The following is a 114,784-nucleotide window of genomic DNA, read 5'->3' as shown; positions in this document are numbered from 1 at the left end:
GCTTGGTGTGCGTACGGCCGGGCGCCCGGCCACGAAAAAGACCCCCGCCACGGAGGGCTAGTCCGTGACGAGGGTCAACCGAAATCGACTCGGACGGCGTGTGGCCGTCAGCCCTCAGTCTCTGTGAGGACTGCCGGTCACCGTCCGGTCAACCACCCGGAGGGGACCCCGTTCAGGCGACCAGCCCGCCCTGCCGCGCCACCATCAGCGTCGACACCCGATTGTTCGTGCCGAGCTTGCGATAGATCCGCTCCAGGTGGCGGTTCACCGTGTGCGGCGAGATCGTCAGGCGGCGGGCGATGGCCGCGGCGGTGAGGCCTTCGGCCAGGAGCCCGAGGACCGTCGCCTCCCGCGGTGTCAGATCGCTTCCCACGTCGGGAACGACCGCGCTGCGCAGGCGGCGCAGTTCGTACACGTGGTTGGCCATGGTCTGGATGACCGGCTGCATGCGGGTCAGGAAGGCGAGGTCCCGGTCGCCGAAGTCGCCGCGGCGGCCCACGAGGGCGACGCACATCTTGCCGTCCTCGCAGGCGAGGGGGACGCCGACCTGCTGGGTGACGCCGAAGTCGCGGCGCGCTTCCCGGTACCACTGGGTGTTGCGCCAGTCGTCGCAGATGTCGGTGATCTTCACGGGGGCCTGCTCGGTCAACCCGTACTCCAGGAGCGGGTGGCCTTGCATGATCCGCCGTTCGACCAGGCCGTCGACGATCTCGGTCAGGGCGTCCGGCGCCCAGCCCCGTACCGATCCGGTGCCTTCCGCGATCCACACCTCCGAGAACGTCGCCGAGTCGCAGCCCAGCGAGTCCAGGAGCTCCCGGGCGATCAGGTGCCAGGCCGAGCCCAGGTCCTCGTGTTCCAGGACCGCGACGACCAGGTCGAGCATGCGCCCGTAGTCCCGTGTGCGGAGTTGTGCTGCCATGGCAGAGCTCGCTCCCCCCTCGTGACCCCCGTCATCCTCATATCTCTCGCTGTCGTCCTACGCGCGCCCCGCAGGCCCCGCCGCTCCCGCCGTCAGGACCAGCGACCCGTCCGCCCCAGCAGCAGCGCGGCCGCCGCCGTGCCCGCGGTCGAGGTGCGCAGGACGCTGGCGCCCAGGCGGTACGGCCGGGCGCCGGCCTCGGCGAACGCCGCGAGTTCCTCGGGGGAGACGCCGCCTTCGGGGCCGACCACGAGGACGATGTCGCCCGTCGCGGGCAGCTCGGCGGTGGCGAGCGCGGCGCTGTGGCCCTCCTCGTGGAGGACGGCGGCGAAGGCGGCACCGGAGAGCAGCCCGGCGACCTGGCGGGTCGTCATCGGCTCGGCGACGTCGGGGAACCGGAGGCGGCGGGACTGCTTGCCGGCCTCGCGGGCGGTGGCGCGCCACTTGCCGAGGGACTTCAGGCCGCGGTCGCCCTTCCACTGGGTGATGCAGCGGGAGGCCGACCAGGGGACGATCGCGTCGACGCCGGTCTCGGTCATGGTCTCGACGGCGACCTCGCCCCGGTCGCCCTTGGGCAGGGCCTGGACGACGGTGATGCGGGGTTCGGGCTGCGGCTCGGAGCGTACGGAGGTCACGGCGACGTCGAGCCGGTCCTTGCCCTCGACGGCGGCCACGGTGCCGAAGACCCCCGTGCCCTGACCGTCCGTCAGGCCGATCTCCTCGCCGACCCGGAGGCGGCGGACGGAGACCGCGTGGCGCCCTTCGGGGCCGTCCAGGGGGAAGACGGTACCGGGGAAGACCCCCGTCAGGGCGTCCTCCTCGACCAGGAACACCGGCGCTGTCATGACTCGCTCCCTCGCATTTCGCTCCCCCGCGTCTCGCTCCCCCGTACCGTGCCCCGCTCCCCCTGCCTCGATGTGTCCCCCGCCGCGTCGAGTTCGGTGATGAGCGTCTCGATGAGCGCGGCGGCGGGCAGGGTCCGGGCGAGGCGGTGCCCCTGGCCGGCCCACAGGGCCATCGCCTGCGGGTCGCCCGCTTCGGCGGCGGCCTTGCGCAGCCCTGCCGTCAGGTAGTGGACCTGGGGGTAGGCGGCTGGGGCGTAGGGGCCGTGCTCGTGGATGAAACGGTTCACCAGCCCACGGGCGGGGCGGCCCGAGAAGGCCCGGGTGAGCTCCGTACCGACGAACAGCGGATCGGTCAGGGCCTGCTTGTGCAGGGCGTGCGCACCGGACTCGGGGCACGCCAGGAAGGCGGTGCCGAGCTGCGCGGCGTCGGCGCCCGCGGCGAGGACGGCGGCTATCTGCTCGCCGCGCATCAGCCCGCCGGTGGCGATCACGGGGAGGTCGACGGCGGCGCGGACCTGGGCGAGCAGGGACAGCAGGCCGAGGCCGGCGCCCGCGCCGTCGGCGTGCGGGTCGTCGCGGTGGGTGCCCTGGTGGCCGCCGGCCTCGATGCCCTGGGCACACACGGCGTCCGCCCCGGCGTCGCGCGCGGCCAGCGCCTCGGCGGCCGAGGTCACGGTGACGACCGTCAGCGTGCCGGCGGCGGCGAGGGCGGCGACGGCCTCGGGCGAGGGGCAGCCGAACGTGAACGAGACGACCGGCACGGGGTCGTCGAGGAGGATCGCGAGCTTCGCGTCGTAGGCGTCGTCACCGCCGTGGTCCCGGTCGCCCAGCGGCGTCTCGTACCAGGCGGACTCGCCGGCGAGCTGCTCGGCGTAGACCTCGACCGCGGCCGGGTCGGCGGCGGGAGGCTGCGGCATAAACAGATTCACACCGAAGGGTGCGGCGGTGCGGGCACGAAGCTGCTTGATCTCTTCGTACATCGCCGCGGGCGTCTTGTAACCGGCGGCCAGGAAGCCGAGGCCGCCGGCCTCGGACACCGCGGCCGCGAGGGCGGGCCCGGAGACGCCGCCGGCCATGGGCGCCTGCACGACCGGGTGCCGGCACAGGCCGGTGAGCGCGGAGGCCACCCTGGGTTCGTATGCCATGACCACATCGTGTCACAGACCATGTCAATCACCGGACGGGCTCGATCCGAGCCCGTCCGGTGAAAAAGACCACACCGCCAGATGAAGGGTCAGCGCCCGTTGAACGCGTCCTTCAAGCGCGAGAACAGCCCCTGCTGCCCCGGCTTGCCGTGCCCGCCCGGGGGCCGACCCCCGGACCCCCGGCCCGGCGCCTACCGCCCGTTGAAGGCGTCCTTCAACCGCGAGAACAGCCCCTGCTGCCCCGGCTTGAACTCGCCCATCGGCCGCTCCTCGCCCCGCAGCTTCGCCAGCTGCCGCAGCAGCTCTTCCTGCTGCGGGTCGAGCTTATTGGGCGTGATGACCTCGACGTGCACGATGAGGTCGCCGCGACCGCCGCCGCGCAGGTGCGTGACGCCCCGCTGGTGCAGCGGGATCGACTGGCCCGACTGCGTGCCGGGCCGGATGTCGATCTCCTCGACGCCGTCCAGGGTCTCCAGCGGCACCTTGGTGCCGAGGGCCGCGGCCGTCATCGGGATGGTGACCGTGCAGTGCAGGTCGTCGCCGCGGCGCTGGAAGACCGGGTGCGGCTTCTCGTGGATCTCGACGTAGAGGTCGCCGGCGGGGCCGCCGCCGGGGCCGACCTCGCCCTCGCCCGCGAGCTGGATCCGGGTGCCGTTGTCGACACCGGCCGGGATCTTGACCGTCAGGGTGCGCCGCGAGCGGACGCGGCCGTCACCGGCGCACTCCGGGCAGGGCGTGGGCACGACCGTGCCGAAGCCCTGGCACTGCGGGCACGGCCGGGAGGTCATGACCTGGCCGAGGAAGGAGCGGGTGACCTGCGAGACCTCGCCGCGGCCACGGCACATGTCACACGTCTGGGCGGAGGTGCCGGGGGCCGCGCCCTCGCCGCTGCACGTGGTGCAGACGACGGCGGTGTCGACCTGGATCTCCTTGGTCGTCCCGAAGGCGGCCTCGTCGAGGGTCACTTCGAGACGGATCATGGCGTCCTGGCCGCGCCGGGTGCGCGAGCGCGGGCCGCGCTGCGACGCCTGTCCGAAGAAGGCGTCCATGATGTCGGAGAAGTTGCCGAAGCCCGCGCCGAAGCCACCGGCGCCGCCACCGCCGCCGGACGCCGAGAGCGGGTCGCCGCCGAGGTCGTAGACCTGCTTCTTCTGCGGGTCCGAGAGCACCTCGTAGGCGGCGTTGATCTCCTTGAACCGCTCCTGCGTCTTCGGGTCCGGGTTGACGTCCGGGTGCAGCTCGCGGGCGAGGCGGCGGAAGGCCTTCTTGATCTCGTCCTGCGAGGCGTCGCGCCGTACGCCCAGGACCGCGTAGTAATCCGTGGCCACTTACGACTCCGCCAGGATCTGTCCGACGTAACGTGCCACTGCGCGTACCGCTCCCATCGTTCCGGGGTAGTCCATGCGGGTCGGTCCGACCACGCCGAGTTTGGCGACTGCCTCGTCGCCCGAACCGTAGCCGACGGCGACGACCGATGTGGAGTTCAGTCCCTCGTGAGCGTTCTCATGCCCGATGCGCACCGTCATCCCGGAGTCCTTGGCCTCGCCCAGCAGCTTCAGCAGGACGACCTGCTCCTCCAGCGCCTCCAGCACGGGCCGGATGGTGAGGGGGAAGTCGTGACCGAAACGGGTGAGATTGGCGGTGCCGCCGATCATCAGCCGCTCCTCGGTCTCCTCGACCAGCGTCTCCAGCAGGGTGGCCAGCACCGTAGAAACGGTTCCGCGGTCCTCCTGCTCGAAGGACTCGGCCAGATCCGCCACCAGCTGCGGGACGTCCGTGAACCGGCGGCCCACGACACGGCTGTTGAGCCGCGCGCGCAGATCCGCGAGGGAGGTCTCGCCGATCGGGGCCGGGCAGTCGATCATGCGCTGCTCGACCCGCCCGGTGTCCGTGATCAGCACGAGCATGACGCGGGCCGGAGCCAGCGAGAGCAGCTCCACGTGGCGCACCGTCGAACGGGTCAGCGACGGATACTGCACCACCGCGACCTGCCGGGTCAGCTGCGCCAGCAGGCGGACCGTGCGCCCCACGACGTCGTCCAGGTCGACGGCGCCGTCCAGGAAGTTCTGGATGGCGCGCCGCTCCGGCGTCGACAGGGGCTTGACGCCCGCCAGGCGGTCGACGAAGAGCCGGTAGCCCTTGTCGGTCGGGATGCGGCCGGCGCTGGTGTGCGGCTGGGCGATGAAGCCCTCCTCCTCCAGCGCGGCCATGTCGTTGCGCACCGTGGCCGGGGAGACGCCCAGCCGGTGCCGCTCGGTGAGGGCCTTGGAGCCGACCGGCTCCTCTGTGCCCACATAGTCCTGGACGATGGCGCGCAACACCTCGAGCCTGCGTTCGCTCAGCATCGCGCGCACCTCCAAGTCCAGACCGTCTTACGGGGCCCGTTCCTGGCACTCAGCAGTCGCGAGTGCCAAAGCCCTCCAGCCAGTGTACGGCCGTGCACCACAGGCAGGGCAAGAGCCGTCCCCGCCGCGTGCCCGCGGCAGGACGCCGGACGGGCAACCGTACCGCGCTCCCGCTAGCGTCCTGGTATGGACAGCGGTCAGCAAGGCCACGGGGATGCAGCACGGTGGGAACGGCTCGCGCCGGGCGTCGCGCGCCGCCGAATGCCGACGTGGGACGCCACCGTCGGGGTCGTCACAGGCAGTACGGGCGTGCTGCTCGTGGACACCGGCTCGACGGTCGCCGAAGGCGCGGAGCTCGGGCACGAGGTGCGGGAACTGTTCGGCCGGGGAGTGACGCATATCGCTCTGACGCACCCCCACTTCGATCACGTCTTCGGCACGGCGGCCTTCCCGGGCGCGGAGGTGTACGGGGCCGTGGGCGCCGCCGAGCTGATGCGGCGCGAGCGCGAGGAGCTGCGGCTGGACGCGGAGCGGTACGGGCTCGCGCCCGCGGCCGCCGCGGAGGCCGCCGAGCGGCTCGTCACACCCCGGCACCCGGTCAGCGGGGAGCTGACGCTGGACCTGGGCGGCGGGCGCCAGGCGCTCCTCGCCAACCTCGGGCCCGGCCACACCGCGCACGACCTGGCGGTCTTCGTCGCGGGCTCGGGCGGGGCGCCCGAGGTCGTCTTCTGCGGGGACCTGGTGGAGGAGTCCGGCGAACCCCAGGCCGGGCCGGACGCGCTGCCCCACCGCTGGCCCGCGGCCCTGGACCGGCTGCTGGCGCTCGGCGGCGAGGACGCGCTGTACGTGCCGGGGCACGGGGCGGTGGTGGACGCGGCGTTCGTACGCGCGCAGCGGGACGCGCTCGCGCTGCGCTTCGGGGTGGCGTGACTCTCCGGCACGGGGTGGCGTGACCGTCCGGCGCGAGGTGTCGTGACCGTCCGGTCCGCGGGAAGAATGATCTCCATGCGCAGCAGACAGTACGGTCCCGATCTCACTCCCCCGTGGAAGAAGCAGCAGCCCGCGCCCGAGGTGGCCGCCGAGGCCGACCTCGTCGTCGAGGAGGTCACCACCGGTTTCTGCGGGGCGGTGATCCGGTGCGAGAAGACGGCGCAGGGGCCCACGGTCACCCTGGAGGACCGCTTCGGCAAGCACCGGGTCTTCCCGATGGAGCCCCGCGGCTTCCTGCTGGAAGGGCGCGTCGTCACCCTCGTCCGCCCCACGGGTGCGGCCCGCGCTCCCCAGGGGCCCGCGCGGACCGCGTCCGGCTCGATCGCCGTCCCCGGGGCGCGGGCACGCGTCGCCCGGGCCGGGCGCATCTACGTGGAGGGCCGCCACGACGCCGAGCTCGTGGAGCGGGTGTGGGGCGACGACCTGCGCATCGAGGGCGTGGTCGTCGAGTACCTGGAGGGCATCGACGACCTCCCGGCCGTCGTCCGCTCCTTCGCCCCCGGGCCGGACGCCCGGCTGGGCGTCCTGGTCGACCACCTCGTGCCGGGCTCGAAGGAGTCCAGGATCGCGGCGGAGGTGACGGGCGAGCACGTGCTGGTCGTGGGTCACCCGTACGTGGACGTGTGGGAGGCGGTGAAGCCGTCGTCCGTGGGCATCCGGGAGTGGCCGCGGGTGCCGCGGGGGCAGGACTGGAAGACGGGGGTGTGCGAGGCGCTCGGGTGGCGCCCGGTGAACACGGGCGCCGCGTGGCAGAGGATCCTTTCGAGCGTGCGCTCGTACAAGGACCTTGAGCCGGCGTTGCTGGGGCGGGTCGAGGAGCTGATCGACTTCGTGACCGCTCCATAGCCTCGGCTACGCACCGCCGGGCAGCCAAAGATTTTCAGCCGTCCGGCGATTGAGGACCGGGGTCCGGGGCAGAGCCCCGGGACCTCAGTCCACCAGGTCCCGCACCACCGCATCCGCCAGCAGCCGCCCCCGCAGGGTCAGAACCGCACGACCCTCCTCGTACGGCCCGGCCTGCAGCAGGCCGTCCGCCAGCGCCCGCGCGGCCGCCGCCGCGCCCGCGGGCCGCAGCAGCGACAGCGGGCACCCGTCCACCAGCCGCAGCTCCAGCAGGATCCGCTCGACCCGCTGGTCCTCCTCCGGCAGGACCTCGCGGCCCGCCCCCGGGGAGCGTCCCTCGGCCAGCGCCTGCGCGTACGCGCCCGGGTGCTTGACGTTCCACCACCGCACGCCCCCCACGTGGGAGTGCGCGCCGGGTCCCGCGCCCCACCAGTCGGCGCCGCGCCAGTAGAGCTCGTTGTGGCGGCAGCGGCCGGCGTCGGTCGTGGCCCAGTTGGAGACCTCGTACCAGGAGAAGCCGGCGGCCGTGAGCGCCTCCTCGGCGATGAGGTAGCGGTCGGCGTGGACGTCGTCGTCGGTCATCGGGACCTCGCCGCGGCGGATGCGGCGAGCCAGCTGGGTGCCCTCCTCGACGATCAGCGCGTACGCGGAGACGTGGTCGGGGCCGGCGCCGATCGCCGCGTCGAGGGAGGCGCGCCAGTCGTCGTCCGACTCCCCGGGGGTGCCGTAGATCAGGTCGAGGTTGACGTGCTCGAAGCCCGCCGCGCGCGCCTCGCCGACGCACGCCTCGGGGCGGCCGGGCGTGTGCGTGCGGTCGAGGATCTTCAGGACGTGCTGCCGGGCGCTCTGCATGCCGAAGGAGATCCGGTTGAAGCCGCCCTCGCGCAGCTCCGCGAGGTAGCGCGGGTCGACGGACTCCGGGTTGGCCTCGGTGGTGACCTCCGCGCCGTCCGCGAGGCCGAACTCGTCGCGGATCGCCGCGAGCATCCGCACCAGGTCGGCGGCGGGCAGCAGCGTGGGCGTGCCGCCGCCGACGAAGACGGTCTCGACGGGGCGCGGGTCGTCGCCCAGGACCTTCCGTGCCAGGCGGATCTCCTCGGCGACCGTCTCGGCGTAGTTGTCCCGCGAGGCGAGCGCGCCGCCGGAGCCGCGCAGCTCGCTCGCGGTGTACGTGTTGAAGTCGCAGTACCCGCAGCGCGTCGCGCAGTAGGGCACGTGCAGGTAGAACCCGAGCGGCCGCTGCCCGGCGCCGGCAAGGGCGTGACCGGGCAGGGCCCCGTCCTCGGGCATGGGTTCGCCGTCAGGCAGTACGGAAGGCATGGGTCCATTGTCCGGCATCGGCGGAGCGGACCGGCCGGGCCGGAACCTCCCCGGTCCGGACCGGCCGGGTCACCGCCCGGGGGCCGCCTCGGGACGCCTCCCCGGAGACCACCCGGCGGCGATCAACCCGCGGCGATCACCCCGCGGCGATCACCCCATGGCGATCACTTCTCGCGAGCCCCCTCGTACATCTCCTCGATCAGGTCCTTGTAGCGCCGCTCCACGACCGGCCGCTTCAGCTTCAGGCTCGGTGTGAGCTCGCCGTGCTCGACGTCGAGGTCGCGCGGCAGCAGCCGGAACTTCTTGATCGTCTGCCAGCGCTGCAGGCCCTCGTTGACGCGCTCGACGTAGCCCTCGACGAGCTCGGTGGTCCGCGGGTCCGCGACGACCTCGGCGTAGGACTTGCCCGCCAGGCCGTGTTCGGCGGCCCAGGTCATGAGGGTGGGCTCGTCGAGCGCGAGGAGCGCGGTGCAGTAGTTGCGGTCGGCGCCGTGCACGACGGCGTTGGAGACGAAGGGGCACAGGGCCTTGAAGCGGCCCTCGATCTCGGTCGGTGCGACGTACTTGCCGCCCGAGGTCTTGATCAGGTCCTTCTTGCGGTCGGTGATGCGCAGGTAGCCGTCGGGCGAGAGCTCGCCGATGTCGCCGGTGTGGAACCAGCCGTCGCTCTCCAGGACCTCGGCGGTCTTCTCGGGCAGGCCGTGGTAGCCGGCCATGACGCCTGGGCCGCGCAGCAGGATCTCGCCGTCGTCGGCGATGCGGACCTCGGTGCCGGGCAGCGGCTTGCCGACGGTGCCGGTGCGGTAGGCCTCGCCGGGGTTGACGAAGCTGGCGGCGCTGGTCTCGGTGAGGCCGTAGCCCTCCAGGATGTGGATGCCGGCGCCGGAGAAGAACAGGCCGATGTCCACGGGCAGCGCGGAGGCGCCGGAGATGCAGGCGCGCAGCCGGCCGCCGAAGGCCTCGCGGATCTTGGCGTAGACGAGGGCGTCGGCGATCCGGTGCTGCGCGGCGAGGCCGAAGGGGACCGTCTTGCTGCCGGTGCGGCGGAAGTTCTCCTGCGAGACCCTGGCGTACTCGCGGGAGACCTCGGCGGCCCAGCGGAAGATCTTGTACTTGGCGCCGCCGCCCTCGCGGGCCTTGGCGGCGACGCCGTTGTAGACCTTCTCGAAGATGCGCGGGACGGAGGCCATGTAGGTGGGCCGGACGACCTTGAGGTTCTCGGCGATCCGGTCCTGCCGCCCGTCGACGGCGGTGACGTGCCCGGTGCTGATCTGGCTGCAGGTCAGGACCTTGCCGAAGACGTGGGCGAGCGGCAGCCACAGGAACTGCACGTCGTCGGGGCGGACCATCTCGGTGGCCTGGATGGCGCGCGCCATGTACGACCAGGTGTCGTGGGGCAGGCGGACGCCCTTGGGGCGGCCGGTGGTGCCGGAGGTGTAGATGAGCGTCGCGAGCTGCTCGGAGCGCAGGGCCGCGATCCGGTCGCGGACGGTGCCGGGCTCGGCCTTGAGGCGGGCGGCGCCGCGCCGCTCCAGCTCGGCGAGGGAGAGCACCCAGCCCTCGGGGTCGCCGTCGGCCGCGACCGCGTCCTTCTCGTCGATGACGACGACGTGGGCGAGTCCGGGCAGGTCGGCGCGGTGCTCGCGGGCCTTGGCGAGCTGGGCCGCGTTCTCCGCGATGAGCACCCGGCTCTCGGAGTCGGAGAGGATGAACGCCGTCTCCTCGGCGTTGGTGCTGGGGTAGACCGTGGTGGTGGCGGCGCCGGAGCAGAGCACTCCGAGGTCGGCGAGGATCCACTCCACGCGGGTGGCGCTGGAGAGGGCGACGCGCTCCTCCGCCCGTACGCCGAGGTCGGCGAGGCCCGCGGCGATCGCGAAGATCCGCTCGGCCGCCTCACCCCAGGAGAGCGAGGCCCAGGTGTCGGCGCCCTGGCCGGAGGGGGCGGGGACCGGGTAGCGGTAGGCCTCCGCGTCGGGTGTCGCCTCGACGCGTTCGAGGAGGATCGTCGCCACGGAGGGCGGCCGGTTCTCGATCAAAGCCTGTGTCTCGGTCACGGCGTCCTCCGGGGCCCGATCGTTGCTGGTGACTCACGAGTAACCTTCCAAGCAGTGATCAGCGTAAGCCGCTTGGGCCCGCTGCGTAAGGGCCTGGGATGGGCTTGTCGAAGCTGTGACCAGCAGGCGCGCCCCGGGGGCGCTCAATGACGCGAAAGCGCCCGTCCCCCGAGGGGGACGGGCGCTTCCTGAGCACTGCGGGACGGTGTCCGCCGGGATTACTTCTTGCCCTTCTCCCCGGACTCGTCGCTGGACAGCACCGCGATGAAGGCCTCCTGCGGGACCTCCACGCTGCCGACCATCTTCATCCGCTTCTTGCCTTCCTTCTGCTTCTCCAGCAGCTTCCGCTTACGGGAGATGTCACCGCCGTAGCACTTGGCGAGGACGTCCTTGCGGATGGCGCGGACGGTCTCACGGGCGATGACGCGGGAGCCGATCGCGGCCTGGATCGGCACCTCGAAGTTCTGCCGGGGGATGAGCTCGCGCAGCTTGGCGACGAGGCGCACGCCGTAGGCGTAGGCCTTCTCCTTGTGCGTGATCGCGGAGAAGGCGTCGACCTTGTCGCCGTGCAGCAGGATGTCGACCTTGACCAGGTCGGCGGTCTGCTCGCCCGTGGGCTCGTAGTCGAGGGAGGCGTAACCGCGGGTCTTGGACTTCAGCTGGTCGAAGAAGTCGAAGACGATCTCCGCGAGGGGGAGGGTGTAGCGCAGCTCGACCCGGTCCTCGGAGAGGTAGTCCATGCCCAGCATCGTGCCGCGGCGGGACTGGCAGAGCTCCATGATCGCGCCGACGAACTCGGTGGGCGCGAGGACGGTCGCCTTGACGACCGGCTCGTGCACCTCGGCGATCTTGCCCTCGGGGAACTCGCTCGGGTTGGTGACGACGTGCTCGGCGCCGTCCTCCATCCGCACGTTGTAGACCACGTTGGGCGCGGTGGCGATGAGGTCCAGGCCGAACTCGCGCTCAAGACGCTCGCGGACCACGTCCAGGTGGAGCAGGCCGAGGAAGCCGACGCGGAATCCGAAGCCGAGGGCGGCCGAGGTCTCCGGCTCGTAGACCAGCGCGGCGTCGTTGAGCTGGAGCTTGTCGAGGGCCTCGCGCAGCTCCGGGTAGTCCGAGCCGTCCAGCGGGTACAGGCCCGAGAAGACCATGGGCTTGGGGTCCTTGTAGCCGCCCAGGGCCTCGGTGGCGCCGTTCTGCTGGGAGGTGATCGTGTCACCGACCTTGGACTGCCGGACGTCCTTCACACCGGTGATGATGTAGCCCACCTCGCCGACGCCCAGGCCGTCGGCCGGGAGCATCTCGGGCGAGTTGGTGCCGATCTCCAGCAGCTCGTGGGTCGCGCCGGTCGACATCATCTTGATGCGCTCGCGCTTCTTGAGCTCGCCGTCGACGACACGGACGTAGGTGACCACGCCGCGGTAGGAGTCGTAGACCGAGTCGAAGATCATCGCGCGGGCCGGGGCGTCCTTGACGCCGACCGGCGCCGGGACCTCGCGGATGACGCGGTCGAGCAGCTCGGGCACGCCGACGCCGGTCTTGGCGGAGACCTTGAGGACGTCCTCGGGGTCGCAGCCGACGAGGTTGGCGAGCTCGGCGGCGAACTTCTCCGGCTGGGCGGCAGGCAGGTCGATCTTGTTGAGGACCGGGATGATCGTGAGGTCGTTCTCCATCGCCAGGTAGAGGTTGGCGAGGGTCTGGGCCTCGATGCCCTGCGCGGCGTCGACCAGGAGGATGCAGCCCTCGCATGCGGCGAGCGAGCGCGAGACCTCGTAGGTGAAGTCGACGTGACCAGGGGTGTCGATCATGTTGAGGATGTGGGTGTTGCCCTCATCATCGGTGGGCGCCCACGGCAGACGGACCGCCTGGGACTTGATCGTGATGCCGCGCTCGCGCTCGATGTCCATCCGGTCGAGGTACTGCGCGCGCATCTGCCGCTGGTCGACCACGCCGGTCAGCTGAAGCATCCGGTCGGCGAGCGTCGACTTGCCGTGGTCGATGTGCGCGATGATGCAGAAGTTGCGGATCAGAGCCGGGTCGGTACGGCTCGGCTCGGGCACGTTGGTAGGGGTCGCGGGCACGCAGGATCCATTCGGTGACTTCGGCGTTTGAACGCCAGTCTCGGCGGGAGTCGGGTATACGACTCCCCCATCGTCCCATGACCGGCGGGCTCGGTCCGGTTTGGGCGGCCGGAGGGGCTACTGGTAGCCTGGTCCACTGTGCCTGTCGTGCCCTCTACACGGTGGTCACACCACGCAGTACTCGAAATCCAACGAACCTGAAAAGGCTCTTTCGTGGCGAACATCAAGTCCCAGATCAAGCGGAACAAGACCAACGAGAAGGCGCGCCTGCGTAACAAGGCCGTCAAGTCCGCGGTCAAGACCGCTGTCCGTGCGGCCCGCGAGGCCATCGTCGCCGGTGACGCCGCCAAGGCCACCGCCGCCGTCGCCCTGGCCGGCAAGAAGCTCGACAAGGCCGCCACCAAGGGTGTCCTGCACAAGAACGCCGCCGCCAACAAGAAGTCGGCGCTGGCCAAGCAGGTTGCCGCCCTCAAGGGCTGAAGCCTTTCCGGGGCGTGAGCCCCGGTCCTTCGCCGGCACCGGACCCAGCGGACCCTCTCTACCGCTCCGGTACGGCACCCCGCCGCGCACGGTCGTTCGCCACGCGGGCGCGGCATGAGCCTCACGGCTCGATGAACGAACCCGGGCCCCGGGTCACCCTTTCCCCAAGGGTGACCCGGGGCCTTTGGGGTTTCCGGGGGCTTGATCGTCCTTGATCGCCAAAGGGGCCGGAACATGTTCCGGCCCCTTTGGCGATCAAGGACGATGCCGAGAGAGCGCTCAGCCGCGGCTACGGGCCGCCCTCGCGACGGCGACGACCGCCTTTTCCAGCGCGTACTCCGGATCGTCGCCCCCGCCCTTGACGCCCGCGTCCGCCTCCGCGACGGCGATCAGCGCCGCGGCCACCCCGTCCGCCGACCACCCCCGCATCTGCTGCCGCACCCGGTCGATCTTCCACGGCGGCATCCCGAGATCCCTGGCCAGGTCCCCGGGCCGCGCCCCGCGGGGGGCGGAGGCGAGCTTGCCGATGGCGCGGACGCCCTGGGCGAGCGCGCTCGTGATCAGGACGGGCGCGACGCCCGTGGACATCGACCAGCGCAGCGCCTCCAGCGCCTCGGCGGTCCGCCCCTCCACCGCGCGGTCGGCGACGGTGAAGCTGGAGGCCTCGGCGCGGCCCGTGTAATAGCGGCTGACGACGGCGGCGTCGATCGTGCCGTCGATGTCGGCGACGAGCTGCGCGCAGGCGCTGGCCAGCTCCCGCAGGTCGCTGCCGATCGCATCCACCAGGCTCTGGCAGGCCTCGGGCGTCGCGGAGCGGCCGGCGGCCCGGAACTCGCCCCGCACGAATGCCAGCCGGTCGGCAGGCTTGGTCATCTTGGGGCAGGCGACCTCGCGCGCCCCGGCCTTGCGCGCCGCGTCCAGCAGGCCCTTGCCCTTGGCGCCGCCCGCGTGGAGCAGCACCAGGGTGATCTCCTCGGCGGGCGCGGAGAGATACCCCTTCACGTCCTTGATCGTGTCCGCCGAGAGGTCCTGGGCGTTGCGGACGATCACGACCTTGCGCTCGGCGAAGAGCGAGGGGCTGGTCAGCTCGGCGAGGGTGCCCGGCTGGAGCGCATCGGGGGTGAGGTCGCGGACGTCGGTGTCGGCGTCGGCGGCGCGGGCGGCCGCGACCACCTCCCGGACGGCGCGGTCCAGCAGGAGATCCTCCTGGCCCACGGCGAGCGTGAGGGGGGCGAGCAGATCGTCGGGTGCAGTCTTCCTGGCCATCGTGTCCAGCATCCCACGCGCTACTGACACCTCCCCCCGCGCAGCCGTCCCCCGATATCGCACAATGTGCGTGTGAGCAGCCGTTATCTCTCTTCAGACACCGATTCCGTACGACACCTCCTGGTGCTTCCCGACCGTGACGCCGCCGAGGAGGCGGCCGAGGAGGCCGCCCAGCGCTTCACCCTGGACGAGGACCCGCAGATAGTGCGCGAGGCCCTGGCCGGCGAGGACGACGCCGAGGACGCCCAGTGGCTGGTCGTCCTGGAGGACCCGGAAGGGGAACTCGACCTCGCCGCCCTGCGCGAGCTCGCCGAGGAGTACGACGGCTGGCTCGAAAGGGAGTGACTCACCCCTCCGCGGGGACCGGACCGCCCGCCTGCGCTCCGGCCTCCTGCGGACCGTCCGCCCGCGCCGGGCGTGCCTGCGCCGGGCGTGCCTGCGCCGGGCGTGCCTGCGCCGGGCCCGCCTGAGGTACGCGCTCCAGCTCGATGCCGAAGTGCTCCCGGAAGGCGGGCAGGATCTCCTCCTCCGCCAGCGCCAGCACCTGACGGCCCGTCGGGCCGGTGGTCACCAGGGTGCGGTCGCTGATGGTGACCCGGCCCTCGCCGGCGAGCATCGAGCAGATCACCGCGCGGGTGAAGAGGGACCGGGGCGAGGTGCGGTGCCACCAGCAGCCGCCCTCGAAGTCCGCCAGCTCCCGGGGCCGGCGTTCGAGGCGGTACTGCAGCTCACCGTCCTTGATGACGTCGAGGTCCCCGTCCTCCGCCTCGGCTATCCGGAAGGTCCCGGCGGGGTCGGGCTGCTCCCCCCGCTCGTCGAAGCGCAGCGGGTAGTGGCTGTTCCTGCCGAAGCCGACGTCCACCAGCCACGGCTCCCCGGCGTCGACCTGCAGCGCGAGGTGGTCGAAGGGCGGCCCGAACGAGCCGTCGGGCCCCACCACCCGCCCGGCCAGCAGCGTGACCCGGTAGCCCAGGGCGCTCAGCAGCGCGGCGAAGGCGCCGTTGAGTTCGTAGCAGAATCCGCCGCGCCCGGCGGTCACCTTGGCCACCAGGGCGGCGGGGTCCAGCACGACCTCCTCGCCCAGGTGGACCGAGAGGTTCTCGAAGGGCACCGCCTGCAGGTGGCGGATGTGCAGCTCGCGCAGCGCCTCCAGGTCCGGCGCGGAGGGGCGGGTGACGCCGATACGGCTCAGGTAGGCGTCGACCGCCTCATCGCTGATGATCTTGTCCATGGGTCAGTTATCCCTCAGGCCGGGGCCGATGACATCGGGCTGTGGTCCTGCATCTCTGTGTTCTTGCTCTCCCGTCCCTGCCTTCCTGGGTCTCTCGTTCCTGCCTCAGGGCTCTCCCGTCCCTGCCTCGGGCTCTCCCGTCTGCCTCGGGCTCTCTCGGCCGTGCTCTCCGTCGGCCCGCTGAAGCCCTCGTGACCGCCGCGACCTCCCTCCCCGCGCCCGTCACCGCGACCGGCCCGTCGGCGTCGGTGCGGACGACGGCCGCACCCTGCTCCCGGAGCGCGGCGAGCGTGCGCGGCGACGGGTGCCCGTACGGATTCCCTGCCCCTGCCGAGACGACGGCCAGGCGCGGGCTGACCCTGCGTATCAACTGCGGGTCCTGGTAGGCGGAGCCGTGGTGGGCGACCTTCAGGACGTCCACGGCGGACAGCCCGGGATGCGCCTCCGCGAGGGCCTGCTGAGCGGGCGGTTCGAGATCGCCGAGGAGCAGTGCGGTCAGGCCGCCGCTGCGGACCAGCAGGGCGACGCTGGCGTCGTTGGGGCCCTCCTCCGCCACGGCCGACGTGCCCGCGGGCGGCGGCCACAGCACCTCCCACTCCAGCTCTCCCAGCCTGCCGCGCTCCCCCGGCCGGGCCGTAGTCACGGGCACGTGCGCGCGCCCGGCCTCGCGGCGGACGAAGGCGGCCCGGCCCGGGGGTTCGGCGAGCGACGTCGTCTCGACGGCCCCGACCACGCGCCCGCGCAGCACCCCGGGCAGGCCGTCGACGTGGTCGGCGTGGAAGTGGCTCAGCAGCACCAGCGGCACCCTGTCCACGCCGAGGGCCCGCAGGCACCGGTCGACCGCGCGCGGCTCCGGGCCCGCGTCCACGACCACCGCGCTCCCCTCGCCCGCCGCGAGGACCAGCGCGTCCCCCTGGCCCACGTCGCACGCGGCGAGGCGCCAGCCGGGCGGCGGCCAGCCCGTCACCGCCCGGGTCAGGGGCGCCGGGCGGACGACCGCCACGAGCAGCAGCAGTACACAGCCCGCGCAGGCCCAGGGGCTGCGCAGCAGCCCGCGGGCGGCGAGCACGGCCGCGGCCGTCGCGGCGGCCAGCAGCAGGCCCCCGGCCCAGCCGCCCGGCCAGCCGAGCTCCGCGCCGGGCAGGTCCGCGCCCGTACGGGCCACCGCCGCGGCCCACGAGGCGGGCCAGGAGGCGAGCCACGCGCACCCCTCCGCCACGGCCGGCGCCACGGGGGACGCGGCCATCGCGGCGAAGCCCAGCACCGTGGCGGGCGCGACGGCCGCCTCCGCGAGGAGATTGCAGGGCACCGCCACCAGGCTCACCCGCTCCGCGAGCACCGCGATCACCGGCGCGCAGACGGCCTGCGCCGCGGCGGCCGCGGCCAGCGCCTCGGCCGGGCGCGGCGGCACCCCCCGGCGCCGCAGGGCGGCGCTCCAGTGCGGCGCGAGGGTCAGCAGGGCACCGGTGGCCAGCACCGACAGCAGAAACCCGGGGCTGCGGGCGAGCCAGGGGTCGTAGAGCACGAGCAGCAGGGCGGCGGCCGCGAGGGCGGGCAGCAGGCCGCGCCGGCGGCCCGTGGCGAGGGCGAGCAGCAGCACCAGGCCGCAGGCGGCCGCCCGCAGCACGCTCGGCTCGGGACGGCACACCACGACGAACCCCAGCACAAGCCCCCCGCCCAGCACCGCCGTGGCCCGCAGCGGCACCCCGAGCCGGGCTGCCAGCCCGCGGCGCTCGGCCCGCGCGGCCAGGTGCGGCGGGCCGACGAGCACCGCGAGCAGGATCGCGAGGTTGCTGCCGGAGACGGCCAGCAGGTGCGTCATGCCGGTCGCCCGGAACGCGTCGTCGAGATCCTCCGGAACCCGGGAGGTGTCCCCCACCACCAGCCCGGGAAGCAGCGCCCGGGCGTCCGGCTCCAGCCCGTCCGTGGCGTCCCGCAGCCCGGCGCGGAACCGGGCCGCGACCCGCTGGACCGCGTCGGGCCCCGCGACGACGGCGGGCGGCTCGCGGCCACTGATCCGCAGGACCGCGGCGGGCGGGGGCCCCGAGCCCGCCGCCCGCGACGGCAGGGCCAGGCGCCCCTCGGCCCGGACCCGGGTGGAGGGCAGCAGCCCGGCCCAGGAAGGCGGCGCGATCAGCAGGACAGGCGTACGGACGGCGGTGCTGACGCGCCCGGCGGTGACCTTGGTGGCCTCGGCCCCGATCACGACCGCCGGCGCCGCATGGACCGCACCCCGCGCGCGGGGACGCGTGGCCCTGGGATCGGCGGTGACGGTGGCCTCAACAGCGACGTCGGCCTGCCTGCGAGCCAGCCCGGGCAACGGCCCCCGGCGAACGTCGGCACCGTGCAGGGCGGCCACCGCCGCACCGGCGACGGCACACAACAGGACGGCGGCAAGGGCGACGACGACCCCGCGCCCCGGACCTCGCGAACTGCTCGCAGGCAAACCGCCTCCGGGGCCCGCCGCGCCACCCCGCCCCCTACTCGCGCCCAGCACGCCCACCACGAGCGCACCGGCCGCCAGCACCCCTGCCCCCGCCGCCAGGGCGACCGTCCACCCCGACGCCGTCAGGGCCGCGGCGGCTGCCGCCCACGCCGCCAGCGCGGGCGCGATCAGCCTCAGGTCCGGCGGGCCCTCGTCGCGGGCCGCCGGTGGGGCTTCGGGCGGCGGCGGGCCGGTGCCGGTGGCGGGCGTCATGGCTGCACCAGAGGGCGGAGGTCGGTGAAGCGGCGGCTGCCGATGCCGTTGACCCGGCGCAGTTCTTCGACGGAGCGGAAACCGCCGTGCTGCGCGCGGTAGTCGAGGATGTGCCGGGCGAGGACGGGCCCGACGCCCGGCAGGGCGTCCAGCTGCTCGGCCGTCGCCGCGTTCAGGCTCAGCGGCGCGCCGGGCGCCGGTCCTCCCGGGACCGCCGGGGCTCCCGCAGCCGCCGGAGCCCCGGCGGCCGCCGAAGATCCGGGGAACCCCGGAGCGGCCGTGGCCCCCGGCGCGCCCACCACGATCTGCTCGCCGTCCACGAGGACGCGCGCCCGGTTGATGCCCGTCGTGTCCGCCCCCGGCCGGGCTCCCCCGGCCGCGGCCAGCGCATCGGCCACCCTCGATCCGGGCGGCAGGCGCAGCACGCCGGGCCTGCGGACCTTCCCCGCCACGTCCACCACCACCGCCCCGCCCGTACGGGCCGCCGAGGGCGCGACCGGCGCGGGAACGGGCTGCGAGGACGGCGGGGCGGCCGCCGCGGCCGGCGTCTCCCGTACGGGCACCCGCACGGTCTGCGGGCGCCCGGTCAGGAAGTGGTACGCGGCGAAGGCGCACGCAGCGACCAGCACGACCGTCAGCGCCGCGAGCGTCCTCGGCTCGATGCCGCACCGCAGCTGCGCCCACAGCGGCAGCCGCTCCCGCAGCGCGAGCCGCCAACTCCCCTCCAGGCGAGGGGCCTTCGAGCCGCCGGGCCCTTCCCCGGCCGAGGCTGGCCCCGCCGACCGCCCCGGAAACAGCTCCCCCGCCCGCTCCCGCAGCGAAGGGCCGCCGGGCTCAACTGCCGCATTCCTCGGGCGATCCGTCATGCGCAAGACCGTAGAGCGATCCGCCCGATCCCGCTCGGACGGCTCGATTCCCGTGGATATCCCGGCAGTTGTGGATAACTCCGTCACCCATCAGGGGGGAGAAACCAAGGACAAAGGAGCCGCGGGCCCCTACTTCGGCGCCACCACCACGCCCAGCAGCCCCGGCCCGGTGTGCGCCCCGATGACCGCGCCCACCTCGCTGACGTGCAGCTCGTCCAGCGCCGGCAGCCGTTCCCGCAGCCGGTCGGCCAGCAGGGTCGCACGGTCGGGGGCGGCCAGGTGGTGGACGGCGATGTCGACGGGGGCCGCGCCCGCGCGCTCCACCGCGATCTCCTCCAGCCGGGCGATGGCCTTGGACGCCGTGCGCACCTTCTCGCGCAGCTCGATGCGGCCGCCGTCCAGCTGCAGCAGCGGTTTGACGGCGAGCGCCGAGCCCAGCAGGGCCTGGGCCGCGCCGATGCGGCCGCCCCGCCGGAGGTAGTCGAGGGTGTCGACGTAGAAGAAGGTGGCCGTGCCCTGGGCCCGCTTCTCCGCGGCGGCGACGGCCTCGTCGAGGGTGCCGCCGGCGTCCGCCGTCTCGGCGGCGGCCAGTGCGCAGAAACCGAGGGCCATGGCGACCAGGCCGGTGTCCACGACCCGCACCGGCACCGGCGCCTCGCGCGCCGCGAGGACCGCCGCGTCGTACGTGCCGGAGAACTCGGCCGACAGGTGCAGCGAGACGATGCCCCGCGCGCCGGCCTCGGCCGCCGCGCGGTACGCGGCCGCGAAGACCTCGGGGCCGGGCCGGGAAGTGGTCACCGACCTGCGCTTCTGCAGCGCCTGGGCCACACTGCGGGCCGAGATCTCGGTGCCCTCTTCGAGCGCTTCGTCGCCCAGGACGACGGTCAGCGGTACGGCGGTGATGCTGTGCCGCTCCATCGCCCGCTGCGGCAGATAGGCCGTTGAATCAGTAATGACAGCGACATGGCGGGACATGTTCCGGAGATTACCCGCAGGGGCGCTCCGACGGCAGTACGGGCCCCGTACAGGTGATCATCTCGCGGGACCGCCGGACAGCGGAAGCCCGCATGGGGTACACGCACGAGGCACGCTCAGAGCGCACCCGCAGGGCGCACCGGGGGACGGGCAGGTCGCCGCGGCCTCCTCCGCGTCAACGGCGCCCCGGACCGATCAGGTGGTGCTCTCCGGGCGGCTCGTCTTCTGCCAGGAGTAGCCCGGCTGCCGCCATCCGTCCCGATCCCGCCCGGTGATCGCCCGAGGCTCGGCCCCGGGCTCGGTCCGCTCCCCCGCCGGCGCTCCGGCGCCCGGCGCCGCGGCCGGTTCCCCGGCCGGCGCACCCGCCGCAGCCGGAGCTGCCGCACCCGCCGGACCCGGCGCACCCGGCGCCCCGGCCACCGGCTCGTCGCTCCAGTGCCGCAGCGCCCCCGCCTCCATGCGGATCTGGCCGCTCAGCGTCTCCAGGTCGTCCTCGGCGAAGCGCCGGGCGCGGTCCTGGGCGGCGAAGCGCAGGGAGTCCGCCGAGTCCTTGACGCGGGCCGTGCGCTCGCGGAGCTCGGGCAGGCAGGCCGCGAGGCGGGCCTTGTCCGGCTCGTTCTCCAGGCGCTTGAGCTCGTCGTCCAGCTCGTGGCCGTGGGCGCTGAGCCGCTGGAAGAGGGCGAGCGCCTCGGACAGCGAGGCGTCGTCGGGCGCGGCGCTCTGCAGGGCGTCCTGCGTGGCGCGCATCGACGTGCGCAGGGACAGGCGCAGCTGGGCGACCTCCCCGGCCGGTCCCGGCTGGGCGAACTGCCGGGCCTTCAGCCGGGTGTCCTCGACCGTGCGGCGCGCCTGGCCGACGGTGCGGTCCACTCCGCGCTTGACCGCCCGGGCCGTCCTGACCGTGGCGATCACCCCGAGTGCGACGAGGACCGCGAAGATCAGTACGACGATCACGGCCACGGCTTCCATGACGCTCCTCGGCTGGGGGGGACGACAGCTTTCCCTACGGTTTTTTTGCTACGTCTCCACCGTAAACGGCACGGGCAGGCCAGGGGTTCCGAACGAACCCCCAACCTGCCCGTAGGGAAGAACCCTCAGGAGGCCGGACCGGACCTTACGCCGGGACGATGTTCACCAGCTTCGGCGCCCGCACGATGACCTTGCGGATGCCCGCACCGCCCAGCGCCGCGACGACCGCCGGGTCGCCCAGCGCCACCTTCTCCAGCTCCTCGTCGGAGATGGACGGCGGGACCTCCAGCCGCGCCTTGACCTTGCCCTTGATCTGGACGACGCAGGTCACGGCCTCGTCGACCAGGTAGGCGGGGTCGGCGACGGGGAAGTCCGCGTGCACCACGGAGCCGGAGCGGCCGAGCTTGTGCCACAGCTCCTCGGCGATGTGCGGGGCCAGCGGCGCGATCAGCAGCACCATGGCCTCGGCGACGGACCGCGGGACCTCGCTCAGCTTGGTCACGTGGTTGTTGAGCTCGGTGATCTTGGCGATGGCGGTGTTGAAGCGCAGGTTCGCCAGGTCCTGGCCGACGCCGTCGATCGCCTTGTGCAGGGCGCGCAGCGTGGCCTCGTCGGCCTCGGCGTCCACGACGGTCACCTCGCCGGTGGCCTCGTCGATCACGTTGCGCCACAGGCGCTGCAGCAGGCGGTACTGGCCGACGACGGCGCGGGTGTCCCACGGGCGGGAGACGTCCAGCGGGCCCATCGCCATCTCGTACAGGCGCAGGGTGTCGGCACCGTACTCGGAGCAGATCTCGTCCGGCGTGACGGCGTTCTTCAGGGACTTGCCCATCTTGCCGAGCAGCCGGCTGACCTTCTCGCCCTGGTAGTAGTACGCGCCGCCGCGCTCCTCCACCTCGGCGGCGGGGACGGCGATGCCGCGGGCGTCGCGGTAGACGTACGCCTGGATCATGCCCTGGTTGTAGAGCTTGTGGAACGGCTCGGCCGAGGAGATGTGCCCCAGGTCGAAGAGGATCTTGGACCAGAAGCGGGCGTACAGCAGGTGCAGCACGGCGTGCTCGGCACCGCCGACGTACAGGTCGACGCCGCCGTGCGGCCGGCCCTCGCCCGGGCCCATCCAGTACTGCTCGGCCTCGGCGGAGACCAGCTGCTCGTCGTTGTGCGGGTCGAGGTAGCGCAGCTCGTACCAGCAGGAGCCCGCCCAGTTGGGCATGGTGTTGGTCTCGCGGCGGTAGCGCTTGGGGCCGTCGCCGAGGTCCAGCGTGACGTTGACCCACTCCTCGTTGCGGGAGAGCGGGGTCTCGGGCTCGGTGTCGGCGTCGTCGGGCTCGAAGGTGCGCGGCGAGTAGTCCTCGACCTCGGGCAGCTCCAGCGGCAGCATCGACTCGGGCAGCGAGTGGGCGACGCCCTGCTCGTCGTAGACGATCGGGAAGGGCTCGCCCCAGTAGCGCTGGCGGCTGAACAGCCAGTCGCGCAGGCGGAAGTTGACGGTGGCCTCGCCGATGCCCTGCTCCGTCAGCCACTCGGCCATGCGGGTCTTCGCCTCGGTGACGACCAGGCCGTCCAGGGAGATGCCCTCGCCGGCCGAGTTGATGATCTCGGCGTCGTACGAGTCGAAGGACTCCGCCCACGTGGACGGGTCGGTGCCGCGGTCGTCGGCCGGCTGCACGACGCAGTGCATCGGCAGGTCGAAGGCGCGCGCGAAGGCGAAGTCGCGGCTGTCGTGGGCGGGGACGGCCATGATCGCGCCGGTGCCGTAGCCCATCAGCACGTAGTCGGCGGTGAAGACGGGCAGCTTCTCGCCGTTGGCCGGGTTGATCGCGTAGACGCCGGTGAAGACGCCGGTCTTCTCCTTGGCGTCGGCCTGCCGCTCGACGTCGGACTTGGCGGCGGCCTCCTTGCGGTAGGCGGCGACGGCCTCGGCCGGGGTGGCGTGCCCGCCGGTCCAGTCCTCGTGCGTGCCCTCGGGCCAGGCGGCCGGGACGACCGAGCGGTGGGCCTCGTCCTCGGTGACGAGCTGGTGCTCGGGGGCGACGACCAGGTACGTGGCGCCGAAGAGGGTGTCCTGGCGCGTGGTGAAGACGGTGACCTTGGCGTCCGCGTGGCCCTCGACGGCGAAGTCGACGCGGGCGCCGACGCTGCGGCCGATCCAGTTGCGCTGCTGGAGCTTGATGGCCTCGGGCCAGTCCAGGGCGTCCAGGTCCTCCAGCAGGCGGTCCGCGTAGGCGGTGATCCGCATGTTCCACTGGCGCAGCTTGGACTTGAAGACGGGGAAGTTGCCGCGCTCGGAGCGGCCGTCGGCGGTGACCTCCTCGTTGGCCAGGACGGTGCCCAGGCCGGGGCACCAGTTGACCGGCGCGTCGGAGGCGTAGGCCAGGCGGTAGCCGCCCAGGACGTCCTCGCGCTCGACCGCGCTCAGCTCGCCCCACGCGCGCGTGCCCGGAACCTCACGCCGCCCGCTCTCGAACTGCGCGATCAGCTCGCTGATCGGGCGGGCCTTCTTCGCCTCCTCGTCGTACCAGGAGTTGAAGATCTGCAGGAAGATCCACTGGGTCCACTTGTAGTAGGCCGGGTCGATCGTCTCGAACGAGCGGCGCTTGTCGTGGCCCAGGCCCAGGCGGCGCAGCTGCGCCTTCATGTTGACGATGTTGGCCTCGGTGGAGACCCGCGGGTGCGTGCCGGTCTGCACGGCGTACTGCTCGGCGGGCAGGCCGAAGGCGTCGAAGCCCAGGGTGTGCAGGACGTTGTGGCCGGTCATGCGGTGGTGGCGCGCGTAGACGTCGGTGGCGATGTAGCCGAGCGGGTGGCCGACGTGCAGGCCCGCACCCGAGGGGTACGGGAACATGTCCATGATGAACTTCTTGGGACGGGCCACGACGGCGGGGTCGCCCGCCAGGTCACCGGTGGGGTTGGGCGCCTCGTAGGTGCCGTCGGCGTCCCAGAAGTCCTGCCAGCGTGCCTCGATGTCGGCGGCCAGCGCGGCCGTGTAGCGGTGCGGGGCAGCCACCTCGGCGGCGGTGTTGGTCTCGCTCATCGTCCTCAAAGCTCCATCGATCGTCGTCGTCTCTACCTGCGGCACCTGCGGAAATGAAAAATCCCCTCGCACAGGAGGGGACGCCGCGCCGATGCCGACCGTGGTCACCGGTCGGTGCTGATCAGCGCGGCCCGCTAAGCAGAAGGCGTACGGCACGCATGGGGTCAGGTTACCGCAGGGGCCGAAGGCACCGCATCGAGGTTCGGGCCCGGGTACGGCTGCGCCGAACGAACCGACGTTAGCAGTGGTGAGACCCCTCGCGCCGGGGTTGCGCGAAGCGGACCGCACGCCGCCGGTGGGCTCCCTACGGTGCCGTGCCATGGACCTCCTCGACTTCCCCGACCGCACCGGTGGCGTCCTCGACCCGGCTCAGCCCGCCGCGACGGTGGTCCGGAGGCGCATAGGGGCGGGCCGGCCGCGGCCGGGCGCCCCGGGCCGGGCCCGGTGAGCGCCGCGCTCCCCGAGCAGCCGGCGGTCCTCTCCCTGGGGCCGCCGCGCCTGCTGGCCGGGCTGGACAGGGCGGCCCGGCTGGACCGCAGCGCGCACCTGTCGGTGCACGGGTCGCTGCCCGGGCACACCGAGGAACAGCTGGCTGCGCTCGCGGAGGCGGTCGCACTGCGCGGCCGCGGAGGCGCGGGCTTCCCGTTCGCGCAGAAGCTGCGGGCGGTCGGGCGGACGGCACAGCGGCGCGGCGCCCGCCCCGCGGTGGTGGTCAACGGCTGCGAGGGCGATCCGGCCTGCCGCAAGGACGCCGTGCTGCTCGGCCGGGCGCCGCACCTGGTGCTGGACGGGGCGCTGCTGGCCGCGGCCGCCCTCGGCGCCGGCTCGGTGGTGGTCGGGGTGACCCGGGCGACGGCCGAGGCCTCGGTGCGGGAGGCGCTCGCCGAGCGGGGCCTCACCGACCGGCACGGGCGGCCCGGGCGCGGCCTGTCCGTGCGCGCCCGGGTGGTGCGGCTGCCCGAGCGGCTGGTCTCGGGCGAGTCCTCGGCGCTGCTGCGGGCCGCCGACGGAGGGCCGCCGCTGCCGCCCGGGCGGCACGGCAGGGCCTCGCGGGAGGGGCTGGGCGGGGCGCCGACGCTGCTGTCCAACGCCGAGACCTACGCCCAACTCGCCCTCGCCGCCCGCCTGGGCGCGGAGGGCTATGCGGCCGCGGGCACCGCGGGCGAGCCCGGCACCGTGCTGCTGACCGTCTCGGGCGCGGTGCCGGAGCCGCAGGTCGTGGAGGCGCCGAGCGGGGTGCCGCTCGCCTCCGTCCTGGCGGCCTGCGGCGCCGCCCCGGCGCCGCAGGCGGTGCTGACCGGCGGCTACCACGGCGCGTGGCTGGACGCGGCGACGGCGGCCGCGGCCCCGGTGTCGTACGAGGGCCTGGCCGCCCGCGGCGGGGCGCTCGGGGCGGGGGCCGTGCTGCCGCTGCCCGCGGACACCTGCCCGCTGGGCGAGACCGTACGGGTCGCGCACTGGCTGGCCGCCGAGTCGGCCGGGCAGTGCGGGCCGTGCCGGCTCGGGCTGCCCACGCTCGCCGGGGCCCTGGCGGACGTCACGGCCGGCGGCGGGCAGGGTGCGCTGGAGGCCGTGCGGGAGGCCGCCGGGGCGGTGCGGGGGCGCGGGGCCTGCGGGCATCCGGACGGTGCCGCGCGGTTCGTCCTGAGCGCGCTGGCGGCCTTCACGGACGACCTCGCGGCACACGTCCTGGGCGCCGGCTGCGGGCGCCCGACGGCCGGGGTGCTGCCGCTGCCCGCGTCCGGCGGCCCGGACGCCGTCACCGGCGCCCCGCGCCGCGTGGAGCGGCTCGCGGTGGACTGGACGCTGTGCAAGGGACACGGGCTGTGCGCGGACCTGCTGCCGCAGCTCGTCCGCACCGGACCGGACGGCTATCCCGCGCTCGCGGACGCGGGGGTCCCGGACCATCTGCGGGACCGGGCGCAGCGGGCCGTGCGGCGCTGCCCCGCGCTGGCCCTCCGGCTGGACAAGGAGCGTTAGCCGCCGGACAGCCCGCAGCCGGTAGCCGGTAGCCGGGTTGCGGAAACGAAAAAGCGGGCCGTCCGTTTCCGGACGACCCGCTTATTTCCTGTGGAGCTAAGGAGAATTGAACTCCTGACCTCCTGCATGCCATGCAGGCGCTCTACCAACTGAGCTATAGCCCCGTGTTCTGTTTTCACCGGGTCCGGTTCGGGTTGTTTCCCTTGCCGTTTCCCCCGGCGACATCGACAACATTACACGGAGACCCCCGCCACCTGCCAAATCGGCCGCCCGCCACCACAGCAAACCTGGGCGAATGGGATAACATCGCCCACTATTCGCCCGATTTGTCGCCTGTGAAACCGGAGCGCTCCTCGTGCCAGCCCGGCCCGGCCGCCCCGGCCGCCGCAGCACCCTGGCCGCCGCCGCGGGCTGTCTGGTCTCCTTCTGCCTCTTCCTGCTGGCCCAGCGGGCCTCCCACGTCACCTCCATCGACGTCCTCGTCTACCGCGCCGAAGGCTGGACCGTCCGCACCGGCGGCGACCTCTACGCGATGCGCGCCACGCACCGCGGCCTGCCCGCCACCTACCCGCCCTTCGCGGCGCTCCTGTTCACCGCGCTGACCCTGCCCGGCACGACCGCGCTGCGCGTCCTCACCGAGCTCGCCAACCTCGGCCTGCTGCTCGCCCTCGTCCACCTCTCCCTGCGGCTCGTCGACGTCCGCCCGCGCGCCGCCCTGACGCTCACGGCGGCCGCCTTGTGCGTCTGGTGCGAGCCCGTGTGGCAGACCCTGCGCAACGGGCAGATCAACCTCCTCGTCGTCGTCCTGGTGCTGTGGGACCTGACGCGCCCCGCGACCCACCGCTGGGCGGGCCTGGGCACCGGCCTCGCGACGGGCATCAAGCTCACCCCCGCCCTGTTCGTCGTCCACCTGGCGGCGACCGGCCTCGCCCGGCGCACGGCCGGGGCGGGCACAGGGCGCGGCGCGGGCCCGGGGGACGCGGGGCCGTGGCTGCGCCGGGCGGCCGTCGCCACCGCCGCCTTCGCCGGCACGGCGGTCCTCGCCGCACTGGCTCTCCCCTACGACTCGCGCCGCTTCTGGACGGACGCCGTCTTCGCCACCGAGCGGGTCGGCCACGCCGAGGACACCGCCAACCAGTCGCTGCGCGGCGTCCTCGCCCGGCTGCTGCACACCGGCGACCCCGGGCCGTGGTGGGCGGTCACGGCGCTGGCCGTCACCGTGCTCGGCCTCGCGGTCGCGGTCCGGACGCAGCGGCGCGGGCCGCGGGCGACCGCCTGGGGCGCCCTCTCCTGCGCCGCCACCGCACTGCTCGTCAGCCCCGTCTCCTGGTCGCACCACTGGGTGTGGTGCGTACCGGCCGGGCTGCTGCTCGTCCGCGAGGCGGCCGCCCGCGGCAGCCGCGCCTGGTGGGCGGGCACCGCGGTGGCCGCCGTGCTGTTCTGCTCCTACGCGCTGTGGCGGGTCCCCCACGACGTGCAGACCCGGCCCGAACTCCGCCAGAGCGGCGGCCGGATGCTGCTCTCCGCCGGCTACCCGGCGGCCGGGGCGGCCTTCCTCGCCGCGGCCGCCCTCCGGACCGCGGGCGCCGGGCCGGACCGCCCGGCGGGGGACGGCGGTCTCAGCGACCGTGACCCCCGTGCCCTCCGTGACCCCCGTGGCCGCCGTGCTCCCCGTGATGGAACTTCAGCACTTCACCCGGCATCACCACGAACGGGCGCATCATCCCCATGTCCTCGTGCTCCAGCAGGTGGCAGTGGTACATGAACCGGCCCCGCGCCCCGCGGAAGCGGCCGATCACGTTGACCATCTGTCCGGCCGGCACCTGGATCACGTCCTTCCAGCCCGCGTCGCCCTCCGACACCGGCGCCCGGCCCCCGAACTCCAGCGGCGCGCGCGTGCCGCCCAGGGCGACGTCGAAGGGGCTCTGCGGGCCCGCGGGGTAGAGGTCGCGGCTGAGGACCTGAAAGTCGATCAGGTGGATGTGCATCGGGTGCGTCGGGCCGCCCAGGTTCAGGAAGCTCCACTGCTCCCAGCCGTCGTAGGTGACCATGAAGCCGAGGGCGTCGTCGAAGCTCTGGGCGGCCCTGCGGTACGTCCGCAGCTTGCCGTCCGCGCCCTTGACCTGGATCACCCCCGCGCCCGGGATCTGCACGTCCCCCGGCTCCACCTTCTGCATCTCCCACATGCCCGGGTGGGCGTTCCCGGCCGAGCCCGGCGGGACGAGGGCGATCAGCCGGTGCTCGTGCTCGGGCACCGTGTCGTGGGTGAGCCGCTCGAAGGAGCTGGAGATCACCGACGGCAGCACGAAGGGGTCGCACTCCTCCTCGTCCGCCACCCGGAACTCCATGACCTGCGGGTACGGCACGCCCGGGGCCTCGTTGACCAGCCGGACGCGGCGGCCCCGCAGCCGCCCGAAGTCGATCAGCAGGTCCATGCGCTCGGCGGGCGCCACGGACAGCGGCCCGTCCAGCGGCAGCGGCCGCGGCAGCAGCCCGCCGTCCGTGCCGATCTGCCAGGCCGCCCCCTGCACCGGCGCACCGGTCTCCGCGTCGACCAGCCGCAGCGCGTAGGTCCGCGCGTTGGAGGCGTTGAGCAGCCGGAAGCGGTACCACCGGGCCGTCACGTCCAGGTAGGGCCAGATGACGCCGTTGACAAGGGTGTACGGGCCGTTGAAGGAGCGGGTGACGTTCTTGCCGTGGGCGTCCTTGCCGACGATCACGGTCTTGTGGAGCAGCCGGCCGGTCAGCTTGCCGTCCGGGTCCTGGTCGAGGTTGCGGTCCTGGACGATCAGCGGGATCTCGCGCTCGCCCGAGGGCAGGTGCAGCGCGTCCTCCTCGGCGTCCCGGACGAGGTACATCCCCGCCAGGCCGGCGAAGACGTTCCAGCGGGTGATGTCCATGGCGTGGTCGTGGTACCACCAGGCGACCGCGCGGTGGTCGTTGGGATATTCGGAGAGCTGGCTGTCGCCCGGCGAGACGGCGTTCTCCGACCAGCCGTCGTTGCCGCCGCCGGTGGGCGCGCCGTGCAGGTGCGTCACCGTCCAGGCGGGCAGCGCCGCGACGTCGGCCAGCGGTACGGCGCCGCTGCGGCCGGGCACGCTGTCGGGCGCCGGGGCGCCGGGCACCTGCGCCGCCTCCACGGCGGTCACCGGATGGGGGCCGGTGAGGCGGTTGCTCCAGGTGATGCGCAACCGGCGGCCGCGGCGCACCTCGATCGTCGGCCCCGGGACGTGGCCCTCGTAGGCCCATACGCGGGTGGGCGGCAGCTGCGAGTGCAGCCGGACCCAGGTGGCGGTCTGTTCGATCTCGATGCCGCGGAGCGCTTCGGTCCGGCCGGGACGCAGCACCGGCGGGACGCGCAGGGCGTCGAGAAAGGGTGTGAGTTCGGCCACGGCCTCTTCGGAGCCGGCCGGGCCGATGACAGTTTCGGTCACGCGGTGTCCTCCGCATGCTTCCCCCGTGCCGCCGGCCGTTCCCGGCGGCAGCTTCACCCCTCAGGACGCGTGCGTCTCTGGCGGGGTTGCCGGACATGAAGGAAATCCGGGGAAAAAACGGGAAATCACAGGTTCCGCCGCACCGTGGTGCGCGGTCGTGTGCGTTCCGGTGCCCGCCCGCCGCGGACGGGCGTCGTCAGGCCGTGGCGGACCGGCGCCGTCAGGCCGTGGCGAAGGAGTAGAAGCGCTTGAGCGTGCAGTGCTCGTCCAGCAGCCGCCCGTAGATCGGCTCGCCTTCCAGCTCGCGGTAGGTCTCGATGGGGTCGCCTTTTATGATCAGCGCCCGTGCGCACTCCACACACCAGTACTGGAAGGCGGAGTTGAGCGGTTCCATGTCTCGGACGATCGGCGTGCCGCTGCCGCACCAGTCGCACTTCCGGCTGTGAGCACCCATGGGTCAGCCGTTCCCTCCCCTTCGGCCCGTCCTCCGCTCCCGACGACCGGATTCTGCCACGGGAATGTGCCGGTAAAGCAAACGATCCCGTCTCCGGTGACGGAGACGGGATCATTTCGAACTGTGGAGCTAAGGAGAATTGAACTCCTGACCTCCTGCATGCCATGCAGGCGCTCTACCAACTGAGCTATAGCCCCGCTGTTCTCAGGTCTTCCGGCGTTTCCCCCGGCGTTCCCCGCGAACAAGAAGAACTTTAGCCTGCCACCTGCCCGGATGTGAAATCCGGGCCCGGGGCGCCCCGGGGGCGCTCAGTCGTCGTCGCCGAGCACCGGCTCGGGGAGCGTCCCCGCGTTGTGCTCCAGCAGGCGCCAGCCGCGCGCGCCCTCGCCCAGCACCGACCAGCAGCAGTTGGTGAGGCCGCCCAGCGCCTCCCAGGAGCGGGACTCCAGCTGGAGCAGCCGGCCGATGGTGGTGCGGATGGTGCCGCCGTGGCTGACGACGACGAGCGTGCCGTTCTCCGGCAGCTTCGCGGCCTGCTCCAGGACGACCGGGGCGGCCCGGTCGGCGACCTCGGTCTCCAGCTCGCCGCCGCCCCGCCGGACGGGCTCGCCGCGCTTCCACGCCGCGTACTCCTCGCCGTGCCGCTCGATGATCTCGTCGTGCGTGAGGCCCTGCCACACGCCCGCGTACGTCTCGCGCAGCTCGGCGTGGGTGGTGACCTCCAGGCCCGTGACGGCGGCGAGCTCCGCCGCCGTGGCCGTGGCCCGGCTGAGGTCCGAAGCGATGATCACGTCCGGCCCGAGGCCGGCCAGCAGCCGGGCGGCCCGGCGCGCCTGCGCCACGCCGGTCCCGGTCAGCTCGATGTCCGTGGAGCCCTGGAAGCGCCGCTCCAGGTTCCAGGCGGTCTGGCCGTGCCGCCACAGGACGATGCGGCGGCCCCGGCCGCCGCTCTTGCCGCCGCCGCTCAGCTCAGCTCACCGTCCACGCCGTCGAAACCGGCCTCCGCGGCGTGCTCACGGGCGTGCTCCTCGCCCTTGCCGCGGGTGGCGACGGCGTCGGCGGGCAGCTCGATCTCCGGGCAGTCCTTCCACAGCCGCTCCAGGGCGTAGTAGACACGCTCCTCGCTGTGCTGCACGTGGACGACGATGTCGACGTAGTCGAGCAGCACCCAGCGGGCGTCGCGGTCGCCCTCACGGCGCACCGGCTTGGCGCCGAGCTCCTTGGCGAGGTGCTCCTCGATCTCGTCGACGATCGACTTGACCTGGCGGTCGTTGGGAGCCGAGGCCAGCAGGAAGGCGTCGGTGATCGACAGTACGTCGCTGACGTCGTACGCGATGATGTCGTGCGCGAGCTTGTCGGCGGCCGCCTGGGCGGCGGCCTTGATGAGCTCGATGGAGCGGTCCGTGGCGGTCACAAGCCATGCTTTCGTCGAAGAGGATTCGGGTACCCGTCAAGGGTCTCACGACCCACCGGCGACCCTCCTGGCCATTACGGCCGGCCCTCGGCGCTGGTGCGACCGCCCGCTCCTCAGCCCTTGTAGTCCTTGCCCAGGACCACGGTGACGTCGGCCGTCGTCGCGTCCTTCGCCTGCTTCACCGCGCCCGCCGGCAGCCCCAGCGTCCTGGCGACCTCCTTGGCCTCCGCCGCCCGCTTCTCGTCCGCGTACAGCACCGCCGAGGCCGTCGCCGCGGATCCCGCCGTGCCGCCGTCGATCACGCTGTAGCCGCTATTGACCAGCGTGATCTGGGCGGAGGTGGCGGCTCCCTTGCCGCCTGTGGCGTTCTTCACGCTCACCCGGGGCGTCGCGTTCCGGTCGGTGTTCCTCACCGTGCCGCCCAGGACCTCCTTGACGACGCCTCCGGTGGCCTTCTCGCCGAGGGTGCCGTCCTTCTCCACGGGCAGCAGCGCGGTGGCGTACGAGCCCTTGCGGGCCAGGGAGGCCATGTGGGCCAGGGAGGCGCCCAGCTGCTCGGTGGAGAGCGAGGGGTCGGGGATCTGCGCGAGCGACTCCACGGTGCGCGTTGCCGAGGCGCTGTCGTCCGGCATCTTCTTCAGCACCGCCTGCATGACCTGACCGAACCGGGCGAGCTGCTTGCCCTCGTCCTCGCCGGGCCCGCGGTGGGTGGCGTAGGCGACGGCCGTGCGGCCGCTCAGGCTCTGCGCGGTGCCGCGCCGGACGACCGGGCTGTCGCCCGGCTTCTCGCCGGGGACGTCGGTGTCGGTGTCGGCCTCGATGCCGCCGACGAGCTCGACCAGGTTCTCCAGGTAGGGGGTGTCCAGCCGCCAGCTGCCCTTGATGTCGGAGCCCAGCAGCGTGTTCAGGGCGTCGCGGGTGGCCCCGGTGCCGTCGTCCTGCACGGACTTGCCGAGCGTGGTGGAGCCGGCGCCGCCCTCCTTGGCGACAGCCAGGGTGTTCGGCAGCAGGATGGTGGTGGCCTTCTTGCTGGTCTCGTTGTCGACCAGCAGGGCGGTGGAGGAGCCGCCGCCGCGGGTCTGCCGCAGGTGGACGACGATCACGTCGCGCTTCTGCCCCGCGCCCGTCGCGGCCGCGCCCTTCTTGCCGTCCGAGCCGGTGAGGAACAGGTAGCCGGCCGCGCCGCCCAGCGCGAGGACGAGCACCACGACGAGGGCGACGATCCGGTTGCGGCCCTTGCGCTTGCGCTCGTCGCGCCGCTCGGTGCGGCTCTCGCTGAACTTGAGCCAGTCGATGACGTCCTCGGAGTCCTCGTCGGGCTCCTCGATGAACGAGAACTGCTCCGTGCGGTAGCCCGCGGCCGCGGCAGGGGCTGCCGCCGCCTCGTCGGGCGCCTGCCGGGGCTCCGGGACGCGCTGCTCCGCCCGGGGCGGCGCCGGCTCCGCCCCTGCGGACGGGCCGGCCTGCTGCGGGATCCACTCCTGCGGGGCCTCGGCCTGCTGCCGGCCCTGAGGCCGGGCCTGCGGTTGCTGCTGCGACTGCGACTGCTGCTGCGGCTGCTCGGGGGCGTACGGGGCGTAGCCGTCGTAGGCCTGCTGGACGGGCTGCTGGGCCTGCTGGGCGTACGGGTCGTAGCCGTACGCCGTCTGCTGCTGGAGGGGCTGCCCATAGGCGTCGTACACACGTTCAGGTGCGTCCGGGTGGTACACCGGCTGCCCGTAGGCGTCGTAGCCGTACACCTGCGGCCGATGTGCGTACGGATCCTGTCGGTCGTTCACCGGTTCCCCTCAGTGCCCCTCGGTTCCGTGCCGCTCAGCGCCGGTAGAGCTTGCGCTTGTTGATGTAGCGCACCACACCGTCGGGGACCAGATACCAGACCGGGTCGCCCTGCGCCACGCGCGCGCGGCAGTCGGAGGAGGAGATGGCGAGGGCCGGCACCTCGACGAGGGAGACGCCGCCCTCCGGCAGCCCCGGATTGGCCAGTATGTGGCCGGGCCGGGTCACGCCGATGAAGTGGGCCAGGGAGAACAGCTCCTCCGTGTCCCGCCAGGTGAGGATCTGGGACAGCGCGTCGGCGCCGGTGATGAAGAACAGGTCCGAGTCGTCGTTGAGGGAGGCGAGCTCACGGAGCGTGTCCGTGGTGTACGTCGGCCCGCCGCGGTCGATGTCGATCCTGCTGACCGAGAACTGCGGGTTCGACGCCGTGGCGATCACCGTCATCAGATAGCGGTCCTCGGCCGGGGACACCTCCCGGTGGCTCTTCTGCCACGGCTGCCCGGTCGGTACGAAGACCACCTCGTCCAGGTGGAAACGCGCGGCCACCTCGCTCGCGGCGACCAGGTGGCCGTGGTGGATCGGATCGAAGGTCCCGCCCATCACGCCGAGTCGCCGCTTAGCGGGCCCTGTCTGCTCTCCCATGCGTGCAGACCCTACTGGGCGCGGCGGAGTGCCGGACCCGCAGGGACCGGCTCGTTCAGCGGTCGCGGTTGAAGCGGGTGGTGACCCACAGCAGGAGCAGCAGGATGACCAGGGCGGCGCCACCGGTCATGTAGGGGCTGATGCTGGCGTGCTCGTCGACGTGCTCGCCCTCGGAGGCGAGGGTGGCGAGGGCGGTGTGCGCTGAGGCGAAGGCAGTCATCGTCGGCAGGACCTATCCGGGACGGTAGCGGGCAGAGATTTCTGCCACATCGTATGCGGGGGCCGCCGCCGGGCTCACGCCGACTCCACGCTTGGGCCGCGCGTCGCGGGTGCGGCGCCGGACGGGCGTCAGTCCTTCTTGTAGCCGCGCAGCAGGAACCAGGCCAGGAAGGCGATGCCGACGACACCGACGATGAGCACGGTGCGCAGGACGACGCCCGGGCCCGTGTCGTCCTTGGAGACGGCGAGGAGCTCGGTCACGCCCGGCTGGGCGGCAAGTGCATGCAGATGGGACATGTCTCCACGGTAGCCCTGCCGGTGGCAGCGCCTAGGGTGGGGTCCGGAAGGTGCATACGCCGCCGAGGGGGTCTCGATGAGTGACAGCAGCAACGGCAGCAACGGCCACGCTCCCGGGGAGCCCGGGGAGCGGCTACCGGGGCGGCAGCGCAAGCGCTTCCCGGACATCTCCTCGCGCGCCTACGAGCACCCGGCGGACCGCTCCGCCCTGGTGGCGCTGCGCAAGCTGAGCGGCTTCGACACGGTCTTCAAGGCGCTGAGCGGGCTGCTGCCCGAGCGCAGCCTGCGTCTGCTGTTCCTGTCCGACTCGGTGCGCGTCGGCGAGCAGCAGTTCCAGCACCTGCACACGATGCTCCTGGACGCCTGTTACATCCTGGACCTGCCGAAGGTCCCGCCGATGTACGTCACCCAGGATCCGCAGCCCAACGCCATGTGCATCGGCCTGGACGAGCCCGTCATCGTGGTGACGACGGGCCTGGTCGAGCTGCTGGACGAGGAGGAGATGCGGGCCGTCGTCGGCCACGAGGTGGGGCACGCCCTGTCCGGGCACGCCGTCTACCGCACGATCCTGCTGTTCCTGACGAACTTCGCGGTCAAGGTGGCCTGGATCCCGCTGGGCAATGTCGCGATCATGGCGATCGTGACGGCCCTGCGCGAGTGGTTCCGCAAGTCGGAGCTGTCCGCGGACCGGGCGGGCCTGCTGGTCGGGCAGGACGTCCGGGCGTCGATGCGCGGCCTGATGAAGATCGCCGGCGGCAATCACCTGCACGAGATGAACGTGGACGCCTTCCTCGCCCAGGCCGAGGAGTACGAGGCGGGCGGGGACCTGCGCGACTCCGTCCTGAAGATCATGAACGTGCTGCCGCGCAGCCACCCGTTCACGACGGTGCGGGCCGCGGAGCTGAAGAAGTGGTCCGAGAGCCGGGACTTCCAGCGGATCATGGACGGTCACTACCCGCGGCGCGCGGAGGACAAGGACACGTCGGTGACGGACTCCCTCCGGGAGTCCGCGAACCACTACGCGGAGTCGGTGCGGTCCAGCAAGGATCCGCTGATGGGGCTGGTGCGGGACATCGCCGGCGGCGCGGGGGACCTGGGCGGTCGGCTCAAGGACGTCTTCTCGGGGCGCCCCTCGGGCCCGGGAGGCCCGGCGAACGGCTCCCCGAAGGAGGGCCCCGGAGGCCCCACGGAGGGCGGCGGAAAGGCTTAGCGGCCCGGCGGGGCCGGCTGGGCGCTCGCCGCCAGGGAGCCGCACACCGCGGCGGTGGCCGATCCCGTGGCGTACGGGTCCGTGTCGCCCGGAACGGACCCGTCCGGCTTGTGGCCGGCCAGCAGCGGCCGCAGGTAGACCTCGTCGTCGGCCGAGCAGGACTCGGGCCCGGCCTGTACGTAGCTCTGCACGACGATCAGGTGGTGCTCCTGCAGCCCTTCCCGGTCGAAGCGGAACTTCATCGCCCGCCGCACGGTGAACAGCGACGACTTGTCCGCGTTCACGCTGCGGTCGGCCGCCTCCTTCGCCGGGCGCAGCGCGTAGACGAAGGTGTGGTCGGCCGAGACCTCCAGCGTGGCCGGGCCGCTCTCGGCGATCGAGAAGACGCCGCGGGTGCGCACCGGTGTGTCGACGAGGGCCACCTGGGCGGGGTCGAAGCGCACGAGCCAGCCGGTGGCGGCGTGCCGCCCGTCGTCCACGGGCCGGTCGAAGCTGCGGTCGAACTGGTCGAGCTGGGCGGGGTCCAGCAGCAGCCGGACGCTCCGCTGGGTGCCGCCGGTGAGCACGGCCGGGTCGAGCGCCGACTTCACCGTGTACTCCTTGGCGGCGGCGAGGGCCGCCATCACCTGGCTCTCGGAGAAGTGCTGGGTGCTGCGCGCGGGGGGCAGATTGACGCCTTCGGCGCCCAGCCGGAACTGCGCGGCGGAGCTGTGGTCGAACAGCTCCTGCGCGCTGCCGCCGGGCACCGGGTCGTGCGGCGCGAGCGGGACGAGCGTGGCCCGCATGGGCTCGGCGGCGGGCACGACGGGGTCCTTGTAGGGATGGCGCAGTCCCATGTAGACGGCCGTGCCGAAGGCCAGGGCTATGAGGATCACCAGGACGATCACCTGGCGTGAGGTGCTGACCCGGGACCACAGGTGGCGGTTGCGGACCGCGAGCGCGTGGTCACCCATGCGCTCGCTGGCGGAGAGCTCCTGGAGCCGGGCAGCACGCACGAACGATTCGTCGAAGACGACGGATCGGTATTCGTCGTCCCCACCTGCCGGGACACCCTCGGGCGTGCCCTCAGGGGGGTCTCCAGGCCCGTCCATACATCAAGAGTAGGTCTGCCGGGGCTTCGGTAAACGCCCTGGTACACGACAAGTTCCGAAGAAAATCTGCCTGCCGGGGCCACGCACATACGTGCTGGTCACAGCGGTTGCGGGCGGTGAGCCCGTGGCCCCGGACCGGTGATTTCCGGCGTCCCTCAGGGCCGGGGCACCGCCGAGGCCACCGGAGGCTCGGAGTCCGCCGATACGGAGGGCAACGGGCCCGGCCGGGCCCCGGCCGGGGCGTCCACCCCGCTGGTCGCGGGCGGCGGATCGGAGCTCGGCCGATTGCCCGAGGAGGCGCTGCGGTAGACGGCGGCGAAGGCGAGGGCCACCACGCCTATGCCCATCACCACGGCGAGCACCCAGGCCACCGGGCGGTGCCAGCGGGCATGGCCCCGGTAGGGCCGCCGGAGGCCGCCGTGGCGGCCGTACGGCCCGTAGGCGTCGTCGGGGTCGAGGTCGTGGGTGAGGGTGGGCCAGGTGCCCGCACGGCCCGGGTGGTACCCGGGCGCGGCGCCGCCGAAGCCGTCCTCGTAGTCGTCGTAGGGATCGTCGTCGGCGGAGCCGCCGCCGGACCGGGAGCGCTGAGCGGACTGCGAGGTCTCGCTCTCGGCGCGGGCCCGGTCGGCGGCGAGCATCCGCTCGACCGCGGAGGGCTCGTGGATCCTGGCGGACCGCACGAACTCCTCGTCGAAGACCACGGAGGCGAAGGGATCGTCCCCGCTGCGGTAGCTGTCGGGCTCCTCGCCGTCCGGGAACGGCTGGCCCCCCACGTCGTCCGGCACTCGTCCAGCGTAGCCCCGGAAGGGTCAATCCGTGCGGCCCGTAGGGGAATTCAGCTCGCGGGAAGCCCGCCGCCGCGCACGTGGCCGTCGCCGGTGACGATGTACTTCGTCGAGGTCAGCTCGGGCAGGCCCATCGGGCCGCGCGCGTGGAGCTTCTGCGTGGAGATGCCGATCTCGGCGCCGAAGCCGAACTGGCTGCCGTCCGTGAACCGCGTCGAGGCGTTGACCGCGACGGTCGTCGAGTCCACCAGCTGGGTGAAGCGGCGGGCGGCGGCCTGCGAGGTGGTGACGATGGCCTCGGTGTGGCCGGAGGACCACAGCCGGATGTGGCGGACGGCGGCGTCCAGGTCGTCCACGACCGCCGCGGCGATGTCGTACGACAGGTACTCGGTCTCCCAGTCCTCGGCGGTCGCCGGCACCACGGCGGCCGGGCTTCCCCCGGCCAGCGCGAGGACGCGCTCGCAGCCGTGCACGGTCACCCCGGCCTCCGCCAGGGCGGCGAGCGCCTTCGGCAGGAACTCCTGCGCGATGTCCTGGTGGACGAGGAGGGTCTCGGCCGCGTTGCACACGCTCACGCGCTGCGCCTTGGAGTTGACGAGGATCTCCACGGCCATGTCCAGGTCGGCCCGGGCGTCCACGTACACGTGGCAGTTGCCGGTGCCCGTCTCGATCACGGGGACCGTGGACTCCTCGACGACGGTGCGGATCAGGGAGGCGCCGCCGCGCGGGATCAGCACGTCGACCATGCCGCGGGCGCGCATCAGCTCCCGCACGGAGTCGCGGCTCTCGCCCGGCACCAGCTGCACGGCGTCGGCCGGCAGGCCCGCACCGCCCACGGCGTCGCGGATGACGCGCACGAGCGCGGTGTTGGAGGCGTACGCGGAGGAGGAGCCCCGCAGCAGGACGGCGTTGCCCGACTTCAGGCACAGGGCGGCCGCGTCGACGGTCACGTTGGGCCGGGCCTCGTAGATGATCCCGACGACGCCGAGCGGCACCCGGACCTGGCGCAGGTCGATGCCGTTGGGGAGGGTGGAGCCGCGGACGACCTCGCCCACCGGGTCGGGCAGGGCGACGACGTCGCGGACGTCCTTGGCGATGGCCCGCACCCGCTCCGGGGTGAGGGTCAGCCGGTCGACGACGCTCTCGCTCGTACCGGCGGCACGGGCCTTGGCCACGTCCTCGGCGTTGGCGTCGACGATCTCCTTCGTCCGCGCCTCGAGGGCGTCGGCGATCGCCAGCAGCGCCTCGTCCTTCACCGAGCGCGGCAGTGGCGCCAGGTCCGCGGCGGCGGCGCGGGCGCGGTAGGCGGCGCGGAGCACCGGGGACTGCGGCATCGGGTCGGCGAGGGGGGAGGGGAAAACGCTGCTCATGGCTGGAAGCGTAGTCGCGTGGGGCCGGGAGCCACGACGCGTTTCGGACTGTGGACGCGGCGTCCGCGCTACGGACGGGGTCGCCTCGTCGTCATGGGCCGGGCCGGACGGTTCGCGGGTCCCGGCACCCGGCACCCGGCACCCGGCCGGCCGGAGCCCGTCCGGCACAGCCGGAACCCCGGCGGGGTTGCGCGCCGCGGCGGCGGGCGATTCCACCGGGCCCGGCGGCGTCAGGGAACGTTCAGAACGGGTGCACCCCCACCGGTGTGGCCGGCAGGGGGCCGTAGCCCGCCGCGATGCGCTGGTGGTAGGTCTCCCGGTCGATGACCTCCAGGCCCACGATCTCCCACGGCGGGAGCCGGGCCGTCGAGCGGTGCTCGCCCCACAGCCGGAGCGCGACCGCCGCGGCGTCGTGCAGGTCGCGCGCCTCCTCCCAGTAGCGGATCTCGGCGTGGTCGTGGGCGTAGCGGCTGGTCAGCAGGAAGGGGTGGTCGTGGGCGAGCTGCTCCAGCGCCCGCCGGACCTCGGCGAGCGGCGCCTCGGCGCCCGAGACGCTCAGGGTGATGTGCCACAGCCGGGACACTTCCACCGGATCGCCCCCGCCCCCGACGCTGGTCAGCGTGCGCGGCTCCCCCACGGCCCCGCGGGCCTGGGCGGAGGAGCCCACAGCCGTGGCTGGGGGCGTGCCTCCAGCGCGGGGCAGCGCCCCTGGGCGCCCTCGTCTCACCGGCGGCCTCCTGTTGCTCGCTGCTCCGCGTGCGTGCGGCGGAGCGGTGGTACGCGGGAACCCGCCTGCCCGGAACGGCGCCCCGCATGTGCCTCGCATCAAAGTTGACCAGTCTGCGGGCGGCCGCGTGGCGTTTTCACGGAAAGGCCCCATGGAAAGGCTGGACTTACCACACTCCGTCGCCGTCCTGTCGCGCCGTGTTCGACGCCCGTCAGCGGCGCAGCACGACGAGGTCGTCACGGTGCACGACCTCGCGCTCGTACTCGGGCCCGAGCTCCCGGGCCAGGTCGCGGGTGGAGCGGCCGAGCAGCTGGGGGATCTCCGCGGCGTCGAAGGCCACCAGCCCGCGCGCGACGGCCCGGCCCGCGGAATCGCGCAGCTCGACCGGATCGCCCGCGCTGAATTCGCCCTCGACCCCGGCGATGCCGGCGGGCAGCAGCGAGCCGTTGCCGTCCACCACGGCGCGCACGGCGCCGTCGTCGAGCGTCAGGGCGCCCTGCGGCGCGGAGGCGTGGGCGAGCCACAGCAGGCGGTCGGCGGAGCGGCGCCCCGTGCGGTGGAAGAACGTGCCGGTGGGGCGGCCCGCGAGGGCGTCCGCCGCCCGGCTGGCCGCGGTCAGCACGACCGGGATGCCGGCGGCCGCCGCGATCCGGGCCGCGTCGACCTTGGTGACCATGCCGCCGGTGCCGACGCCGGCCTTGCCCGCGCTGCCGATCGAGATGCCCTCCAGGTCCTTCGGCCCGGTGACCTCGGCGATCCGCGAGGTGCCAGGCGTGCTGGGGTCGCCGTCGTAGAGGCCGTCCACGTCGGAGAGGAGCACCAGCAGGTCGGCCCGGACGAGGTGGGCCACGAGGGCGGCCAGCCGGTCGTTGTCGCCGAAGCGGATCTCGTCCGTGGCCACCGTGTCGTTCTCGTTGACGACCGGCACCGCACCCATGGCCAGGAGCTGGTCCAGCGTCCGGCGGGCGTTGCGGTAGTGCGCACGGCGGCTGGTGTCGTCCGTCGTGAGCAGCACCTGGCCCACGCGCCGGCCGTAACGGGCGAAGGACGCGGTGTAACGGGCCACGAGGAGGCCCTGGCCGACGCTCGCGGCGGCCTGCTGGCGCGCCAGGTCGCGCGGGCGGCGGTCGAGGCCCAGCGGGGCCAGGCCGGCCGCGATCGCGCCGGAGGAGACCAGCACGACCTCCTTCTCGCCGGTGGTCTTGGCGAGCGTGTCGACCAGCGCGTCAACACGGTCCGCGTCCAGCCCCCCGCCCGCGGTGGTGAGCGAGGAGGACCCCACCTTGACCACGATCCTGCGGGCGCCCGCCACCGCCGCCTCACGGGCCCCTTGCTGCTCCCCTGCCCCAGTCACTGCACACACCTCAGGTGATTCGCCGGTCGCCCGCCTCTTCCGGGCTGCCTCAGGCCCGCAAATCTACCGCCTGGGATTGTGGTCGTTCGGCCCTGTTTTGCGATGATTGCCGTCACGGAAGATTGCTCGTGGACCAGCCCGCGTCATACGGTCGGTAGTCGACCGTTGCCCAGGCACGGTTCCCCCACGCCCACAGTCCCCCCTAGTCCGCCTGCCAGGAGCCCTCCCAGTGCCTTCTGCCGGAACAGCCTCCCGACGCGCCGTCCAGGCCGCGGCGCTCCTCGCGATGCTGGTGTTCTTCGCCACGCAGCTCGTCGGCGCGCTGCTGCCCAACGTGGCGCTGCTGATCGCCGCGTCCGCGGCGGGGCTCGCCCTCGATCTCTACCTGCAGCACCGTGACCCCGGTCTCGTCGCCGTCCTCGGCAAGGTCCGCTTCGACGTCATGGTCCGGCAGCTGCTGCGCGACATGCTGATCCTCCTCGGGCTCCTGCGGCTCCAGGGCGACGGCTCGCTGCGCGGATACGCCCCCCTCTTCGTCGGGCTCGTCCTCTTCTACGCCGCGCACCTCGCCTGCCAGGCCACCGCGATCATGGTCCGCCGCAGCCGCACGCTGCCCTTCGTGACGCGCAACATCGACACCTCCGGCCTGCGCCTGACCGCCGCCCCGCCGCGCCTGCTGGCCCGCCAGCACGGCCGCCGGCTGCTGCGCTTCGCGATCCCGGCCACCGCGGGCCTGCTGGTCACCGTCGGCACCGAGAAGCCCCTGTGGGGCATGCTCGGCATCGGCCTGGCCCTCCTGCTCGCCGCCGGCGGCACGCTCCACCTCGCGGGCTGGCTGCGGCCGAAGAAGCGCATCGCGAACGAGCAGCGCGCCCTGGAGTGGCTCGACCGCTGGCTGGCCGACTACAAGCCCACCGGCGGCATGTACTTCTCGGGCGGCACCACCTCGGCCTACCAGGCCAACATGTGGCTCTCCACCCTCGCCGCGCTCGACGGCAACCCCGTGATCGTGCTCCGCGAGCGCTTCATGGTGCAGAAGATCGAGGCCACCGACGTGCCGATCATCTGCATCCCCAAGGTCGTCCACCTGATGGCCCTGGAGAAGTCCTCGCTGAAGATGATGATCCACCCGGCGAACTCCGGTAAGACCTCGCAGGTCCTGCGGATGCCGTCGATCAAGCACGCCTTCATCAACCACGGCGAGAGCGACAAGCTCTCCAGCTGCAACCCCTACTCCAAGGCGTACGACGAGATCTGGGTCGCCGGCCCCGCCGCCCGCGAGCGCTACCAGCTCGCCGACATCGGCGTCGACGACCGCGACGTGGTCGAGGTCGGCCGCCCGCAGCTGGCCCCGATCCGGCCGTACGCGGGCGCGCCCGCCCGCGAGCTGACGACCGTGCTCTACGCCCCCACGTGGGAGGGCTGGGACGGCAACCCCGGCAACACCTCGGTGATGCTCGCCGGCGAGAACATCGTCCGCGAGCTCCTCGCCGACCCCAAGGTGCGCCTGCTCTACAAGCCGCACCCGATGACCGGCTCCGTCGACCCGCGCGCGGGCCGGGCCAACGAGCGCATCCAGGCCATGATCCGCGAGGCCAACGCCGCCCGGAACGGCGCCCGTCCGGGCCCGGAGACCGCCGCCGAGCTGGAGCGCCGCACGGCCGAGCTGGACCGCCTCACCACCAGCACCTTCCGTGACAGCGCGGACGAGATCGAGCGGATGATGCTCCAGGGCACGCCCGAGCCGGGGCGCGCCGCGACCGTCGAGGCCGCCACCACCGCCTGGGAGAGCGCCTACTGGGCCTCCCTGCCGGAGTGGGAGCACCAGATCATCACCACCGCCCGCCCGGCGCTCTTCAGCTGCTTCAACGAGGCGGACGTCCTGATCAGCGACGTGTCGAGCGTCGTCTCGGACTACCTCATCAGCGAGAAGCCGTACGCCGTCGCGAACACCAGCGGCATGACCGAGGAGGAGTTCCGCGCGAACTTCCCGACCGTCAGCGCGGCGACCATCCTCACCCCGGAGGCCGGCGAGGTCGCGGGGCTGCTCGCGGCCGTCCGCGACCCCCGCCTGGACGGCCTCGCCGAGGCCCGCGCCGAGCTCAAGGTCCAGCTGCTCGGCCCGTCCGACCCGCCGTCGCTCGTCCGCTTCAACGCGGCGGCGCTGGCGCTCGCCGCGGAGGCAGACGCCCGGCGTGCGCGGATGGAGGCTCGCGCCTCCGAGATTCCGACGCAGCGCGAGGCGGATACCGCTGCCGCGGTGTAAGACTCCGTCAGCATGACGAAGGCCCCGGGAGGTTTCCTCCCGGGGCCTTCGTCATGGGGTTCCCATGTGCGCGGACCGCGCCCCGCCAGGGGCGCGGGGAACTGCGCGACCAGCCGAAGACAGCCTTCAGCCGCCTGACCGGCTCAGCGCGCTGCCTCAAGTGCGCCGTGACGTACGGGCGGAGGCCGCGCGCCGTCGTCGACTGCGGGCCGACTGTGGTTGCTCGCGCAGTTCCCCGCGCCCCTAAGGGGCGTGTGCCCGCGGCGGAGCCGCGGGCACGGCACCCTTAGAACGGGTTGAACTCGTCGAACTCGCGGTCCGCCTCGTCGCGCTCCGCGTCGCGGTCGCGGCGGCGCTGCGCCGCGGGCCGCGGGGCCTCCAGGCGGTGGTCCTCGCCGCGGCGGCCCAGCATCTCCGCGCCGGCGGCCATCGACGGCTCCCAGTCGAAGACGACCGCGTCGTCCTCGGAGCCGATGGCGACGCCGTCGCCCGCGCGGGCACCGGCCTTCAGCAGCTCGTCCTCGACGCCGAGGCGGTTGAGGCGGTCGGCCAGGTAGCCCACGGCCTCGTCGTTGTTGAAGTCGGTCTGGCGCACCCAGCGCTCCGGCTTCTCGCCGCGCACGCGGTAGAGGCCGTCCTCCTCCAGGGTGACGGTGAAGCCCGCGTCGTCGACGGCCTTCGGCCGGATGACGATGCGGGTCGCCTCCTGCTTCGGCTTGGCGGCGCGCGCCTCGGCGACGATGCCGGCCAGCGCGAAGGACAGCTCCTTCAGGCCGTGCCGGGAGACGGCGGAGACCTCGAAGATGCGGTAGCCGCGGGCCTCCAGGTCGGGGCGGATCATGTCCGCGAGGTCCTGGCCGTCGGGGATGTCGACCTTGTTGAGGACGACGATGCGCGGCCGGTCCTCCAGGCCGCCGTACTCGCGCAGCTCCGCCTCGATGACGTCGAGGTCGGTCAGCGGGTCGCGCTCGGACTCCAGCGTCGCGGTGTCCAGCACGTGCACGAGCACCGAGCAGCGCTCGACGTGGCGCAGGAACTCCAGGCCGAGGCCCTTGCCCTGGCTGGCGCCGGGGATCAGACCGGGCACGTCGGCGATGGTGTAGACGGTCGCGCCGGCCGTGACCACGCCCAGGTTCGGGACGAGCGTGGTGAAGGGGTAGTCGGCGATCTTCGGCTTGGCCGCGGAGAGCACCGAGATCAGCGAGGACTTGCCGGCGCTCGGGAAGCCGACGAGGGCCACGTCGGCGACGGTCTTGAGCTCCAGGACGACGTCGCCGGTCTGGCCGGGCTCGCCCAGCAGCGCGAAGCCGGGCGCCTTGCGGCGGGCGGAGGCCAGCGCGGCGTTGCCGAGGCCGCCGCGGCCGCCCTGGGCGGCGATGTAGGTGGTGCCCTCGCCGACGAGGTCGGCCAGGACGTTGCCCTTGGCGTCGAGGACGACGGTGCCGTCCGGGACGGGCAGGACCAGGTCGGAACCGTCCTTGCCGGAGCGGTTGCCGCCCTCGCCGGGCTTGCCGTTGGTGGCCTTGCGGTGGGGGCTGTGGTGGTACTCGAGCAGGGTCGTGACCGACTGGTCCACGACCAGGATCACGTCGCCGCCACGGCCGCCGTTGCCACCGTCCGGGCCGCCGAGCGGCTTGAACTTCTCACGGTGTACGGAGGCGCAGCCGTGGCCTCCGTTACCCGCGGCGACGTGCAGCTCGACGCGGTCCACGAAGGTGGTCATAGCGGTGTGCCTCCTGGGGGTCCCCCGGCCGCAGGCTGGGGGAAGTACGGAATTGTCTCTGTTGTAACGCAGCGAGGGCGGACCCGCTTCCCGTACAGGGAAGGGAGGTCCGCCCTCGTTATCGCTCTACGGCGTCAGGATCCCGTTGGATCAGACAGCCGGAACGATGTTGACGACCTTGCGGCCACGGTGGGTGCCGAACTGCACCGCACCGGCCTCAAGCGCGAACAGCGTGTCGTCGCCACCGCGACCGACACCGGCGCCCGGGTGGAAGTGGGTGCCACGCTGGCGGACCAGGATCTCACCGGCGTTGACGACCTGACCGCCGAAGCGCTTCACGCCGAGCCGCTGAGCGTTGGAGTCGCGACCGTTCCGGGTGGACGATGCGCCCTTCTTGTGTGCCATGTCTCCTCAGTCCCTTACTTCGCAGCCGTGGGGATGCCGGTGATCTTCACCGCGGTGTACTGCTGGCGGTGACCGATGCGCTTGCGGTAACCGGTCTTGTTCTTGTACTTCAGGATGTCGATCTTGGCACCCTTGTGGTGGTCGACGATCTCGGCCGAGACCTTGATGCCGGCCAGGACCCACGGGTCGCTGGTGACGTTCTCGCCGTCGACGACGAGCAGCGTCGAGAGCTCGACCGCGTCGCCCACCTTGCCGGTGGAAATCTTGTCAACCTCGACGATGTCGCCGACAGCAACCTTGTGCTGGCGACCACCGCTACGCACGATTGCGTACACGCGGATCTCACTCTCTCGCTAGTAAAGGAACCTCTGATGCCAGCCGCTCGCACGGGCCGGGCCCGTGACTGTCCGAGTGGACGAGCGGCCTCTCCCGGCGTGGCCGGAAGGTGTTTGCTCAGTGGCGTGGTGCCGTAACAGACACCGACCGTCAAGATTACGTGCCCTTGACGAACGGGTCAAACCGGCCCCCTTGACGGGGAACCGGTCGCCGTCGCGGCGGTGCCGGGCCCGGTCCGGGCCCGGCACTACGCCACTCAGTCCTCCGAGGAGGACACCGCTTCCGCGGCCGCCTTCTTCGTCGTCCGCTTGGCCGGGGCCTTCTTGGCCGCCGTCTTCGTGGCGGTCTTCTTGGCCGTGGCCTTCTTCGCGGTCGTCGTCGTCTTCTTGGCCGCCGTCTTCTTGGCGGCGGCCTTCTTCGCCGGCGCCTTCTTGGCGGTGGCCTTCTTCGCGGCCGTCTTGCGGGCGGGCTTCTCGGCGGGGGCAGCGGCCTCCGCCTCGTCGACGCCCTCGGCGACCGGCTCCGCGGCCGGGGCCTCCACCGGAGCGGACTCCGGCTCCGCGGCCGGGGCCACGGACGGGACGACCACGACGGCGGCCTCGGTGTCCGACGGGGAGCCGGCGGGCGCGGAGGCCCGGCGGGTCACCCGGCGGCGCGCACGGGCCGGCGCGGCCGGGGCCGCCTCCGCCACGGGCTCCGCGACCGGCTCGGCAACGGGCTCGACGGCCTCGGCCTTCGGCTCCGCGACCGGCTCGACGACGGCCTCCGGGGCGGCGGCCTGCGGTGCGGGCGCCTCCACGACGACCTCGGGCTCCGCCTCGGCAGCGGCCCGCGGCGCACCCGCCGGAGCGGACGCCTTGCGGGTCGCCCGGCGGCGCGTACGGCCACGCTTGGAGGAGACGGCCGCCTCCGCTTCCGCGGCGCTGCCGAACCACTCCTCGTCACCGCCGACCGACGGCTGCAGCTGCGCCTCGGTCACGGCCACCGGCTCCAGCTCGGGCGCCTCGGGGGCCGGCTCGACGGCGGCGGCCGCGGGGGCCTCCACGATCGAGGGGGCCTCCTCGGCGGCCGGAGCCGCCTCGTGCACGTGCTCGTGCTCGGCCGCGGCGCCCGCGCCCTTGCCCTTCTTCTTGCCGCGCTTGCCGCCACCGCCGCCGACGGACGCCGGCTGGTCCATGTGGACGATCACGCCGCGGCCGTTGCAGTGCACGCAGCCCTCGGAGAAGGACTCCAGCAGGCCCTGGCCCACCCGCTTGCGGGTCATCTGGACCAGGCCCAGCGAGGTCACCTCGGCGACCTGGTGCTTCGTGCGGTCCCGGCCCAGGCACTCCAGCAGGCGCCGCAGCACCAGGTCCCGGTTGGACTCCAGCACCATGTCGATGAAGTCGATCACGATGATGCCGCCGAGGTCGCGCAGCCGCAGCTGGCGCACGATCTCCTCGGCCGCCTCCAGGTTGTTCCTGGTGACCGTCTCCTCCAGGTTGCCGCCCTGGCCGGTGAACTTGCCGGTGTTGACGTCGACGACGACCATCGCCTCGGTCCGGTCGATCACCAGGGAGCCGCCGCTCGGCAGCCAGACCTTGCGGTCCAGCGCCTTCATCAGCTGCTCGTCGATCCGGTACGTGGCGAAGACGTCGACGTCCGACGTCCACTTCTGCAGGCGGTCGGCCAGGTCCGGCGCGACGTGCGAGACGTAGCCGTGGATGGTCTCCCAGGCCTGGTCACCGCTGACGATGACCTTGGAGAAGTCCTCGTTGAAGATGTCGCGGACGACGCGGACGGTCATGTCCGGCTCGCCGTACAGCAGGCTCGGCGAGCTCGTCGAGATCTGCTTCGCCTTCTTCTGGATGTCCTCCCACTGCGCCTGCAGACGCTCGACGTCACGGCGCAGCTCGTCCTCGCTCGCACCCTCGGCGGCGGTGCGCACGATCACGCCCGCGTCCTCGGGGACGATCTTCTTGAGGATGGTCTTCAGACGCGCGCGCTCGGTGTCGGGCAGCTTGCGGCTGATGCCGGTCATCGAACCCTCGGGCACGTACACGAGGTAGCGGCCCGGGAGGGAGACCTGGCTGGTCAGACGCGCGCCCTTGTGGCCGATCGGGTCCTTGGTGACCTGGACGAGCACGGACTGGCCGGACTTCAGCGCGGTCTCGATGCGGCGTGGGCCGTTGCCCATGCCGAGCGCCTCGAAGTTGACCTCGCCGGCGTACAGGACGGCGTTGCGGCCCTTGCCGATGTCGACGAAGGCGGCCTCCATCGACGGCAGCACGTTCTGGACCTTGCCCAGGTAGACGTTGCCGACGTAGCTGGTGGCCTGCTCCTTGTTGACGAAGTGCTCGACGAGGACGTTGTCCTCCAGCACGCCGATCTGGGTGCGCTCACCGCTCTGGCGGACGACCATCACCCGCTCGACGGCCTCACGGCGGGCCAGGAACTCGGCCTCCGTGATGATCGGCACGCGGCGGCGGCCCTGCTCGCGGCCCTCACGGCGGCGCTGCTTCTTCGCCTCCATGCGGGTCGAGCCCTTGATGGACTGCACCTCGTCGAAGCCGGTGCCCGGCTCGCGCTCCTCGCGCTTGCGCGGCTCGCGGACCTTGACGACCGTGCGCTCGGGCTCGTCCGCACCCGGCTCGGTGTCGATGGCCTCGCCGCTGCGGCGGCGACGGCGACGGCGGCGACGGCTGCTGGAGCTGCCCTCGGCCTCCTCGGCCTCTTCGGCCTCCTCCTCGCGGGCCTCGGCCTCCTCGGCCTCGGCGGCCTGCTCGTCCTCGAGCTCGCCCTCGGCGTCCGCGGCCTCGCCACGGCGACGGCGGCGGCCACCACGGCGGCGGCGGCGCGACGGGCGCTCGCCCTGCTCCTCGTCCTCGGCGGCGGCCTCGGCGGCCTCCTCGGGCTCGGCCTCCGGCTCCTCCTCGGCCGCGGCGGCGACCGGGGCGGCCTCCACCTGCTCGGCCTCGGCGGGCTCGCCACGGCGGCGGCGACGGCGGCGGCCGACGGGCTGCGCCTCGACGACGCGCTCCTCCACGACCTCGGCCTCGGGCCGCTCCTCCTCGGCGGCCGCGGCGGCGGCAGCGGCGGCGGTCTCCGGGGTCTGGAACATCGGCTCGGTGAAGACGGGCGCCTGGAAGACGGCCGTCGGGGGGCGCACGGCGCGGCGGCGGCCCCGCGCGGGGGCGGCGGGCTCCGCGGCCGGGGCGGCCTCGGCCTCGCGGGCGCGGCTCGCCTCCTTGGCCGCCTCGAGGGCGGCGGCGGCCTGCTCGGCGTCACCGGCGGCGACACGGCGGCGCGTCCGCGCACGGGCCGGAGCCGGCTCGGCGGCGGCCTCGGCGGGCTGCTCGGCCTCGGCGGTGGCGGGGGCGGCGGCGCGGCGGCGCGTGCGGCGGCCACGGGGCTCGGCGGCGGGGGCCTGCTCCTCGGGCTCGGCGGCGGCCTCGGCCTCGGCGGGCTCGGTCACCTGCTCGGCGGCCGCCGGGGCGGTGGCCTTACGGGTGGCGCGGCGGCGCGTACGGGCCGGGGCGGCCGGGGCCTCCTGCGGCTCCTCGGCCACGGGCTCGGCGGCCTCGGCGACCGGCGCGGACGGCTCCACGACGGCCTCGGCGGCCTCAGGCGCACCGGCCGGGGCGGAGGCACGGCGCACGGCGCGGCGGCGCGGACGGGCGGGGGCGGCGGCTTCGGCGGCCTCAGGGGCGGCGGCCGGAGCCTCCACGGGCTCGGCGACGGCCTCGGCGACGACCGGCTCGGCGGCTTCGGCGGCCTTCGGGGCACCGGCGGGCGCAGTGGCCTTACGGGTCGCGCGGCGACGCGGACGGGCCGGGGCGGCGGCCTCGGCGGCCTCGGGGGCGGCCTCGGCGACCGGAGCGGCGGCCGGGGCCTCGACGGGCTCGGCGGCTTCGGCGGCCTTCGGGGCACCGGCGGGCGCAGTGGCCTTACGAGTGGCGCGGCGACGCGGGCGGGCGGGGGCGGCAGGGGCCTCCTGCAGCTCCTCGGCCACCTCCTCGGCCTCTTCCTCGACGGCGACGGCGACGGCCGGCTCGACCGGCTCGACGACGGCCGCGGCGCCCTTGGGCGAACCCGCCGGGGCGGTGGCCTTACGGGTGGCGCGGCGGCGCGTACGGGGAGCGGGCTCGGCCGCGGGCTCCTCGGCGGGCTCTGCGGTCAGCTCGACCGGCTGCGGGGACTCGGCCACCTCGGGCGCGGTCGCCACGGCGGGCTCGGCGGCCTTCGGGGCGCCGGAGGGCGCGGCGGCCTTGCGGGTGGCGCGGCGGCGCGGGCGGGCGGGCGTCGAAGGGGCGGCCGGGGCCTCGGCCTCCGGCGCGGCAGGTGCCTCGGCCGCGGGTGCGGCGGCGGCTTCGGGGGCCTCGGAAGAGGCGGCGGCCGCGGCCGGCGGGCCCGCGGGGCGGGAAGCCGCACGGCGGCGGCGACGTGCCGGCAGCGTGTCGCTGGGGCTGTTGTTGTCCTCGGTCCCGGCGGAGCCGGGCTCGGTGGGCTCAATGGATTCGAGCATGCGGGCGGTTCTCCCGTCACGCTCCCGGGCGCCGCGCCGGTTCCGGCCCGCCGGCCCGCGTGATGTGCGCGGTACCGCCGTCCGGGGCGCGGTCGCCGCACGGGAGCTGTCGTCTCGCTCGCCGGGTCCGATGCTCATCGGCACCGGCGAAAGTCTCCTGGTCAGTGCGCCTGCCGCACCGGGTGGCTCCCTGGTGTCCGGCGGCGCTTCGACGGCCGTCCTTACGCGGAACCTTCCGGCACCTGCGCATCGCCTGCGGGGCTCGGCCCGGCGGCCGTGGTGGGGAAGGCCGGGGCGGCTTCGCGGTCAAGCGCGAGCGGGTCGGTCACCGTGCCGGACTCCTCATCGAGCAGCCCCTGCGCCAGCCTGGTCACCGCAGCGGGGACCGGCGGCGCCAGGTCGGCCGTAGCGCGGAGACCGGACAGGACGTCGTCGGGTCGAACGGCGGGTGTGGCATGCCGAACAACCAGCCGCAGTATCGCACAGGGACCGTCGCCGGGCCTATCGGCCGCGGCGTCCCGCGCTTCGAGCCGGATCACGGCACCACGGGCGTCGAAGGTCCGCAACCCGTTTTTGGTGCGGCGCTGGACGTCCACCTGCTCGGCCGCCATGAACGCCGCCACGGCCCGCTCGGCGTCCCCGGCCTCGACGCCGTCCAGCCGCAGCTCCCAGACGGAGGCCTCCAGCCGGTCGGCGAAGGAGGACGTGCGGGCCTCCACGGCGTCCGTGATGTCCAGCCCGTCCGGCAGCGACTCGTCGAGCAGCTTGCGCAGCTGCTCCACCTCGCGGACCTCGGCGAGCTGGATCTCCAGGTACTCGGCCTCACTGCCCGTGCCGGTGGGTGCGGCATTGGCGTACGACACCTTGGGGTGCGGGGTGAAGCCCGCCGAGTACGCCATGGGCACCTCGGCGCGCCGCAGGGCACGCTCGAAGGCGCGCTGGAAGTCACGGTGGCTGGTGAACCGGAGGCGGCCGCGCTTGGTGTAGCGCAGACGAATGCGCTGCACCGCGGGAGCGGGCGGGGGGCCTTCGGGCTGTCGCTTGCCCAGTGGTCTGATTCCTTCGTGAGTGCGGTCGTACTGCTACCTAGAGTACGTGCAGCGGGGGCCCTGCCAACCCGGCAGGGCCCCCGCTCGAACAAACGTCCTTACTTGACGACGGAGAGCGGAAGCAGCTTCTTGCCCGTCGGGCCGATCTGGATGGACGTGTCCATCTGCGGGCACACGCCGCAGTCGAAGCACGGCGTCCAGCGGCAGTCCTCGACCTCGGTCTCGTCGAGCGCGTCCTGCCAGTCCTCCCAGAGCCAGTCCTTGTCGAGACCGGAGTCCAGGTGGTCCCAGGGCAGGACCTCCTCGTAGGTGCGCTCGCGCGTCGTGTACCAGGCGACGTCGACGCCCTGCTCGGGCAGCGTCCGCTCGGCGCACTTCATCCAGCGGTCGTACGAGAAGTGCTCGCGCCAGCCGTCGAAGCGGCCGCCGTCCTCGTAGACCGCGCGGATGACCGCGCCGACCCGCCGGTCACCGCGCGAGAGCAGGCCCTCGATGATGCCGGGCTTGCCGTCGTGGTAGCGGAAACCGATCGAACGGCCGTACTTCTTGTCGCCGCGGATCTTGTCGCGCAGCTTCTCCAGGCGGGCGTCCGTCCCCTCCGCGGAGAGCTGCGGGGCCCACTGGAACGGGGTGTGCGGCTTGGGCACGAAGCCGCCGATGGAGACGGTGCAGCGGATGTCGTTGGAGCCGGAGACCTCGCGGCCCTTGGCGATCACGTTGACCGCCATGTCGCCGATCTGGAGCACGTCCTCGTCGGTCTCGGTCGGCAGGCCGCACATGAAGTACAGCTTCACCTGGCGCCAGCCGTTGCCATACGCGGTGGCGACGGTGCGGATCAGGTCCTCTTCCGAGACCATCTTGTTGATGACCTTGCGCATGCGCTCGGATCCGCCCTCGGGGGCGAACGTCAGACCGGAGCGGCGGCCGTTGCGGGTCAGCTCGTTGGCGAGGTCGACGTTGAAGGCGTCCACACGGGTGGACGGGAGGGACAGACCGATCTTGTCCTCCTCGTACCGGTCCGCCAGGCCCTTCGCGATGTCGCCGATCTCGGTGTGGTCGGCGGAGGACAGCGACAGCAGGCCGACCTCCTCGAAGCCGGTCGCCTTGAGGCCCTTCTCCACCATCTCGCCGATGCCGGTGATGCTTCGCTCCCGCACGGGGCGCGTGATCATGCCGGCCTGGCAGAAGCGGCAGCCGCGGGTGCAGCCGCGGAAGATCTCGACGGACATGCGCTCGTGGACGGTCTCCGCGAGCGGCACGAGCGGCTGCTTCGGGTACGGCCACTCGTCCAGGTCCATGACGGTGTGCTTGGACACGCGCCACGGCACGCCGGACTTGTTGGGCACGACGCGGCCGATGCGGCCGTCCGGCAGGTACTCGACGTCGTAGAACGCCGGGACGTACACCCCGCCCGTCCTCGCGAGGCGGAACAGCACCTCCTCGCGGCCGCCGGGGCGGCCCTCGGCCTTCCAGGCCCGGATGATCTCGGTCATCTCCAGGACGGCCTGCTCGCCGTCGCCGATGACCGCGCAGTCGATGAAGTCCGCGATCGGCTCGGGGTTGAAGGCGGCGTGACCGCCCGCGAGCACGATCGGGTCGTCGATCGTGCGGTTCTTCGACTCCAGCGGGATGCCGGCCAGGTCGAGCGCGGTGAGCATGTTGGTGTAGCCGAGCTCGGTGGAGAAGCTCAGGCCGAAGACGTCGAACGCCTTGACCGGCCGGTGGCTGTCCACGGTGAACTGCGGCACCTTGTGCTCGCGCATGAGCTCCTCGAGGTCCGGCCACACGCTGTACGTGCGCTCGGCGAGGACGCCCTCGCGCTCGTTGAGGACCTCGTAAAGGATCATGACGCCCTGGTTGGGCAGACCGACCTCGTAGGCGTCCGGGTACATCAGGCACCAGCGGACGTCCGCGCTCTCCCACGGCTTGACCGTGGAGTTGAGCTCTCCACCGACGTACTGGATGGGCTTCTGCACATGCGGGAGCAGGGCCTCGAGCTGTGGGAAGACCGATTCGGCAGTCATCTGGGGGGACCTTCGTGAGCTGGCAAGGGGCGACTCTCAAGCGTAACGTGCCGGGAATCGCCCCTTGCACGCGATCTTGACAATGCCCGCGGCCGCGGGGATCGGCCGCCCCCGGATCACGCCCCCAGATCCGCCCGGTACCGCTTGCGGGACGCCTTGCGCCACACCAGCTGCAGCTCCACTTCGTCCCACGCGGCCCGCCGCTCCTCCCGGCCGTACAGCAGTCCCAGGGTGAACGTGCTCTCCCCCGCCGCGTGGGCCTCGGCCGCCAGGGTGCGCAGGGCCGTGCGGGTCATGACGCTGTCCTGGTGGTCGCCGAGGAGCGACTGGACGTCCTTCATGCGGCGCGTGAAGCGCTTGGCCGGCTTCCCGAGCGCGGGCGTCGCGGCCTCGGCGGCGTAGCGGGCCCGCTTGGCGGCCTTGCGGGCGTCGTGGAGGGCGGTGTCCCGCTCGGGGCCGCGGCCCGTGGCGAGGGCGTGCTCGACGCGCCCGGCCAGGCGCTCGTAGTCGTGCAGCACGGCCCCGGCCAGGACCTCCGGCGCGGGGAGCGCGGCGGCCCGGCGCAGGGGCGGGCCGGCCAGGAGGGCGTCGAGCGCGTCGAGGAGGGTGAGGTAGCGGTCGCTGTCGAGGAGGGCGGCGAGGCGCTTGCGCGTGCTCTGGGCGCGGCCGGCGGCGTAGATCCGCAGCCGGGCGCGGACGGGTCCGAGGACGAGCGTGCCCGGCAGCTCGCCGAGGGCCTCCTTCAGCCTCTCGGCGACGACCTCGCGGTCCCGGTCGGCGCCGAGCTCCTCGGCGAGCCACTTCAGCTCCGCGCCGAGCGGGTCGGTGACCTCGCGGTCCAGGACGTCGCGGTACGTGCGGAAGGCGCTGCGCAGCCGGCGGGTGGCGACGCGCATCTGGTGGACGGAGTCCTCGGTGTCGCGGCGGACGGCGGTGTCGTAGGCGAGGAGGGCGTCGATCTGGCGGCGGACATAGGCGAGGACGTGGTCCCCGGCGGTGACGGGCCCCCGGTCGCCCTTCTTGCCGGGCTTCTTCGTCTCCTTCCTGGTCTCCTTCTTCGTCTCTTTCTTGGTCTCCTTCTCCCCCGCCTTCTTCCCGCCCTCCGTCTCCTGCAGCGCCCTCGCCAGCTTCGACGGCGCGTCGGAGGGGCGCAGGCCCTCCTCCAGGAGGCACTCCTCGACGGTGTCGAGGAAGGCGGGGTCGGTGCCGCTGCCGAGCTCGACCTCGAACTCGGTCCAGCGGGCGCTGCGGCCGCCGTCGCCGATCCGGTCGGCCCGGACCTTGTCCGCGCTGGCCTCGGCGAGGAGCGTGCCCTGCGGGTCGAGCAGCCGGCTGACCTCGCGGCGCGAGCGGATGCGGACGAGGGGGACGAGCCCGGCGCGCCGGACGCGGGCCCTGACCAGGGACGCGAGGGCGCGCGGCACGTCCGGCGAGAGGGGTGCCCGGATCTCGTCCCGCACCCCGGGGGCGACGGGCAGCTTGAGGTGCCAGCCCTCGTCGGAGCCGCCGGTGCGGCGGCGCAGGGTGATGCCGGCCGCGGCGAGGCGCCGGTCCGCGGTGTCGTAGTAGACGGCGTCGAGTTCGTGCGTGCCTTCGTCGGTGACGGTCGCGACGCCCGCGACACGGCTCAGGTCGGGCAGCGAGGCCGCCGCCGCGGGGCCACCGGCTTCGTACTTCCGCTCGATCTCGCGCAGAGTGTCCGCCATGGTGCCGAATCTAGTGCGCCGCCGCCCCGGACGGCAGCCCTGTTTACGCCGACACCGGCCGTTGCACCTTGATCGACTGCAGGAGCCCGATCGCGATCCACGCCGCGAACATCGACGACCCGCCGTAGGAGACGAAGGGCAGCGGCAGGCCCGTCACCGGCATGATCCCGAGCGTCATCCCGATGTTCTCGAAGGACTGGAAGGCGAACCAGGCGATGATCCCGGCCGCCACGATCGCCCCGTAGAGCTCGGTGGTCTCGCGGGCGATGCGGCAGGCGCGCCAGATGACGACGCCGACGAGGAAGATGATCGCGCCGGCGCCGACGAAGCCGAGCTCCTCGCCGGCGACGGTGAAGATGAAGTCGGTCTGCTGCTCGGGCACGAACTGCCCGGTGGTCTGGGAGCCGCGGAAGAGGCCGGAGCCCAGGAGGCCGCCGGAGCCGATGGCGATGCGGGCCTGGTTGGTGTTGTAGCCGACGCCGGAGGGGTCGAGCGCGGGGTTGGCGAAGGCGGCGAAGCGGTTGATCTGGTACGCGTCGAGGACGCCGAGCTGCCAGATGAGGACGCAGCCGAGGACGCCGGCGCCGATCAGCCCGGCGATCCAGCGGTTGGACGCGCCGGAGGCCAGGAGCACGGCGAGGACGATGACGACGAGCACCATCACCGAGCCGAGGTCGGGCATCAGCAGGATGATGACGATGGGCAGGGCGGCGAGGCCGAGGGCCTCGACGACGGTGCGGTGGTCGGGGTGGAGCCGCTCCCCCGCGTCGACCTTGCCGGCGAGCAGCATCGCCATGCCCAGCGCGATGGTGATCTTGGTGAACTCGGAGGGCTGCAGGGAGAAGCCGCCGCCGAGCTGGATCCAGGACCGGGCGCCGTTGATGGTGGCGCCGAGCGGGGTGAGGACGGCGACGGTGAGCAGGACGGAGATGGCGTAGAGGATGGGCACGGCGCCGCGCAGGGCGCGGTGGCCGACCCAGACGGCGCCGATGGCCAGGCCCAGTCCGATGCCGGTGTTGAGGATGTTGCGGAGCAGGAAGTAGTACGGGTCGCCCTGGTTGAGCTCGGTGCGGTTGCGGGTGGCCGAGTAGACGAGCAGGGTGCCGATGCCGGAGAGGGCGAGGGCGGCCCAGACCATCACCCAGTCCAGGCGGCGCAGGACGGAGTCGCGGGCGGTGAGGCGGCCCCAGGCGGAGCGCTCGGGGCTGTAGCGGCGGGCGCGGTAGCCGTCGGTGGCGGTCACGTGTCCTTCTCCTCCTCCTTCCGGGCCGACGGGCTGGGCGGGGGCGGCTCGATGGGCTGGGCCTCGATGGTGCCGTCCTTCTCGATCTTCGGCAGTCCTGCCTGGGGGTGCGGCAGGAGCGCCTTCTTGGCGTCCACCTTGCCCTTGTCGTCGACGCCGTAGAGGGCGTTGTAGATGTTGCGCACGGCGGGGCCGGAGGCGCCGGAGCCGGTGCCGCCCTGGGCGATCGTCATGACGACGGCGTAGTCGCCGGTGTAGGTGGCGAACCAGGAGGTCGTCTGCTTGCCGTAGACCTCGGCGGTGCCGGTCTTGGCGTGCATCGGGATCTCCTTCTGTGGCCATCCCTCGAAGCGCCAGGCGGCGGTGCCCTGGGTGGCGACGCCGGCGAGGGCGGCGTCGATCTGGTCGCGCGTCCTGCCGTCGAAGGGCAGCCTGCCGTGCGACTTGGGGGCGATCTCCTGGACCGTCCTGCCGTCGGGGCTGATGACGGCCTTGCCGACCGTGGGGTTCCACAGGGTGCCGCCGTTGCTGATGGCGGCGTAGATGGTGGCCATCTGGAGGGGGGTGACAAGGGTGTCGCCCTGGCCGATGGAGTAGTTGACGGAGTCACCGGCGCGCATGCGCATGCCGGACTCGCAGTTCTCCTTGGCGATCTGCCCCGCGTAGCTGTCGTCGGTCTTGCCCTGCTTGCACCAGGAGTCCTTGTTGGCCTCCCAGTACTTCTTCTTCCACTCGCGGTCGGGGATGCGGCCGGCGACCTCGTTGGGGAGGTCGATGCCGGTCTCCTTGCCGAGGCCGAACTCGTGGGCGGTCTTGTAGAACCAGTCCGCCGGGTGCTTGGGGTTGTTGCCGCCGTCCTTCTGCCACTGGCGGTAGGCCAGGTCGTAGAAGACGGTGTCGCAGGAGACCTCCAGGGCCCGGCCGAGGTTGATGGGGCCGTAGCCCTTGGACTCGAAGTTCTTGAAGACCTGGTTGCCGATGCTGTACGAGGCGGAGCAGTTGTAGTTGTCGTTGAAGGCGTAGCCCGCCTTGACGGCGGCGGTGGCGGAGACGACCTTGAAGATCGAGCCGGGGGCGGCCTGCCCCTGGATCGCCCGGTTGAGCAGCGGGAAGCCGGAGTCCTTGCCGGTGAGGTTCTGGTAGTCCTTGGCGGAGATGCCGCCGACCCAGGCGTTGGGGTCGTAGGTGGGGTTGGAGGCCATGGCCACGACGCGGCCGGTCTTCGCCTCCATCACGACGACGGCTCCGGCGTCGGCCTTGTAGTTGGTGCCGGTGTTGCGGTCGACCTCCTTGCGGGCGTCCTTCATCGCCTGGTCCAGCTCCCGTTCCGCTATGGCCTGCACGCGGGCGTCGATGCTGGTGACGACGTTGGAGCCGGGGACTGCCTTGTCGCTCCTGGCCTTGCCGATGACGCGGCCGAGGTTGTCGACCTCGTAGCGGGTGACGCCGGCCTTGCCGCGCAGCTGGGAGTCGTACTGGCGCTCCAGGCCGGAGCGGCCGACCTGGTCGGAGCGGAGCAGCGGGGAGCGGCCGGCCTTGGCCTTGATGATCTCGTCGTCGGTGACGGGCGAGAGGTAGCCGAGGACCTGGGCGGTGTTGGAGCCGCCGGGGCCGGCGTAGCGGCGGACGGCGGTGGGCTCGGCGGTGATGCCGGGGAAGTCCTCGGCGCGCTCGCGGATCTGCAGGGCCTGCTGGGTGGTGGCCTCGTCGGTGATGGGGATGGGCTGGTAGGGCGAGCCGGCCCAGCAGGGCTTGGGCGTCTTGGCGTCGCACAGCCGGACCTTGGCGGCGACGTCCTCGGGCTTCATGCCGAGCACTCCGGCGAGGCGGGTGAGGACGGTCCTGCCCTTGTCCTTCATCTTCATCAGGTCGGTGCGGCTCGCGGAGACGACGAGGCGGGTCTCGTTGTCGGCGAGGGGGACGCCGCGGGCGTCCAGTATCGAGCCGCGGGTGGCCGGGGCGACGACCTGCTGGATGTGGTTGTCGGCGGCTTCGGCGGTGTACTCGTCGCCGTTGCGGATCTGGAGGTACCAGAGGCGGCCGGCGAGGGTGAGCAGGAGGGAGAAGACGAGGATCTGGATGACGATGAGGCGGATGGCGACCCGCGAGGTGCCCCCGCCGTCGGACAAGTTACTCACAGGCGCTTCACCCCCTTGAGCCGGCTCGGCCGGCGCAGGCCGGTGCGCAGACCCGCGCGCTGGCCGCCGACGCGGTTCGTGCGGGAGCCGCCCATCGTGCTGGGGCCGTCGGCGGACAGCGGGTCGGGCTGGACGCGCCTGGCCATGGCCATGACGAGCGGCACGACGAAGGGCGCGAGCAGCAGGTCATAGAGGGCCGCGGTGAACACGAGGCTGGTGAGGCCGACGTTACGCGCGGCGGTGTCGCCGACGAGGGAGCCGACGCCCGCGTAGAGCAGGGTGGAGCCGACGGCCGCGGCGACGACGACGAGCATGGGCACGGTGGCCGAGCGCAGCTTGCCCGTCTCGGGCCGGGCGAGGCCGACGAGGTAGCCGATGACGCACAGGACCAGGGCGTAGCGCCCGGTGGCGTGGTCGGCGGGCGGGGCGATGTCGGCCAGCAGGCCGGCGCAGAAGCCGATGACGGCGCCGTTGGTGTGGCCGTGGACGAGGGCGAGCCCGACGACGACGAGGAGCAGGGGGTCTGGCACGGCTCCCGGCAGGTGGAGCCGTGCCAGGACGGTCACCTGCACGACGAGGGCGACCACCACGAGCGCGGTCGAGAGCAGGATCCGGTTGAGGCGCATCGTCAGTCCTCGGGTTTGGCGCTCGCGGAGGGCGTGACCGTGACGGTCACGGTGGGCGTGGGCTTGGGCGCTTCCGGTTTGGGCGGGAGCACCGTGTCGCGGGGGTCCGTCCGCGGGGGTTCGACGACGACGCCGACGATGTCGAGCTTGCTGTAGCCGACGAAGGGACGGACCTGGAGGGTGCGGGTGAGGCTGCCGCCGGCGGGTTCGACGCGGGTGACCTCGCCGACGGGGACGCCGGGGACGAACGGCTTGTCCTTGCTGGAGCCGAAGGTGACCAGGCGGTCGCCGGGGCGGACGGCCGCCTTGCCGTTGAGCAGTTCGACCCGCAGGACGCCGGCGCCCTGGCCGTTGGCGAAGCCGAGCTCGCCGCTCTTCTCCATGCGGGTGCCGACGGTGAACTTGGGGTCGTTGGCGAGCAGGACGGTCGCGGTGTCGCGGGCGACGGTGGTGACGCGGCCGACGAGGCCGTCGCCGTTGAGGACGGTCATGTCGCGCTTGATGCCGTCGCGGCTGCCGGCGTCGATGGTGACGGTCCAGGAGAAGCCCTGGGCCGCGCCTATGGCGATGACCTGGGCGCCCTTGATGCCGTACTGGCCGCGGCCGGCGGTCTTGAGCATGGCGTCGAGCTCGGCGGCCCGGCCGCGGTTGCGGTCGTCGCTGCCGAGGCGCTGCTTGAGGCTGGTGTTCTCGCGCTCCAGGGCGCTGATGCGGTTGTGCCGCTCGTCGGAGTCGCGCACGGCCGCCACGGCGTTGCCGAAGGGGTCGACCGCGGAGGCGACGCCCTTCTCGACGGGCCCGAAGACGGAGGCTGCCGCGTGCCGGACGCCGTCGAGCGGGGACCGCTCACCGCCACGGATGTCCACCGTGATCAGTGCGAAGGCGATGGCGACCAGCAGCACCAGCAGCAGCCGGCTCTCTCGTGTGTCCCTCACGTGCGGCGGCGGGCCCTTCTCGTAGGACCGGCGGGCTGCGGGGCGGGCCGGTCATCCGGAGCGTTGTGCCTGTATATCAGGTTGTTTCCCGGCTACGGCGGTACGCCGGTGGCGTCGGCGCCGGCCGCTGCCGAGGGGGTGGGGCGGCGTCCCCCGGCAGGTGGAACGGCGCCCCGCGACGGCACCCCGGAAGGCGCGCCCGAGGGCGGGCGCGTCAGCGGCGCGGCTGGGCGTCGAGGACCTGCTGGAGGGCCTCGAACTCCTCGACGCACTTGCCGGAGCCCAGCGCGACGGAGTCCAGCGGGTCCTCGGCGATGTGGATCGGCATGCCGGTCTCCCGGCGCAGCCGCTCGTCGAGGCCGCGCAGCAGGGCGCCCCCGCCCGTGAGAACGATGCCGCGGTCCATGACGTCACCCGAGAGCTCGGGCGGGCACTTGTCGAGGGTGGTCTTCACGGCGTCGACGATGGAGTTGACGGGCTCCTCGATGGCCTTGCGGACCTCGCCGGCGGAGATCACGACGGTCTTGGGCAGGCCGCTGACCAGGTCCCGGCCGCGGATCTCGGTGTGCTCGTCCTGCTCCAGGTCGTAGGCCGAGCCGATGGTGATCTTGATCTGCTCGGCGGTGCGCTCACCGAGGAGGAGGCTGTACTCCTTCTTGATGTGCTGGATGATCGCGTTGTCGAGCTCGTCCCCCGCGACGCGGATGGACTGGGCCGTGACGATGCCGCCGAGGGAGATGACCGCGACCTCGGTGGTGCCGCCGCCGATGTCGACGACCATGTTGCCGGTGGCCTCGTGGACGGGCAGGCCGGAGCCGATCGCGGCGGCCATGGGCTCTTCGATGATGTGCACCTGGCGGGCGCCGGCCTGGGTGGAGGCCTCGATGACGGCGCGCCGCTCGACGCCGGTGATGCCCGAGGGCACGCAGACCACGACGCGGGGCCGGGCCATCCAGCGCCGCTTGTGGATCTTGAGGATGAAGTAGCGGAGCATGCGCTCGGTGATCTCGAAGTCGGCGATCACGCCGTCCTTCAGCGGCCGGACCGCGACGATGTTGCCCGGGGTGCGGCCGATCATCTTCTTCGCCTCGGCACCCACCGCGAGGATGCCGCCGGTGTTGGTGTTGATGGCGACGACGGATGGCTCGTTGAGGACGATTCCGCGGCCTCTGACGTACACCAGCGTGTTGGCGGTCCCGAGGTCGACAGCCATGTCACGGCCGATGAACGACATGTTGTTCCCCATGAGGATACGTCTGGCCTTCCCAGCTGGAGCGAGTGCTTACTTGAGGTCGGCAGGGTGTGCTGCTGCGGTGCGGTGCGCCGCGGGCGCGGAAGCTCTCATCGTAGTCTCGACCGGTCGAACGCGGTGCGAGGGTTCCTCCGCCATTGTCGGCGGAAGTCGAGCCTCCCCTAGTAATGGTGACGTCGTGTCGGAGTGAGAGGTTCCCTCGTTCGCCGCGCATATGCCAGAGGCGACCGAAATTAAATCGGTCGCCCCTGATCGGAAAGGCTCCGGGCCTGAAGAGCTATCAGGCGAGGCCGGGAAAGAAAATCTTGATTTCCCGCTGGGCCGACTCCTCGGAGTCCGAGGCGTGGATGAGGTTCTCGCGCGTGATGGTGCCGAAGTCACCACGGATGGACCCCGGGGCGGCCGAAATGGGGTCGGTGGGGCCGGCCAGGGCGCGCACGCCCTCGATGACGCGCTCGCCCTCGACGACCAGGGCGACGACCGGGCCGGAGGACATGAAGCCCATCAGCGGCTCGTAGAAGTCCCGGCCCTCGTGCTCGGCGTAGTGCTGCGCGAGGGTGGCCCGGTCGAGGGTGCGCAGCTCCAGAGCAGCGATCGTCCAGTTCGCCTTGCGCTCGATGCGGCCCACGATCTCGCCGATCAGACCACGGCGGACGGCGTCGGGCTTGAGGAGGACGAGGGTGCGCTGGCTCATACTGCGGCTCCTTGCAGGGGCAGGGTGTGGTGCCGCAGAGGCTACAGGGGCGCCGGTGACGCCCGGTACCCTCCCCCGGCCGGCACCGGGGGAATCCCTGCATGCGGAGCCCGGAGCTACGCGGCTTCGGCCTCCGCGGCCGCGGCCACGAAGCGGGCCTTCGCCTCGTCGATCTTCCGGCCGAAGTGGACCGAGGCCCACCACAGGCCGCCGAAGACCACCCCGAGGATGAACATCATCGGGACGATGAAACCGCTCAGGACCAGGCCGATCTGCAGCAGCCAGCCCAACTGGACGCCGCCGGGCCGGGTGAGCATGCCGCACAGCAGCACGCTGACCACCATCGCCGTGCCGCTGACGGCCCACACGGTGCCCGCCGAGAGGTCGGAGGTCTGCATGGCCACCAGGCCGGCGAACCCGATGACGAAGAATTCACCGATCAGAGTGCTCGCGCACAGCATTCGCATGATCAGCCCTTTCCGAGGAGCAGCCGGGCCTCGCCGACCGTGATCACCGAGCCGGTCACGAGGACGCCCGCGCCGGAGAACTCGGCCTCCTCCTCCGCGAGGGTGATCGCGGCCTCCAGGGCGTCGTCCAGGCGGGGCTCGACCTGCACGCGCTCGGCGCCGAAGACCTCGACGGCGAGGGCCGCGAGCTCGTCGGGGTCCATGGAGCGCGGGGTGGAGTTGCGGGTGACCACGACCTCGGCGAAGACCGGCTCGAAGGCCTCCAGCAGGCCGCGGACGTCCTTGTCGGCGCTGGCGCCGACGACGCCGATCAGGCGGCTGAAGCCGAACGCCTCGGTGACGGCCTCGGCCGTGACCTGCGCGCCGGCCGGGTTGTGCGCGGCGTCCAGCACGACGGTGGGGCTGCGGCGCACGACCTCCAGCCGGCCCGGGGAGGAGACCTGGGCGAAGGCGCGGCGGACGGTGTCGACGTCGAGCGTGCGGGCGTGCTGCGAGCCGATCCCGAAGAACGCCTCGACGGCGGCCAGGGCGACCGCGGCGTTGTGCGCCTGGTGGGCGCCGTACAGCGGCAGGAAGAGCTCGGGGTACTCGCCGCCCAGGCCGCGCAGCGTCAGCAGCTGGCCGCCGACGGCGACCTCGCGGGAGACGACGCCGAACTCCATGCCCTCGCGGGCGACGGTGGCGTCGACCTCGACCGAGCGCTTGAGCAGCACCTGGGCCGCGTCGACCGGCTGCTGGGCGAGGACGACGGTGGCGTCCTGCTTGACGATGCCGCCCTTCTCGCCGGCGATGTCGCCGGGCGTCGCGCCGAGGCGGTCGGTGTGGTCGAGGGAGATGGGGGTGACGACGGCGACGCCGGCGTCGACGACGTTGGTGGCGTCCCAGGTGCCGCCCATGCCGACCTCGACGACGGCCACGTCGACCGGGGCGTCGGCGAAGGCCGCGTAGGCCATGGCCGTCAGGACCTCGAAGAAGGACAGGCGGTGTTCCTCGCGGTCGTCGACCATCTCGACGTACGGCTGGATGTCGCGGTACGTCTCGATGAAGCGCTCGGCCGGGATCGGGGCGCCGTCGAGGCTGATGCGCTCGGTGATCGACTGCACGTGGGGGCTGGTGTAGCGCCCGGTGCGCAGGTCGAAGGCGCACAGCAGCGACTCGATCATGCGGGCGGTGCTGGTCTTGCCGTTGGTGCCCGTGATGTGGATCGAGGGGTAGGCGCGCTGCGGCTGGCCCAGGATGTCCATCAGGGCCTCGATGCGCACCAGCGAGGGGTCGAGCTTGGTCTCGCCCCAGCGGCCGGCCAGCTCGGCCTCGACCTCGCGCAGCGCCCGGTCGGTCTCCGGGTCCTCGGGGCGGGCGGGGATGTCGCCCTGCGGCGGCCCGGCCTGGGCGCGCAGGGTCCGGCTGCCGGCCTCGATGACGGCGAGGTCGGGGGTTGGGGTCTCCCCTGCTCGAGCGGAGCCGAGAGCTTGGGGAAGGTCGGTCTCGGCATCGACGATTTCCGCGAAGCGGTCATCGCCGTCGGGGCCGGTGCTGCCGTTGTCGTCGTTCAGGGGGCGCTCGCTCACGCGGACCAGTCTACGGAGGGGGTACGACGGAGCGGGCGGCAGGCGTCGCGGCGGCCTTCGCGTCCCGCCCGCCCGCAGGGGCGCACCCTGCGGTCATGCCATACGGTTTTCCCGGAATATCCCTTACGGGAGTCCTGACGGGAAAGAGCCGGAGCCGGGTGAGCGGGATGCCGTCCGAGGACGAGGACGCAGGCGGGAGCCGGGGCGAGGACCGGGGCGAGAGCCGGGACCGGGTCCGGCCGCGGGCGCTGCTGGACGCGCTCCTGGAGGCCCTGCCCTCGGGCGCCGCCGTGCAGGGTCCGGACGGAGGGGTGCTCGCGGCCAACCGGAGGTTCCACCGCATGTTCGACCTGGACGGCCGCACCGGCCTCGCCCCCGGCGGCGCCCCGGGCGGCCGCCACGTCCACCGGACGGCCGAGATCCCCCTCCCCGACGGCCGCACCCTGCGCCGCGCGATCGAGCCGCTGCGCCACGAGGGCGCCTACCTGGGCGCCCTGTGGACCTACGACGACATCACCGAGCGCAAGCGGCGCGAGCGGGACCTGGAGCGGGACAACGTGGCGCTCACCGAGCTCGCCCGGCAGCGCAACGCCTTCACCGCCGCCGCCTCCCACGAGCTGCGCACGCCCCTCACCTCCATCATCAGCTTCTGCGAGCTGCTCACCGACCCCGCCTTCGGCGCCCTCACCCACGAGCAGACCTCCTTCCTGGAGGCCGTCCGGCGCAACGCCGACCGCATGCAGCGGGTGATCTCCGACCTGCTGCTGACCACCCGGATGCGGGCCACCGCGGGCCTGGAGCTGGAATTCGGCCCCGTGGAGGTGGACCGGATGCTGCTGGACGCCGTCCTCGACCGGATGGGCGCCGCACAGGAAGCGGGATTGTTCACCGTTCTGGAGTGCACCGCCGGGCCCGTCCTGAGAGGCGACCGGCACCGGTTGCAGAACGTCCTGGCCAATCTTCTGGAGAATGCCGCGAAATACACCCCCGCGGATGGCCGGATCTCGGTCACGGCGGCACCGCGCGGCGAGTTCTGGGAGATCGAAGTCGCGGATACCGGAATCGGCGTCCCGGAGGAATTCCGCGAAGAGATCTTCAATGGTTTCGTGCGGGCCCCGAACGCACGTACGGGGGGTTATCCCGGCACCGGTCTCGGACTCGCCATCAGCCGCGCGATCGTCCAGCTGCACGGCGGCACGATCACCGTCGGCGGCGCCGCGGGCGGGGGCGCCTCCTTCCTGATCCGGCTGCCGGTCGCGGGCCCGCCGGACGCCCCGCCCCCGGGCCCGCCGGACGCGCCGGGAACGGAGGAGGCCCCATGACCCGCGTGCTCGTCGTCGAGGACGACCCCGACCTCGCCCTCGCCCTGCGCACCCTCCTCACCCGCGCGGGCTACGAGGTCGCCCACGCCGGGAACGGCCGCGACGGGCTGCGGCTGCTGTTCGCCGAGCGCCCCGCCCTCATGCTCCTCGACATCGGACTGCCGCAGCTCGACGGCTGGGAGGTGCTGGAGCGCACCCGCGACCTCAGCGACCTGCCCGTCCTGCTGCTCACCGCCCGCGGCGCCGAGACCGACCGGGTCCGCGGCCTGCGCGCCGGCGCCGACGACTACCTGCCCAAGCCCTTCGGCAACGACGAGCTGCTCGCCCGCGTCGAGGCGCTGCTGCGCCGCACCGCCCCCACCCGCTGGGCCGGCGACTCCTTCGACGACGGGCTGCGGCTCGTGCCCGAGCGGCGCTCGGCGGTCTGGCAGGGCCACGAGGCCCGCCTCAGCGACATCGAGTACCGGCTGCTGCAGGTGCTCGTCCGCAACCGCGGCCGGGTGATCACCACCGACCAGCTGCTCGACCGGGTGTGGGACGACCCCGAGGGCACCGGCCGCGAGCGGGTGAAGTTCGCCGTGCTGCGGCTGCGGCGCAAGCTGCGGCAGGCCGCGGGCGACGAGGCCGCGGACCCGCTGGAGGCCGTACGGGGCCTGGGCTACCGCTACCGGGCCGACGGCGGGGACGAAGGTCCCGCGGACGGGGAGGACGAAAGTCCCTTCCAGCGGCTTTAGACCCGCTTCGGGCGATTCGCAACCGTCCGGCAACCGAAGTCACCCCAGGGGTGCAACCGAGGCACCGCAAGGTCGTGAGCTGTCACAGCCCGCCGGCCCCAGGAGTCACCTCGTGCAGTCCCTGCCCGCCCGTAGCGTCGCCGTCGTCCTCGGCACCCGCCCCGAGCTGGTCAAGCTCACCGACCTCGTACGCCTCCTGGGCCCCGCCGCTCACCTGGTGCACACCGGTCAGCACTACGACGAGGAGCTGTCCGGCCGCTTCCTGACCGAGCTGGGCCTGCCCGAGCCGACGTTCCTGACCGGGGTCGGCGGGCAGCCGCGCGCCGTGCAGATCTCCAGCGCCCTCGCCCAGCTGGACGACCTCTTCACCGCCGAGCCGCCGCTCGCCGTCGTCGTCCAGGGCGACACCAACGCGGCCCTCGCCGGCGCGCTCGCCGCGAACGCCCGCGGCATCCCGCTCCTGCACGTCGAGGCCGGCCTGCGCAGCCACGACCGCAACATGCCCGAGGAGCACAACCGCGTCCTCATCGACAGCATCGCCGACGTGCTGTGCGCGGCCACCGAGGACAACCGCGCGAACCTCCTCGCCGAAGGCGTCGACGACGCCCGCATCGCGGTGACCGGCAACACGGTCGTCGAGGCCGTCCACGGGCAGCTGCCGCCGGCCCCCGAGCGCGCGGAGTTGCTGCGGCTGCACGGCCTGACCGCCGACTCCTACGTCCTGGCCACGATCCACCGCCCCGAGAACACCGACTCCCCCGACGCGCTGCGGGCCATCTTCACCGAGCTCGCCGCGCTCGCGACCGACGGCCGGCCCGTCGTGCTGCCCCTGCACCCGCGCACCCGGGCCCGCGTCGAGGCCGCCGGCCTGGAGCACCTGCTGGCGGGCCTGACCGTCACCCGCCCGCTCGGCTACGGCGAGTTCCTCGCCCTGGCCCGGCACGCGGCGCTGCTGGTCTCCGACTCCGGCGGCATCCAGGAGGAGTGCACGGTCCTCGGCCGCCCGCTGGTGGTCGTCCGCCGCTCCACGGAGCGGCCGGAGGCGATGGCGGACTTCGCGGACCTGGTCGCGCCGGGCCGTGCCATCGGCGAGGCCGCGGTACGCCGCCTCGCGGAGGGCCCGGAGGGCCTGACCCGCCTGGCCGCACTGCCGAGCCCCTTCGGCGACGGCCTGGCGTCCGACCGCATCGTGGCGCTGCTGACGGCGATCACTGCCCCGCAGCAGCTGGCCGCGGCCGCGTAGGGGGTCTCCCCCGCCCCCTTCCGCCCGCAACGGCGAGCAACCCCCACGCACGTGACCGGCGGTGCCGTACCCGCCGAAAGCAAGCCCCCGGAGCAAAACCCGTGTTCTCCAGCCCCCTCCTGTTCGTCTTCCCCTTCTTCCTCCTCGCCTGCTTCCTCCTCTACTGGGCCGGCGCCCGCCACGCCTACCTCCGCCGCCCCGAGGCCGAGAACGGCAACGCCGACGCCTTCGACTGGCACTTCTTCGTCCCGTGCCGGGACGAGGAAGCAGTCGTCGGCACCACCGTGGAACGCCTGCGCACCGACCACCCGCGCGCGCACGTGTGGGTCATCGACGACGACAGCGACGACCGCACCGGCGCCATCGTCGCCGGGCTCGCCGAGACCGACCGCCGCGTGCACCTGGTCAGCCGCGTGCGGCCCGACGCCCGCCAGGGCAAGGGCGCCGCGCTCAACTCCGCCTACGACGAGCTGAACCAGTTCCTGTCCAAGGACGCCGACCGCGAGCGCGTCGTCGTCTGCGTCATCGACGCCGACGGCCAGCTCGACCCGCACGCGCTGGAGCGCGTCAGCGGCCCGGCCGGCTTCGGCGACCCGGAGACCGGCGGCGTGCAGGTCAGCGTCCGCATGCGCAACGCCGGCGACCCGCGCCCGCTGCCGGACCGCGGCCGCGTCCGCAACGCCTTCGCCCGTCTCCTCGTGCGCATGCAGGACATGGAGTTCTCCGTCTCCAACGCCGGCATGCAGCTGCTGCGCGGCCGCACCGGCTCCGTGGGCCTCGGCGGCAACGGCCAGTTCACCCGGCTCGCCGCCCTGGACCGCATCGCCGCCGCCGAGCGCCGCCCCTGGCAGCGCGGCGCGCTGCTGGAGGACTACGAGCTGGGCCTGCACATGATCCTCAACGGCGACCGGATATCCCACATAGCCGACACCTGGGTCTCCCAGGAGGGCCTCCCGCACGCCCGCCGCTTCCTCACCCAGCGCACCCGCTGGGCCCAGGGCAACCTGCAGTGCGTCCGCTACGCGCCGCGCATCGTCTCCTCGCGCCACTACGGCGGCAAGGGCGTCCTGGAGACGCTCTACACCTTCCTGCAGCCGGTCGCCCACCTGGTGACCCTGGCCCTGTGCGCCGTCATGTTCGCCCTGCTGGGCCTGACCGCCGCGGAGGACGGCGCCGGCGAGGCGTTCGGCGGCATGCTCGCCCTGTGGCCGCTGGTGCTGGGCCTGGCCGTCGTCTCGGTGCTGCCGTTCGTACTGTGGGGCCCGGTCTACCGCCGCGACCGCGCGTCCGACCACTCGCTGCTGTCCGCTCTGCTGTGGGGTCTCGCGCTGTGGCTGTACGCGTACCACCTCTTCCCGGCGTCCGCGCGCGGCTTCGTCCGCATGCTGCGCGGCCGCAACGGCTGGGCGAAGACCCGCCGCAACGCCGAGGCGGTCACGTCGGGCCCGATCGCGATCGAGAGCTGACGGCACGCCACATCCGCCAAACCATGAAGTGGGCCACATTCGCGACCCACGAGGCAACCTCCGCCCCCGTTCCGCCATCTGACCCCCGGTGACACATGTCCGGAGCAGGTCCGGGCAGCGGAACGGGAGCGTTGTGCGGTGCGGGTACGAGTACCGGAAATCAGCACACGGATGCACTTGCTGCTGCTCACGGTGTGGACCGTGCTGTGGTTCGCCCTGGTGGAGCCCAACGGCGGCTTCTCCTGGCACTACCTGCGCACCGGCGGCGAGCTGATCTACCAGGGGGCGTCGGGCGACGGCACCGGCGGGCTCAACCTCTACGCCCACCACCCCGAGCTGCAGATGGGCCCCATCAGCTTCCTGGTGGCCGGCCTGTTCAACCCGTTCTCCGAGCACACCGGCCAGTTCCTGTCGGCGGCCTTCATGTCCGCCCTGGGACTGGTCATCGTGGTGCTCGCGGGGCGCAGCGCCGCCATCCACTTCCTGGGCACCGGCACCAACCACCAGCGCCTGCGGCAGCGCGTCCTCATCGCGGGCGCGGCGTTCATCCCCATGTGGATCGAAGTGTCGGTCCGCTTCGGGCACCTGGACGACGTCCTGGCGCTGTTCTTCACCGCGCTGGCCGTGTGGTTCCTGACCCGCTGCAACCCGGCCGCCGTGGGCATCTGCCTGGCCCTGGCGATGGACTCCAAGCCCACGGCGCTGGCCTTCGTCCCGCTGATCCTCGCCCTCCCGCGGGACCGCTGGCTGCGGGCGGTCCTCTGGTGCGCGGCCCTGCTGGCCGTCGCCTGGCTGCCGTTCTTCGTCGCGGCCCCGGACTCCTTCGCCGCCGCCAAGTTCACCATCCCCAACAACCCGGCCTCCGCGCTGCGCTGGCTGGGCGGCAACACCCCCGTGACCCCCGACTGGGCCCGCCCCGCCCAGGCCGCCCTCGGCCTCACGCTGGGCGCGGTCGCCGTGTGGCGCGGCCGCTGGGCCGGCGTCGTCCTGCTGGGCGCGAACGCCCGCATCCTCCTCGACCCCAGCGTCTACACGTACTACACGGCGTCGGTGCTGCTCGGCACCCTGCTGTGGGACGTGTGCGGGCAGCGCCGCCTCGTGCCGTGGTGGAGCTGGATCGCGCTGATCGTGCTCTACGGAAGCGTCTTCGTCGTACCCGACGAGTCGGCCAAGGGCCTGATCCGGCTGGCCTTCGTGGCGGTGTCGACGGCATACGTACTGTTCTGGCCGCAACACCGCCGCAGGCGCCGCAACCCCCGAGCCGAAGAGGAAGAGTCCCTGGTGGAGGGCCCATGGGGCCCGATGTGGGACCCGAACCGAACACGACCTTGGGCGGCGCGTTAGACGCCCCGTAAGGGGCGCGGGCTGTCTCAATCTGCGGCTCCGCCGCATGGGCGCGCCCCGTAAGGGGCGCGGGACTGTGTCAATCTGCGGCTCCGCCGCGTGGGCGCGCCCCCTTAGGGGCGCGGGGAACTGCGCGACCCACCCCCACCGGCCCGCAGGGACAGGACCGGTCGTAGACCGGCAAACGGCCCCCGTACCCATGGGTACGGGGGCCGTTTCAGAACCCGGCGAAGCCGACTCAGCCCTTCGGCAGCCCCGCCAGCTGCAAGCTGATCCGCTCGATGTCGGCCTCGGCCGTCTCCAGCCGCTTGCGAATCTTCTCCACGGCAGCCTCCGCCGCCTTGGCGAGGAACGCCTCGTTGCCGAGCTTGGCCGTGGACTGCGCCTTGTCCTTCTCGGCCGCGGCCAGCGCCTTGGTCAGACGCTTGCGCTCGGCCTCGACGTCGATCGTGCCGGACAGGTCGAGGGCGACGGTCGCGCCGGCGACGGGCAGCGAGGCGGTGGCGGCGAAGCCCTCGCCGGCCGGCTGCAGGCGCAGCAGCGAACGCATCGCGTCCTCGTGGGCCGCGAGCGCCGTGCCGGTCAGGTCCAGCAGGGCCGGGACCTTCTGGCCCGGCTGCAGGCCCTGGTCGGAGCGGAAGCGACGGACCTCAGTGACGACCTGCTGGACGGTCGCGATCTCCTGCTCGGCGGCCGCGTCACGGAAACCGCTGTCCTTGGGCCAGTCGGCGATGACGACGGACTCCTTGCCGGTGAGCGTGGTCCACAGCGTCTCGGTGACGAAGGGCACGATCGGGTGCAGGAGCTTGAGGGTGACGTCGAGGACCTCGCCCAGGACGCGGGCCGAGACCTCGGCCTCGGGGCCGCCCTTCTGGAAGGTGGTCTTGGACAGCTCGACGTACCAGTCGAAGACCTCGTCCCACGCGAAGTGGAACAGCGCGTCGGAGAGCTTCGCGAACTGGTAGTCGTCGTAGAGGGCGTCCACCTCGGCGACGACGGCGTTGAGGCGCGAGAGGATCCAGCGGTCGGTGGCCGACATCCGCTCGGCGGGCGGCAGGTCGCCCTCCACCGTGGCGCCGTTCATCATCGCGAACCGGGTGGCGTTCCAGATCTTGTTCGCGAAGTTGCGCGAGCCCTGGACCCAGTCCTCGCCGATCGGCACGTCGACGCCGGGGTTGGCGCCGCGGGCGAGGGTGAAGCGGACGGCGTCGGAGCCGTACTTGTCCATCCAGTCGAGCGGGTTGACCGCGTTGCCGAAGGACTTCGACATCTTCTTGCCGAACTGGTCGCGGACCATGCCGTGCAGGGCGATGGTGTGGAACGGCGGGGTGCCGTCCATCGCGTACAGGCCGAACATCATCATCCGCACGACCCAGAAGAAGAGGATGTCGTAACCGGTGACGAGGACGGAGTTCGGGTAGAACTTCTCGACGCTCTCGGTCTTCTCGGGCCAGCCGAGGGTGGAGAACGGCCACAGGCCCGAGGAGAACCAGGTGTCGAGGACGTCGGTCTCCTGGTGCCAGCCCTCGCCGGCCGGCGGCTGCTCGTCCGGGCCGACGCAGACCATCTCGCCGTCCGGGCCGTACCAGACCGGGATGCGGTGGCCCCACCACAGCTGGCGCGAGATGCACCAGTCGTGGAGGTTGTCGACCCAGTCGAAGTAGCGCTTCTCCATCTCCTGCGGGTGGATCTTGACCTTGCCGTCGCGGACGGCGTCGGCCGCGGCCTTGGCCAGCGGGGCGGTCTTCACCCACCACTGCATGGACTGGCGCGGCTCCAGCGTCGTCTTGCAGCGCGAGCAGTGGCCCACGGAGTGGGTGTACGGGCGCTTCTCGGCGACGATGCGGCCCTCGGCGCGCAGGGCGCCGACGATCGCGGAGCGGGCCTCGAAGCGGTCCAGGCCGAGGAAGGGGCCGTGGGCGGTGATGACGCCGTGCTCGTCGAGGACGGTCAGCGACGGCAGGTCGTGCCGGCGGCCGATCTCGAAGTCGTTCGGGTCGTGGGCGGGGGTGACCTTGACGGCACCCGTGCCGAACTCGGGGTCGACGTGCTCGTCGGCGACGACGGGGATGCGGCGGCCGGTCAGCGGCAGCTCGATCTCGGTGCCGACGAGGTGCTTGTAGCGCTCGTCCTCGGGGTGGACGGCCACGGCCGTGTCGCCGAGCATCGTCTCGGCGCGGGTCGTGGCGACGACGATGGAGGCGTCACCCTCGCCGTAGCGGATGGAGACGAGCTCGCCGTCGTCGTCCTGGTACTCCACCTCGATGTCGGAGATGGCCGTGAGACAGCGGGGGCACCAGTTGATGATGCGCTCGGCGCGGTAGATCAGCTCGTCGTCGTAGAGCTTCTTGAAGATCGTCTGGACGGCCTTGGACAGGCCCTCGTCCATGGTGAAGCGCTCGCGCGACCACGCGACGCCGTCACCCAGACGGCGCATCTGCCCGGAGATCTGCCCGCCGGACTCGCCCTTCCACTGCCACACGCGCTCGACGAACGCCTCGCGGCCGAGGTCGTGGCGCGACTTGCCCTCCTTGGCCAGCTCGCGCTCGACCACGTTCTGCGTGGCGATGCCCGCGTGGTCCATGCCCGGCTGCCACAGGACCTCGTAGCCCTGCATGCGCTTGCGGCGCGTGAGGGAGTCGATCAGCGTGTGCTCGAAGGCGTGGCCCAGGTGGAGGGAACCGGTGACGTTCGGCGGCGGGATGACGATCGTGTAGGGCTCCTTCTCGCTCGTGGCATCCGCCTCGAAGTAGCCCCGCTCTACCCAGCGCTCGTACAGCGGCCCCTCTACATCGGCCGGCGCGTACTGGGTCGGCAGGTCGGGGGTGCGGTCGGCGTGCCCGCTGTCGGGGCGCTGAGTGTTGTCGGTCACGGGGTGAATTCTACGGGGGCGTACGCGGGGGTTTCGAATCGATGGCCGCGGGATCGGCGAGGATGACGCCCACGCCACGAGAGAAGCGACGAGAGAACGATGAGCAAGCAGCAGGCCGGCCTGTACGAGCCGCTCCCGGCGGCGCCCCGCTCCTACGCGCGGCCGGGCGGCCCGAGCGGCTACGGCGCGGCCGTCTGGCCGCCGCCGGTGCCGGACCGGCGGGGCGGCCGGGGCAAGGTGATGGCCGCCGTGGCAATCGGCTCACTCATCCTGATGTGCACACTTCTGGGCGGTTTTCTGCTCCTCACGGGCGGCGGCAGCTCGGCGCACGGCGGCGCGCGCTACCGGCTGACGGCGCCGGAGCGCGCCGGGGACTTCCTCAGGGACGCCCCCGTGGACCGCACCTTCCGCGCGGACCACCTGGAGCGGCTGCGGCGCCTGGGCGTCCGCGACGCGGGAAGCGTCACGGCGGGCTACGCGTCCGGCCCCGCCCGCAGCGGGATGCTGATGTACAGCGGGCTGTGGGGAGAGGTGAGGGACCCCGAACGGGCGGTCGACGGCATGTTCGAGGCGATGGCGGAGGACGCGCGGGAGCGGCCGGTGAAACAGGGAACGCGGGAGGAGATCGAGGGCAGCCCGGTACGGGTGATCCCCCGGGGCCTGAACGACGCCGGCGCGGTGATGAAGTGCCAGGCGGTGCAGTTCACGCCCGCGGACGGCGGTACCGGGGCGGGCCTGCCCCTCTCGTACTGCGTGTGGGCGGACCACAGCACGGTGGGCGTCGTGGGCGCAGCCCTGGGCGCGGGGGCGGGCATCGCGGAGGCGGCGGAGGCGGCGGGGGAACTGCGGGCGGCGGCGCGGACCCCGCGGTAAGAACTGAATAAACGACAAGAAAGGATGTACCCCGACTTCTAGCGACAAAGAATCGACAAAGAGACGTGGGGGGACACCCGATGAACGAGACCAACGAGCCGCCGCAGCCGCTGGTGCAGCCGTACGGGCAGCCGGGCAGACGGCTGAGCGGCAAGACGATCGGCATCGGGGCGGGGGTCCTGGCCGTGCTGGCGGGCCTCGTGGGCGGCGGCCTGTACATGGTCAGCGGCAATGACGGCAAGGCGGGCGCGTACACGATCGAAATGCCGCAGACGCTGGCGGACGGCGAGTACAAGCAGTTCCCCGGCAAGAAGGGGAAGAAGGGCGTCGACGCCGAGGACCGCACCGAGATGAAGAAGCTGGGCCTGGAGAAGGCGGAGGGGGACAACGCCGGCTACAGGAACGACAAGGAGCAGGGCCTCCAGGTCATCGGCTTCTACGGCGCCGTCCCGGACCCGGAGAAGTCCGTGGACCGCATGATCAAGGAGATGGCCGAGGGCCGGGACGACGCCGCCCCTTCCCCGGGGGACGAGGGCAAGCGCGGGGAGTACAAGGACTACCGCCCGAGCGGCTTCGACGGAGTCGTCCTGAAGTGCAAGCAGGACACGATGGCGTTCACCGTCATCGACACGAAGTTCTCGCAGACCACGAGCCAGTGCATATGGGGCGACAAGGGCACTGTCGGACTCGTCATCAGCTACTCCATGGGCAGCGGTGCCGACACCCGGCGGTCGGACGGCCTGCCCGCGGACAAGCTGGCCGAACTGACGACCAAGATCCGCAACGAGGTCCGCAAGCCGAAGTAGCCGCACGCGGGGCAGAACTGTTCCGAAACCGTTGCCGCTCTACGGTAAGGACCACCTAAGAGATCCGGAAGGATAGCGGGACTGTCACACGAGTCCCCCACGGATCGAAGAGAGTCCCAATGAGCTACAACCAGCCGGGCCCCTACGGCCAGCAGCCGCCCCAGCAGCCGGGCCCCTACGCCCAAGGGGCGCCCGCCGGCCAGCCCGGTTACGGTTACCCGCCGCCGCCCCCGCCGCCGGGCACGCCCTACGGCGCGCAGCCCCAGCAGCCCTACGGCGCCCCCCAGCAGCCGGCCCCGTACGGCCAGCAGCCCCAGCCCGGCTACCCGGGCCAGTACCCCCCGCCGGTCCCGCCCCAGGGCGGCGGCAAGGGCAAGGCGATCGGCATCACGATCGGCGCGGTCGCGGTCGTGGGCGCGCTCATCGCGGGTGCGATGTTCTTCATGGGCAGCGACGGCGAGGTCAAGCCGTACACCATCGTGATGCCGGACAAGCTGCTGGACGGCAAGTACACGAAGAGCAGTCTGAGCGCACCGGGTTCCAAGCAGACGGACACAAAGGACCTCACCGACGACAAGAGCGCCAAGGAGTTCGGCATCGCCAACGGCACGGGAGTGTCGGGCACTTACGCCAGCCCCGAGAAGATGTCGCTCTCACTCACGGGTGTCTACGGGGAGCTCGCCGACCCCAAGAAGACCGTCGACGCGCTGATCGCGAAGATGGAGGAGAACCAGAAGAAGAACGAGGGCACCATGCAGAGCTACAAGATCGAGACGATCACGCCCTGGACCGAGTTCTCACCGAGCGGCTTCGACGGCGCAGTCATGAAGTGCAGGCTCCAGAAGGCCACGTTCACCGCGGGCACCCTGTCGAGCTCCAGCGAGTCCGCCAGCTGCATCTGGAGCGATTCGAGCGCCATGGGGCTCGTCCGGCACGCGGCCCCGGGCAAGTCGCCCTACGGCGGCGAGGCGTCCACGGGTAAGACGATGTCCGCTCAGGAGCTGGCCGAGGCGACCGCCAAGGTCCGCAGCGAGGTCCGCAAGGAGAAGTAGGAGCGACCGGTGACGGCCGCCACGGGGGCGGCCGTCACCGTCCGTGTCCTACTTCCCCCACCGGCTGGCGGTGTTGGCCGCCTGCACCTTCGCGCTGAGCAACTCGGCCTCGGTGACGGGCCGGACCGCGTCGGGTGCGGCCTCCCACTCCTTGCCGCCCGCGAGCGTACGCAGCAGGAGCTGCGGCCCGCCGTTGCGCATGACCTGCCCGACGGCACCGTCCCGGGTATCCACGACGAACGCGCCGATGCCGGGCAGGGGTTGCTGATGGTCCCGGGCAGCGCAGGTGCACGCGCCCAGCGGGGAACGGGGCCGAAGGTCGATGCCGTGGGCGGTGGCCCACACGTAGACCCTGCAGGACGAGTCCTGCGAGGGGCGGGGTTCAGGTTCAGCGACACGAGGCTTCGGTACGGACGGTACTTCGAGGGCGGAAATCCGCCGTCCCCGCCGGAACCAGCGGCGGATAAGGTTGCGCATGTCGACGCTCCTTCGAGGCGTTGGCCACGCCCCGGGACCGTGCCAGCGGTCGCCGGGGTCTTCCACAACGCGGAGAGCGTAGCGTAGGGATCCATAGGGCCCCTAGATAACTAAGGAACCGAAGATATCTGGGCATTGCAGGGAACACTTGGAACACGTAGCGTCCCCGTGTGGTCGAATTCGCTCCTGACATCCCACGCTGGCGCCAGGTCGCCGAAGTGATCCGGCAGCGCATCAAGGACGGCACGTACCCGCCCCGTTCGCGCGTTCCGTCCATCAACCAACTCACCGAAGAGTTCGGCATCGCGGCCATGACGGCCCACAAGGTCCACCGTGGACTGCGCGAGGAGGGACTCATCTACACGGAGCCGGGCCTGGGCTCGTACGTCTCCCAACAGCCGCAGGACGGCTGAGGTCAAGACAGGCTGGCAGCAGGGGGAGAGGTGGGGGGCTTGGGTCCGGCTGGTTGGCTGTGCGGCCGGTGGGAGGCTGGCCGCCGTACTCGCGCCGTCACGGATGCACGCGCGTGAGGAGACCGGTCCCTTCGGCCGTGGCTGAGGGGGAGCTGGCAGCTGCCGCGATGTGGCCGGGCCCGTCGTGGGCGCTCCGCTCAGCGCGCCACCACTGTGGTTGCTCGTCCGGCTGCAGGATGCATGTGAGTGCGGAGTTCACCCGGCGTGGGGCGTAGGGCGGCGGATAAGTGACCCGGGACGGCGGCCGGGCACCTCAGCGGCCCCACGAGGGTGCTCCTGTCACAAGCGAGCCCCCTCAGGGACGGCCTGCCGCCCGCTGCGGCGGATAAGCGGGCCGAGTCGCAGCCTGCGGGCCACCATCAGCCCCACCGGGCCTCTCCTGTCACAGGAGCCCATATCCGGGGGCAGTTGGCCGCCGCCGCGGCGGATAACCGGGCCCGGGCGCAGGCCGCAAGCCACCCGCAGCCCCACCACACGCCCTCCGTCACAACAGCCCCCACTCAGGGACACCCGCCCGCCCAGCCACGACGGTGGCGAGCCGAGCGAAGCGCCCACGACGGCAGACACCACATCGCGGCAGCAGCCAGCTCCCCCTCAGCCACGACTTATGCGCAAGGTCTCCTCACGCGCCCGCATCCGCGACGGCACGAGTACGGCGGCCAACACCCCACCCACCGCACACCCAACACACCGAACCCAAGCCCCCCACCCCTCCCCCCGCTGCCAGCCTGCTCTAACCCGCACCCGACCCACGGATCCCAGCCCCACCGCTACGGTCACCCTGACCGGCGCAAGGAAAAGGGGGAGCCGGCCCCCGCTGCCAGCCTGCTCTAACCCGCACCCGACCCACGGAACTCAACCCGCCTCCACCGCCCTCACCTCACCACATCAGGGCACTCTCCACGTCGCTCTGCCAGTACGTCACCGCCGCCTTGCTGTCGACCCACGTGTCCTCGGGGAGCTTCACCGTGCGGGCCCGGCTCTGCGTGCCGGCGCCCTCGTCGAAGCTCACCCGCAGGACGCTCGCGGTGCGTCCGTCCGTGCCGGAGCCGTCGGCGGCGGACAGGTTGATGCCCGCGTACGCGGACTCGCCGGGCTCCAACGTGACCACGGCCTGCGGGATGGAGTCCTTCACGACCGGCACCACGTGCTGCGCGGCGTCGAAGGCCAGGTGCGGGTGGGCGTAGGCGAAGCACGGCTTGGAACTGGTGTTGGTGGCCGTCAGCAGCTGGTGGTTGATCGGGCGGGACACGTTCTGCACCGTGACCTTGGTGTTGCTCAGGGAGCAGGCCGGGATGGCCGCCTCCGCCGAACCCCCCGCCTGCGCCTGAGCGGTCGTGGCGGCGGCGGTGCCGGTGCCGGCAAGCAGTACAGCCGTGAGGGCGAAGCCGGTGGCGGTAATGCGGGCGGTCGTACGCATAGGGGTGCCTCCGAGAGTTGGCGATCGGCTCCTGGGGCGGATGCCCCGGGCGTGTCGCCAGACTCTCCCTCGCCCTCCCGCACCCACAAGATCCACCGCATCATTCGGGACACGGGAACGGGCCGGCTACTCCCCCGCCCCCTCCGCCAGCGCCTCCAGCAGGCCCACCGCCTCCTCCGCCCGCTCGTACGGGACGAAGAGGTGGTCGTGGTGGAAGCCCGCCACGACGTTGCAGCTGAGGCCGGCCTGGGCCAGGGCCTGGGCGACGGCTGCCGTGAGGCCCACCGCTTCCAGCGCGGAGTGGACCCGCAGGGTGATCCAGCCCGCCACGTACTCGTACGGCAGCCCGGCCGCGTCGGCCTCCTCCTGCCGTACGACCAGGGTGAGGCCCTCCGGTTCCCTCACCGTCACGACGGGGGCCACACCCGCCGGCGCCTCACCCGCCACCGTCGCGTACACGTACCGCCCGGCGTTGAGCACGGGCCGCATACCGCTCAGCAACTTCGTCAGATCACGTTCTCCCGCCATGCCCGCCACCCTACGCACGGGCACGTTCGGACACACGAAAGGGCGCCCGGCACTCGTCCGGACGCCCTCTTCCACGGTACTTCTCAGCTCTGCCTCTCAGCTCTCCTCACCGAAGAGTTCATCGACGGAGGAGACGGTGAAGGCGCGGTCGGCCCAGCCCTGCACGATGTCCAGATCCGTGCACTCCGCGATGCGCTCCCGGTCCCTGGCGGACACGGGGACTCCGCGGTGCTCCAGTGCACGCAGCACCATATCCGCCCTGCCCTTGGCCTCCCCCTTGGCTTCACCCTTCAGGAGCGTCTCCTCGATGAGCGTGCCCCGGCCGGGGAAGTACGTACGGATGGTCATCAGGTTCCTCCAGGTCTCCCTAGCCGGGGTTTCCCCCAGACCGATCTCCAGCAGTTCCGAGTAGTACGCGACAGACTCTTCGTCGGCCGTTCCCAGGGCACGCGCCAGCGCGTCCAGTATGGCCGGAGCGTCCTGGCTCCGCCCGTGCGTCATCGCCGAGAAGGTCGCCATGGCCAGGTTCTGGGCGGCTTCCTCCGCGTCGATGATGGGCGGGACGTTTCCGGGCCCCAGAACCAGAGGGTGCACGGCCAGCGCCTTCCACCCCTCGGGCCCGAGCTTGAACGGACCTGCTGCCCATTCCGCAGTCGCCTTGTCCTGGCAGATGACCAGCAGCAGTGCCGGGTGGCCGTACTTGGCCTTCAAGAACGCGAGGCAAGAAAGGGGCACCCGGCGATCCGCCGGGTGCCCCTTACGCAAACTCAGCTCAGCCGGCTCAGCGCAGCGCTACGCGCTCTTCTCGTGCCGTTCGTCCTTCCCCACGATCCGCGGCTCGCGCGGGACCAGGGTCGGGTTGACGTTGGAGTGGACGACGTCCGCGGTGATGACGACGCGGGCGACGTCCTTCCTCGACGGGACCTCGTACATCACCGACATCAGGACTTCCTCCATGATGGCGCGCAGGCCGCGCGCCCCCGTGCCGCGGAGGATGGCCTGGTCGGCGATGGCCTCAAGTGCCGGGCGGTCGAACTCCAGCTCGACGCCGTCGAGTTCAAAGAGCCTTTGGTACTGCTTCACCAGGGCGTTGCGCGGCTCGACCAGGATCTGGAGGAGGGCCTCGCGGTCCAGGTTGTGGACGGAGGTGATGACCGGCAGACGGCCGATGAACTCCGGGATCATGCCGAACTTGACCAGGTCCTCCGGCATGACCTCCTGGAACTGGTCGCTGGCCTCGATCTCGCGCTTGGAGCGGATCGTCGCACCGAAGCCGATGCCCTTGGCGCCGGCCCGGGACTCGATGATCTTCTCCAGGCCGGAGAAGGCGCCGCCCACGATGAACAGCACGTTCGTCGTGTCGATCTGGATGAATTCCTGGTGCGGGTGCTTGCGGCCGCCCTGGGGCGGGACCGAGGCGGTGGTGCCTTCCAGGATCTTCAGCAGGGCCTGCTGGACGCCCTCGCCCGACACGTCCCGTGTGATCGACGGATTTTCGCTCTTACGGGCGACCTTGTCGATCTCATCAATGTAGATGATGCCGGTCTCGGCCTTCTTGACGTCGTAGTCGGCGGCCTGGATCAGCTTCAGCAGGATGTTCTCGACGTCCTCGCCGACATAGCCGGCCTCCGTCAGCGCGGTGGCGTCGGCGATGGCGAAGGGGACGTTCAGCATGCGGGCCAGGGTCTGGGCCAGCAGCGTCTTGCCGGAGCCCGTGGGGCCCAGCAGCAGGATGTTGGACTTGGCGAGCTCGATGCCGTCGTCGCGATTGTGCGCGCCGGTCTCACCGGCCTGCACACGCTTGTAATGGTTGTAGACGGCGACAGAGAGGGCCTTTTTCGCGGCCTCCTGGCCCACGACATAGCCTTCGAGGAACTCGTAGATTTCGCGGGGCTTCGGGAGTTCCTCCCAGCGCACCTCGCTCGTCTCCGCGAGCTCTTCCTCGATGATCTCGTTGCAGAGGTCGATGCACTCGTCGCAGATGTACACACCAGGACCCGCGATGAGCTTCTTCACCTGCTTCTGGCTCTTGCCGCAGAACGAGCACTTGAGCAGATCGCCGCCGTCACCGATGCGTGCCACGAGGTGCTTCCCCTTCGCCTGGGATCCGCCTTGCACTGCGAACCCGGGTGCTTGCCTATCGACGGTACCTTGCCGGGCCCCCCGAGCGGGCCCCCCTTGGCCTTACTCGGTCGGCTCAAGGGGGATACCAGCGGCACGGCGATCAAACGTTTACGGAACTCTTGCGGGTAGAAACGATCTGGTCGACCAGGCCGTAGGCGAGCGCGTCCTCGGCCGTGAGGATCTTGTCGCGCTCGATGTCGTCCCGGATCTTCTCGATCGGCTGGGTGGAGTGCTTGGCCAGCATCTCCTCCAGCTGGGTGCGCATCCGCATGATCTCCTTCGCGGCGATCTCCAGGTCGGAGAGCTGCTCGCGGCCCGTCTGGCTGGAGGGCTGGTGGATCAGCACGCGGGCGTTGGGCAGGGCCATGCGCTTGCCCGGGGTGCCGGCCGCGAGGAGGATCGCGGCGGCGGAGGCGGCCTGGCCCATGCAGACCGTCTGGATGTCCGGCTTCACGAACTGCATCGTGTCGTAGATGGCCGTGAGGGCCGTGAACGAGCCGCCGGGGCTGTTGATGTAGATCGAGATGTCGCGGTCCGGGTCCATCGACTCCAGGCACAGCAGCTGCGCCATGACGTCGTTGGCGGAGGCGTCGTCGATCTGCACGCCGAGGAAGATCACGCGCTCTTCGAAGAGCTTCGCGTACGGGTCGTACTCGCGGACGCCCTGGGAGGTGCGCTCGACGAAGCGCGGGACGACGTAGCGGGCCTCGGCCTGGGGGCCGGTGTACAGGCCGCTCGGGGACGAGATGTTCATGCGGGTTTCACCATCCTGGTGGCGGTCGGTGGGCCGGGAAGCGGCTTCCCGGCCCGGAAGCGGGCTCTGCGGCGGTACGTACTGCGCCGGGGCTCAGGCCCCGGTGCCGCCGCCGCCCGGAACGCCGGAAGCGTGGGTGATGATCTCGTCGATGATCCCGTACTCCTTGGCCTCCTGCGCGGTGAACCAGCGGTCCCGGTCACCGTCGCGGATGATCGTCTCCACGGTCTGGCCGGTGTGGTGCGCGGTGATCTCGGCCATGCGCTTCTTGGTGCGCAGCAGCTGCTCGGCCTGGATCTTGATGTCCGAGGCGGTGCCGCCGAGGCCCGCGGACCCCTGGTGCATGAGGATGTCGGTGTTGGGCAGCGCGAAGCGCTTGCCCGGGGTGCCGCCGGTCAGCAGGAACTGGCCCATCGAGGCCGCGAGGCCCATGCCGATGGTGACCACGTCGTTCGGGATGTACTGCATGGTGTCGTAGACCGCCATGCCGGCCGTCACCGAGCCGCCGGGGCTGTTGATGTAGAGGTAGATGTCCTTGTCCGGGTCGGCGGCCAGGAGGAGCATCTGCGCCGTGATCTTGTTGGCGATGTCGTCGTCGACCTGCTGGCCGAGGAAGATGATCCGCTCCCCGAGCAGCCGGTTGTAGACCTGGTCGCCGAGGCCACCACCGATGGCGATCTCACCGGCGGCGGAAGGCATCAGATTCGTCACGTATCCACCTGCTCGTCTCTGACGGCAACGGGCCGTCTCCGCGTCTTCTCCGGGGACCGGGGTCCGGCTCGGCCGGACTGCTCGCCGGCGCGCTGCCATGTCTCCCCTGCCCTCGTATCTACGGACCCTAACGCGCTGTTCGGCGGGCGCCATCCCGCATCAGGAACTGTTCGCTCTGAGCGCAGGTTCCGCAGGTCGCACAGCGGCCCGCGGAGGCCGCGGGAGGCCCCTGAGGGCGCCTTCGGGGCGCCCGGGGGCTCCCGGGGCCCCGGGGACGCGGACGGGCCCGGACGCGTGAAAACGTCCGGACCCGTCCGTAGCTGCTGTGCGGCTGCCTGAGCGGCCGCCCTATGCGGCTGCCGGGGCTCAGGCCTCGGTGGTGGCCTCGGCGGTCTCGCCGTCCTCGTCCTCGTCGTCCAGGCTGACGACCTCGCCGGACGCGTCCTTGACGGTGGCGGCCTCGACGACGGTGGCCAGCGCCTTGCCGCGGGCGACCTCACCGACGAGCATCGGGACCTGGCCGCCCTCGACGACCGCCTGGGCGAACTGGTCGGGGCTCATGCCGGAGGACTGGGCACGGCGCATGAGGTGCTCGGTGAGCTCCTCCTGGCCGACCGAGACCTTCTCCTTGTTGACGATCTCGTCGAGGATGAACTGGGTCTTGATGCCCTTCTCGGCCTGCTCCTTGAGCTCGGCGTCGAACTCCTCGGCGGACTTGCCCTGGATCTCCAGGTACTTCGCCAGGTCCAGGCCCATCTGGCCCAGCTGGTGGTGCTCGAGGTTGTGCTTGCGGGTGTTGACCTCGTCCTCGAGCAGCTTCTCGGGCATCGGGACCTCGACCAGCTTGATCAGCTCGTCGAGGACCTTCTCCTGGGCCTGCGTGGCCTGGTCGAACTTCTTCATCCGCTCAAGGCGCTTGCGGCTGTCGGCGCGCAGCTCCTCCAGCGTGTCGAACTCGCTCGCCAGCTGGGCGAAGTCGTCGTCGAGCTCCGGCAGTTCGCGGGACTTGACGGCGGTGACGTCGACCTTGACCTCGGCCTCCTTGCCCTCGGCGGAACCGCCCTTGAGCTCGGAGGTGAAGGTGGCGGTGCCGCCGGCCTCGAGACCGGTCACGGCCTCGTCGATGCCGTCGAGCAGCTGGCCGGAGCCGATGGTGTAGTCGACGCCCTTGGCGACGCCGTCCTCGAGGACCTCGCCGTCGACCTTGGCCTCCAGGTCGACGGTGACGATGTCACCCTCGGCGGCGGCGCGCTCGACCGGGGAGGTGGTCGCGAAGCGGTCGCGCAGCTGCTCGAGCGACTTCTCGACGTCCTCGTCGGTGACCTCGACGGAGTCGACGGTGACCTCGATGCCGGAGTAGTCCGGGATCTCCAGGGTCGGGCGGATGTCCACCTCGGCGGTGAAGGACAGCAGCTCGCCGTCCTTCAGCTCCGTGATGTCGACCTCGGGCTGACCCAGCGGGTTCAGCTCGGCCTCGTTGATCGCCTCGGTGTAGAACTTCGGAAGCGCGTCGTTGACGGCCTCCTCCAGCACCGCACCGCGGCCGAAGCGCTGGTCGATGACACGGGCCGGGATCTTGCCCTGACGGAAGCCCTTCACCGTGACCTGCTGGTTGATCTTCTTGTACGCCGCGTCGAGGCTGGCCTTGAGCTCCTCGAAGGGCACCTCGACAGTGAGCCGAACCCGAGTCGGGTTCAGGGTCTCCACGGCGCTCTTCACGGTTCGGTCTCCTTGGGGCTGACTTCTGGTGATTCTGCTGAGGTTCAGCGGATCGCGCCCGGTAGGCAGACTCGGTGGTGCAGACACACGGGCGCGCAGCTTGCATAGTAACCGCAAGCAGGATGAGCCCCACAATGTGATCTTGACCGTGGTCGTGTGGTGGTCGGGGTGGCCGGATTCGAACCGACGACCTTCCGCTCCCAAAGCGGACGCGCTACCAAGCTGCGCCACACCCCGTAAGTGCGAGACGTAGGGTACATGCCCGCGGGGGTAACAGTGGCGTGATTAACGTCGGCGCCGGGAAGCACGGGGCGGCGCGGAAGCGGCGCGCGGTGGGGGGCCGAAGGGGTGACGTGCGATGCACGGCCCGGACCCGCTACGATGCACAACGTGCCGCACGGCCCTTTCCGGGTTCGCGGCGCGTGCGGGCGTAGCTCAATGGTAGAGCCCCAGTCTTCCAAACTGGCTACGCGGGTTCGATTCCCGTCGCCCGCTCCACCGACGCCTCCGGCCCTGCCGGAGGCGTTTGTCGTTCCCCGCGCTCTTCCCGGGGAACGCCGTCCGGGCGGCTCAGAACTTGATGCCGTTTATCGTCTCGGCGATCGAGTTCAGGAACCTCTGGATCGACGGCGCCATGCCCGTCGAGGCGAGGAAGAAGCCGAAGAGGATGGCGACGATCGCCGGGCCGCCCTTGATGCTGTTGGAGCGGAAGAGCACCACCAGCACGATCGCCAAGAGCAGCACCACTGACAGCGAAATGGCCACAACTGATCACACCCTCGGTCGGATACTCACCGGTCTGCCCGGGAGACATGCTCCCCGCGGCCCTCGCCCGTCAACCATCGTGCCACCAACTTCCCTGTTTCCGTGGGCCTGTGACATTTCATCGGCACTTCGTCCAGAAACAGCCTGCAAAGCCGTGGGCAGTGGAAATCGGGTGACTTGACGGTCCGCGTGGCGGCGGCCGCCGCGACGCCGCTAGGGTGCTTCGGATGTCCCCCGCCGTCACACCTCCCGCCCGCGCGGTGATCCCCTCGGGGCAGCCCGGCCAGACGTCCGCGCCGGCCGCCCCGGCACAGCGCGATCCCTTTTTCGACAACGCGAAATACCTCGCGATCGTCCTCGTGGCGCTGGGACACGCGTGGGAGCCGCTCTCCCACACCAGCCGCGCCGCGCTGGCGCTCTACATGACCGTGTACACCTTCCACATGCCGGCGTTCATCCTGATATCCGGCTATTTCTCCCGCGGCTTCGATCTGAGCCCCGCCAAGCTCAAGCGCCTGCTCACGGGTGTGGTCGTGCCGTACCTGGTCTTCGAAGTCGCCTACACGTACTTCCAGCACTGGGCGGAGGACGACGCGCCGCCGGAGCCCATTTCCCTGCTCAACCCGTGGTACCTGAACTGGTTCCTGGCCGCGCTCTTCATCTGGCGGCTGACGACGCCGGTGTGGAAGCTCATCCGGTGGCCGGTCCCCGTCGCCTTCGCCGTGGCCGTCCTGGCCGCGGTCTCCCCCGAGGTCGGCGGCGACTTCGCCATGGAGCGGGTGCTGCAGTTCCTGCCGTTCTTCGTGATCGGCCTGCACCTGCGGCGCGAGCACTTCGAGCTCGTGCGGCGCCGCTGGGTGCGGATCGCGGCGGTGCCGGTCTTCGCCGTGGCGCTCGCGGTCGCGTACTGGCTGGCGCCCGGCCTGGACACCGGCTGGTTCTACCGCAGCAGCGCCGTCCAGGACCTGCACGAGCCGGCCTGGACGGCCCCGCTGACGACCTTCGCCCTGTTCGCCTGCGCGGCCGTGCTCACGGTGGCGTTCCTGGCCTGGGTGCCGCGCCGGAAGGTGTGGTTCACGGCGCTGGGCGCGGGGACCCTGTACGGGTACCTGCTGCACGGCTTCCTGATCAAGCTGTCGCGCTGGTGGGAGTGGTACGACGCGGCCGCGTGGATCCGCCGGCCGGTCGGCGAGATCGTCGTCACCTTGATCGCGATCGCGGGCATGACGGCGCTGTGCACGTCGCCTGTACGGCGGGTGTTCCGGTGCGTGATGGAACCGCGGATGGCGTGGGCTTTCCGTAAGCCCTAGAGCGACGGATCGGGCCCGTTCGGCACCGCCGGACCACCGGCGTTGTGGCTGATCGCCATCGCGGCGGACAAAATTCTCCCGCCGCAGCGGCGGGACACCACGACGGTGCAGCCGGCGGTGCCGAACCAGCCGCGTCCCTACGCCTCGATACCCAGCAGCCGCCGCATCCTCGCGTACTTCGCCGCCAGGCGACTCCGCGTCGCCTCGTCCAGCTCCTTCGCCCGCTCCGGGTCGGAGTTGTGCGCCAGGTCGGACTCCTTGATCAGGAGGGCCCCCGGCGTGGCCAGGATGCGGGCCGCGTAGTCCTCCGGGGCCTCGCCCGGGCGCTTCGTGACGGCCAGGACCATGTCCTTGACCGGCCGGGGCAGCTCGGAGCCCTCCAGCCACTCCTCGGTCACCGCGCCGTCCTCGACGGCGTCGTGCAGCCAGGCCGCGGCCATCTGCTCGTCGCTGCCGCCGCGCTGCCGCACGCCCTCGGCGACGGCCGCCAGGTGCTCGGTGTACGGGCGGCCGGCCTTGTCGGTCTGGGCGGCGTGGGCGCGCCGCGCGAGGGCCTCCACGGCGGCGAGGTCGAGAGCGGTCATGCGGATCCTCCATGGTTCGGTGACGTCCGGGGCCCGGTGCCGTCCGGGCTCAGTGCCGGCAGATCAGCAGCAGGGCCCGGTCGTCGTTGACGTCCTTCGCGACGGCCTCGATCAGGTGCCAGGCCGCGCCCTGGAAGCCGGCGGAGACGTAGCGGTCGGCCTCGCCGGTGAGGCGGTCCATGCCCTCGGTGAGGTCCCGCTCGGAGGTCTCGACCAGTCCGTCGGTGAAGAGCATGAGGACGTCGCCGGGCTGCAGGGTGCCCTTTATCGGGTCGAACTGGGCGCCGTCGTACACGCCGAGCAGCGGCCCCTCCGCGGCCTTCTCCTCCCAGCGGCCGGTGCCGGCGCTGAGCTGGAGGCCGGGCAGGTGGCCCGCGGAGAACATCTCGTAGTCGCCGCTGTCGAGGTCGAGGACGAGGTGCACGGAGGTCGCGAAGCCCTCGTCCCAGTCCTGGCGGAGCAGGTAGCCGTTGGCGGCGGGCAGGAAGGCGTGGGGCGGCAGGGAGCCGAGGAGCCCGCCGAAGGCGCCGGAGAGCAGGAGCGCGCGGGAGGCGGCGTCCATGCCCTTGCCGGAGACGTCCGTGAGGACGACCTCCAGGGTGCGGCCGCCGTTCGTCCGGGCGGCGACGACGAAGTCGCCGGAGAAGGACTGGCCGCCGGCCGGGCGCAGCGCCATCTCCCGGTGCCAGCCGCGCGGCAGTTTGGGCAGCTTGCTCTGGACGCGGATGCGTTCGCGCAGGTCGAAGAGCATGGTGCCGCCGCGCCGCCAGGGCACGCCGACGCGGCTGCGGAACTGGGCGATGAGCAGCCCGAGGAGGCCGACGGCGGCGACGACGAGGATGGTGCCGGGCGTGACGCGGACGCCGTCGCCGGAGGCCTCGGGGTTGAGGACGGCGGCCTCGGCGATGAGGGCCGCGGCGGAGGCGCCGTACAGCGCGAGCAGGCTGGCGGGGCGCAGCAGCAGGCCGCCGGCGACGATCGGCAGGACGAGGGCGGTGGGCACGCACCAGGCGGGCAGCGCGATGGTGGTCAGGGCGAGGGCGGGGACCGTGAGCAGCAGGGCCGCGAGGGCGATCCAGTCGGACCCGTCGCCGCGGAAGTAGTCGACCCCGGCTTTGCGCACGCTTGTCCGGGCCCGGTGCCATGCCTTGCGCATCCGGGCCGTCGGGGTCTCCGCACCGCCAGTCATTGCATCGTGACCTTATCCACCCATTCGGCGGTGCGTCGACTCACGCCGCGCCGACACGGCCGCGCACGGTACGTCCCGTGCGGCAGGGTCGGCCCCTTATGCGAAATTCCTTCGCCCCGGGGGCCGGGTCGCTGCTAGTCATGGGGTATGACGACGGAGTTGCGAGTCCTTCGCGATGCTGAGTTCGATGCCTGGTACGCCGCGGTCGAGCTGGGGTTCGGCGGGGTCCCCGAGGCCCCCGAGGAAGCCGCCCTGTGGCGTGAACTGGCCGGCCTCGACCGTTCGATCGGGGTCTGGGACGGCGCGGATGCGGTGGGTACGACCGGGGCGTTCGCCCTGCGGATCACCGTTCCCGGGGGCGCCGGGGTGCAGGCGGCCGGGGTGACGATGGTGAGCGTGCGGCCCACGCACCGAAGGCGCGGCGTGTTGCGGCAGATGATGCGGCGGCAGCTGGACGACCTGCGGGCCTGGGGCGAACCGCTGGCCGTCCTGACGGCTTCCGAGCCGGACATCTACGGGCGGTTCGGCTACGGCATCGCGACCCACTCCTTGAGCGTCCGTATCGATACGACCCGTGTGCGCGTGTCCGCCCCGGAGGGCACGGAGGGGGTGCGGTTGCGCTTGTCGAAGCCCGATGAAGCACGCGACGCCTGCGAGGCGGTCTACGCACGCCGGGTAGCCGCCCGCCCGGGCATGCTCGCGCGGCAGCCGGGCTGGGAGGCCGTGCCGCTGCTGGATCCGGCGGACGGGCGCGAGGGCGCCTCGCCGCTGCAGTGCGTGCTCGCCGAGGAGGGCGGGCGGACGGTGGGGTACGCGCGGTACGCGGTCCGGCCGCTGTGGGCCGAGTCGGGCCCGGGCGGGACGGTGCTGCTGCGCGACGTGGAGGCGCTGACCCCGGCCGCGTACGCCGCCCTGTGGCGCTATCTGACGGAGATCGACCTGACGACGCTCGTGACCGCCCACAACCGTCCCGTGGACGACCCGCTGCTGCATCTCGTCAGTGACATCCGGCGGTGCGAGCCGCGGGTCAAGGACTCGCTGCACGTGCGGCTGGTCGAGGTGGGGAGCGCGCTCGCCGCGCGGACGTACCGCGGCCCGGTGGACGTCGTCCTGGACGTCGCCGACGACTTCTGCCCCTGGAACGCGGGGCGGTGGCGGCTGACCGGCGACGCGAAGGGCGCGTCCTGCGAGCGCACCGAGGACGCGGCCGACCTGGCCCTGTCCGTGCGGGAGCTGGGGTCGGCCTATCTGGGCGGGGTGTCCCTCGCCGCGCTGGCGGGGGCCGGCCGGGTGCGGGAGCTGCGCGAGGGTGCGCTGGAGGAGGCGGCGGCGGCCTTCGGCAGCGACGTGGCGCCGTGGCTGCCGCACGGCTTCTGACGCCGCCGGGGCCCTCCCGGCGGCCGGAAGGCTTCCTGACGGGCTGTCAGTGCTGCTGGCAGCCCGGGCACCAGAAGAGATTGCGGGCGGCGAGACCGGCGGTGCGGATCTCGCCGCCACAGATGTGGCAGGCCATCCGGGCGCGGCGGTAGACGTAGACCTCGCCGCCGTGGTCGTCGACGCGCGGCGGGCGGCCCATGGCCTCCGGGGTGTGCTCGGGCCGTACGGTGTCGATTCTGTTGTTGCGCACACCCTCGCGCATCAGCTCGACCAGGTCCGACCAGATCCCTTCCCATTCGGAACGGGTCAGATCACGGCCGAGGCGGTACGGGTCGATCCCGTGCCGGAAGAGGACCTCTGCCCGGTAGACGTTGCCGACGCCCGCGATGACCTTCTGGTCCATGAGCAGGGCGGCGACGCTCGTGCGGCTGCGCGCGATGCGGTGCCAGGCCGCCTCGCCGTCGTCCTCGGGGCGCAGCGGGTCCGGGCCGAGGCGGTCGTGTATCGCCTGCTTCTCGGCGTCGGTGATCAGGGCGCAGGTGGTGGGGCCGCGGAGGTCGGCGTAGCCCTCGGGGTTCGCCAGGCGCAGGCGCACCGTGTCGGTGGGGGGCGGGGCGTGTCCCGTCCCGAAGGCGTACTTGCCGAAGAGGCCGAGGTGGATGTGGATCCAGTCGCCGCCGCCGAAGCCGAGGAAGAGGTGCTTGCCGTGGGCCTCGGCGGTCTCCAGGGGGCGGCCGTCCACGAGGGCGGCGGCGTCGGAGAACTTGCCCTGGGGGCTGGTGGCCCGGACGGGGCGCTCCGCGAAGAGGTCACGATGATCGGCCGCGAGGCGGTGGATCGTATGCCCTTCAGGCACGGGGGTCCTCCGGACGGGGTTCGGCTACGGTCGCGAAATCGCGGAGCGGTGGACGGGCCGCGCAGGCGGCCCGTCCACCGCTCCGGAAGGAAATCAGCCCTGCTGGGGGTGGTGCGCCGGAATCTCCGGGAGCTCGCCCGTCTCCTCGTAGCGGGCCAGCATCTCGATGCGGCGGGTGTGGCGCTCCTCACCGGAGTACGGCGTGGCCAGGAAGATCTCGACGAACTTCGTCGCCTCTTCCTGGGTGTGCATCCGGCCGCCGATGCTGATCACGTTGGCGTTGTTGTGCTCGCGGCCGAGGGCGGCCGTCTGCTCGCTCCAGGCCAGGGCGGCCCGGACGCCCTTGACCTTGTTGGCGGCGATCTGCTCGCCGTTGCCCGAGCCGCCGATCACGATGCCGAGGCTGTCGGCGTCGGCGGCGGTCCGCTCCGCGGCGCGGAGGCAGAACGGCGGGTAGTCGTCCTGGGCGTCGTAGATGTGGGGACCGCAGTCGACGGGCTCGTGGCCGTGGGCCTTGAGCCACTCGACGAGGTGGTTCTTGAGTTCGTAGCCGGCATGGTCGGAGCCGAGGTACACGCGCATGCGTCCGAGTGTGGCACGAACGGGGACCGTGATCGGCCAGCAGGTCGTGGTAACTCTGAGTGAACACAACGAAATGGATTCGGGTCTTCCTAAAGACACCTTCGAAAAGTTCTAATGCGGTGGCTCGTAACCCGAGAACCAAAGGAACAACCCGAAGGAACGTGCATATGAGCGCGACACCGCCGACCATGACGAAGGGGTCGACGACCGGCGATCCCGGCAACGCCCCGGCGGCGGGCGGGGAAGGCCTCAAGGCCGGACTCAAGAACCGCCACCTGTCCATGATCGCCATTGGCGGTGTGATCGGTGCGGGCCTCTTCGTGGGTTCCGCCTCCGGCATCGCCGCCGCCGGCCCCGGCATTCTCATCTCCTACGCCCTCGTCGGCACGCTCGTCGTCTTCGTGATGCGCATGCTCGGCGAGATGGCCGCGGCCAACCCCACCTCCGGCTCGTTCTCCGCCTACGCGGACCGGGCGCTCGGCCGCTGGGCCGGTTTCTCCATCGGCTGGCTGTACTGGTTCTTCTGGGTCGTCGTGCTGGCGGTCGAGGCGACCGCGGGCGCCGCCATCCTCAACGGCTGGATACCGTCCGTCCCGCAGTGGGCCTGGGCACTGATCGTGATGATCGTGCTGACGGCGACCAACCTCGCCTCGGTCAGCTCGTACGGCGAGTTCGAGTTCTGGTTCGCCGGCATCAAGGTCGTCGCGATCGCCGCGTTCGTGGCCATCGGCCTGCTGGCCGTCTTCGGCGTGCTGCCGGGCTCGGACAACCCGGGCGCGGGCCTGGACAACCTCACCGCGCACGGCGGGTTCCTGCCCAACGGAGCGGGCGCCATCCTCACCGGTGTGCTGATGGTCGTCTTCTCCTTCATGGGCAGCGAGATCGTCACGCTCGCCGCCGGTGAGTCCGAGGACCCGCAGCGCGCGGTCCGCCAGGCCACCAACAGCGTCATCTGGCGCATCGCCGTCTTCTACCTCGGCTCGATCTTCGTCGTGGTCAGCCTGCTCCCCTGGGACAGCAAGGAGATCGCGGACAAGGGCAGCTACGTCGCGGCGCTCGACTCGATCGGCATCCCGCACGCCGGCCAGATCATGAACGTCATCGTGCTGACGGCCGTCCTGTCCTGCCTGAACTCCGGCCTCTACACCGCCTCCCGCATGGCCTTCTCCCTCGGCCAGCGCGGCGACGCGCCGAAGTCCTTCGCCACGGTCAACAAGCGGGGCGTGCCGCAGGTCGCCATCCTCGCCTCGGTCGTCTTCGGCTTCGTGTCGGTGATCTTCAACTACGTCTGGCCGGACACCGTCTTCAAGTTCCTGCTGAACGCCTCCGGCGCCGTCGCCCTCTTCGTCTGGCTGGTGATCTGCTTCACCCAGCTGAAGATGCGCGGCATCATCCTGCGCGAGATGCCGGAGAAGCTCACGGTGAAGATGTGGTTCTTCCCGTACCTGACGTGGGCCACCATCGGCATGATCACCTTCGTGCTGGGCTACATGCTCTACACCGGTGGTGACAACCGCCAGACGGTGCTCGCCTCGGTGCTGGTGGGCGTGATCGTCGTGGCGCTGGGCCTCATCCTGGACCGCCGCCACCGCGCGAACGCCGGGCGCTAGCCGCACCGCGCACACCTACGCAGAAGCCCGCGTCCCCGGAGGGGGGCGCGGGCTTCTGCGCAGGCGGAGGGGGATCAGCCCCGGCGGCCCAGGAGCTTCCACGCAGTGGGCAGCGCTCCCATGGCCAGCGCGGCCTTCAGCGCGTCACCGATGAGGAACGGCGTCAGACCCGCCGCGACGGCGGCGGCGAGGGACATGTTCGCGGCCAGGGCCAGGTACGGCACGCCGACCGCGTAGACGATCGCGGAGCCGAGCGCCATCGTGCCGGCGGTGCGCAGGGCCGAGCGGTCGGCGCCGCGGCGGGCCAGGGCGCCGACGACGGTCGCGGCGAGCAGCATGCCGAGGACGTAGCCGAAGGACGGGAAGGCGGCGCCGGACTTGGCCTCGGCGAACCACGGCATGCCCGCGACGCCCGCGACGGCGTACAGGGCGAGGGAGAGGAAGCCGCGGCGGGCGCCGAGGGCGGTGCCGACCAGCAGGACCGCGAAGGTCTGGCCGCTGACGGGGACCGGGGAGCCGGGGACGGGGACGGCGATCTGCGCCGCGAGGCCGGTGAGGGCGGCTCCGCCCAGGATCAGGGCCGCGTCGCGCACCCGGGCGCGCCCGGCGGTGGAGGCGGGGAGCAGATCGGCGAGGACCGTACCGGTCCGGGGAACAGAGGCAGCGGCGGTGGCCATCTTCACTCCGCAGATAAGTGGTGGGGACAAGTGACTTTGTGACGTTAGCCGAGGGCACTCGAAGGGACATCGCGCGGCAATGACAAAGGCAGGCCGTCCGGCTTGGAGACTTCCCCGGGTGGTTCCCGGAACGGGCGGATTATCGCGTGATGCTTGTCACTGGAGCTCGGTAAGGCTTGGCTCGGACTGCATTACCGGGAGAATGTGGAGTCACCTATACCCCTTTGCGCTCCGCGTGAAGATCGCCAGCGCCCTTCGCGCGGATCCGAGAGTACGAACCTCATGCACGACGCACCCCCCACCGCGGATTCCCTCGCGGGCGAGAAAGAACCCCTGTCGGCCGGGCTCAAGCAGCGGCACCTGACGATGCTCGGGCTGGGCGGCGTCATCGGCGCCGGCCTCTTCGTCGGCTCCGGCGCCGGCATCGCCGTGGCGGGGCCGGGCATCATCGTCTCCTACCTGATCGCGGGCGTGCTCGCGATGCTGGTGATGCGGATGCTCGGCGAGATGTCCGCCGCCATGCCCGCCTCGGGCGCCTTCTCGGTGCACGCCGAGCGGGCGCTGGGCCGCTGGGCCGGCTTCACCGTCGGCTGGCTGTACTGGTTCCTGCTGGTGGTCGTGCTGGCCGTGGAGGCCACGGGCGCGGCCCAGATCGCCAACGGCTGGGTGCCGGGCGTCCCGCAGTGGGCCTGGGTGCTGATCTTCATGGTGGTCTTCACGGCCGCCAACCTCACCGCAGTGAAGAACTTCGGCGAGTTCGAGTTCTGGTTCGCCGCGCTCAAGGTCGGCGCGATCGTCCTCTTCCTGGGGCTGAGCCTGCTGGCGGTCTTCGGCGTGCTGCCGGACACCGAGGCGGTGGGCTTCACCAACCTCACCGGCCAGGGCGGCTTCCTGCCCAACGGCGTGAGCGGCGTCGTCTCCGGCGTCCTCGCGGTCGTCTTCGCCTTCGGCGGCCTGGAGGTCCTCACGATCGCCGCGGCCGAGTCCGACGACCCGGCGCGCGCCGTCGGCCGTGCGGTGCGCAGCGCCGTGTGGCGCATCCTCTTCTTCTACGTGGGCTCGATGCTCGTCATCGTCACCCTGCTGCCGTGGTCGTCCATGGAGCCGGGCAAGAGCCCGTACGTGGCCGTGCTCGACCACATCGGCATCCCGGCCGCCGGGCAGATCATGAACATCGTGGTCTTCGTGGCGCTGCTGTCGGCGCTGAACGCCAACCTCTACGGCTCGTCGCGGATGGTCTTCTCGCTCGCCGAGCGCGACGAGGCGCCGAAGGCGCTGCTGAAGGTGTCCGGCAGCGGCGTGCCGCGCCGGGCCGTGCTGGCCTCGGTCGCGTTCGGTTTCGCCTCGGTGATACTCAACCTGCAGTGGCCGGATTCCATCTTCCGGTACTTGCTGAATGCCGTGGGTGCGGTCCTGCTCTTCGTCTGGGGCCTGATCGCCGTCTCGCAGCTGCGGCTGCGGCGCCGGATCGAGCGGGAGATGCCCGAGAAGCTCGCCCTGCGCATGTGGTGCTTCCCCTATCTGACCTGGGTCGCTCTGGCCGGGATGGCCGGCGTGCTGGTGCTGATGCTGACCGACGACGGGGCCCGGCCGCAGCTGATCTGGTCGGCCGCGGCGACCGGCGCCGTGCTCCTGGTGGCCGGGGTGCGCGAGCTCCGGCTGCGCCGGGCGGGCTGATCACGGCCGCCCGGAGCGCTCCGGACGGCCGGATTCCTTCACCTTCTGGCGAGATGTCAGGCACGGACAGTCATACCGCCGTCTGAATATCGGACAGCCCTGTCACAGGTGTTGTCCTGGGCGAACATGACCCCCACACTGAGGCAACTTTTCCGCTCTCACCCCACGGGACACACACGACCATGACTCGGACTTCTGCGACCTCCGCGCCCGAGCGCGCGGTCAGCGACCAGGCGCCGGGCGGCACGGATCTGTCGCACGGCCTCAAGCAGCGCCACCTGTCGATGATCGCCCTCGGCGGCGTCATCGGCGCCGGCCTCTTCGTCGGCTCCGGCGCGGGCATCGCCGCGGCCGGTCCGGCCATCGTGCTCGCCTATGCGGTCTCCGGACTGCTCGTGATGCTCGTGATGCGGATGCTGGGCGAGATGGCCGCGGCCAACCCGGCCTCGGGCACCTTCTCCGTGCACGCCGAGAAGGCGATAGGCCCCTGGGCGGGCTTCGCCGCCGGCTGGATGTTCTGGGTCGAGCTCTGTGTGGGCATCGCCGTGGAGGCGATCGGTGCGGCCCACATCATGCAGTCGTGGTTCCCCTCCACCGCCTCGTGGATGTGGGTGCTGATCTTCATGGCCGTCTTCTGCGGGACGAACCTCGCGGCGGTCAGCAACTTCGGCGAGTTCGAGTTCTGGTTCGCGGCGCTCAAGGTCGCGGCGATCGGCGTCTTCCTCATCCTGGGCGTCCTCGCCATCTTCGGCGCGCTGCCCGGCACCGAGGCCCCGGGCTCCGACAACCTCACCGGCCACGGCGGCTTCGTCCCCAACGGTGCCAACGGCCTGGTCGTGGGCCTGCTCGCCTCCGTCTTCGCCTACGGCGGCCTGGAGACGGTGACGATCGCGGCGGCCGAGTCCGAGCACCCGGTCAAGGGCGTCGCCCAGGCCGTCCGCACCGCGATGTGGCGGATCGCCCTCTTCTACGTCGGCTCGATGCTGGTCATCGTCACCGTGCTGCCCTGGAACGACAAGGCGCTGCTGACGGACGGCCCCTACGTGGCGGTGCTCAAGCACCTCGACATCCCGGCCGCCGGGCAGATCATGAACGTCATCGTCCTGGTCGCCCTGCTCTCCGCGATGAACGCCAACATCTACGGCGCCTCCCGGATGTCGCACTCCCTCGTCATGCGCGGCGAGGGCCCGCGGTTCCTGGCCAAGGTCACCGGCGGCGTGCCGCGGCTGACCGTGATCGCCTCCTCCGCCTTCGGCTTCTTCGCCGTCCTGCTCAGCTACTGGTGGCCCGACACCGTCTTCAAGTGGCTGCTGTACATGACGGGCGCCGCGGTGCTCGTGGTGTGGGGCTTCATCGCCGTCACCCAGCTGCGGATGCGCCGGCAGCTGGAGCGTTCGGCGCCGGAGAAGCTCGTGGTGAAGATGTGGCTCTTCCCCGGTCTGACCTGGGTGGCCCTGGCCGGGATCGTGGCGGTCCTGTCGCTGATGCTGCGCGAGGAGGACACCCGCATCCAGCTGTACTTCACCGCCGGGCTGACGGGCGCCCTCTGCCTCATCGGCTACGTCCGGCAGCGCGTGACGGCCGCGAAGCAGTGACCGCGGTCCGCTGACCGCGCCGTTCGGCCACCACCCACACCCCCCACGAGGCGGGCCGGGTCCTGATCTTCAGGACCTAGCCCGCCTCGGTCTTTTGTAGGAGATCGCCCACCCTTACGGCCCGTCAGTTGTTCTTGCTGGTAGCGTCTACCTGCAAGTTAATTGCAATAAGCAGTCGGAGGGCTCGGCATGGCCATCTACACACTTCCTGAACTTCCCTACGATTACGCTGCGCTGCAGCCGACGATCGACGCGAAGATCATCGAGCTGCACCACGACAAGCACCACGCGGCGTACGTCAAGGGCGCGAACGACACCCTGGAGCAGCTCGCCGAGGCCCGCGACAAGGACCAGTGGGGCGCCATCAACGGCCTGGAGAAGAACCTGGCCTTCCACCTCTCCGGTCACATCCTGCACAGCATCTACTGGCAGAACATGTCCGGCGACGGCGGCGGCGAGCCCCTGGACAAGGACGGCGTGGGCGAGCTCGCCGACGCGATCGCCGAGTCCTTCGGCTCCTTCGCCAAGTTCAAGGCCCAGCTGACCAAGGCCTCCGCGACCACCCAGGGCTCCGGCTGGGGCGTCCTCGCCTACGAGCCGATCAGCGGCAAGCTGATCGTCGAGCAGGTCTACGACCACCAGGGCAACGTCGGCCAGGGCTCGGTCCCGATCCTGGTCTTCGACGCCTGGGAGCACGCCTTCTACCTGCAGTACAAGAACCAGAAGGTCGACTTCATCGACGCCATGTGGGCCGTCGTCAACTGGCAGGACGTCGCCAAGCGCTTCGAGGCCGCCAAGCAGCGCGGCAACCTGCTGCTGGTCCCGTAATTCCGTAAGGAATTCCCCGCCGTCCTGCTCGTGATCGTCTTCTCACCCTTCACGTGGCAGGCGGAGAAGGCCCCCGCATCGCGGGGGCCTTCTCACTCATGCGCGCTCACTCATGCACGCTCACTCACACGTGGCCGAACGCCTCGCCCGTCACCGTGAACCCCTTCGCGAGCCCCACGTCGTGCAGCCGGGCGAACCGGCCGGCGTCCCAGCACGTGCACACCGCGAAGCGGTAGTCGGCCGACGCCGTCCCGTCGGCGGCGACCCGTACCGTGCCCGTCAGCCGGTACGCGAAGGCGCCCAGCGCCAGCCGCCAGTCCACGCTCCCCCACGCCCGGGGCAGCGCCACCTCGCGCCAGCCGCTGTCCGCGGGGTACGCGGCGGCCGTGCGGGGGCCGTCGCGCCACTGCTCCAGCGCCTCGGCGCACCAGCGGTCCAGCTGCGCCCCGGCCGCGGAGCGCACGGCCGGAAGGGCGAGCAGGGCGTCCGCGTCCACGCGGTACGGGGCGCCGGTGCCGAGCAGGTAATGCCGCAGGGCCCCGGCCGCCCGGCGCAGGCCCAGCGCGGACCGCAACAGGACGAGGGCCCGGCAGCCCGCTCGCAGCAGCAGGTCGTACGGGCGTACGGGCCGCTCGGCGAAGTGGCCTGCGGCCGGCGTTCCCGCTTCTGCGCGGCCGCCGTCCCAGCCGATCGGCGACGTGAGTTCGGTCTGCCCCATACCGGGACATTAAGGGAGGCGGGGCGGGTGTGCGCGCCGGCGTCCGGCCTCTGCGGCCGGCGGGGGCTTGTCGCGCAGCTCCCCGCGTCCCCTTCGGGGCGCAGCCGCCGTCAGTCGAAGACCGGGCCCTGCGTCCGCGTGCGCTTGATCTCGTAGAAGCCCGGCGTCGAGGCGACCAGCAGCGTGCCGTCCCACAGCCGCGCCGCGGCCTCGCCCTTGGGGGCGGGCGTGACGACGGGGCCGAAGAAGGCGATCTGCTCGCCGTCCGCGCCCGGCACCGCGATGATCGGCGTGCCGACGTCCTGGCCGACCTTGGTGATGCCCTCCTCGTGCGAGGCGCGCAGCTCGGCGTCGAAGGCGTCCGAGCGGGCGACGTCCGCGAGCTCGGCCGGCAGGCCGGCCTCTTCCAGGGCGGCGACGATCGTCTCGTGGTCCCGGGGCAGGCCCTGGTTGTGGAAGCGGGTGCCGAGGGCCGTGTAGAGCGGGCCGAGGACCTGCTCGCCGTGCTTGGCCGCGGCCGCGATGCACACGCGCACCGGGCCCCACGCCTCGGTCCGCATGATCGTGCGCATGCGCTCGTCCATCGTGTCGAGCTTGTCCTCGTTGAGGACGGCCAGGCTCATGACGTGCCAGCGCACCTCGACCGGGCGGACCTTCTCGACCTCCAGCATCCAGCGCGAGGTCATCCAGGCCCAGGGGCACAGCGGGTCGAACCAGAAGTCGGCGGGGGTCTTCTCCACGGCAGTCACGTAGATCTCCTCAGAAGGGCCATTCGGTCGCCGTTTCAACAAAAACACCCCGTGCCATGATTCCGCTGTTGCCACAGACACACCATCCAGCCGAAGGAGTCCCGACGTGCCCGGTGAGAACCTGACCCGTGAGGAGGCCCGTGAGCGGGCCCGGCTGCTGGCCGTGGACGCCTACGAGGTGGCCCTCGACCTGCGGTCCGCGGTGGGGGCGGGACAGGAGCACCGGACGTTCCGGTCGGTCACCACGGTGCGCTTCCGCTGCGCCGAGCCCGGGGCCGCGACGTTCGCGGACCTGCTGGCGCCCGCCGTGACGGCCGTGACCCTGAACGGCCGCACCCTGGACCCGGCCTCCGTCTTCGACGGCTCGCGGATCGCGCTCACGGACCTGGCGGCCGAGAACGTCCTGGTCGTGGACGCGCAGTGCGCGTACAGCCGGACCGGCGAGGGCCTGCACCGCTTCGAGGACCCCGAGGACGGCGAGGTCTACCTCTACACCCAGTACGAGCCCGCCGACGCCCGCCGCGTCTTCGCCAACTTCGAGCAGCCCGACCTCAAGGCGCCCTTCGCCCTCTCGGTGACGGCGCCGGCCGGCTGGACGGTGCTGGGCAACGGCGCGCAGGCGGGCGAGCCCGAGCCCGTCGCACCGTCCGCCGCCACCTGGCGGTTCGCCGAGACGCTGCCGATCTCCACGTACATCACGGCGGTCGTCGCCGGCCCGTACCACGTGGTCCGCGACCACTACAGCCGCACGCTGCCCGACGGCACCGTCCTGGAGATCCCGCTGGGCGCGCTGTGCCGCAAGGGCCTGGCCCGGCACTTCGACGCGGACGACGTCTTCACCGTCACCAAGCAGGGCCTGGACTTCTTCCACGACAACTTCGACTACCCGTACCCGTTCGGGAAGTACGACCAGGCGTTCGTGCCCGAGTACAACCTCGGCGCGATGGAGAACCCGGGCCTGGTGACCTTCCGCGAGGAGTTCGTCTTCCGCGGCAAGGTGACGCAGACGTCCTACGAGGGCCGGGCCAACGTCATCCTGCACGAGATGGCGCACATGTGGTTCGGCGACCTGGTCACCATGGAGTGGTGGGACGACCTGTGGCTGAAGGAGTCCTTCGCCGACTTCATGGGGACCTTCTCGATGGTGGAGGCCACCCGCTTCGAGAACGGGTGGATCACCTTCGCCAACCGGCGCAAGGCGTGGGCGTACCGCGCCGACCAGCTGCCCTCCACGCACCCGGTCACGGCCGACATCCACGACCTGGAGGAGGCCAAGCTCAACTTCGACGGCATCACCTACGCCAAGGGCGCCTCCGTCCTCAAGCAACTCGTCGCCTACGCGGGCCGTGACGCCTTCCTGGAGGGCGCCCGGCGCTACTTCAAGCGGCACGCCTTCGGCAACACGCGCCTGACCGACCTGCTGGAGGTGCTGGAGGAGACCTCCGGCCGGGACATGGGCGCCTGGGCGCGCTCCTGGCTGCAGACCGCGGGCGTCAACTCCCTCACGCCGCTCGCCACGTACGACGCCGCCGACCGGATCACCGAGCTCGCGATCCTGCAGGAGGCCTCGCCCGAGCACCCCGAACTGCGCCCGCACCGCGTGGCCGTGGGCCTCTACCGCCGCGACGCCGGCGGCGCCCTGGTGCGCTACGCCCGCACCGAGGCCGACGTCGCCGGCCCGCGCACGGTCGTGGCCGAGCTGGCCGGGGCCGAGCGCCCGGAGCTGATCCTGGTCAACGACGAGGACCTGACGTACTGCAAGGTCCGCTTCGACGAGGGCTCGCTGGCGACGCTGCGCGCCCACCTCGGCGACCTCACGGACCCGCTCGCGCGCGCCCTGTGCTGGTCGGCGCTGTGGAACCTCACCCGCGACGGGCTGATGCCCGCCCGCGACTTCCTCTCCCTCGTGGAGCGGTTCGCGGGCGCGGAGAGCGAGGTCGGCGTGCTGCAGATGCTGCAGGCGTGGGCGCGCACGGCCCTGGTGCACTACGCGGCTCCCGCGTGGCGCGAGGAGGGCGGCCGGGTGCTCGCCTCGGGCGCGCTGCGCGAACTGCGGCTCGCCGAGCCCGGCAGCGGCCACCAGCTGGCGTGGGCGCGCTTCTTCGCCCAGCTCGCCGCCTCCCCCTCCGACCTGCAGCTGCTGCGCGGCCTGCTGGAAGGGACCGCGAAGATCGACGGGCTGGAGGTGGACCAGGAGCTGCGCTGGGCGTTCCTGGCCGCGCTGGCGGCGCAGGGCGCGGCCGACGAGGCGGTGATCGGCGCGGAGCTCGCCCGCGACAACACCGCCTCCGGCGAGCGGCACCGCGTCCGCTGCCTGGCCTCCCGGCCCTCCGCCGAGGTCAAGGAGGAGGCGTGGCAGACGGTCGTCGCCTCCGACAAGCTCTCCAACGCCCTGGCCGAGGCCACCATCGCGGGCTTCGACCAGTCCGGGCAGCGCGAGCTCCTCGCGCCGTACGCCGAGCGCTACTTCGCGGTGATCGAGGGCATCTGGCGCGAGCGGTCCATCGAGTACGCCATGGCCGTCGTGCGGGGGCTCTTCCCGGGCCTTCAGGACGACTCCCGCACCCTCGGTGCGGCCGACGCGTGGCTCGCGGAGCACGCGGACGCGCCTGCGGCGCTGCGGCGGCTCGTGCTGGAGGCTCGCGACGACCTTGCGCGTGCGCTGCGGGCGCAGGAACGGGACGCCGCCTCGGACTAAGGCTTCCGGTACGGGGTACGGTCCGGCTGCGGGGGTCCTCCCGCAGCCGGACCGTACGGAGTCCGCTCAGTCACCCCCGGGCCGACAGGCGGGCCGACCGTCGAACACCCGTACTTTAGGGCAGCGTTGTCCGGAAATGTCGACGGGGCTGTAACACCGGGTTAGGGCGCGCCGCGGACGCGGGAACGTGCCCGGCATGAACTCCGACACTCCTCTCTCCCCGCGCCCCCTGCACCACCTCTCCGACGTCCGTCACCGTGTCATGACAGCACGTCAGCTGCGCGACCACGGTGTGTCCGGACCCGCCGCCGGGGAGCGCTGCCGCCCCGGCGGCCCCTGGCAGCAGCTGCTGCCCGGGGTCTTCCTGCTCCGCACGGGGCCCGCCACCAGCGAGGAGCGGCTGCACGCCGCCCTGCTGTACACCGTCCCGCGCACCCCGGGCCCGCCCACCCAGCCGGGCCCCGCCACCGCCACCGCCGCGGCCCGGGAGGCCGCGGCCGGCCCCTACGGCTCCGCGATGATCACCGGGGCGGCGGCGCTGGCCCTGCACCGCTTCACCTCCGTGCCGCCGCTGCTCGCCCTCGACCACATCGACGTGCTCGTGCCGCGCACCCGCCGGCTGCGGGCGTCCGGCTTCGCGAGGATCGTGCGGGCCCACGCCCTGCCGCACCCGCAGATGCTGACGGGGGTGCCCGTGGCACCGGTCGCGCGGGCGGTCGCGGACACCGTCGCCCAGCTCACCGACGCCTCCACGGTGCGCCGGCTGCTGGCCGAGGCCGTGCGCGGCGGGCACTGCGAAGCGGCCGCCGTCGTCAAGGAGTTGACGCGGGCGCGGCTGCTGGCGCGGGCGCACGTGGTGGACGCGGTGGACACGCTGCTGGCCGAGGGCCGGGCCGTCACCGAGGGCCGGCTCTACGACCTGGTGCGCGACCACCGGCTGCCCGCCCCGCTGTGGAACGTGGACCTGCGGCTGCCGGGCGGCCCGTGCCTGGGCCGGGTGGACGCGTTCTGGCCCGAGCACAGCGTGGCCGTGGAGATCGACGCGCGGACGCCGCGCCAGGACGACGACGCGGTGTGGTCGGCGCAGTTCCGCAAGCGGGAGCACCTGGAGCGGCTCGGGGTCATGGTCGTGCACATCACGCCGAAGAAGCTGCGCGAGACCCCCGAGCAGCAGGCCGCGGTGGTCCGTACCGCCCTGATGGCGTCGGCCGACCGCGACCCCGCCGCGTATCTGGTGGTGCTGCCCCGGTGACGCCCGGTTCAGCGCCGGGAGAGCAGCAGCTCGGTGTTGCGGTCGGCGGGCGCGCCGGCCAGGGAGGTGTCCGATCCGGGGGCGTTGAAGGCCAGTTCCCGGTAGAGGGAGGCGAGTCCGGTCTGGGAGAGGTCGCCGGGGTCGGCGCGGTAGGGGGCGGCGGATTCGACGAGCGTGGTGAACAGCGAGACCGTGCCGTCGTGGTTGTCCGCGACCTCGATGACGCGCGCGAGCTGCGGGTAGTCGACGTGCGAGGCGGTGGCGATCTCCCAGAAGGTGCCGCGGGGGCGGATCCGGTTGCGGTGGCTGTGGCCGTTGATCCAGGCGAGGACGTTGCTGTGGTCCTTCAGGACGGCGATCAGCTCGTTGCCGTCGTGGCGGTCCTCGCCGGGGTGGGTGGGGTCGGGGGTGAGGTTGTCCATGCTCCAGCTGGGGTGGTGGCTGAAGACGAGCGCGTACTTGTCGGCGTAGCGCTTCAAGGTGCGCTCCAGCCAGCGCAGTTGGCCGGTGCCGAGCGAGCCCTGGTAGTGGCCTCCGGGGTCGGTGGTGTCGAGGCTGATGCCGATGACCTTGTCGGAGATCCTGAAGGAGTAGTAGAGGTCGCCCGAGTCGAGGTTGTCGCGGGTGTAGCCGTGGCCGACGGGGCCGCGGCCCTTGTAGCGGGGGTCGAGGTGCGCGGCCACGTACTGCCGGGAGGTCAGCGGCACGCGGCGGGGGTCGGCGGTGACGGTGCGCATCTCCTTGCGGTGCGCCTTCAGCAGGGCCTCGATCCGCTTGCCCTTGGGGTCGACGCCCTTGGACTCGCCCTCCATCAGCCACTTGGCCTCGGCGGCGGAGACGGTCTGGAGCTTCTTGTTGCCGGTCGCGGCCTCGGCGATGAAGGTGCCCGCGGCCGGGTAGCAGCCGCCGGAGAGGCCGTCGTGGTTGCCGTAGGTGGAGTACCAGGGGATGTTCAGGCCGGGGCTGTTGACCTGGCGGGTGGCGGCGCCGAGGTAGCCGGGGATGCGGGGGAATCCGGCCTGCTTGTCCTGGTCGCGCAGGGCGCTCTCGGGCTGCCAGAAGAGCTTCAGCCCGCTGTTCTGGACGCCCTCGTAGTGGCGCGGGTCACCGGTGTTGGGGTTCATGCGGCCGCCGCTCATGGCGGTGAGGAACCACTCGACCTCGATCCGCGCGTTCTCGTCGCCGTTGTCGCCGGTGGTGATGACGAAGGACAGCGGCGCACCGGTCGCGGGCCCGTGCCGCAGCTTGTTGACGCGCTCGATCAGCGACACCACGCCGGGCAGCGTCAGCGCCTCGTGCGGACGCCACGCGCCGGGCTCGCCGGCCCGGAAGAACTCGTAGCGCAGCGGGTGCTGCACGTCCGTCAGGTGCAGGTCGGTGAACTGCACGAAAGAGGCCAGCGTCGTGCGCCGGTCCTCGCGGCCGCGCTGCGCCTCGGCCAGCTCGCCGCGCACCTGCCGGGGCCAGCCGGGGCCGTCGCCGAGCTTGCGGTAGCCGGAGGCGCCGCGCGGGGCGGCCACCGAGACGAGGGTCGTCCCGGCGCCGTTCGGACCGGCCACGGCCGCGGCGTCCGCGCTCGCCGAGGCGGCCTGCGCCGCGCCCGACGCGCTCGGATCCGGCGGCTGGGCGACGGCCGGCACCGGGTCCGCCCCCAGGGCCAGGCCGATGCCGGTCGCGGTGGTCACGGCTCCCGCCGCCGCCAGGAACGTACGGCGGTCGAGGCGGGCGTCTGCGGATCTGTCTGATCTGCGGTGCATAGCGGTCTCCCCGAGTGCGAACGCGAAGCGGGCTGGAGCGGGCTCCGGGCTGCGGAGCGTGGCCGGCAGCGATCCTTCCTACCGAGGATCGTTGGCAGCGGGGGTGACCTGGGCGTGAACGCGGCCGCAACGGCCGCCGCCGATCACCGCACATCGATCTTGGCGAATGCGAACGGACATACAGCACTCGTCCCCTGGCGGACTGACGCTCACTCAGCGTTCACTCTCGGGTGGCACCGTGGGCAGGTTCTGGGGCCGGAGCTGTAGTCCGTTTGCCCTACAGCCTCTGAGCTGCGGGAACGCCGCTGACCGCTTCACGGCCTCCGTCACGCTTCCTCCCGACTGGCGCCTGGCGGGTTTACGCCATCCTTACGTTCCCTCTCCGACAACTCTCCCCAAACCCCCGTCACTTCCATAAAAGTGATCGGTCATCCGGCTCCGATTTCCGGACGCCCGCTGTTCAGCGGCACCTTCACGTCAAACCAGGGATGGACATGACCCCCGAATCCCGTAACACGCGCCCCGGCGGCGCGAGACGCCCGGTCCGAATAGCCGTCGCGGCCTCCCTCGTGGCCGCCCTCACGGCCGCGGGCGCCGCGCCCGCCTTCGCCGACGATCCGCTGCCCGCTCCGGGCCCGGTCAAATCGCCCGCGGACAAGCTCGGTTCGCACGACGCCGCCCTGCTCGCCGGGGCCAAGGCCGGCGGCGACAGGACGGTCACGATGATGATCGCCACCGCGCCCGGGCAGACCGGCCAGGTCGCCGGCAAGCTCGGTGCCATCAAGGGCGCCTCGGTCGGCCGCACGGACGACAAGCTCGGCTACGTCCGGGCCACCGTCCCCACGCCCAAGGCCGACGCCGCCATCGCCGAGGCGCAGAAGCTCGGCTCGGTGCACGGCATCGACCTCCGGCAGGAGATCAAGCTCCCGGACCCGACGCCCCGCGCCGACGCCGCCGAGGGCGCCCGCGGCGCCAAGGCCGGCAGCTACCCCGCGCCGGGCAAGGACACCCCGGCCAAGAACCCCTACCAGCCCGCCTTCGAGACCGGTGCCGTCGACTTCACCGAGGACCACCCCGGCGCCGACGGCCGGGGCGTGACCATCGGCATCCTCGACTCGGGCATCGACCTGGGCCACCCTGCGCTGCAGAAGACCACCACCGGCGAGCGCAAGATCGTCGACTGGGTCACCGCGACCGACCCGCTCACCGACCAGGACGGCACCTGGCTGCCGATGACGGCCGACGTCTCCGGCCCGTCCTTCTCCTTCAACGGCCGCAGCTACACGGTGCCCGGCAACGGCCCCTACCAGGTGGCCCTGTTCCGGGAGAACGCGACCGCCGGCGGCGACATGAAAGGCGACCTCAACCGGGACGGCGACACCACCGACTCCTGGGCGGTCCTCTACGACAAGGCCAGGGGCACCGTCCGCGTCGACCTCGGCGACGACGCCGACTTCGGCAACGACGAGGAGCTCAAGCCGTACAAGGACGGCTTCCAGGTCGGGTACTTCGGCAAGGACAACCCCGATACCGCGATCGCCGAGCGCATCCCGTTCGTCGTGCAGATCCGCAAGGACGTGCCGATGGACCCGAAGGGCGGCGACTGGGTCGGCAAGAAGGCCGACTTCGTCAGCATCGGCGTCATCGAGTCCGAGCACGGCACGCACGTCGCGGGCATCACCGCGGCCAACGGCCTCTTCGGCGGGAGGATGAACGGCGCGGCCCCCGGGGCCAAGCTCGTCTCCTCGCGCGCCTGCACCTGGAGCGGCGGCTGCACCAACGTCGCCCTGACCGAGGGCATGATCGACCTCGTCGTCAACCGCGGCGTCGACATCGTCAACATGTCGATCGGCGGCCTCCCCGCGCTCAACGACGGCAACAACGCCCGCTCCGAGCTCTACACGCGCCTCATCGACACCTACGGCGTGCAGCTGGTGATCTCCGCGGGCAACAGCGGCCCCGGCGCCAACACCATCGGCGACCCCGGCCTGGCCGACAAGGTCATCAGCGTCGGCGCGTCGGTCTCCAAGGAGACCTGGGCGGCCAACTACGGCTCGGAGGTGAAGACCAAGTACGCGATGATGCCCTTCTCCTCCCGCGGCCCGCGCGAGGACGGCGGCTTCACCCCGACCATCACCGCCCCCGGCGCCTCGGTCAACACCACGCCCACCTGGGAGCCCGGCGCCCCCGTCAAGGAGGCCGGCTACGACCTCCCGCCCGGCTACGGCATGCTGCAGGGCACCTCGATGGCCTCCCCGCAGGCCGCCGGCGCCTCCGCGCTGCTGATCTCCGCCGCCAAGCAGAAGAAGACCAAGCTCACCCCGGCCGACCTGCGCACGGCGCTCACCAGCACCGCCAAGCAGATCAAGGGCGCGCAGGCCTACGAGCAGGGCGCCGGCCTGATCAACATCGAGGACGCCTGGGAGGCGCTGCGCCACCGCGCCACTGCCCACGACTACACGGTGAAGGCCCCGGTCTCCACCGCGCTCTCCCCCGCGCTCAAGACCCCGGGCTTCGGCACCGGCCTCTACGACCGCGAGGGCGGCCTCAAGGCCGGCGAGAGCCGCAGCTACGACGTGACGGTCACCCGCACCTCCGGGCCCGACAAGGCCGTCTGGCACGAGCTGAAGTGGCGCAACAACGACGGCACCTTCAAGCTCGCCGGCAGCGACGAGGTCAAGCTGCCGCTGAACAAGCCCGTGACCGTCAAGGTCACGGCGAAGCCGAGGACGGCCGGCCTGCACAGCGCGATCCTCACCGTGGACGACGACCGCACCGAGGGCATCGACAAGCAGGTCCTCACCACCGTCGTCGCCGCCGAGCCGGTCGCCGCGCCGTCCTACGTGGTCAAGAAGACCGCCACCGCCGTGCGCAACGCCGCCACCTCGTACTTCGTCAGCGTCCCGAAGGGCGCCAAGACGCTGGAGGTCGCGCTCGGCGGCCTGGCCAAGGACAGCCAGACCCGGTTCATCGCGATCAACCCCTACGGCGTGCCGGTCGACCCCACCTCCACGGTCAACTGCTACCCGAACTACCCGAACCCGGCCAACACCTGCCGCCCGGACCTGCGCAGCTATGCCAACCCGCTGCCGGGCGTCTGGGAGATCGAGGTCGAGTCGCGGCGCACCTCCCCGCTGCTGGAGAACCCCTACACGCTGACGGCCACCGCGCTCGGCGTCACCTTCGACCCGGCGACGCAGACCGTCCCCGAGGCGAGGATCGGCACCCCGGCCGCCGTCTCCTGGAAGGCCGTCAACGGCTTCGCGGCGCTGGAGGGCAGCCTCAAGGGCGGCCGGCTGGGCTCCTCGAAGACCGCCCGGCCGGAGATCAAGGAGGGGGAGAAGCAGGTCACCAAGGTCACGCTCGGTGCCGGCGTCACCCGCTTCGACGCCGCGATCGGCGCCGCCGCCGACGCCAAGGCCGACCTGGACCTGACCGTCTACAAGGACGGCAAGGCCGTGGGCTCCTCCACCAGCGGCGGCTCCGACGAGCTCGTGAGCCTGACCAGGCCGGCGGCGGGCGAGTACACCGTCGAGGTCACCGGCTACTCCGTGCCCGCGGGCTCGACCGCGTACGACTACCGCGACGTGTACTTCGCCCCCTCGCTGGGCGAGATCAAGGTCGCCGACGGCTCCGCCGTCAAGCTCGGCGCCGGGCAGTCCGCGCCGGTCGAGGCCCAGGTCGTGGTGGCGGGCGAGGCTCCGGAGGGGCGCTCCTTCTTCGGGGACGTGCAGCTGGTCAACGCGGCCGGGACGGTCGCGGGCAACGGCAGCGTGAAGATCGAGAAGGTCGTCGGCTAGCCGGACGCACGGAACGACGAGGGGCGGGCGCACGGTATGGGCGCCCGCCCCTTCCACGCTTCGAGAGCCCACTCGTGCGCTCCTCCGCGCTCCTACCGTGGCCCGGATTCCCGGAGGAAATTCGAGCACAGGGTGCGCTTACGCCCTATTCGATGCGGTCTGCGGACCTTGCCGTCGAAGGGACGGTTTCTGCCATGCCCCAGGACCCCCACACCCCCGTCTCCAGCGACCCCGCGGCGGACCTGCTGCCCGCCGACGGACAGCCCGTGTTCGAGCTCCCCGGCACGGGCGCGGGCGGCGAGCCCGCCCCGGGCAGCTCCACCGGCACCGAGCCCGTCGAGGGCTACCGGCTGCCGGAGCCGTCCGAGGCCGACGACGTCTTCGGCGGCCTCGTCCCCGACATCGGCGAGGCCTCCTTCGGGCCCCCGGCCGGCCCGGAGACCGTCCACGGGCCGGACGACCGCGTGCAGATCACCAACACCTGCGTCTACCCGTGGCGCGTGCACTGCTTCCTGGAGATCACCGCCGCGGACGGCAGCGGCTGGCTCGGCACCGGCTGGTTCATCGGCCCGCACACCATCGCCACCGCCGGGCACGTCGTCTTCATCAAGAACAGCGGCGTGCCCGGGCGGGACGGCTGGGTCCGCAGCATCAAGGTCTGGCCCGGGCGCAACGGCGGCACGGTCTGCTACGGCCCGGTCGTCAGCACGAGCTTCCGGTCGGTGACCGGCTGGACCGGCAGCGGCGACGAGAACTTCGACTACGGCGCGATCATCCTGCCGACGGACCTGGGCGCGCAGACCGGCTGGTTCGGCTTCGGGGTCTGGTCCGACGCGGATCTGCTCCAGGTCACCGGCAATATCGCCGGCTATCCGGCCGACAAGCCGTACGCCACGCTCTGGTACGACGCGCGCCGCATCGACTCGGTGGGCCCGCGCAAGGTGTACTACGACATCGACACCTTCGGCGGGCAGAGCGGCAGCTCCGTCTACCGGATCATCGGCAACGACCGGTACGGGGTCGCCGTCCACGCGTACGGCGGGGCCCGGGTGAACTCCGGGACCCGGATCACCACGCCGGTCTACAACAACTTCGTGGCCTGGAAGGCGTGACCCCATCCGTATGACCACCCGAGGGAACACCCGATCCGTATGAACGCCCCCTCCGCGCCCGCCGGCGTGATCCGCGGCACGGTCCGCGACGCCGCGGGCGCGCCCGTCGCCGGCGCCCGCGTGGCCTTCGCCGACGGGCCGGTGCCGCTGCCCGGCCTCGCCGCCGTCACCGACGGCGAAGGCCGCTTCGCGCTCACCGCCCCCGCCGCGGGGGCCTACACCCTGCTGTGCCGGGCGGACGGCGGGACCGCGACCGCCCGGGTGCACGTCACCGCCGCCCCCGCCGCCCGCCCGGAGGATGTCCGGGCCGACCTGCGCCTGGGCTGAAGATTTCCCGCTCCACCCGCCCCGGTCTCGCACACCGGTCAAAGGATTGGACTTTTGGGGCGGGTGTGACCACATGATGGAACCGGCGTGCCAGGCGCGACGTCCCTGGCAGCAGGTTGCATGTTGCATGTGATGTACATGAGTAGGGAGCCCTCATGAGGATCGGAATCGTCGGAGCCACCGGGCAGGTCGGCGGAGTCATGCGCAAGATCCTCGCCGACCGGGCGTTCCCGGTCAGCGAGCTGCGCCTGTTCGCCTCGGCGCGCTCCGCCGGGTCCACCCTCCCCTGGCAGGGCACGGAGATCACGGTCGAGGACGCCGCCACGGCCGACTACACCGGCCTGGACATCGTGCTCTTCTCCGCCGGCGGCGCGACCTCCCGGGCGCTGGCCGAGAAGGTCGCCGGGCAGGGCGCCGTCGTGATCGACAACTCCTCGGCCTGGCGCATGGACCCCGAGGTTCCCCTCGTCGTCTCCGAGGTCAACCCGCACGCGGTCAAGGACCGCCCCAAGGGCATCATCGCCAACCCGAACTGCACCACGATGGCCGCCATGCCGGTGCTGCGCCCGCTGCACGAGGAGGCCGGCCTGACGGCCCTCGTCGCCACCACCTACCAGGCCGTCTCCGGCTCGGGCGTGGCCGGCGTCGCGGAGCTGCACACGCAGGTCTGTCAGCTCGCCGAGGCCGCTGACCAGCTCGCCTTCGACGGCGAGGCCGTCGCGTTCCCCGAGCCCGGCGTCTACAAGCGCCCCATCGCCTTCAACGTGCTCCCGCTGGCCGGGTCGATCGTCGACGACGGCCGCTTCGAGACGGACGAGGAGCAGAAGCTGCGCAACGAGTCCCGGAAGATCCTGGAGATCCCCGGCCTCAAGGTCTCCGGCACCTGCGTGCGCGTCCCCGTCTTCTCCGGCCACTCGCTGCAGGTCAACGCCCGCTTCGAGCGTCCGGTCAGCGTCGAGCGCGCCTACGAGCTGCTCAAGGACGCCCCGGGCGTCGAGCTCTCGGAGATCCCCACCCCGCTGCAGGCCGCCGGCAAGGACGCCTCCTACGTGGGCCGCATCCGCGAGGACGAGACCGTCGAGCACGGCCTCGCGCTCTTCCTCTCGAACGACAACCTCCGCAAGGGCGCGGCGCTCAACGCCGTGCAGATCGCCGAGCTGGTCGCCGCCGAGCTCAAGGGCTGATCCCCTCTCCCGTCCGTCCGCGCCACCCCGCCCGCTCCGGGCCGGGTGGCGCGGACGTTTCGCTTCCGGAAAAACACCGGCCCGCCCGGGGCACCCGGCGTGGAAGGATGGCCGGAAAGTCGCGAAGTTAAGGAGATGCCCAGGTGCCTGGAACGAATCTGACCCGCGAAGAGGCGCAGCGGAGGGCTCGTCTGCTGACCGTCGACACGTACGAGATCGAGCTCGACCTGTCCGGCGCGCAGGAGGGGGGCACCTACCGCTCCGAGACCGTGGTGCGGTTCGACGCGGCCGAGGCGGGCGCGGAGACGTTCATCGACCTGGTGGCGCCCACGGTGCACGAGGTCGTGCTGAACGGGACCGCGCTGGACGCGGCCGAGGTGTTCGCGGACAGCCGGATCGCGCTGCCGGGCCTGGTGGCCGGCCGCAACGAGCTGAAGGTCGTCGCGGACTGCGCGTACACCAACACCGGCGAGGGCCTGCACCGCTTCGTCGACCCGGTCGACGACCAGGCCTACCTGTACACCCAGTTCGAGGTGCCCGACGCGCGGCGCGTCTTCGCCTCCTTCGAGCAGCCCGACCTCAAGGCCGTCTTCACGTTCACCGTGAAGGCCCCCGAGGGCTGGACGGTCATCTCCAACTCGCCGACCCCCGAGCGGCCCGCCGACAACGTCTGGCGCTTCGAGCCGACGCAGCGGATCTCCACGTACATCACGGCCCTGATCGCCGGCCCGTACCACAGCGTGCACAGCGCGTACGAGAAGGACGGCCGGAGCATTCCGCTGGCCATCTACTGCCGCCCTTCGCTGGCCGAGTTCCTGGACGCGGACCACATCTTCGAGGTGACGCGCCAGGGCTTCGACTGGTTCGAGGAGAAGTTCGCCTACCCCTACCCCTTCCCCAAGTACGACCAGCTGTTCGTGCCGGAGTTCAACGCGGGCGCGATGGAGAACGCGGGCGCGGTCACCATCCGCGACCAGTACGTCTTCCGCTCGAAGGTGACGGACGCCGCGTACGAGGGGCGCGCCGAGACCATCCTCCACGAGCTGGCCCACATGTGGTTCGGCGACCTGGTCACCATGGAGTGGTGGAACGACCTGTGGCTGAACGAGTCGTTCGCCACGTTCACCTCGATCGCCTGCCAGGCCTCCGCGCCGGGCTCGCGGTGGCCCCACGCGTGGACGACCTTCGCGAACTCCATGAAGACCTGGGCGTACCGGCAGGACCAGCTGCCGTCCACCCACCCGATCATGGCCGAGATCCGCGACCTGGACGACGTGCTCGTCAACTTCGACGGCATCACCTACGCCAAGGGCGCCTCCGTCCTCAAGCAGCTCGTCGCCTACGTGGGCGAGGACGCGTTCTTCCGCGGCGTGCAGGCGTACTTCAAGGCGCACGCCTTCGGCAACACCCGCCTCACCGACCTGCTCGGCGCGCTGGAGGAGACCTCCGGCCGCGACCTGACCACCTGGTCGAAGCTGTGGCTGGAGACCGCCGGCATCAACATCCTGCGCCCGGAGATCGAGACCGACGCCTCCGGCGTCGTCACCTCCTTCGCCGTCCGCCAGGAGGCGCCCGCCCTGCCCGCCGGCGCCAAGGGCGAGCCGACGCTGCGGCCGCACCGGATCGCCGTCGGCCTGTACGAGCTGGAGGGCGGCAAGCTCGTCCGCAAGGAGCGGATCGAGCTCGACGTCGACGGTGAGCTGACGCCGGTCGACGCGCTCGTCGGCAAGCCCCGGCCGGCCGTCGTGCTGCTCAACGACGACGACCTGTCCTACGCCAAGGTCCGCCTCGACGAGCAGTCGCTCGCGACCGTCACCGCCCACCTCGGCGACTTCACCGAGTCCCTGCCGCGCGCCCTGTGCTGGGCCTCCGCCTGGGACATGACGCGCGACGGCGAGCTGGCCGCCCGCGACTACCTCGCGCTCGTCCTCTCCGGCATCGCCAAGGAGTCGGACATCGGCGTCGTGCAGTCGCTGCAGCGGCAGGTCAAGCTGGCCCTGGACCTCTACGCCGCCCCCGAGTGGCGTGCGACGGGCCTCGCCCGGTGGACCGAGGCGGCCCTCGCCCACCTGAAGTCCGCCGAGCCGGGCAGCGACCACCAGCTCGCCTGGGCCCGGGCCTTCGCCGCCACCGCCCGTACGGACGAGCAGCTCGCCCTGCTGCAGGGGCTCCTCGACGGCACCGAGGAGATCGGCGGCCTCGCCGTCGACACCGAGCTGCGCTGGGCCCTGCTCGGCCGCCTCGCGGCCACCGGGCGCGCGGACGAGGCCGCGATCGCGGCCGAGCTGGAGCGGGACCGGACGTCCGCGGGCGAGCGGTACGCCGCGGCGGCGCGGGCCTCGCGGCCCACGGCCGAGGCCAAGGACGAGGCGTGGAAGTCGGTCGTCGAGTCGGCGGCCCTGCCCAACGCCGTGCAGGAGGCCGTCATCGGCGGCTTCGTCCAGGCCGACCAGCGCGAGCTGCTCGCGCCCTACAGCGCGAAGTTCTTCGCGGCGGTCAAGGGCGTGTGGGAGAGCCGCAGCCACGAGATCGCCCAGCAGATCGCGGTCGGGCTGTACCCCGCGCTGCTGGTCTCCCGGGAGACCCTGGACGCGACGGACGCGTGGCTGTCCTCGGCCGAGCCGAACGCCGCGCTGCGGCGCCTGATCATGGAGTCCCGCTCGGGCGTCGAGCGCGCCCTCAAGGCCCAGGCGGCCGACGCGGCCGCGGCGAGCTAGCGCTCACTGCGCGAAGCGCATGGAGGGCGCCCTCGGCTCGGCTGAGCCAAGGGCGCCCTCGGGCGTTCACGGGGCGGACGGCCCCGGGCTCGCCGCGCTCTCGGTCGTGAGGCCGCCCGCCTCACAGACTTCCGCCGCAGCGGCGCTCAGCCACAACGACGCAGCCCGGCGGTGCCGGACCCGGCTCGGCCGGGCTCGGCACCGCCGGACCGCTCCACGGGGGTTTCCCGCCGCCGCGGCGGGAGGAGATGCCGGGGCCGGCGGCCCTGGGCGCCCGAGGTGCGGGGCCTCGCCTCAGGCCTGTTCCGCCCTGGCGGCGCGGCGCGCGAGCAGCGCGGCGCGGCGCTCGTCGAACTTCGTGGCCTGGTCGTCGAGGCCGCCCATGAACAGGCCCAGCTCCTCCTGGGCCCGGAGGCCCTCCGGGCCCAGGCCGGTGATCTCCAGGACCTTCAGGAAGCGCAGCACCGGCTGGAGGACGTCGTCGTGGTGGATGCGCAGGTTGTAGATCCCGCCGATCGCCATCTGCGCCGCCGCCCGCTCGAAGCCGGGAATGCCGTGGCCGGGCATCCGGAAGTTCACGACCACGTCGCGGACCGCCGACATCGTCTGGTCCGGCGCCAGCTCGAACGCCTTCCCGAGCAGGTTGCGGTAGAAGACCATGTGGAGGTTCTCGTCCGTGGCGATGCGGGCGAGCATCCGGTCGCAGACGGGGTCGCCGGAGTGGTGGCCGGTGTTGCGGTGGGAGATGCGGGTGGCGAGCTCCTGGAAGGCCACGTACGCCACCGAGTGCAGCATGCTGTGCCGGTTGTCGGACTCGAAGCCCTCGCTCATGTGCGCCATCCGGAACCGCTCCAGGGCGACGGGGTCGACGGCCCGCGAGGTCAGCAGGTAGTCCCGCATGACGATGCCGTGCCGGCCCTCCTCCGCCGTCCAGCGGTGCACCCACGTGCCCCAGGCGCCGTCGCGGCCGAAGAGCTGGGCGATCTCGTGGTGGTAGCTGGGGAGGTTGTCCTCGGTGAGGAGGTTGACCACGAGGGCGGTGCGCCCGATGTCGGTGACCTTGGACTGCTCGGGCGCCCAGGCCTCGCCGCCCATGATGCCGTCGAAGTTGCGCCCGTCGCTCCACGGCACGTACTCGTGCGGCATCCACTCCTTGGCGACCTTCAGGTGCCGGTTGAGCTCGGCCTCGACGACCTCTTCGAGGGCGTACAGCAGGCGGCTGTCGCTCCACACGGCCCGGGCGTGGTGGCGGAGGGGGGCGATGGTCACGGACAGCTCCAGGGGGGATGATCACACTTACGGTTCCGTAGGTTACGACACCGTAGGTTAAACGGCCCGTAAAGCGAAACCAGCCGCTCCGGAATGAGGCCGGGGACACACGCATGCCCGCGGGCAGGACATACGCAAAAAGCCCGGTGCCCCCGGTCCAGAAGGACCGGGGGCACCGGGCTGAAGAAGATCGAGCAGGCTAGCGCGTGCGCGGGTGGTGGGTGTCGACGGTGTGCGGGTTGTCCGAGTGCCTGGCGGCGACCATCGTGAGGCCGGCGATCACCAGGAAGAGGACGATCGGCGCGACGACGTAGAGGCCCAGCGTGCTGGCCACGCTCAGGCCCGGACCCGGGTCGTCACCGTCATCGCGGGTGAGCGCGAACGCGGGGGACGACATCAGCAGCATCAGCAGCGTGCCGGCCGAGATGGCACCGGCTCGCACGGCGTTCTTGTTCTTAGTGCTCACGGCCTCAAGATATCGGG

The 114,784-nt window shown here is 72.1% G+C and carries 93 protein-coding genes, 4 tRNA genes and 1 pseudogene; 32 read left to right on the top strand and 66 right to left on the bottom strand.

Annotated elements, in window-relative coordinates:
• Nucleotides 1–172: 172 nt before the first annotated feature.
• From NQU55_RS09155 to hrcA, 5 genes are all read right to left on the bottom strand, one after another.
• Entirely contained in the window at nucleotides 173–919 is a 747-nt protein-coding gene (locus NQU55_RS09155; RefSeq protein WP_168093881.1) for a helix-turn-helix transcriptional regulator, read from the bottom strand.
• A gap of 92 nt (nucleotides 920–1,011) precedes the next feature.
• Nucleotides 1,012–1,764 (bottom strand): 16S rRNA (uracil(1498)-N(3))-methyltransferase, encoded by a 753-nt coding sequence (locus NQU55_RS09150; RefSeq protein WP_168093882.1) that lies wholly within the window; start codon nucleotides 1,762–1,764, stop codon nucleotides 1,012–1,014.
• Nucleotides 1,761–2,891, bottom strand: coding sequence for a nitronate monooxygenase (locus NQU55_RS09145; RefSeq protein ID WP_168093889.1), 1,131 nt, complete (start codon nucleotides 2,889–2,891; stop codon nucleotides 1,761–1,763). The genes NQU55_RS09150 and NQU55_RS09145 overlap by 4 nt, the downstream gene beginning before the upstream one ends.
• Before the next feature lie 209 nt (nucleotides 2,892–3,100).
• On the bottom strand, nucleotides 3,101–4,237 hold the full coding sequence (dnaJ, locus tag NQU55_RS09140) for a molecular chaperone DnaJ (protein ID WP_168093883.1): 1,137 nt from the start codon (nucleotides 4,235–4,237) through the stop codon (nucleotides 3,101–3,103).
• Entirely contained in the window at nucleotides 4,238–5,254 is a 1,017-nt protein-coding gene (hrcA, locus tag NQU55_RS09135; protein ID WP_058046900.1) for a heat-inducible transcriptional repressor HrcA, read from the bottom strand.
• Between the two features lie 186 nt (nucleotides 5,255–5,440).
• Here hrcA and NQU55_RS09130 point away from each other — a divergent pair, with 186 nt between their 5' ends.
• Nucleotides 5,441–6,184, top strand: coding sequence for an MBL fold metallo-hydrolase (locus NQU55_RS09130; protein WP_168093884.1), 744 nt, complete (start codon nucleotides 5,441–5,443; stop codon nucleotides 6,182–6,184).
• Between the two features lie 75 nt (nucleotides 6,185–6,259).
• Nucleotides 6,260–7,090, top strand: coding sequence for a DUF3097 domain-containing protein (locus NQU55_RS09125; RefSeq protein WP_168093885.1), 831 nt, complete (start codon nucleotides 6,260–6,262; stop codon nucleotides 7,088–7,090).
• 84 nt (nucleotides 7,091–7,174) lie between these two features.
• Here the strand turns inward: NQU55_RS09125 and hemW are convergent, their stop codons facing one another.
• The 3 genes from hemW to lepA all read right to left on the bottom strand — a co-directional run bounded on the left by hemW (nucleotide 7,175) and on the right by lepA (nucleotide 12,542).
• Nucleotides 7,175–8,407 (bottom strand): radical SAM family heme chaperone HemW, encoded by a 1,233-nt coding sequence (gene hemW / locus NQU55_RS09120; RefSeq protein WP_168093886.1) that lies wholly within the window; start codon nucleotides 8,405–8,407, stop codon nucleotides 7,175–7,177.
• Between the two features lie 164 nt (nucleotides 8,408–8,571).
• A complete protein-coding gene (locus NQU55_RS09115; protein WP_168093887.1) occupies nucleotides 8,572–10,461 on the bottom strand; it encodes an AMP-dependent synthetase/ligase in 1,890 nt (629 codons plus the stop codon).
• 218 nt (nucleotides 10,462–10,679) lie between these two features.
• On the bottom strand, nucleotides 10,680–12,542 hold the full coding sequence (gene lepA / locus NQU55_RS09110; protein WP_256790224.1) for a translation elongation factor 4: 1,863 nt from the start codon (nucleotides 12,540–12,542) through the stop codon (nucleotides 10,680–10,682).
• A 213-nt stretch (nucleotides 12,543–12,755) separates the two neighbouring features.
• On the opposite strand from lepA, the gene rpsT reads away from it, so the two are divergent.
• Nucleotides 12,756–13,022 (top strand): 30S ribosomal protein S20, encoded by a 267-nt coding sequence (gene rpsT / locus NQU55_RS09105; protein WP_168097138.1) that lies wholly within the window; start codon nucleotides 12,756–12,758, stop codon nucleotides 13,020–13,022.
• Between the two features lie 279 nt (nucleotides 13,023–13,301).
• On the opposite strand, the gene holA is transcribed toward rpsT, so the two are convergent.
• Nucleotides 13,302–14,288, bottom strand: a complete 987-nt coding sequence (holA, locus tag NQU55_RS09100) for a DNA polymerase III subunit delta (protein WP_168096381.1) — start codon at nucleotides 14,286–14,288, stop codon at nucleotides 13,302–13,304.
• A 72-nt stretch (nucleotides 14,289–14,360) separates the two neighbouring features.
• On the opposite strand from holA, the gene NQU55_RS09095 reads away from it, so the two are divergent.
• A complete protein-coding gene (locus tag NQU55_RS09095) occupies nucleotides 14,361–14,633 on the top strand; it encodes a hypothetical protein (protein ID WP_168096382.1) in 273 nt (90 codons plus the stop codon).
• 1 nt (nucleotide 14,634) lies between these two features.
• On the opposite strand, the gene NQU55_RS09090 is transcribed toward NQU55_RS09095, so the two are convergent.
• The 6 genes from NQU55_RS09090 to NQU55_RS09065 form a co-directional block, all read right to left on the bottom strand.
• Nucleotides 14,635–15,519 carry an arylamine N-acetyltransferase family protein gene (locus NQU55_RS09090; RefSeq protein WP_168096383.1) on the bottom strand — a complete coding sequence of 295 codons (885 nt, stop codon included), beginning with the start codon at nucleotides 15,517–15,519 and terminating at the stop codon, nucleotides 14,635–14,637.
• 7 nt (nucleotides 15,520–15,526) lie between these two features.
• On the bottom strand, nucleotides 15,527–18,217 hold the full coding sequence (locus NQU55_RS09085; RefSeq protein ID WP_256790221.1) for a ComEC/Rec2 family competence protein: 2,691 nt from the start codon (nucleotides 18,215–18,217) through the stop codon (nucleotides 15,527–15,529).
• Nucleotides 18,214–19,083 carry a ComEA family DNA-binding protein gene (locus tag NQU55_RS09080; protein WP_168094592.1) on the bottom strand — a complete coding sequence of 290 codons (870 nt, stop codon included), beginning with the start codon at nucleotides 19,081–19,083 and terminating at the stop codon, nucleotides 18,214–18,216. The genes NQU55_RS09085 and NQU55_RS09080 overlap by 4 nt, the downstream gene beginning before the upstream one ends.
• A 129-nt stretch (nucleotides 19,084–19,212) precedes the next feature.
• Nucleotides 19,213–20,058, bottom strand: coding sequence for a DegV family protein (locus NQU55_RS09075; RefSeq protein WP_168094593.1), 846 nt, complete (start codon nucleotides 20,056–20,058; stop codon nucleotides 19,213–19,215).
• 195 nt (nucleotides 20,059–20,253) lie between these two features.
• Nucleotides 20,254–21,027, bottom strand: a complete 774-nt coding sequence (locus tag NQU55_RS09070; RefSeq protein WP_168094594.1) for a hypothetical protein — start codon at nucleotides 21,025–21,027, stop codon at nucleotides 20,254–20,256.
• A 145-nt stretch (nucleotides 21,028–21,172) separates the two neighbouring features.
• The gene (locus NQU55_RS09065; protein ID WP_168094595.1) at nucleotides 21,173–24,061 is read right to left on the bottom strand and encodes a leucine--tRNA ligase; all 2,889 of its coding nucleotides are present in this window, start codon (nucleotides 24,059–24,061) and stop codon (nucleotides 21,173–21,175) included.
• A gap of 319 nt (nucleotides 24,062–24,380) precedes the next feature.
• Here NQU55_RS09065 and NQU55_RS09060 point away from each other — a divergent pair, with 319 nt between their 5' ends.
• Both NQU55_RS09060 and NQU55_RS09055 read left to right on the top strand, forming a co-directional pair.
• The gene (locus NQU55_RS09060; protein ID WP_256790220.1) at nucleotides 24,381–24,509 is read left to right on the top strand and encodes a hypothetical protein; all 129 of its coding nucleotides are present in this window, start codon (nucleotides 24,381–24,383) and stop codon (nucleotides 24,507–24,509) included.
• Nucleotides 24,506–26,041 (top strand): NADH-ubiquinone oxidoreductase-F iron-sulfur binding region domain-containing protein, encoded by a 1,536-nt coding sequence (locus tag NQU55_RS09055; RefSeq protein ID WP_168094596.1) that lies wholly within the window; start codon nucleotides 24,506–24,508, stop codon nucleotides 26,039–26,041. The genes NQU55_RS09060 and NQU55_RS09055 overlap by 4 nt, the downstream gene beginning before the upstream one ends.
• A 91-nt stretch (nucleotides 26,042–26,132) precedes the next feature.
• On the opposite strand, the gene NQU55_RS09050 is transcribed toward NQU55_RS09055, so the two are convergent.
• A tRNA-Ala gene (locus NQU55_RS09050) sits at nucleotides 26,133–26,205 on the bottom strand.
• A 191-nt stretch (nucleotides 26,206–26,396) separates the two neighbouring features.
• Between NQU55_RS09050 and NQU55_RS09045 the strand changes: the two genes are divergently transcribed.
• Complete coding sequence (locus NQU55_RS09045; protein ID WP_256790219.1) at nucleotides 26,397–27,806, top strand: glycosyltransferase 87 family protein; 1,410 nt, start codon at nucleotides 26,397–26,399, stop codon at nucleotides 27,804–27,806.
• On the opposite strand, the pseudogene phsA reads toward NQU55_RS09045, so the two are convergent.
• From phsA to NQU55_RS09000, 9 genes and pseudogenes are all read right to left on the bottom strand, one after another.
• Nucleotides 27,772–29,388, bottom strand: a pseudogene (gene phsA / locus NQU55_RS09040) (O-aminophenol oxidase PhsA); the annotation flags it as partial. The gene NQU55_RS09045 and the pseudogene phsA overlap by 35 nt on opposite strands.
• A gap of 307 nt (nucleotides 29,389–29,695) precedes the next feature.
• Nucleotides 29,696–29,929, bottom strand: coding sequence for a hypothetical protein (locus NQU55_RS09035; RefSeq protein ID WP_058044482.1), 234 nt, complete (start codon nucleotides 29,927–29,929; stop codon nucleotides 29,696–29,698).
• A gap of 124 nt (nucleotides 29,930–30,053) precedes the next feature.
• Nucleotides 30,054–30,126 (bottom strand) — tRNA-Ala (locus NQU55_RS09030).
• Between the two features lie 111 nt (nucleotides 30,127–30,237).
• On the bottom strand, nucleotides 30,238–30,897 hold the full coding sequence (locus tag NQU55_RS09025) for a histidine phosphatase family protein (RefSeq protein WP_168093237.1): 660 nt from the start codon (nucleotides 30,895–30,897) through the stop codon (nucleotides 30,238–30,240).
• Entirely contained in the window at nucleotides 30,894–31,343 is a 450-nt protein-coding gene (gene rsfS / locus NQU55_RS09020; RefSeq protein ID WP_168093225.1) for a ribosome silencing factor, read from the bottom strand. Before rsfS ends, NQU55_RS09025 begins: the two co-directional genes overlap by 4 nt.
• A 113-nt stretch (nucleotides 31,344–31,456) precedes the next feature.
• Complete coding sequence (locus NQU55_RS09015) at nucleotides 31,457–33,121, bottom strand: LCP family protein (protein ID WP_168093226.1); 1,665 nt, start codon at nucleotides 33,119–33,121, stop codon at nucleotides 31,457–31,459.
• 34 nt (nucleotides 33,122–33,155) lie between these two features.
• Nucleotides 33,156–33,761 carry a nicotinate-nucleotide adenylyltransferase gene (gene nadD / locus NQU55_RS09010; RefSeq protein ID WP_168093227.1) on the bottom strand — a complete coding sequence of 202 codons (606 nt, stop codon included), beginning with the start codon at nucleotides 33,759–33,761 and terminating at the stop codon, nucleotides 33,156–33,158.
• 55 nt (nucleotides 33,762–33,816) lie between these two features.
• Nucleotides 33,817–33,981, bottom strand: a complete 165-nt coding sequence (locus tag NQU55_RS09005; protein WP_168093228.1) for a hypothetical protein — start codon at nucleotides 33,979–33,981, stop codon at nucleotides 33,817–33,819.
• A 128-nt stretch (nucleotides 33,982–34,109) separates the two neighbouring features.
• On the bottom strand, nucleotides 34,110–34,277 hold the full coding sequence (locus NQU55_RS09000; protein ID WP_168093229.1) for a hypothetical protein: 168 nt from the start codon (nucleotides 34,275–34,277) through the stop codon (nucleotides 34,110–34,112).
• A 76-nt stretch (nucleotides 34,278–34,353) separates the two neighbouring features.
• On the opposite strand from NQU55_RS09000, the gene NQU55_RS08995 reads away from it, so the two are divergent.
• Complete coding sequence (locus NQU55_RS08995; protein WP_168093230.1) at nucleotides 34,354–35,487, top strand: M48 family metallopeptidase; 1,134 nt, start codon at nucleotides 34,354–34,356, stop codon at nucleotides 35,485–35,487.
• On the opposite strand, the gene NQU55_RS08990 is transcribed toward NQU55_RS08995, so the two are convergent.
• The 5 genes from NQU55_RS08990 to proB form a co-directional block, all read right to left on the bottom strand.
• On the bottom strand, nucleotides 35,484–36,578 hold the full coding sequence (locus NQU55_RS08990) for an SCO2583 family membrane protein (RefSeq protein WP_168093231.1): 1,095 nt from the start codon (nucleotides 36,576–36,578) through the stop codon (nucleotides 35,484–35,486). The genes NQU55_RS08995 and NQU55_RS08990 overlap by 4 nt on opposite strands.
• A gap of 155 nt (nucleotides 36,579–36,733) precedes the next feature.
• Nucleotides 36,734–37,363 (bottom strand): SCO2584 family spore wall biosynthesis protein, encoded by a 630-nt coding sequence (locus tag NQU55_RS08985; RefSeq protein ID WP_168093232.1) that lies wholly within the window; start codon nucleotides 37,361–37,363, stop codon nucleotides 36,734–36,736.
• 50 nt (nucleotides 37,364–37,413) lie between these two features.
• On the bottom strand, nucleotides 37,414–38,733 hold the full coding sequence (locus NQU55_RS08980) for a glutamate-5-semialdehyde dehydrogenase (RefSeq protein ID WP_168093233.1): 1,320 nt from the start codon (nucleotides 38,731–38,733) through the stop codon (nucleotides 37,414–37,416).
• Between the two features lie 241 nt (nucleotides 38,734–38,974).
• Nucleotides 38,975–39,400 (bottom strand): DUF8830 family protein, encoded by a 426-nt coding sequence (locus tag NQU55_RS08975; protein WP_168093234.1) that lies wholly within the window; start codon nucleotides 39,398–39,400, stop codon nucleotides 38,975–38,977.
• Nucleotides 39,401–39,671: 271 nt separating this feature from the next.
• Entirely contained in the window at nucleotides 39,672–40,772 is a 1,101-nt protein-coding gene (proB, locus tag NQU55_RS08970; RefSeq protein ID WP_168093238.1) for a glutamate 5-kinase, read from the bottom strand.
• Between the two features lie 271 nt (nucleotides 40,773–41,043).
• Here proB and NQU55_RS08965 point away from each other — a divergent pair, with 271 nt between their 5' ends.
• Nucleotides 41,044–43,080 (top strand): CDP-glycerol glycerophosphotransferase family protein, encoded by a 2,037-nt coding sequence (locus tag NQU55_RS08965; protein ID WP_168093235.1) that lies wholly within the window; start codon nucleotides 41,044–41,046, stop codon nucleotides 43,078–43,080.
• A gap of 286 nt (nucleotides 43,081–43,366) precedes the next feature.
• Here the strand turns inward: NQU55_RS08965 and obgE are convergent, their stop codons facing one another.
• The 15 genes from obgE to folC form a co-directional block, all read right to left on the bottom strand.
• Nucleotides 43,367–44,803, bottom strand: coding sequence for a GTPase ObgE (gene obgE / locus NQU55_RS08960; RefSeq protein ID WP_168093236.1), 1,437 nt, complete (start codon nucleotides 44,801–44,803; stop codon nucleotides 43,367–43,369).
• A gap of 150 nt (nucleotides 44,804–44,953) precedes the next feature.
• The gene (gene rpmA, locus NQU55_RS08955; RefSeq protein ID WP_058044469.1) at nucleotides 44,954–45,208 is read right to left on the bottom strand and encodes a 50S ribosomal protein L27; all 255 of its coding nucleotides are present in this window, start codon (nucleotides 45,206–45,208) and stop codon (nucleotides 44,954–44,956) included.
• A gap of 14 nt (nucleotides 45,209–45,222) precedes the next feature.
• A complete protein-coding gene (gene rplU / locus NQU55_RS08950) occupies nucleotides 45,223–45,543 on the bottom strand; it encodes a 50S ribosomal protein L21 (RefSeq protein WP_030366503.1) in 321 nt (106 codons plus the stop codon).
• 257 nt (nucleotides 45,544–45,800) lie between these two features.
• A complete protein-coding gene (locus NQU55_RS08945) occupies nucleotides 45,801–50,048 on the bottom strand; it encodes an Rne/Rng family ribonuclease (protein WP_256790215.1) in 4,248 nt (1,415 codons plus the stop codon).
• 221 nt (nucleotides 50,049–50,269) lie between these two features.
• Complete coding sequence (locus NQU55_RS08940) at nucleotides 50,270–51,055, bottom strand: TIGR03936 family radical SAM-associated protein (RefSeq protein ID WP_168095743.1); 786 nt, start codon at nucleotides 51,053–51,055, stop codon at nucleotides 50,270–50,272.
• A 140-nt stretch (nucleotides 51,056–51,195) separates the two neighbouring features.
• Entirely contained in the window at nucleotides 51,196–53,121 is a 1,926-nt protein-coding gene (locus NQU55_RS08935) for a TIGR03960 family B12-binding radical SAM protein (RefSeq protein WP_168095742.1), read from the bottom strand.
• A gap of 116 nt (nucleotides 53,122–53,237) precedes the next feature.
• Nucleotides 53,238–54,827 carry a CYTH and CHAD domain-containing protein gene (locus NQU55_RS08930; RefSeq protein ID WP_168095741.1) on the bottom strand — a complete coding sequence of 530 codons (1,590 nt, stop codon included), beginning with the start codon at nucleotides 54,825–54,827 and terminating at the stop codon, nucleotides 53,238–53,240.
• Between the two features lie 43 nt (nucleotides 54,828–54,870).
• Nucleotides 54,871–56,070 carry a rod shape-determining protein RodA gene (rodA, locus tag NQU55_RS08925; RefSeq protein WP_256790213.1) on the bottom strand — a complete coding sequence of 400 codons (1,200 nt, stop codon included), beginning with the start codon at nucleotides 56,068–56,070 and terminating at the stop codon, nucleotides 54,871–54,873.
• Entirely contained in the window at nucleotides 56,067–58,208 is a 2,142-nt protein-coding gene (gene mrdA / locus NQU55_RS08920; RefSeq protein WP_168094199.1) for a penicillin-binding protein 2, read from the bottom strand. The genes rodA and mrdA overlap by 4 nt, the downstream gene beginning before the upstream one ends.
• Nucleotides 58,205–58,834 (bottom strand): rod shape-determining protein MreD, encoded by a 630-nt coding sequence (gene mreD, locus NQU55_RS08915; RefSeq protein ID WP_168094200.1) that lies wholly within the window; start codon nucleotides 58,832–58,834, stop codon nucleotides 58,205–58,207. Before mreD ends, mrdA begins: the two co-directional genes overlap by 4 nt.
• 2 nt (nucleotides 58,835–58,836) lie before the next feature.
• Nucleotides 58,837–59,769 (bottom strand): rod shape-determining protein MreC, encoded by a 933-nt coding sequence (mreC, locus tag NQU55_RS08910; protein WP_168094201.1) that lies wholly within the window; start codon nucleotides 59,767–59,769, stop codon nucleotides 58,837–58,839.
• 214 nt (nucleotides 59,770–59,983) lie between these two features.
• Complete coding sequence (locus NQU55_RS08905) at nucleotides 59,984–61,003, bottom strand: rod shape-determining protein (protein WP_058046895.1); 1,020 nt, start codon at nucleotides 61,001–61,003, stop codon at nucleotides 59,984–59,986.
• A gap of 298 nt (nucleotides 61,004–61,301) precedes the next feature.
• Complete coding sequence (ndk, locus tag NQU55_RS08900; RefSeq protein ID WP_168094202.1) at nucleotides 61,302–61,715, bottom strand: nucleoside-diphosphate kinase; 414 nt, start codon at nucleotides 61,713–61,715, stop codon at nucleotides 61,302–61,304.
• A 116-nt stretch (nucleotides 61,716–61,831) separates the two neighbouring features.
• The gene (locus NQU55_RS08895; RefSeq protein WP_168094203.1) at nucleotides 61,832–62,182 is read right to left on the bottom strand and encodes a DUF4233 domain-containing protein; all 351 of its coding nucleotides are present in this window, start codon (nucleotides 62,180–62,182) and stop codon (nucleotides 61,832–61,834) included.
• 2 nt (nucleotides 62,183–62,184) lie between these two features.
• Complete coding sequence (gene folC, locus NQU55_RS08890) at nucleotides 62,185–63,750, bottom strand: bifunctional tetrahydrofolate synthase/dihydrofolate synthase (protein ID WP_168094204.1); 1,566 nt, start codon at nucleotides 63,748–63,750, stop codon at nucleotides 62,185–62,187.
• Between the two features lie 167 nt (nucleotides 63,751–63,917).
• Between folC and NQU55_RS08885 the strand changes: the two genes are divergently transcribed.
• The 5 genes from NQU55_RS08885 (at nucleotide 63,918) to NQU55_RS08865 (ending at nucleotide 69,859) form a co-directional block, all read left to right on the top strand.
• On the top strand, nucleotides 63,918–65,072 hold the full coding sequence (locus tag NQU55_RS08885; protein WP_168094206.1) for a sensor histidine kinase: 1,155 nt from the start codon (nucleotides 63,918–63,920) through the stop codon (nucleotides 65,070–65,072).
• Nucleotides 65,069–65,806 (top strand): response regulator transcription factor, encoded by a 738-nt coding sequence (locus tag NQU55_RS08880; protein ID WP_168094205.1) that lies wholly within the window; start codon nucleotides 65,069–65,071, stop codon nucleotides 65,804–65,806. The genes NQU55_RS08885 and NQU55_RS08880 overlap by 4 nt, the downstream gene beginning before the upstream one ends.
• Before the next feature lie 112 nt (nucleotides 65,807–65,918).
• Complete coding sequence (gene wecB / locus NQU55_RS08875) at nucleotides 65,919–67,049, top strand: non-hydrolyzing UDP-N-acetylglucosamine 2-epimerase (protein ID WP_256790210.1); 1,131 nt, start codon at nucleotides 65,919–65,921, stop codon at nucleotides 67,047–67,049.
• 101 nt (nucleotides 67,050–67,150) lie between these two features.
• Nucleotides 67,151–68,515, top strand: coding sequence for an XrtP-associated glycosyltransferase (locus NQU55_RS08870; protein WP_256790208.1), 1,365 nt, complete (start codon nucleotides 67,151–67,153; stop codon nucleotides 68,513–68,515).
• A gap of 171 nt (nucleotides 68,516–68,686) precedes the next feature.
• The gene (locus tag NQU55_RS08865) at nucleotides 68,687–69,859 is read left to right on the top strand and encodes a hypothetical protein (RefSeq protein WP_168094689.1); all 1,173 of its coding nucleotides are present in this window, start codon (nucleotides 68,687–68,689) and stop codon (nucleotides 69,857–69,859) included.
• A 238-nt stretch (nucleotides 69,860–70,097) separates the two neighbouring features.
• On the opposite strand, the gene NQU55_RS08860 is transcribed toward NQU55_RS08865, so the two are convergent.
• Nucleotides 70,098–72,731: a valine--tRNA ligase gene (locus NQU55_RS08860; RefSeq protein ID WP_168094688.1), complete on the bottom strand. Its 2,634-nt coding sequence runs from the start codon at nucleotides 72,729–72,731 to the stop codon at nucleotides 70,098–70,100.
• Between the two features lie 99 nt (nucleotides 72,732–72,830).
• Here NQU55_RS08860 and NQU55_RS08855 point away from each other — a divergent pair, with 99 nt between their 5' ends.
• The 3 genes from NQU55_RS08855 (at nucleotide 72,831) to NQU55_RS08845 (ending at nucleotide 75,462) form a co-directional block, all read left to right on the top strand.
• Complete coding sequence (locus NQU55_RS08855) at nucleotides 72,831–73,604, top strand: hypothetical protein (RefSeq protein ID WP_168094687.1); 774 nt, start codon at nucleotides 72,831–72,833, stop codon at nucleotides 73,602–73,604.
• 80 nt (nucleotides 73,605–73,684) lie between these two features.
• Complete coding sequence (locus NQU55_RS08850; RefSeq protein ID WP_168094686.1) at nucleotides 73,685–74,410, top strand: hypothetical protein; 726 nt, start codon at nucleotides 73,685–73,687, stop codon at nucleotides 74,408–74,410.
• 119 nt (nucleotides 74,411–74,529) lie between these two features.
• Nucleotides 74,530–75,462, top strand: coding sequence for a hypothetical protein (locus tag NQU55_RS08845; RefSeq protein WP_168094685.1), 933 nt, complete (start codon nucleotides 74,530–74,532; stop codon nucleotides 75,460–75,462).
• A gap of 48 nt (nucleotides 75,463–75,510) precedes the next feature.
• On the opposite strand, the gene NQU55_RS36770 is transcribed toward NQU55_RS08845, so the two are convergent.
• Complete coding sequence (locus NQU55_RS36770) at nucleotides 75,511–75,939, bottom strand: hypothetical protein (RefSeq protein WP_308402209.1); 429 nt, start codon at nucleotides 75,937–75,939, stop codon at nucleotides 75,511–75,513.
• 170 nt (nucleotides 75,940–76,109) lie between these two features.
• On the opposite strand from NQU55_RS36770, the gene NQU55_RS08835 reads away from it, so the two are divergent.
• Nucleotides 76,110–76,352 (top strand): GntR family transcriptional regulator, encoded by a 243-nt coding sequence (locus tag NQU55_RS08835; RefSeq protein ID WP_256790206.1) that lies wholly within the window; start codon nucleotides 76,110–76,112, stop codon nucleotides 76,350–76,352.
• 940 nt (nucleotides 76,353–77,292) lie between these two features.
• On the opposite strand, the gene NQU55_RS08830 is transcribed toward NQU55_RS08835, so the two are convergent.
• From NQU55_RS08830 to NQU55_RS08795, 8 genes are all read right to left on the bottom strand, one after another.
• Complete coding sequence (locus NQU55_RS08830) at nucleotides 77,293–77,832, bottom strand: DUF4232 domain-containing protein (protein WP_168092544.1); 540 nt, start codon at nucleotides 77,830–77,832, stop codon at nucleotides 77,293–77,295.
• Between the two features lie 126 nt (nucleotides 77,833–77,958).
• Nucleotides 77,959–78,360 carry an ACT domain-containing protein gene (locus NQU55_RS08825; RefSeq protein ID WP_168092543.1) on the bottom strand — a complete coding sequence of 134 codons (402 nt, stop codon included), beginning with the start codon at nucleotides 78,358–78,360 and terminating at the stop codon, nucleotides 77,959–77,961.
• A gap of 96 nt (nucleotides 78,361–78,456) precedes the next feature.
• Nucleotides 78,457–79,071, bottom strand: a complete 615-nt coding sequence (locus tag NQU55_RS08820; RefSeq protein ID WP_168092542.1) for a hypothetical protein — start codon at nucleotides 79,069–79,071, stop codon at nucleotides 78,457–78,459.
• Nucleotides 79,072–79,152: 81 nt separating this feature from the next.
• Complete coding sequence (gene clpX, locus NQU55_RS08815) at nucleotides 79,153–80,442, bottom strand: ATP-dependent Clp protease ATP-binding subunit ClpX (RefSeq protein ID WP_030366476.1); 1,290 nt, start codon at nucleotides 80,440–80,442, stop codon at nucleotides 79,153–79,155.
• Between the two features lie 142 nt (nucleotides 80,443–80,584).
• Nucleotides 80,585–81,238 (bottom strand): ATP-dependent Clp protease proteolytic subunit, encoded by a 654-nt coding sequence (locus tag NQU55_RS08810; protein WP_058044444.1) that lies wholly within the window; start codon nucleotides 81,236–81,238, stop codon nucleotides 80,585–80,587.
• A gap of 93 nt (nucleotides 81,239–81,331) precedes the next feature.
• Nucleotides 81,332–81,937 carry an ATP-dependent Clp protease proteolytic subunit gene (locus NQU55_RS08805; RefSeq protein ID WP_058044443.1) on the bottom strand — a complete coding sequence of 202 codons (606 nt, stop codon included), beginning with the start codon at nucleotides 81,935–81,937 and terminating at the stop codon, nucleotides 81,332–81,334.
• A 378-nt stretch (nucleotides 81,938–82,315) separates the two neighbouring features.
• Entirely contained in the window at nucleotides 82,316–83,668 is a 1,353-nt protein-coding gene (gene tig / locus NQU55_RS08800; protein WP_168092541.1) for a trigger factor, read from the bottom strand.
• Nucleotides 83,669–83,828: 160 nt separating this feature from the next.
• Nucleotides 83,829–83,905, bottom strand: a tRNA-Pro gene (locus tag NQU55_RS08795).
• Between the two features lie 187 nt (nucleotides 83,906–84,092).
• Here NQU55_RS08795 and NQU55_RS08790 point away from each other — a divergent pair.
• A tRNA-Gly gene (locus NQU55_RS08790) sits at nucleotides 84,093–84,166 on the top strand.
• Nucleotides 84,167–84,238: 72 nt separating this feature from the next.
• On the opposite strand, the gene NQU55_RS08785 is transcribed toward NQU55_RS08790, so the two are convergent.
• Nucleotides 84,239–84,433: a hypothetical protein gene (locus NQU55_RS08785; protein WP_168092540.1), complete on the bottom strand. Its 195-nt coding sequence runs from the start codon at nucleotides 84,431–84,433 to the stop codon at nucleotides 84,239–84,241.
• 227 nt (nucleotides 84,434–84,660) lie between these two features.
• Between NQU55_RS08785 and NQU55_RS08780 the strand changes: the two genes are divergently transcribed.
• Nucleotides 84,661–85,743 carry an acyltransferase family protein gene (locus NQU55_RS08780; RefSeq protein WP_168092539.1) on the top strand — a complete coding sequence of 361 codons (1,083 nt, stop codon included), beginning with the start codon at nucleotides 84,661–84,663 and terminating at the stop codon, nucleotides 85,741–85,743.
• Nucleotides 85,744–85,880: 137 nt separating this feature from the next.
• Here the strand turns inward: NQU55_RS08780 and NQU55_RS08775 are convergent, their stop codons facing one another.
• Both NQU55_RS08775 and NQU55_RS08770 read right to left on the bottom strand, forming a co-directional pair.
• The gene (locus tag NQU55_RS08775; protein ID WP_168092538.1) at nucleotides 85,881–86,327 is read right to left on the bottom strand and encodes an HD domain-containing protein; all 447 of its coding nucleotides are present in this window, start codon (nucleotides 86,325–86,327) and stop codon (nucleotides 85,881–85,883) included.
• Between the two features lie 49 nt (nucleotides 86,328–86,376).
• Nucleotides 86,377–87,516 (bottom strand): PP2C family protein-serine/threonine phosphatase, encoded by a 1,140-nt coding sequence (locus NQU55_RS08770; RefSeq protein WP_168092537.1) that lies wholly within the window; start codon nucleotides 87,514–87,516, stop codon nucleotides 86,377–86,379.
• A 147-nt stretch (nucleotides 87,517–87,663) separates the two neighbouring features.
• Between NQU55_RS08770 and NQU55_RS08765 the strand changes: the two genes are divergently transcribed.
• Nucleotides 87,664–88,893 carry a GNAT family N-acetyltransferase gene (locus tag NQU55_RS08765; RefSeq protein ID WP_168092536.1) on the top strand — a complete coding sequence of 410 codons (1,230 nt, stop codon included), beginning with the start codon at nucleotides 87,664–87,666 and terminating at the stop codon, nucleotides 88,891–88,893.
• Between the two features lie 46 nt (nucleotides 88,894–88,939).
• Here the strand turns inward: NQU55_RS08765 and NQU55_RS08760 are convergent, their stop codons facing one another.
• Nucleotides 88,940–89,749: an Fpg/Nei family DNA glycosylase gene (locus NQU55_RS08760; protein ID WP_168092535.1), complete on the bottom strand. Its 810-nt coding sequence runs from the start codon at nucleotides 89,747–89,749 to the stop codon at nucleotides 88,940–88,942.
• Nucleotides 89,750–89,842: 93 nt separating this feature from the next.
• On the bottom strand, nucleotides 89,843–90,331 hold the full coding sequence (locus NQU55_RS08755; RefSeq protein ID WP_168092534.1) for a ribose-5-phosphate isomerase: 489 nt from the start codon (nucleotides 90,329–90,331) through the stop codon (nucleotides 89,843–89,845).
• Between the two features lie 167 nt (nucleotides 90,332–90,498).
• Here NQU55_RS08755 and NQU55_RS08750 point away from each other — a divergent pair, with 167 nt between their 5' ends.
• Nucleotides 90,499–91,941: an amino acid permease gene (locus NQU55_RS08750; RefSeq protein ID WP_168092533.1), complete on the top strand. Its 1,443-nt coding sequence runs from the start codon at nucleotides 90,499–90,501 to the stop codon at nucleotides 91,939–91,941.
• A gap of 74 nt (nucleotides 91,942–92,015) precedes the next feature.
• On the opposite strand, the gene NQU55_RS08745 is transcribed toward NQU55_RS08750, so the two are convergent.
• Nucleotides 92,016–92,618, bottom strand: coding sequence for a biotin transporter BioY (locus NQU55_RS08745; protein WP_168092532.1), 603 nt, complete (start codon nucleotides 92,616–92,618; stop codon nucleotides 92,016–92,018).
• A 282-nt stretch (nucleotides 92,619–92,900) separates the two neighbouring features.
• On the opposite strand from NQU55_RS08745, the gene NQU55_RS08740 reads away from it, so the two are divergent.
• The 3 genes from NQU55_RS08740 to NQU55_RS08730 all read left to right on the top strand — a co-directional run bounded on the left by NQU55_RS08740 (nucleotide 92,901) and on the right by NQU55_RS08730 (nucleotide 96,718).
• The gene (locus NQU55_RS08740; protein ID WP_168092531.1) at nucleotides 92,901–94,295 is read left to right on the top strand and encodes an amino acid permease; all 1,395 of its coding nucleotides are present in this window, start codon (nucleotides 92,901–92,903) and stop codon (nucleotides 94,293–94,295) included.
• Nucleotides 94,296–94,477: 182 nt separating this feature from the next.
• On the top strand, nucleotides 94,478–95,890 hold the full coding sequence (locus NQU55_RS08735) for an amino acid permease (RefSeq protein WP_168092530.1): 1,413 nt from the start codon (nucleotides 94,478–94,480) through the stop codon (nucleotides 95,888–95,890).
• Nucleotides 95,891–96,079: 189 nt separating this feature from the next.
• Nucleotides 96,080–96,718, top strand: coding sequence for a superoxide dismutase (locus NQU55_RS08730; protein ID WP_058044431.1), 639 nt, complete (start codon nucleotides 96,080–96,082; stop codon nucleotides 96,716–96,718).
• A 124-nt stretch (nucleotides 96,719–96,842) separates the two neighbouring features.
• Here NQU55_RS08730 and NQU55_RS08725 read toward each other — a convergent pair whose 3' ends face one another.
• Both NQU55_RS08725 and NQU55_RS08720 read right to left on the bottom strand, forming a co-directional pair.
• Entirely contained in the window at nucleotides 96,843–97,436 is a 594-nt protein-coding gene (locus NQU55_RS08725) for a hypothetical protein (RefSeq protein ID WP_256790205.1), read from the bottom strand.
• 110 nt (nucleotides 97,437–97,546) lie between these two features.
• Complete coding sequence (locus tag NQU55_RS08720) at nucleotides 97,547–98,185, bottom strand: DsbA family oxidoreductase (RefSeq protein ID WP_168095485.1); 639 nt, start codon at nucleotides 98,183–98,185, stop codon at nucleotides 97,547–97,549.
• Nucleotides 98,186–98,291: 106 nt separating this feature from the next.
• Between NQU55_RS08720 and pepN (NQU55_RS08715) the strand changes: the two genes are divergently transcribed.
• Complete coding sequence (gene pepN, locus NQU55_RS08715) at nucleotides 98,292–100,883, top strand: aminopeptidase N (protein WP_168095486.1); 2,592 nt, start codon at nucleotides 98,292–98,294, stop codon at nucleotides 100,881–100,883.
• 196 nt (nucleotides 100,884–101,079) lie between these two features.
• Nucleotides 101,080–102,135 (top strand): hypothetical protein, encoded by a 1,056-nt coding sequence (locus NQU55_RS08710; protein WP_168095487.1) that lies wholly within the window; start codon nucleotides 101,080–101,082, stop codon nucleotides 102,133–102,135.
• Nucleotides 102,136–102,143: 8 nt separating this feature from the next.
• On the opposite strand, the gene NQU55_RS08705 is transcribed toward NQU55_RS08710, so the two are convergent.
• Entirely contained in the window at nucleotides 102,144–103,892 is a 1,749-nt protein-coding gene (locus NQU55_RS08705; RefSeq protein WP_256790203.1) for a TIGR03767 family metallophosphoesterase, read from the bottom strand.
• A gap of 494 nt (nucleotides 103,893–104,386) precedes the next feature.
• Between NQU55_RS08705 and NQU55_RS08700 the strand changes: the two genes are divergently transcribed.
• The 5 genes from NQU55_RS08700 to pepN (NQU55_RS08680) all read left to right on the top strand — a co-directional run bounded on the left by NQU55_RS08700 (nucleotide 104,387) and on the right by pepN (NQU55_RS08680) (nucleotide 113,032).
• Nucleotides 104,387–107,692 (top strand): S8 family serine peptidase, encoded by a 3,306-nt coding sequence (locus NQU55_RS08700; RefSeq protein ID WP_168091866.1) that lies wholly within the window; start codon nucleotides 104,387–104,389, stop codon nucleotides 107,690–107,692.
• 194 nt (nucleotides 107,693–107,886) lie between these two features.
• Nucleotides 107,887–108,804, top strand: coding sequence for a trypsin-like serine peptidase (locus NQU55_RS08695; RefSeq protein ID WP_168091867.1), 918 nt, complete (start codon nucleotides 107,887–107,889; stop codon nucleotides 108,802–108,804).
• Nucleotides 108,805–108,843: 39 nt separating this feature from the next.
• A complete protein-coding gene (locus tag NQU55_RS08690; protein WP_168091868.1) occupies nucleotides 108,844–109,131 on the top strand; it encodes a carboxypeptidase-like regulatory domain-containing protein in 288 nt (95 codons plus the stop codon).
• A 155-nt stretch (nucleotides 109,132–109,286) separates the two neighbouring features.
• Complete coding sequence (locus NQU55_RS08685) at nucleotides 109,287–110,315, top strand: aspartate-semialdehyde dehydrogenase (RefSeq protein WP_168091869.1); 1,029 nt, start codon at nucleotides 109,287–109,289, stop codon at nucleotides 110,313–110,315.
• A gap of 143 nt (nucleotides 110,316–110,458) precedes the next feature.
• Nucleotides 110,459–113,032, top strand: a complete 2,574-nt coding sequence (pepN, locus tag NQU55_RS08680) for an aminopeptidase N (RefSeq protein ID WP_168091870.1) — start codon at nucleotides 110,459–110,461, stop codon at nucleotides 113,030–113,032.
• A gap of 294 nt (nucleotides 113,033–113,326) precedes the next feature.
• On the opposite strand, the gene NQU55_RS08675 is transcribed toward pepN (NQU55_RS08680), so the two are convergent.
• Nucleotides 113,327–114,301, bottom strand: a complete 975-nt coding sequence (locus tag NQU55_RS08675) for an acyl-ACP desaturase (RefSeq protein ID WP_168091871.1) — start codon at nucleotides 114,299–114,301, stop codon at nucleotides 113,327–113,329.
• Nucleotides 114,302–114,500: 199 nt separating this feature from the next.
• Nucleotides 114,501–114,707 (bottom strand): hypothetical protein, encoded by a 207-nt coding sequence (locus NQU55_RS08670; protein WP_168091878.1) that lies wholly within the window; start codon nucleotides 114,705–114,707, stop codon nucleotides 114,501–114,503.
• Nucleotides 114,708–114,784 lie beyond the last annotated feature (77 nt).

The sequence above is a fragment of the Streptomyces telluris genome, from assembly GCF_024519335.1.
Taxonomy (GTDB): Bacteria; Actinomycetota; Actinomycetes; order Streptomycetales; family Streptomycetaceae; genus Streptomyces; species Streptomyces telluris.
This window is presented reverse-complemented; position numbering and strand designations above follow the sequence as displayed.

What these genes read in the sequence shown, in the direction of transcription:
- NQU55_RS09155 (WP_168093881.1), bottom strand. Translation starts at nt 919, where the DNA reads ATGGCAGCACAACTCCGCACACGGGACTACGGGCGCATGCTCGACCTG.
- NQU55_RS09150 (WP_168093882.1), bottom strand. Translation starts at nt 1,764, where the DNA reads ATGACAGCGCCGGTGTTCCTGGTCGAGGAGGACGCCCTGACGGGGGTC.
- hrcA (WP_058046900.1), bottom strand. Translation starts at nt 5,254, where the DNA reads ATGCTGAGCGAACGCAGGCTCGAGGTGTTGCGCGCCATCGTCCAGGAC.
- NQU55_RS09130 (WP_168093884.1), top strand. Translation starts at nt 5,441, where the DNA reads ATGGACAGCGGTCAGCAAGGCCACGGGGATGCAGCACGGTGGGAACGG.
- NQU55_RS09125 (WP_168093885.1), top strand. Translation starts at nt 6,260, where the DNA reads ATGCGCAGCAGACAGTACGGTCCCGATCTCACTCCCCCGTGGAAGAAG.
- hemW (WP_168093886.1), bottom strand. Translation starts at nt 8,407, where the DNA reads ATGCCTTCCGTACTGCCTGACGGCGAACCCATGCCCGAGGACGGGGCC.
- holA (WP_168096381.1), bottom strand. Translation starts at nt 14,288, where the DNA reads ATGGCCAGGAAGACTGCACCCGACGATCTGCTCGCCCCCCTCACGCTC.
- NQU55_RS09090 (WP_168096383.1), bottom strand. Translation starts at nt 15,519, where the DNA reads ATGGACAAGATCATCAGCGATGAGGCGGTCGACGCCTACCTGAGCCGT.
- NQU55_RS09085 (WP_256790221.1), bottom strand. Translation starts at nt 18,217, where the DNA reads ATGACGCCCGCCACCGGCACCGGCCCGCCGCCGCCCGAAGCCCCACCG.
- NQU55_RS09080 (WP_168094592.1), bottom strand. Translation starts at nt 19,083, where the DNA reads ATGACGGATCGCCCGAGGAATGCGGCAGTTGAGCCCGGCGGCCCTTCG.
- NQU55_RS09075 (WP_168094593.1), bottom strand. Translation starts at nt 20,058, where the DNA reads ATGTCCCGCCATGTCGCTGTCATTACTGATTCAACGGCCTATCTGCCG.
- NQU55_RS09070 (WP_168094594.1), bottom strand. Translation starts at nt 21,027, where the DNA reads ATGGAAGCCGTGGCCGTGATCGTCGTACTGATCTTCGCGGTCCTCGTC.
- NQU55_RS09065 (WP_168094595.1), bottom strand. Translation starts at nt 24,061, where the DNA reads ATGAGCGAGACCAACACCGCCGCCGAGGTGGCTGCCCCGCACCGCTAC.
- NQU55_RS09060 (WP_256790220.1), top strand. Translation starts at nt 24,381, where the DNA reads ATGGACCTCCTCGACTTCCCCGACCGCACCGGTGGCGTCCTCGACCCG.
- NQU55_RS09035 (WP_058044482.1), bottom strand. Translation starts at nt 29,929, where the DNA reads ATGGGTGCTCACAGCCGGAAGTGCGACTGGTGCGGCAGCGGCACGCCG.
- nadD (WP_168093227.1), bottom strand. Translation starts at nt 33,761, where the DNA reads ATGGGAGAGCAGACAGGGCCCGCTAAGCGGCGACTCGGCGTGATGGGC.
- NQU55_RS09005 (WP_168093228.1), bottom strand. Translation starts at nt 33,981, where the DNA reads ATGACTGCCTTCGCCTCAGCGCACACCGCCCTCGCCACCCTCGCCTCC.
- NQU55_RS09000 (WP_168093229.1), bottom strand. Translation starts at nt 34,277, where the DNA reads ATGTCCCATCTGCATGCACTTGCCGCCCAGCCGGGCGTGACCGAGCTC.
- NQU55_RS08995 (WP_168093230.1), top strand. Translation starts at nt 34,354, where the DNA reads ATGAGTGACAGCAGCAACGGCAGCAACGGCCACGCTCCCGGGGAGCCC.
- NQU55_RS08990 (WP_168093231.1), bottom strand. Translation starts at nt 36,578, where the DNA reads ATGGACGGGCCTGGAGACCCCCCTGAGGGCACGCCCGAGGGTGTCCCG.
- NQU55_RS08980 (WP_168093233.1), bottom strand. Translation starts at nt 38,733, where the DNA reads ATGAGCAGCGTTTTCCCCTCCCCCCTCGCCGACCCGATGCCGCAGTCC.
- obgE (WP_168093236.1), bottom strand. Translation starts at nt 44,803, where the DNA reads ATGACCACCTTCGTGGACCGCGTCGAGCTGCACGTCGCCGCGGGTAAC.
- rpmA (WP_058044469.1), bottom strand. Translation starts at nt 45,208, where the DNA reads ATGGCACACAAGAAGGGCGCATCGTCCACCCGGAACGGTCGCGACTCC.
- NQU55_RS08945 (WP_256790215.1), bottom strand. Translation starts at nt 50,048, where the DNA reads ATGCTCGAATCCATTGAGCCCACCGAGCCCGGCTCCGCCGGGACCGAG.
- NQU55_RS08935 (WP_168095742.1), bottom strand. Translation starts at nt 53,121, where the DNA reads ATGACTGCCGAATCGGTCTTCCCACAGCTCGAGGCCCTGCTCCCGCAT.
- NQU55_RS08930 (WP_168095741.1), bottom strand. Translation starts at nt 54,827, where the DNA reads ATGGCGGACACTCTGCGCGAGATCGAGCGGAAGTACGAAGCCGGTGGC.
- mreD (WP_168094200.1), bottom strand. Translation starts at nt 58,834, where the DNA reads ATGCGCCTCAACCGGATCCTGCTCTCGACCGCGCTCGTGGTGGTCGCC.
- NQU55_RS08905 (WP_058046895.1), bottom strand. Translation starts at nt 61,003, where the DNA reads ATGTCGTTCATCGGCCGTGACATGGCTGTCGACCTCGGGACCGCCAAC.
- ndk (WP_168094202.1), bottom strand. Translation starts at nt 61,715, where the DNA reads ATGAGCCAGCGCACCCTCGTCCTCCTCAAGCCCGACGCCGTCCGCCGT.
- NQU55_RS08895 (WP_168094203.1), bottom strand. Translation starts at nt 62,182, where the DNA reads ATGCGAATGCTGTGCGCGAGCACTCTGATCGGTGAATTCTTCGTCATC.
- NQU55_RS08885 (WP_168094206.1), top strand. Translation starts at nt 63,918, where the DNA reads ATGCCGTCCGAGGACGAGGACGCAGGCGGGAGCCGGGGCGAGGACCGG.
- NQU55_RS08880 (WP_168094205.1), top strand. Translation starts at nt 65,069, where the DNA reads ATGACCCGCGTGCTCGTCGTCGAGGACGACCCCGACCTCGCCCTCGCC.
- NQU55_RS08865 (WP_168094689.1), top strand. Translation starts at nt 68,687, where the DNA reads ATGCACTTGCTGCTGCTCACGGTGTGGACCGTGCTGTGGTTCGCCCTG.
- NQU55_RS08855 (WP_168094687.1), top strand. Translation starts at nt 72,831, where the DNA reads ATGAGCAAGCAGCAGGCCGGCCTGTACGAGCCGCTCCCGGCGGCGCCC.
- NQU55_RS08850 (WP_168094686.1), top strand. Translation starts at nt 73,685, where the DNA reads ATGAACGAGACCAACGAGCCGCCGCAGCCGCTGGTGCAGCCGTACGGG.
- NQU55_RS08845 (WP_168094685.1), top strand. Translation starts at nt 74,530, where the DNA reads ATGAGCTACAACCAGCCGGGCCCCTACGGCCAGCAGCCGCCCCAGCAG.
- NQU55_RS36770 (WP_308402209.1), bottom strand. Translation starts at nt 75,939, where the DNA reads ATGCGCAACCTTATCCGCCGCTGGTTCCGGCGGGGACGGCGGATTTCC.
- NQU55_RS08830 (WP_168092544.1), bottom strand. Translation starts at nt 77,832, where the DNA reads ATGCGTACGACCGCCCGCATTACCGCCACCGGCTTCGCCCTCACGGCT.
- NQU55_RS08825 (WP_168092543.1), bottom strand. Translation starts at nt 78,360, where the DNA reads ATGGCGGGAGAACGTGATCTGACGAAGTTGCTGAGCGGTATGCGGCCC.
- NQU55_RS08810 (WP_058044444.1), bottom strand. Translation starts at nt 81,238, where the DNA reads ATGAACATCTCGTCCCCGAGCGGCCTGTACACCGGCCCCCAGGCCGAG.
- NQU55_RS08805 (WP_058044443.1), bottom strand. Translation starts at nt 81,937, where the DNA reads ATGCCTTCCGCCGCCGGTGAGATCGCCATCGGTGGTGGCCTCGGCGAC.
- NQU55_RS08780 (WP_168092539.1), top strand. Translation starts at nt 84,661, where the DNA reads ATGTCCCCCGCCGTCACACCTCCCGCCCGCGCGGTGATCCCCTCGGGG.
- NQU55_RS08775 (WP_168092538.1), bottom strand. Translation starts at nt 86,327, where the DNA reads ATGACCGCTCTCGACCTCGCCGCCGTGGAGGCCCTCGCGCGGCGCGCC.
- NQU55_RS08770 (WP_168092537.1), bottom strand. Translation starts at nt 87,516, where the DNA reads ATGACTGGCGGTGCGGAGACCCCGACGGCCCGGATGCGCAAGGCATGG.
- NQU55_RS08765 (WP_168092536.1), top strand. Translation starts at nt 87,664, where the DNA reads ATGACGACGGAGTTGCGAGTCCTTCGCGATGCTGAGTTCGATGCCTGG.
- NQU55_RS08755 (WP_168092534.1), bottom strand. Translation starts at nt 90,331, where the DNA reads ATGCGCGTGTACCTCGGCTCCGACCATGCCGGCTACGAACTCAAGAAC.
- NQU55_RS08750 (WP_168092533.1), top strand. Translation starts at nt 90,499, where the DNA reads ATGAGCGCGACACCGCCGACCATGACGAAGGGGTCGACGACCGGCGAT.
- NQU55_RS08745 (WP_168092532.1), bottom strand. Translation starts at nt 92,618, where the DNA reads ATGGCCACCGCCGCTGCCTCTGTTCCCCGGACCGGTACGGTCCTCGCC.
- NQU55_RS08740 (WP_168092531.1), top strand. Translation starts at nt 92,901, where the DNA reads ATGCACGACGCACCCCCCACCGCGGATTCCCTCGCGGGCGAGAAAGAA.
- NQU55_RS08735 (WP_168092530.1), top strand. Translation starts at nt 94,478, where the DNA reads ATGACTCGGACTTCTGCGACCTCCGCGCCCGAGCGCGCGGTCAGCGAC.
- NQU55_RS08730 (WP_058044431.1), top strand. Translation starts at nt 96,080, where the DNA reads ATGGCCATCTACACACTTCCTGAACTTCCCTACGATTACGCTGCGCTG.
- NQU55_RS08725 (WP_256790205.1), bottom strand. Translation starts at nt 97,436, where the DNA reads ATGGGGCAGACCGAACTCACGTCGCCGATCGGCTGGGACGGCGGCCGC.
- NQU55_RS08710 (WP_168095487.1), top strand. Translation starts at nt 101,080, where the DNA reads ATGAACTCCGACACTCCTCTCTCCCCGCGCCCCCTGCACCACCTCTCC.
- NQU55_RS08705 (WP_256790203.1), bottom strand. Translation starts at nt 103,892, where the DNA reads ATGCACCGCAGATCAGACAGATCCGCAGACGCCCGCCTCGACCGCCGT.
- NQU55_RS08700 (WP_168091866.1), top strand. Translation starts at nt 104,387, where the DNA reads ATGACCCCCGAATCCCGTAACACGCGCCCCGGCGGCGCGAGACGCCCG.
- NQU55_RS08695 (WP_168091867.1), top strand. Translation starts at nt 107,887, where the DNA reads ATGCCCCAGGACCCCCACACCCCCGTCTCCAGCGACCCCGCGGCGGAC.
- NQU55_RS08690 (WP_168091868.1), top strand. Translation starts at nt 108,844, where the DNA reads ATGAACGCCCCCTCCGCGCCCGCCGGCGTGATCCGCGGCACGGTCCGC.
- NQU55_RS08685 (WP_168091869.1), top strand. Translation starts at nt 109,287, where the DNA reads ATGAGGATCGGAATCGTCGGAGCCACCGGGCAGGTCGGCGGAGTCATG.
- NQU55_RS08670 (WP_168091878.1), bottom strand. Translation starts at nt 114,707, where the DNA reads ATGCTGCTGATGTCGTCCCCCGCGTTCGCGCTCACCCGCGATGACGGT.